A 112,878-nucleotide genomic window follows, 5' to 3' on the forward strand; every position below is an offset into this window, starting at 1 on the left:
GGCACCGGCGGCTTCGCCGATGTATTCCTGTACGAGCAGGACATGCCCCGGCGCGTGGTCGCGGTCAAGGTGCTCATCAACGACGCGATCAACCCGGACGTGCTGCGGGTGTTCAATGCCGAGGCGGACATCATGGCGCGGCTGAGCGCGCACCCCTCGATCGTCACGATCTACCAGGCGAGCATCTCGGCGGACGGACGGCCGTTCCTCGCGATGGAGTACTGCCCGGACACGATGAGCGCGCGGTACAAGAAGGCCCCGCTCGGCGTGGGCGAGGCACTCGACGCGGGCGTCCGGGTCGCTGCAGCCCTGGAGACCGCCCACCGCTCGGGCGTGCTGCACCGCGACATCAAGCCGTCGAACATCCTCATCACGACGCTCGGCGGGCCCGTTCTCGCGGACTTCGGAATCGCGGCTGCGCTCAACGCCGATAGCGACGAGCTCGAGCAGATCGCGATGTCCGTGCCGTGGAGCTCGCCGGAGGTGCTCGCCGAGAAGGTGTCCGGCTCGGTCCCGAGCGAGATCTGGAGCCTCGGCGCGACCCTGTACACGCTGCTCGCCGGTCGCAGCCCGTTCCAGCTCACGGACAAGGCGAAGAACACCCACGACCAGCTCTCGGCCCGTATCGCGAAGGCGCACTACACCCCGATCGGCCGCGCCGACGTGAGCGAGAAGCTCGAGAGCATCCTCGCCCGGAGCATGTCCAAGGACCCGGCGAAGCGCTACGAGTCGATGTACGCATTCGCCGAGGACCTGCGCTGGGCGCAGTACGAGATCGGCATCCCGCCCACCGCCCTCGAGGTCGCGGCCCCGGAGTGGGCAGCCGCGGCATCCCCCGTCAGCTTCGCCGACGCGGCCCCGCGCGGCCCGGTGATCACGACCGTCAACAAGGACTCGCGCCGCGCTGCCCGCGCGCAGAACGTGGTCTCCCGGCTCGCCGACGACCGCGACGGCGTCACCGCGGGCGCGCGCCCCAAGGCCGGCTGGAAGGGCCCCGTGATCGGCGTCGTCATCGGTCTCGTGGTCGTGGGGATCGGCGTGCTGGCCCTCCGCCTCCTGGGAGTGGTCTGACGTGGCTCGCACTACCGCGCCGCGCACGGTCTCCGCACGGCCACTGATGAAGGCCGGGGCGGCGGTGGCGGGCATCGCCATCGTGGCGGGCCTGGCCGTGGTCGCGCAGGGCTACGACGCGCAGGAGGTCCCGCGCCTCGAGACCTCGGTCTGGGTGACGCGGGACGACGGCCAGTACGCGCGCGTGAACACCGAGCTCGGCGAGCTCGACACCGTCCGCTCCGTGCAGGACCCGACGAGCGTGGTGCAGTCCGGCGCCCGCAGCCTCGTCTTCAGCCAGGGCTACAGCCAGCTCTGGCCCGTGGATGCCGCGAGCCCCGTCAACCTGACCGAGGGCGCCACGGCCGCCGACGGCTCCGGCGAGCCGGCCACGAGCAGCAACACCCCCGCGGGGACGCGCACGGTGGTCTCCGCGGGCGGCTACATCCTCTACCTCACCGACACCGGCTCGGTGTTCCTGGGCGTGCTCGACGACAGTGGCGTTGCCCCGGATGTCGCGATCCCCGTGAACCCGTTCGGCACCGTCGAGGTCGCCGAGGGCGAGGAGCGGCCCACGTACGCCGCGTCCGCCGTCGCCGTCTCCGACGACGGTCAGGTGGTGCTGTACTCGGCGAGCGAGTCGTCGGTCCGGCGCTTCGACGCGAAGAAGCTCGAGTTCGTCGGCGGGGCCACGAAGGTCGCCGCACCGCCCAAGGCGGAGTCGGCGCTCGAGCTCGCCATCGTGGGGTCGAAGTGGATCATGAGCGCCCCGGCGGAGGGGCTCGTGTGGGTCGACGGGCAGGATGCGCCCGCCGAGACAGGACTCAACGGCGACACGAAGCTGCAGTCCAGCGCGTCGACCGGGCAGGTGGCGTACCTGGCTGACTCCGAGGGGCTCGCGAGTGTCGACCTCGGCACGGGCGCGGTCTCGGCGGTCACCGCTGCGGCGGGCATCCCGGCAGCCCCGATCGCCGTGGAGGGCACCGTCTACGCGGCGTGGCTGACCGCCGACAGTGGCACGCTGTGGTCGTCCGCGACGGGGGAGAGCACCTCGCTCGAGACTGAGAGCGACGTGCTCGACGACGTGCAGGCGATCACCCCCGTGTTCCGCAGCAACGGGCAGCGGCTGGTGCTCAACGAGACCTCGTCGGGCATGGTCTGGACGGTGCCGAACGGCGCGCTCATCCCCGTCGACCAGTGGTCGGTCGGCGACGACACCCAGCAGGACACCGGCACCGTGCTCGTGGACGACGTCGCGGAGGAGAAGCCGCCGGTCGCGGTCGCCGACTCCCTGGGCGTGCGGCAGGGCGCGCAGGTCTCGCTCCCGCTGCTGCTCAACGACCACGACCCGAACAAGAAGGACGTGCTGTCGATCTCGGCCGACTCGATCGCCGGCGGACTCGCGGACACGTCGTTCGGCACGCTCGGCCTCGCCTCGAACAACCAGCAGGCCGTGGTCAAGGTCGCCGCCGAGAGCGGGTCGACGAGCTTCATCTACTCGGTGACCGACGGGGCCGCCGTCTCCGACCCCGCGCCGGTGACCCTCACCGTGGTGCCTCCCGACCAGAACTCAGCCCCCGTGTGGTGCGGCGTGGAGAACTGCAAGCAGGTGTGGCCCTCCCCGCAGATCTCGCCCGGCGGCACGGTCACCATCCCCGTGCTCACCGGCTGGGTCGACCCCGAGGGCGACCCCTTCGTGCTCTCGGACGCCCGGGCCGAGAACGACTCCGACCCCGTCTCCGTGGTGGCCACCGCCGACGGCCGCATCGCGGTGCGGCACAGCGACCCGAACGCGTCGAGCAGTGCCATCCCGATCATCGTTACCGTCACCGACTCCTTCGGCGCGAGCGCGGAGAAGGTGCTGACCCTGGTCGTGAGCGCGAGCCCCGCCCTCGACGTCTCGCCGATCGCCCTTGTCGCTGGCGCCGGCGAGAAGGCGACGATCCGCATCAACGACCACGTCACGGGCGGCTCGGGCGCGTACCGCGTGCTCGACGCCGTCGCCTCGACGGGCTCGTCGAGCGGCCTGCTGGTGGTGCCCAATGCGGCGGCGGGCACGGTCGAGCTGACGGCGTCGTCCCCGGGCGAGTACCTGGTCAACTACAGCGTGCAGGATGCCACGACGCTGTCGCAGCAGTCGGCGATCATCCGGCTGACCGTGCCGGAGGCTGGCGTGCCGCTCTCGATCGCCCCGGTCACGGCCTTCGTCCGCTCGAACGAGGACACCACGATCGACCTGATCGGGGCCGTGCAGAACAGCACGGGCCGCGTCCTCATCGTCTCGCAGGCGACCACCGGCGACCCCGGTCTGAGCGTGAGCGTCGTGGGCCAGTCGCAGGTGCGCGTGAGCGGCTCGACGCCGTCGGGCGAGCCCGGCAGGGTGGGCACCGCGGCGGTGACGGTCACCGACGGCGCGGGGGCGGCAGTCGAGGGCCAGCTCACGGTGTTCCAGGTGCCGGCGAGCACCGACAGCTTCCCCATCGCGGTGCCCGACAGCGTGACCGTCCGCGCCGGGGGCCAGGTCGACATCCCGGTGCTGGCTAACGACCTCAGCCCCCGGGGCGAGCGCCTCGTGCTGTACCCGAAGGTCGACGGCTCGGGCACCGCGGGCGAGCTGGCCTTCGTCACGGGCGACGCCGTGCGCTACCTCGCGCCGACCGTGCCGGGCGTGTACGTCCTGCGCTACTCGATCTACCTCGAGTCCCGGCCGGACCGCATCGACACGGCCACCATCTCGGTGACCGTGCTGCCGGCCGGCGCGAACCGCGCGCCGCAGCCGTCGATCCTCACGGCCCGAGCCCTCAGCGGCCAGACCGTGCGCATTCCGGTGAGCGGCTTCGGCGTCGACCCCGACGGCGACAGCGTCATCCTCGCCTCCATCGACCAGCCCGGCGCGGGCAAGGGCGTCGCGGCGATCTCCGCCGAGGGCGACGCGATCCTCTACACCGCGCCCGCCGCGGGCGTGCAGGGCGGCCAGGTGAGCTTCGCGTACTCGGTGCGCGACACTCAGGGCTCGGAGGGCTCGGCGCTCGTTCGCGTGGGCGTGCTCAGCGACTCCCTCTCCGACACGACGCCGGTCACGTACAGCGACTACGTGCGCACCACCACGGCCGCGGCGAACCCCGTGACCGTCACACCGCTCGTCAACGACCGCGACCCCGCGCAGGGCTCCCTCGCGATCATCTCCCTCGTGCCGAACGCACCAGCGGGCACGGACGAGTACAAGCGCCTCGAGGCCCTCATCGACCCCTCGACCTCCCTCGCCGACGGCACGGTGGTGCTGAAGGCGGGCAGCGTGCTCGGCACCCAGTCGTACGTCTACGCCGTGCAGTCCTCGATCTCGACGAGCACGGCCGAGGGCCTCATCGTCGTGAACGTGTCCGACGTCCCGGCCCCCGACTTCCCCGTGGTCGCCGACACCGTCGTCACCGCCCGCACGCGCCTCGAGCTCTCCTCGACGGGGATCGACGTCGTCACCGGCAAGGTGCAGTGGCCCTCCGGGGACGTCTCGAAGCTCGCGCTCGACATCTGGCCGGGTGCGGCTGCCGGGTTCATCGTCTCGGGCAGCACGATCAAGGGCGACCTGCCCGCCCGCGGCGCCCTCATCCCGTTCTCGCTCACCGGCCTGGACTCTGCGGGCGGCACGGTCACGAGCTACGGCTTCCTGCGCATCCCGGCCTTCGACGACATGCGCGTTCAGGTGCGGACCTCCGCGGAGCCGGTCGAGGTGAACGAGGAGAAGTCCGCCGAGTTCACCCTGCGGGAGCTGCTCGACATCGACCGCACGGACTCGATCGAGATCCGCGGGGACGACGAGTTCACCGTGCAGCGCGCGAACGCGTCGTGCACGCCGATCGGCTCGTCGCGCGCGGTGTACAACGCGGGGCGCGAGGCGCCGTGGGTCGACTCCTGCACGATCCCCGTGCGCATCGACGGGCAGTCGAGCTGGACGATGGTGTCGGTGCCCATCGACATCCTCCCGAAGGACCCGCAGGCGATCCTCAACTCCGTGAGCCGCACGATCTCCCCGGGCGCCTCCGAGTCGGTGGACCTCTACGAGAACATGACGACGTGGGAGGGCGGCCGGGTCGGCGACACCAAGTCGCTCACGTACACGACCTCCGGCGGCGGGTCGGCGTTCATCGTCAACCAGTCGGGCACCACCGTGTCGATCGACACCCGGGCGGACGCCCAGCCCGGCACCCGGTCGACGATCCAGGTCAACACCGGCGCGTACGGCGGCCTCTCGGCGGCCATCACCCTCATCGTCGGCGTGGCCCCGCCGGACGCCCCGCGCGGAGCGAACTTCAGCTCGCAGTGCGACGTCAGCAGGGGCGCATCCTGCACCATCTCGGTCGTCGGGATCACCGGCGAGTACGACCCGTTCGCGGGCAAGGTCGGCTCCGGCCTCAAGCTCGTCTCCGTGGGCAGCGGCTCGCCCGTGTCGTGCCCGGTCGCGACCGTGTCGGTCTCCAGCGCGTCGCAGGTCGTCGCGACCTGGCCCTCCGGCCCGAAGCCCGTCGGCGGCGAGTGCACAGTGCCCTTCACGGTCGCGGATGCCCAGGGCCGCACCGGCTCGGGGCAGCTCTCGATCGACGTGCTCGGGTACCCGCAGACGCCCGCCTCCGTCGTGACCGAGGCCTACACGGGCTCGACCGTCACGATGTACGTGGACCTCGGCAGCGCCCAGCAGGCGCACCCCTCCGTCACCGGCGCGCAGCTGTTCGAGAACGGCAGCAAGGTCTCGGAGTGCACCGCGGCCCCGCCGAGCGGCTACCGCTGCAAGGTCACGGGCCTCGAGAACGGCGTTCCCCACAGCTACACGGCGCAGGCCGTGAACAGTGTCGGCAACTCGGGCGACACCACGGCGGCGACCACGAACGCGTACCAGCCCCCGGAGATCACTTCGATCACGACGGCAGCGAAGTACGTGCCCGGCACCACGAGCACGACGGAGGGCATCACCACCGTCACGATCATCGGCGGCACCGACGTGCAGTCGGGCCGGGTGCTCAACACGGGCGAGACCATCCCCGCCGGGCAGCCGAAGGACATCAAGCTCGGGGTCGGCGGGCAGACCCTCCAGATCGTGCCGATCAGCAAGTTCACGCCGCCGCTCTCGGGCAGCAACGAGGGCGCGACGACCTCGAAGTCCATCACCGTGGTCGGAGGCCCGTTCTACCCGGCCGGCGGCTCCGTCGACCGCACCGCGGACGGGACCCGCACGATCACGGTGCCCGCCCTCGACATGAACTACAGCTCGAGCGGCAAGACGGAGCTCTTCATCGCATCGCAGTCGACCGGCGTCTCGTGCGTCGGCAACGGCGGCTCGATCTCCTACTCGGGCGGGTCGAACGTCATCACGTCCGCGAGCGCCGCGATCTCCGGGCTCGAGCCGAACAAGCTGTACTGGCTGAGCGTGTGCGGCAGCAACGGCTTCGGCGTCGCGCACTCGTCGGAGATCCAGACGGACACGGTGGTCATGCCCGCGCAGCCCGCGGGGCCGCTCACCTACGGCGTCGACCCGGGCCAGGGCCAGGGCGGCGGGTTCTGGGAGTGGGACAACGTCATCCACACGTCCGCGCCGGGCGCGCCCTCGGGCTTCAAGCTCCGCTACAGCATCGACGGCGCCACCTCGAACTCGTTCCCGAACCTGAACCCGAACGTGGTGCCGGGGTTCATCGGGGTCGCCTACTGCTCGACGGTCGTCCCCGGCGCATGCACTGCGGAGACGCAGTTCACCTACGACCCGGCGCTCCTGCCGACGGGGCTCACTGTCGACTTCGACTCCTGCGCCGACTGGCCGAACCCCGCCAACCCGACATTCAGCAGCGCGATCGGCAGCTCGGACTACGCCATCACCACCACCTTCGACCCCGGCCTGTTCGGGATCGGCGACCGCGTGCAGTACGACATCACGTTCAGCGGGCAGTGGGCCACGATCCCCGCGCAGTCCACCAAGATCCCCGCATGCTGACCCCCCGAGAGGACAACGAATGACGATCCCCCCCGAGCAGGCGACCTGGTTCGCCGAGACGTTCTCGCTCCTGGCCGACAACATCGAGCAGGCCATCCTCGGCAAGCGCAAGGTGGTCGAGCTGGTGCTCGCGACGGCGATCAGCGAGGGCCACGTGCTCCTCGAGGACTTCCCGGGCACGGGCAAGACGGCGCTCGCCCGCACCATCGCGCAGACCATCCGGGGCGTCAACACGCGCATCCAGTTCACCCCCGACCTGCTCCCGGGCGACGTCACGGGCATCACCGTGTACGACCAGAAGAAGGGCGAGTTCCAGTTCCACTCGGGCCCCATCTTCGCGAACGTCGTGCTCGCGGACGAGATCAACCGCGCGAGCCCGAAGACCCAGTCGGCGCTCCTCGAGGTCATGGAGGAGGGCCAGGTCACTGTCGACGGCGTGACCCGCCCGGTCGGTACGCCATTCCTCGTGATCGCCACCCAGAACCCGGTTGAGCAGGCGGGCACCTACCGCCTCCCGGAGGCCCAGCTCGACCGCTTCATGATCAAGACGTCGATCGGATACCCGGACGAGGCGGCCACGATGCGCATCCTGCAGGGCGTGGTCAACGGAAAGCGCGAGGTCGCCGGCATCGTCGACCCCGCCACCCTCGTCACCATGACGGACATCTCCCGCGGCGCCTACGTCAACCCGCTGCTCTTCGACTACATCATGCGCATCGTCGACGCCACCCGCCGGGCGTCGGAGGTCAAGCTCGGCGTGAGCGTGCGCGGCGCCCTCGCGCTCTCCAAGCTCGTGATGACGTGGGCGGTCGCCCACGGCCGCACCTTCGTCACGCCGGACGACGTGCGCGACCTGGCCGTCCCGGCCCTCGCCCACCGCCTCATCCTCATCCCCGAGGCCGAGTTCGACGGCGTCACCGCCGTCGGCGTCATCGGCCAGATCCTGCTCGACGTGCCGGCCCCCGCGGAGAACGGCGCTGCGTGAAGTCTGATACCGAAGTCGGGCTGAGCCGCTCCGCGGTCGGCACCCGGACCCGCGCGGAGACGATCACCCGGTACACCAGTACCCGGGCCGGGGTCGTCGGCGCCAGCGTGTTCTGGGGGCGGAGGGCCCTGCGCGCCGTCCGCTCGGCGATGGCCTCTGCCACGACGTGGCTGAGTGAGACTGTGACGAGCGCGGGATGGCTCCTCCTGGCCGTCCTCGTCGTGGGCGTGGTCGGCGGGCTCACCGTGGGCTGGGTCGAGGCGTGGGTCGTGGCCGGCATCGCCGTCCTGCTGCTGCTGTTCTGCATCCCGTTCCTGTTCGGCGGGCACGACTACCGCGTACACCTCGCGCTCGACAAGGACCGCGTCGTGGCCGGCACCGATGTGAGCGGGCACCTCGAGATCCGCAACCAGTCGCACCGGCTCTCGCTGCCGGGCGTCGTCGACATCCCGGTGGGGGAGGGGCTGGTCGAGGCGCACGTGCCGCTGCTGCTGGCCGGCGCGGAGCACCGCGAGAACCTCGTCATCGGGGCGCACCGGCGCGGCGTGATCGATGTCGGCCCGATGACGATCGCGCGCGGCGACCCGATCGGGATCCTGCGGCGCGAGGTCGCGTGGCCGCAGGTCGAGCGCGTGTTCGTGCATCCCGTCACCGTGCCCATCCCGTCGACGAGCGCCGGCAACATCAAGGACCTCGAGGGGTCGCCCACGAAGGACATCGTGAGCGCCGACCTCTCCTTCCACGCGATCCGGCAGTACGCGCCGGGGGACTCGCGCCGCCACGTGCACTGGAAGTCGACCGCGAAGACCGGCGTGCTCATGGTGCGCCAGTACGAGGAGACCCGCCGCGCCCGGGTCGCGGTGGTGCTCGACCTCAACATCGAGGAGTACGCCGACGACGACGAGTTCGAGATGGCGGTCAGCGCCGCCGCCTCGCTCGGAGTGCAGGGCGTCGTCGACGGGCGCGAGGTGCTCGTCGCGGTGAGCAACGAGATCCCCGAGCTGACCCGCACGACGGTGCTGTCGATCCGGTCTCTGCCGACGCTAACCCCGCGCACGCTCCTCGACGGCATGTCCGAGGTGGAGAGCAGCGAGCGAGCGCTGCACCTCGAGACGGTCACCAAGCTGACCGTGCAGACCTACCCTGAGCTGTCGATCGCGTTCGTGGTCACCGGCAGCCAGCCCACCCTCACCCGGCTGCGCACGGCCGCCCTCGCTTTCCCCGCGGAGGTCGTGACCGTGGCGGTGCGCGTCGAGCCCGGCGCGGAGCCCACCCTGCGCTCGACCGGCGACCTCACCGTGATGACGATCGGCGCACTGCACGACCTGAAGTACATGATCGCGAGAGGCGCCCTCTCGTGAGCCGCGTCCGCCTGATCTGGGATGTGGCGTACGTGCTCGCGGGCGCCGCCATCGCGGCGGCCATCGCGTGGCCGATCTACGAGACGCCGCGGGTCGTCCTGATCGCCGCGGTCGGCGCCGGCGTCGGAGCCGCGCTCGTCCTCCTCGGCCGCCGCCTCCACTGGCGGTTCTGGCGCGTGGCACTGCTCGCGCTGGCCGCCTACCTCCTGCTCGTGGTGCCGCTGGCCATCCCCTCCGGGCTCGCCGCTCCCGACCGCTTCCTGCGGGCCCTGCGCGACGGCGTGCTCGGCGTCGTCCTCGGTTGGAAGCAGCTGCTCACCCTCAGCCTGCCGCTCGGCGACTACCAGGCGGTCCTCGTGCCGCTGCTCGTGGTCATGCTGTTCGGCACCGTGATCGCGCTGTCGATCATCCTGCGCGCCGGCCGCTGGGCCGGAGCTGCCGTCCCGGTCGTCATCGGGATGGCGGTGTTCGGCATCGCGTTCGGCTCGAGCGACACGGGGGCCGCCCTGAGTCTGGGGCAGTTCGCGCTCCCCGCGCCGCGCGAGGTCCTGCTGGGCATCCTCCTCGTCGTCGTGTCTCTCGCGTGGCTCGTGGGCCGGACACGGTTCGCGCGCATCGAGTCGCTCCGCATCGCGCAGGCGAGCACGGCCGGCGTGCGGCAGGGTCCGCAGTCCTTCTGGCGGGCCGCTCGCCGCCGCATCCTCGCCGCCGTGCTCCTCGTCGCAGCTCTCGTCGGCGGGCTCGCCATCGCGCCCGTCGCCGCGGCGATCTCGCCCCGACAGGCGCTGCGCGACCGCATCGACCCGCTCGTGGTGCTGCGCGACCAGCCGAGCCCGCTCGCGGGCTACCGCTCGTGGTTCGCCGGCGACGCCTACGACACAGAGTTGTTCACCGTCTCCGGCGACACCGCGTCGTTCGACCGCCTCCGCATCGCCACCCTCGACTCGTACGACGGCCAGGTGTTCGAGGTGGGCGCCGGCGCCCGGTTCAGCAGGCTGCCCCGCACGTCGCCGGCACCCGGGAGCAGCGAGCTCACGGTGACGGTCGGCGAGGGCTTCACCGGCCCGTGGGTGCCGGTGCCGGGCGGCCTGACCGCCGCGCCCACCTTCGAGGGGCCGCGCGCCGACCTGCTGGCCGACGGCTTCTACATCGGCGAGTCGGATGCCACGGCCATCGACACCGCCCTCTCGGCCGACTCGACCTACGGCCTGCGCGCCGGCGACACCTACCGCGTGTACGGCACGCCCTCCGACCCGGCGGACTCGCTCGCGTCCGCGCGCGGCGGCGACTCCCTCATCCCGGTCGACTCCTACCCCGCCCTCGCGGACTGGGTCGACCTGCAGGAGGTTCCCCGCACCGGCGGGGGCCTCGTCGAGCTCGTCGGACGCCTTACCGAGCGCGGGTACCTCAGCCACTCGCTCACCGACGGCGCGACGGCACAGGAGTGGATCTCCGACCTCTCGAAGCGCGCGCCGTACACGTTCCAGTCGAGCTACGCCGGCCACTCGACGGCCCGCGTGGAGGAGCTCTTCACCGACCTGCTGGACCAGCAGACCCGCGCGGGCGAGAACGCCCCGGACGAGCTGCTCGTGGCGGCGGTCGGCGACGACGAGCAGTTCGCGACCGCGGCGGCCCTGCTCGGCCGGTACTTCGGGTTCGACTCCCGCGTCGTGGTCGGCGTGCGCCTGGCGGACGACGGCGACTCGACGATCGAGCCGTGCGACGCCGGCACCTGCACGGGCGCCAACCTGACCGCCTGGGCCGAGGTTCGGACCCCCACGGGCGACTGGGTGCCGCTCGACTCCAGCCCCCAGTTCTCCGTCGCGCCGACGACCATCGCGGTCGGCGAGCAGCTGCCCGAGAATCCGACAGTCCCCGAGCAGACCGCCACCGAGGTCGTCACGCCGCCCGCCGCGCAGCGCGACGACTCCGACGGCGCGGACGCCCCGCCGCCGACCCTCCCGGGCTGGCTCGAGACCCTCCTGCCGATCCTCGGGAAGGCGGGCATGGGCGCCCTGGGCCTGCTCCTGCTGCTCCTGCCCGCGGGAGTGCTGGTGTTCGCGAAGCTGTTCCGCCGCCGTGCCCGCCGGGATGCCCCGGTGCCCGAGGTGAGCATCGTCGGCGCCTGGGACGAGCTCGTCGACCTGTACGTCGACAACGGCGTCGAGGTCGAGAAGAACCGCACTCGGTCGTCGATCGCGAAGGACATCGGCCGCCCGGCGGCTCTGGCCCTCGCGTCGACCGTGGACCTCGCGGTGTTCGCGGAGAACCCGCCGGGACGCGCCGCGAGCGACTACGCCTGGACCCTCGTCGACGACGAGCGGCAGGTGCTCGCGCGCGCGAGCACGAGGATGGAGCGGATCCGCGCGGCGGTGAGCCCCGCATCCTTCCTCCGCTACCTCGACCCCGGCTTCCTGCTGCGCGCGGGCCTCGCCGTCTTCCGCCGAAGGGAACCAGTATGACCCCCGACTACCAGGGCCTCGCCGTGGCCGTCGTCATCGCTTCGCTCGTGCCCGCCGTCGTGGGCCTCGGCCTCTACGTCTGGTACGGCTTCGCGCTGTCGAAGCTGTTCCCGAAGCTCGGCGCCGAGGGCTGGAAGGGCTGGGTGCCCGTCCTCAACGAGATCGAGATCCTGGTACGGGGCGGCGTCCCCGGCTGGTCGGTGGTGTTCTACTTCATCCCGGTCGTGCAGCTCTACGGCATCTACCTCAAGGCGATGGCACTGCACCGCATCAACGAGTCCTTCGGACGGGGCGCCGGCTTCACCGTGCTCGGCATCCTCCTGCCGCCCCTGTGGGCGACGTTGGTCGCCGGCGGCCGGATGCCCGCAGAGGGCGACTACGACCGCAGGGTCGAGGGGCTCATGTCGGTGCCCGAGGCCGCGCGCACCCCGGATGCGGATGCCCTCGGCGCGCAGCAGCCCGCCGCCTACGCCTCGGCGCCCCCGCCGCCTCCCTCGGCGCCCGTGCCCGTTTCCTTCCCGTCGCTCGCCGCGGCCTCCGAGCCCCCGCTGTTCGAGTCGCCGCTCCTCGAGGCGCCGGCCGCCGCGGCTCCGACCGCTGTTGCGCCGGTAGCCCCTCCTGCCCCGACCGCGCCGTCGGAGCCCGCCGCGCCGCCCGAGCCCGGCACCGTGTACAACCCGTGGGCGCAGGGCCCGGCTGCGGCGCCCGCTCCCGCTGTCGCCCCGCCGGTGGCGACCCCGGCCGCCGCGCCGTACGTCCCCGAGCCGGTCGCCCTCCCCGAGCCCGTCGTGCTCGCGCCGCCGCCCGTCGTCGAGTCGACGGCCCCCGCCGCCCCGGCCGTGGCCGTGGACGAGCCCGATGACGACGACGAGCTGGACCGCACCGTCGTCGTCGACCGCCGCCCGCAGGTGCCGTGGCGGATCGTGACCGACGAGGGCCACGTCATCCCGCTGCGCGCGCACACGGCGATCCTCGGCCGCAAGCCCGCGGCGGCGGACGGCACGGAGACCATCGCCGTGCCGGACAGCACCAAGACGCTCTCCAAGAACCACGCCCGGCTCGAGCTCTCCGACGACGGCACCTGGACCGTGTTCGACCTCGACTCGACCAACGGCGTCATCGTCATCGAGCCCGACGGCACCGAGACGCTGCTGCCGCGGGGCGGCTCCGCGGCGATTCCCGGGCGGTTCATGCTCGGCAAGGTGGCCATGCGCCTGAGCTTCGACGACACGGAGGCGACGCGATGAGCGAGGTGGCGGCGGCTGGCGGGATCGTGCTCGCCGTGGCATCCCTGACCGACCCGGGGCTCAAGCGCGAGGTCAATGAGGACTCGCTGTTCGCGGAGTCCCCGGTGTTCCTCGTCGCCGACGGGATGGGCGGCTACGAGGCAGGCGATCTCGCGAGCGCCGCCGTGGTCGACGCCTTCCGGGGCCTGGCCGGCGACGGATTCGCCGAGCTCACCGGCATCCGCGCCGCGCTCGTCGCTGCGTCGGAGGGAGTCGCCCAGGTCGCGGGCGCCACGAGCCGCGGGGCCGGCAGCACGGTCACCGGCGCCGTCATCGTGGAGCACGAGGGCGTGCCGCACTGGCTCGTGTTCAATGTGGGGGACTCCCGCGTGTACCGCCACTTTGGCAGCGAGCTCGAGCAGCTCACGGTCGACCACTCCCTCGGCCAGGAGCTCGTCGACAGGGGCGAGCTGCGCCGGGAGGACATGTCCGCGTTCGCGGAGCGCAACGTCATCACGCGCGCGATCGGCGCCGCGGACAGCACTGCCGACAGCTGGCTGCTTCCGGTCGTGAACGGCGAGCGGCTGCTCATCTGCTCCGACGGCCTGCACTCCGAGCTGCCCGACGAGGGCATCCGCGCCACGCTCACGATGAGCGGAAAGCCGGAGTCGGCGGTGGCGACCCTCGTGCAGCGCGCGAAGGCCGCGGGCGGGCGGGACAACATCTCCGTGATCGTCATCGACGTGATCTCCGGCGGCAGCCTCCTCGTCGGGGAGTTCACGACGGGCGCCGCCGCGGTCGCGGGGGACCTGTCGGACCCCGAGCTGGACGGCACCACGATCCCCGTGCGGGCCGGCCGATGAGCGACGAGAAAACGATCGACGACGGGCAGGTCGACGACGAGGGCGGCGAGACCGTCGTCGTCGACCGGTCAGCGCAGGCCGAGGACAAGACCGTGGTCGTGGACCGCACGGCCGCGCCCGCCGACGCGGAGGACCGCACGGTCGTGGTGGACCGCGAGGCGGAGGACCGCACGGTCGTCGTGGACCGCGAGGCGGAGGACCGCACCGTCGTCGTGGACCGCGAGACCGACAAGACCGTCGCGGTCGAGCGGAAGGGCCGGGGCAAGCGGGCGAGCGCGGGGCCGGCCGCGCCCGACGCCGAGTCCGTGATGAAGCTGCTGCCCTCGCGGCGCGGGGTGATCCGGGTGGCGCCGGTCGAGCCAGGCTTCGGCCGGGAGGCCGTTGACGCCGTGGGCGCGAACGCCGTCGAGACCTACGTGCCCCGCGAGATCGCCCCTGCCCCCGAGCCCGGCCCGGCAGTTCCGCGCGGCGAAGAGGCGCTGCGCGCGCCGGCCCCCTCCATGCCCTCGGTCACCCGCCGGTCCCGCACGGCCGGCGTGGTCGCGCTCCTGGCCTTCGCGGGTGCGTGCGTGGTCTCCGTGATCGGTATCGTCGCCGTGATCGTCTGGTTCGTGCGCAGCTGACGGGATGCCCGCGGCTCAGGTCTCGGGGGTGCGGTCGAGCAGTCCGCCGCGGCCGGGGCGCGCGCCCGGGACGGGCACGGACTCCCGGCGCCGCGTGCGCATCACGATGATCACGGCCACGGTGCCGAGCACGGTGAGGGCGATGATCGCGACGAGCACCGCCGCATCGGTGGTGAGGCTGAACGCGGAGGGGGAGAAGTCCGGCTCGACAGCGATCGGCTCGGGCCGCACGGCACTCCCGGCGGTGTCGGCGAAGGGGCTCTCGGGGCCGCGGGTGGAGGCATCCGGCAGCAGGGTGATGGCCTCGAACGGCTGGAGCACTCCCCAGCCGACCACGTCGTCCCGCGCGTCCGGGTCGGCGCGGACCGCGGTCGCGGTGAGCCGGTACTCCCACTGCGCCGGCGTCTCGCCCGGATGGGCCTGCACGACGAGGGCGGCGGCGGCGCTCGCGTAGCCGGTGGCGAAGCTCGAGGACGGTGTGTCGGCTGCGTACAGGCAGTCCCCGGCCCCGGTCGCGGAGGTGAGCACCTGCGAGCCGGGCGCGGCCACGTCGACATGCGGCCCGTGGATGGAGTCGTCCGTGCCCACCCCGTCCGCGTTGACCGCGGTGACGGCGAGGGCTCCCGGGTACGCGGCGGGGTAGCGCGGAGTGCTCGAGGTGTCGTCGGTCGTGGCCGCGTTGCCCGCGCTCGCCACGACGAGGCTCCCGCTCGCGGCGGCGTAGGCGACGGCGTCCTTCAGGTCCGATGACTGCTCGTAGTTGCTGATGGACACGTTGATCACGCGGGCCCCGGCATCGGCCGCGTACCGGATGCCCGCCGCGACGCGCTCGGTGCTCGGCCCCCAGCCGTTGCGCACGGAATCGTCATCGGTACCGCGGAACACCCGCACGGAGAGCAGGCTCGCCCCGGGAGCCAGGCCCACGACGCCCGAGCCGTCGATCTGGCGTGCAGCGATCTCGCCCGCGATCGCGGTGCCGTGCCCGTCGTAGTCGGCGTAGCCGCTCGGGTCGGTGCCGTCGCCCACGAGGTCGATGCCGCCCGCGACCGCCGCGGAGAGGTGCGGGTTGCTCCTGTCGATGCCCGAGTCCACGACGGCGACGAGCACGCCGGCGCCCGTGCTGCGCGTCCAGCTGAGGTCGGCCTGCAGCACGGCGAGGGCGGGCGGGGTGTCCGTGGTCAGGGTGACGGTGCCGACGGTGCACGCCTCGTCGGCCGCGACGGCGGGCATCGCCGGCACGACGGCAGCGCCGGCGACCAGGACCAGCGCGGCGGCGAGGCGGATGCTGCGGCCCACGTCAGCCGCCGGCGGAGACGGGGGTCGACCGCGCCGCGTCCTGCGTGAGGGAGGGGCCGGTGGGCATGAACTGCACCCACGCCTCCGGCACCCGCTTCACGTCGTCGAGCGTGTAGCCGAGCTGCGCGACGATGTCGGCGTTGGCGCCCGGCACCGGGAACGCCGTGCCGGTCTCGTCGATGAGGTAGACCATGCCGCTGGCCTGGGCGCCCTCGCCGCCGGCGCGGACCAGCGCGCCGCCGTCGACGGCGACGCTCACGCCCGCGCTGTCGCCGGTGAGCACGACGTCGTTCGCGGCGAAGCCTAGCGTGCTGTGCGGGTCGCCCGCGTCGTCGTGGGTGAGCACGGCGCACGGCTGAGCGCCGTCCTCGAGCGCGACCACCGTGTCGGCGGGCCAGTCGATGCCGCCGGCGGGTGAGGCAGCCGTGGGCAGGTCGGCGATCTCGGCGGGGCTCACGTCCTGCTCGCCGCCGAGCTCGGCGCCCGTGCCGAGAAGGTAGAGCTGGTACGCGAGCGGGCTGAGCTGGGCGAGCTCGCCGGCCGCGGTCATGAGGTAGCGCTCGGTGTCGGCGCTGCCCTGGGGGTGCACGACCGCTCCGACCACGAGGTCGACCCCCGCGATGGAGTCCCCGGCGCCGGGAACCACGAGCGGCTGGAGCTCCGCCCCGGAGTCGAAGAGGTTGAGCCAGCGGCCGTCGACGGGCACGGTCGGCGCGGTGTCGAGGCCGACGGCCCGCAGGATCGAGCTCGACTGCGCGGCATCCACCTCGTACCGGCGCTCACCGATGACGACGAACGTGCGGCCGTCCCGGCTGACGACCGCGCCGCCCTCCGACGCCGTGACGGTCGTCGCCCCGGAGAGGCTCATGGCCGTCTGCTCGCCGTCGATGGCGCAGGCCCCCCAGCCGTCGCCGATGAGGGAGTCCGGGGCTGGCAGGTCGTCGGGGGCGCCGAGGATGCCGATCGCCGCGCCGATCGGGATGCCGTCGAGCGACTGGCGGTCGGTGGAGACCACGGTGAACTCGCCGGCGGGCATGAGCAGCCGCGCGCTCGCTGTGTTGATGACCGGGTAGAGGACGCCGTCGATGGCCACGTAGCGGGCGCCGGTGTCCTTCACCAGGATGAGCGAGTTGTTCTCCCAGCCGGCGGGCAGGCCCGGGCGGATGAACCCGTAGAACAGACCGGCGATCACGACGATCGCGGTGAGGGCGATACCGGCCGCGACCGCCCGCAGCGGCTTGGCGGGCTCGAGCTCCTTGCCGCCGGGGGCGCCGCTCGTGAACGCGGAGAGCAGGCGCCGGCGGCTGAAGCCCTGCGCCTCGATGAGGTCCTTCTTCGTTGCCATCGGCGCGCTAGACCAGTCCGGAGGCGAGCACGCCGAGCGGCAGGAGGGAGGCGAGCACGAGGACCTCGGCGGTGTCGGCCACGCGGGCCAGTCGCAGTCGCGCCCTCGGGCTGAGCAGCGTGAGGCCGACCAGCAGGGCGGTGGCGACGAGCAGGATGACCAGGAGCGCCGCCCGCAGCTCGGGCAGGGCCGCGGAGGCCGTGAGACCCGTCACGGCGAGGCCGACGGCGCCCATGACCATGACGACGAGCACGCCGAGCCGCCCGTAGACCTGCCGGGACTGGAACATCATCCCGACGAAGGCGAGCGCGCACAGCGCCGTGCCCAGGGCGCCCGAGGCGGCGACGAGCGGGGTGGCGAGCAGGATCGTGAGCCCGAGGGCGACCCGCAGCGACGTGAGGATGCGCTGCCCGGCCGCTGCACGCCGCTTGACGTCGTCCGCGTCGATGGGCTCGGGGTTGGCGATCACGTCGATGTCGCTCTGCGGCGAGATCACCCGGATGCGCGTGGAGCTGAGCGCGAGCCACGGCAGCCCGTTCGCGAGCGAGCCCACTACGGCGATCATGATGGCGTACGGCGCCGGGCTGCCGGGCGCGACCAGCGCCGCGACGGTCGAGGTCACGCCGATGACGAATCCGAAGGCGACGGGCACGAGGTGCAGCTCGCGGCCGGTGCGGGTGAGTGCGAGGGCGGCAGCGCCGACGATGAGCGCGCCGAGGCCGCCCGCCGCGAGGGGCCAGCCCCACATCTGCTCGACCGGCACGGCGAGGTACCCGCCGATACCGCCGAACAGGGCCGCCGCGAGGCCGAGCCCGAGGCCCGCCTCGCGCTGGCCGACCCGGGCGAGCACGGTAGACGTGGCGAGGAGCACGATCGCGGCCCCGCCCGCGATGATCGCGCCGACCAGGAAGGCGGAGCCGGCGCTCACCAGGAGCACCGCGCACAGCCCGAGGAAGGTGAGGCTCACGGCGAGGGCGGTGCGCGCGTTGTCGCGCGGCGTCCAGGGGGTGTGCTGCTCGGAGGTGGCGTCGATGACGGCCTCGACGACGTCGTCGTAGATGCGGGGCTCGACGATCAGCCCGCCGCGCACGAGGGTGAGGAGCTCGCCGTCTCGCAGGCCCTGGCTGCCCGCGCCGCGCGCCGGGTCGAGGATCGTGCCGTCCGCCCTGTGCAGCGCATAGCCCCCGTGGGCGAGGGTGGGGTCGAGCACGCCGAGGCTGCGGGCGAAGCCGGGCAGCAGCTCGACCAGCGGCACCTGAGTGGGAACGCCGACGTCGAGGCGGCGCCCTTCGCTCACGATCGAGAGGCGCACGAGTGCGGCGGTGGCGACGGACTGGCTCATCTGATTCCTCGGATCCGGGCGCCCTGGCCTGCGGCCGGGCGGTGAGTTGTGCTCAGTCTAGTTAACGCGATCGACGAAGTCGTGCCGTCACGCGCGCAGCAATGAGGACTGCTCACCGTTATGTTGCGTGGCGGGCATCCGTGCCCTAGTTTGAGATCATCCGTCATCTTTCTCAGATGGCAGGATGACCGGACCGTCGCGACACGTCGCGGGGGCAGTGTGTCAACTGAGGACCAGACAAAGAGGGGTGAAGCATGGCGGAAACACAGGGCGCCGAAGCAGGTGCGGTACTCAAGGGCGCGGATGCGGTAAACGAAGCGCACTCGGCCATCAAGGCGGAGATCAAGGCTGTCGAATCCGACATCGCCGAGCTCCGCGGATTCTGGACCGGCCCGTCGGCTGCCAGCTTCGCCTCGATGATGGCGAACTGGAACGAGAAGGTCACCACGATGAACAACGTGCTCGACACGCTCGAGGCGTCGCTGCGCGGCACCGAGAAGGACCAGTCCGCTGTGGACGAAGAGCACCAGTCGACGATCGCGGGCCTCGGCTCGCTGATGGGCTAAGGGGGAACGACGATGGTTGACAGCTATTCCGTCAAGACGGCAGAGGTCCAGCGCCTGAGCGCGGACATGGCCTCGCACGCCAACAAGATCCGCAGTGCCCTCGACGGGCTCGAGAGCAAGGTCTCGACCCTCCTCGGCCAGTGGAGCGGTGAGGCTCAGGGCAGCTACACCGACGCCCAGCGCAAGTGGGACAAGGCGGCTGCCGAGATGCAGCAGATCCTGACTACGATCGGGCAGAAGACCGGCGAGATCGCGAACACGTACGACGCGAGCGACAAGCGCTCCGCCGCACGCTTCCAGTAGTTCAACGACGAACTCTCGCCCGGCCGGCCCCGTGCCCGCCGGGCGAGAGTCGTGGATCGGCCCGTGCAATGAAGGGGTGGGGCACATGGCGAATGACATCGCGTGGGAGTTCGACGAGCTTCGGGCGTACGTCAAGCGGCTCATCGTCGCCGCTGACGGCCTGAGCGGAGCCGAAGTGGCGGAGGTCCACGGGCCCGGCGCGGGCAGTGTGAACGCCGCGACCTCGTTCCGCATGGAGCTCAAGATGTCGGCGCTGAGCTTCGGCAAGGCGCTCGACATGTACTACGCCAACCTCAGGAACGTGCACGACACCCTGCACGAGGTACTCGCCGCCGCCGTGGAGGCCGACGCATCGCTCGCCGACGAGGCGAAGGCGATCGCCCGGTTCATCGACCAGGCCGATGTGCCCGGTACCGGTGCGGGCGCCAGCTCTACCAAGTCGACGAGCACCGGCTCGAATCCCGCAGGGCAGATCGGGTGACCGCCCGGAAGTCCTCGCGCTGGCTCGCCGCACTCGCGGCGCTGCCCCTCCTCGTCGTACCCGTCCTCGTCGCGGGCCCCGCCACGGCCGACGACGTCTCGACCGGCCAGTGGTACCTCGACGCGTTCCACATCAACGACCTCCACTCCTCCGGCCTCACCGGCGAAGGCGTGACGATCGCCGTCATGGACTCGCCGATCAACACCGACGTCCCGGCGCTCGCCGGCTCCAGGGTCGAGGTGCAGGAGCCGTCGCAGTGCCTCGACGACTCGGGCACCCCGCTCGCCTCGACCTCGGCAGACCTTGACGGCCTCCTCAACGCCGCCCACGGCACGGACGTCGCCTCGGTGCTCTCCGGCACCGGCGAGGGCTACGACGGCCAGACCGGCGTGACCGGCGTCGCCCCGGGCGCGAGAGTGCTCTACTACGCCGTCTCCTACCAGGGCGCCACCGCCGAGGAGGGCACTACCTGCCCCGGCCCGGCCACGATCGAGACCGCGCTCGCCGCCGACATCAACGCGGCGATCGACGCGGGCGCCGACATCATCTCCGTCTCTCTCGCGGTCAACGGCTCCGTGGACCTCTCGGCCGCCGTCGCCCGCGCGCACCGCGAGGGCGTCGTCGTGCTCGGCGCGCTCCCCAACACCGGCTTCGGCCAGCTCGCGCTCTGGCCGAGTGCGGCGAACGGCGTCGTCGCCGTCCAGGCCGTCGAGGCGACCGGCGAGGCCCAGAAGGACCCGGATACCGGAGCGCGGACCGCGTTCCCGTGGGCCACCGTGGCGGGCCCGGGCGTCGGCATCCTCACCCAGGGGGTGCCCGGAGGCGCCTGGACGGACCAGGCACTGCAGAACGGAACCTCCCTCGCCACCCCCGCCGTCGCGGGATTCCTCGCCCTCGTGCTGCAGAAGTACCCCGACGCGACGGGCAACCAGCTCATCCAGAGCCTGATCCGCAACACCGGGGTCGACGACCACGAGCTCATCCACGACGACTCGATCGGCTATGGCATCGCGTCCGCCACGCACATGCTCGAGAACGACCCCGCCCAGTACCCGGACGAGAACCCCCTCCTGACCGACGACGGCAACCTCCCGTCGATCGCCGACAGCACCGGCTCCGCCGCGCCGACCGACGCGCCGACGGATCCGGGCAGCGCCGGGTCGTCCGTCCCGTGGGTGCCCATCATCGTCGGGGGCGCGATCGGCCTGCTCGTGCTGATCGGCCTCATCGTGCTCATCGTCATCCTCGCGACCCGCCGGTCGCGCTCGTCAGCCGGGCCAAGGTAAGGAGCCGCCATGACCAGCAACGAACAGGAACTCGAGTCCATCGCCAGCGCCAGCAAGTTCGAGGTGCCGAACTTCGCGACCATGCGCGAGACCCTCGACGGCATGTCGAAGGCCATCAACGCCCTGCTGACGAACTCGACGGGGTGGAAGGGCGAGACCGCGGCAGCGGGCAAGGCCCAGCTCGCGGACATGATGGCCGTCTACGGCAAGGTCGGCGAGCTGACCCTCAAGATCGAGGCTGCGGTGGGCAAGGCGAACAGTGCGGTGGATGTCGCGATCGACCGCCTCCACGGACTGCCCGCGTCGGCCGTGCCGAGCTCGGTGCTGAACGCCGTCGGCACCTCGGTGCACTTCATGGGCATGGACTTCCCGATCAACGGCGCCGTGGGCAAGATCGCCAGCCTCCTCGCCGCACAGCGCGAGCAGGTGGCGCGCGACGCCCTCGACGAGCTCGAGCGCAACCTCGACCGCCACCGCGCAGAGCTCCGGGACACCACCGCCCAGCTCTCCGCCCTGATGCCCGACCCCCACGGCACCGGTGCTCCGCCGATCGAGGTGCCGCAACCCGCTCCGACCGGCCCCACGGGCGGGCCCGGCGGCCCCGGCACCGGCGGCTCGGGGCCGTCCTACCGCCCTTGGACCCCGTCGCCCGGTCTCGAGGGCCCCGGCGGGCGCGCCCCCTCCGTCGACGACCCGCTGACCGGCGGCACCATTCCGGGCACCGGGACGGGAACCCCGCCCTGGACCGGCTACCCCACCCCCGGCACCGGCACCGTTCCCACTCCCGGTATCGGCGGCGGAGGCGGAATCGTGCCCGGCCTGGGCGGCGCGGCCGGCGCCGCGGGACTCGCCGCGGCCGCGCGCATGGGAATGGGCGCGGGCGGCGGAATGGGCGGCGGAGCTGCCGGCGCGGGTGCGGGAGCGGCGGGGGCCCGACTGGGCTCCGGGCTCTCCGGCAGCGCGGGCAGCGGCGTGGGCAGCGCGGGCGCGGGTGCGGCATCCGGAAGCAGCGCGGCGGGCGCAGGCGGCCGCGGCGGCGCGAGCGTCATGGGCGGCGGCGGTGCCGGCGGCGGCGCGCCCGAGAAGGAGAAGCGCTCCGGACTCGGCGGGCTGATCGCCCCCAAGCTCGAGGACGACGAAGAGATCGGCCCCCGGTCGGCTGCTGCCGACGCGGGCGGCCGTGACAGCTGACCTTCGTGGCGGCAACCACGGAACGGCGCAAGATCGCCCTCATGAGCGCCGACCGGCGCATCGACGTCGCGATCCCGCTCGATGAGACACTCGGCGACGCGCTGACCGGGCTCGGCTATACGATCCAGCACGGCCACCAGGTCGTGCTCGACCGCACGGGCAACGAGGCGCGCCTGGGCGCGAGCGGCGCCGACCTGCAGGACGGCGCGCTGTTCGCGATCGTCGACCTCCACCAGGTCGGCCGGGCGCAGGATGCCGCGACCGCGGTCGAGGGCGTCGAGCACGCGCGCGGCGCGCTCTGGTGGCTGCTGGGCACTGTCGCCGTGCTGCTGTCGGCCGGAGCACTGCTCGCGCCGGCGGGAACGGTCTTCGGCAGCGGCCCCGGCGAGGTCGTCGCCGGCCTGCTCGTGGGGCTCGGCGCCGCGGCATCCGCGCTGGCCTGGGCGGTCCGCCGGCGACGGGATGCCACGGCAGAGGGCCTCGCCATGCTCGCGCCGCTCGCCCTGGCGTTCGCGGCCGGAGTGCTCGTCATCCCCAAGCAGCTCGTGGCGGGCGACCACCTCGCAGTCGTCACCGGACTCCTCGCGGCCGGGGTCGTCGCCGCCCTCCTCACCGCCACCGTGAACGGCGGCCGGCTCCGCAGCGCGGCCGGCACCGCGACGATCATCCTGCTGGTGCTCGCCGCCGTCTGGGGCCTCACCCTCCTCGCCGGCTGGGGGATGCCCGCCGCCGCCGCAGTCTCGGCGGGCGCCGTGGCTCCCGCTCTGCGCTTCCTGCCCACTACCCTCGTGAACGTGCAGGAGGGCTACCACATCGACTACCGGCACTTCATGAGCAACCGGTGGACCGTCCGGGGCGCGATTCCCGAGACGCCCGACACGGTATCGATGGCCGCGGTGCGCGAGATCGTCAACGAGTCCTCCGCACGGCTGCTCGCCGGTACCGTGCTCCTCAGTGTCCTGCCCGTCGTGACCGTGCCCCTCGCCCTGACCGCGCCCCTCGTGGGCAACCCCTGGGCGCTCGGCGGCACCGCCGCCTTCCTCGTGGCCCTGGTCGTGGCGCTCGTGCTGGCGCCCCGCCACAACGCGTCGCCCGTGCTGCGCTGGGTGCCGCGCGCCGCCGCAGCGGTCGTGCTGCTGGAAGTGACCCTGGCCGTCAGTGGCGCCTTCGGAGTGGTCGTACTTCTGCTCGCGGCCTCCGCGCTCCTGCTCATCGGCGTGGTCGCGGCGGCCCTGATAGTCCCGATCGGCCGCGGCGCGAGCTCGCTCGTCTGGTCGCGGATGGCGGACATCCTCGAGTCGTTCGCGGTGGCCCTCGCCTTCCCGGCCGCGCTGCTCGCGTCGGACATCCTGTCCTTCCTCCGCGGGGTGATGGCCTCATGAGCTCCGTGCCCCCTGTGGCCCCCGTAGTGCCCGGCGGAGCCGCGACCTGCTGGAACTGCCGCCAGCCCCTCCAGCAGGGCGCTGAGCGCTGCCTGTGGTGCGGTGTGCCGCTGCAGGCCGCCCCCGTGCAGTTCGTGGTTCCTCCGGGAGTGCCGGCCGCCGGCACGGCGCCGATCGCGTCCGCGACCCCCGCGCCCGCTGCCGTGGCCACCGTGGCCACCGCGGCGCCGCACGTCGGCCGCACCCGCATCGCCCTCGACCCGCACTTCTCGGGCAGCGCGGCGGGCGTCGGCGCGCAGGTCGCCGCCTTCACCATCGACGTGGTGCTCGTCGCCCTCGTGGTGGTCGGCACGGGCATCCTGACCGGCAGTGCCGTTCTCGCGGGGCTCGCCCTGCTCGAGTCCGTCGTGATCCTCTGGGTGCTCCAGGCCCGCACGGGCGCCAGCCCCGGCAACGCCCTGCTCCGCCTGCGGCTCTCGCGGGAGGACGCGCCCTACTCCGCCGGCACCGGCCGCACGCTACTGCGCGGGCTCGTCACGGCGGCGGGATTCCTCGTCGCCGGTATCGGCGCCTGGGTGGTCGCGGCGTCCGGGGGCAGGGACGTGCGCGCCCGGAGCTGGGCGGACCGCGCGGCCAGGACCCAGGTCGTCGCCGTGCCCCGCCGCAGTCGCAGCGTCCCGGTGCGCGTCGCCGCCTACGCCCAGCCGGCTCCCGGAGTGCAGCTGGACTACGGGGTGTCGGACGCCCCGATCGTCCTCGCCGCGCCGCAGGTAGTGAGCATGTCCGCCCGCCACGCGGCCGTCGACGAGGCGTCGGCGAGCGCGTCCCAGACCGGGGCCCGCGGCGCCGAGGCGGTGGTGGTCGCGCCGATGCCCGAGCCGGTGGCGCTCGCGCCCGAGGTGCAGGCGACGGTGCGCAAGGAGGGTGCCACGGCGACCCTCCTCCTCGTGTTCGACAGCGGACAGCGCGAGGAGCTCGCGACCCCGGTCGCCATCAACCTCGGCCGCAGCCCGGCGGCCTCGGAGCCCGGCGACCGCCTCATCGTGGTGCGCGAGCACGAGTCGACAGTGTCGAAGACGCACGCCCGGCTCGAGCACTCGAGGGGCAGTACCTGGGTCACCGACTTCGGCTCCACCAACGGCACCGACCTGCTCACCGATGAAGGAGACGTCATCCCGCTCACGCCCAACGTCCGCACCCCGCTCGAGGAGGGCACGCGCGTGCGCATCGGCAACCGGGTCTTCACCGTGAGCGTCCTCCTGGGAGGGCAGTAGCCGTGGCGGGGACGAGGATGGCGCCGCCGCGCGTGCCGACGGGCAAGATCGCCGTGCAGGCGCCGCCGGAGCTGGCGCCGAGCGACGGCGGCGGCAACCTGCTGAGCTCGATGCTGCCCATGCTCGGCAGCGTCGGCGCGATCGTCATGGTCACCGTCACCAACGCGAACCCGACCGGCCTGCTCACGGGCGGCATGTTCCTCGTGTCGTCGCTCGGCTTCGTCGCGGTCAACGGCTGGCGGCAGCGCGCGCAGCGGCAGGCCGGCGTGCTCGCGGCCCGCCGGGACTACCTCGCGTACCTCACCGAGCTGCGCCAGACCGTCCGCGTCGCGGGCAAGCAGCAGCGCCGGGCCGCGAACTGGCTGAACCCCGCGCCGGCGGCCCTGACCTTCATCGCCGAGGAGCGCACCCGGGTGTGGGAGCGCGCCACCGAGGACCCGGACTTCCTCAGCGTGCGCGTGGGCACGAGCGACCAGCCGCTGTGCGTCGAGCTCGAGCCGCCGGAGCTGCCGCCGCTGGCCCAGCTCGACCCGGTCGCCGCCTCGGCGGCCCACCGCTTCATGGTCAGCCACGAGGTGCAGAAGAACCTCCCGCTCGCCGTCGAGCTGCGCGACTTCGCGCGCCTCGAGGTCACCGGCGACGAGGACCAGGTCCGCTCCCTCGTTCGCGCCCTGCTCCTGAACATCACGACCCTGCACGACCCCGAGGCCGTGCAGGTGGCGATCATCGCCGACGACGCCGTGCTGGCACAGTGGGAGTGGGCGAAGTGGCTGCCCCACACCCACTCCCGACGCGTCAACGACGGCATCGGCGCCGCGCGCATGATCGGCTCCGACGCGGCCGAGATCGAGGCCCTCCTGCCCGCCGACCTGACCGAGCGCCCGCGCTTCGGCCGCGAGTCGAGCGCGCGCCTGCCGCACGTGGTCATCGTGACCGACGGCGCCCGCATCTCGGCCGCCGACGCGATCATCACCGAGGAGGGGGTCGGCGGCGTGACCGTCATCGACCTTCCCGCCCGCTGGGGCGCACTCGAGACCGCCTCGGTGCTGCGCGTGGCCATCGGGCAGACGAAGGCCGGGGATGACCGCGCCGCTGAGCTCGTCACCCTCTCCGGCGCCGCCCGCCCGTTCGTGCCCGACCAGGTCTCGATCGCGGAGTCCGAGGCCACCGCCCGCCGACTCATGCCGCTCTACTCGACCCAGTCGACGGTCACCACCGGGGGCGGCAGCACTGCCCAGGCCGAGCTCGTCGACCTCCTCGGGCTGCCCGACGTGCGCGACATCGAGTTCGCCGTCGCGTGGCAGGGCAGGCTCGAGCGCGACCGCCTGCGCGTCCCGATCGGGCAGGAGCTCGACGGGTCGCCGATCGTCCTCGACATCAAGGAGGCCGCCCAGCAGGGCATGGGCCCCCACGGCCTGATCATCGGCGCGACCGGCTCCGGCAAGTCCGAGGTGCTGCGCACCCTCGTGCTCTCGCTCGCCCTCACCCACTCGCCGGAGCAGCTCAACTTCGTGCTCGTCGACTTCAAGGGCGGCGCGACCTTCGCGGGCATGGCCGACATGCCGCACGTCTCGGCCGTCATCACGAACCTCGGTGAGGAGCTCTCCCTCGTCGACCGCATGCAGGACGCGCTGGTGGGCGAGATCACGCGCCGCCAGGAGCTGCTGCGCTCCGCCGGCAACTTCGCCAACGTGTTCGACTACGAGAAGGCCCGCCGCGGTGGCCGCACCGACCTCGCGCCGCTGCCCGCGCTCCTCATCGTCGCCGACGAGTTCTCGGAGATGCTCACCGCCAAGCCGGAGTTCATCGACACGTTCCTCCAGATCGGCCGCGTCGGCCGCTCCCTGCAGGTGCACCTGCTGCTCTCCTCCCAGCGGCTCGAGGAGGGCCGGCTCCGGGGGCTCGACACGTTCCTGTCGTACCGCATCGGCCTGCGCACGTTCTCGGCCGCGGAGTCGCGCACCGTGCTCGGCGTGCCGGACGCGTACACGCTGCCGCAGAACCCCGGCGCGGGCATCCTCAAGTCCGACCAGGAGACGATGACCCAGTTCCGCGCCGCCTACGTCTCCGCGCCCCCGAAGCGCCGCAAGCGCGCTGTCACGAGCACCGACAGCGGCACCGACGCCTCCGCCGCCGTCGAGGTCTTCTCCGCGGCGCCGGTGTGGCGCGAGGCCGTCGTCGAGGCACAGCCCGAGGCCCCCGCCGTGCAGGAGCCGGAGGAGAAGCGCAGCACGTTCGAGATCGCGGTGGAGCGGATGAGCGGCTTCGGCCCGCGCGCGCACCGCGTGTGGCTGCCGCCGCTCGAGACTCCCGCCTCGCTCGACCAGCTCATGCCCGACCTCGCCGTCGACCCCGCGCTCGGGCTCGTCTCGCAGCAGTGGCGCACCGCTGGCGACTTCACGATCCCGCTCGGAATCGTCGACATCCCGCTGGAGCAGCGCCGGGAGAGCTTCACCGTCTCACTGGGCGGTGCCGCGGGGCACATGGTCGTCATCGGCGCCCCGCGCAGCGGCAAGAGCACGCTGCTGCGCACGGCCGTGGTGGCCCTCTCGCTCGCCCACACCCCGCTCGAGGCGCAGTTCTACGTCATCGACTTCGGCGGCGGCAGCTTCGCCGGACTCACGGCGTTCCCGCATCTGAGCGGCCTGGCCACGAGGTCGGAGCCCGACGTGGTGCGCCGCACGATCGCCGAGGTGAAGGGCATCATCGATGCCCGCGAGGTGTACTTCCGCACCAACGGCATCGACTCGATCGAGACCTACCGCCAACGCCGTGCTGAGGGCCGCGTCGACGACGGCTACGGCGACGTGTTCCTCGTCGTGGACGGCTGGGCGACCGTGCGGGCGGAGTTCGAGCCGCTCGAGGCTGCCATCCAGCAGATCGCCGCGCGCGGCCTCACCTTCGGCGTGCACGTGATCATCTCGGCGGCGCGCTGGATGGATGTGCGCGCCAACCTCAAAGACCTCATCGGCACGCGCATCGAGCTGCGCCTCGGCGACCCCTCCGATTCCGAGGTCGACCGCAAGGCCGCGGCCAACGTTCCGGCGTCCGCCCCGGGACGCGGCCTGAGCCCGAGCAAGCTGCACGTGCTCACCGCGCTGCCGCGCATCGACAGCTCCGGCGACGCGGCCTCGCTGGCCACGGGCGTGGACGACCTCGTCGCGCGCGTGACCGCGGCCTGGACGGGCCGGCCCGGGCCGAAGCTGCGGCTGCTGCCGGAGCGGATCGAGCTCCGCGAGGTTCTCGCGAGCACCACCCCGGGCATCCGGAAGCTCATGCTCGGCGTCGACGAGGCCAACCTCCAGCCGTTCGGCATCGATCCCGACCTGGAGCCGCACCTGTACCTGTACGGGGACGCGGGCTCCGGCAAGTCGTCGGTGCTGCGGGCGGTCGCGCGCGAGATCATGCGGGTCTACACGCCCGACGAGGCGAAGATCCAGATCGTCGACTACCGCCGCGCGCTCCTCGACGAGGTGCCGACGGAGTACCTCGGCTCGTACTCCACGGAGTTCGAGAAGGCGTCGGCCGTGATGACCGAGCTTGCGAGGTTCTTCAAGGAGCGCATCCCCGGCGCGAATGTCACGGCGGAGCAGCTGCGGGCCAAGTCGTGGTGGGAGGGCAAGGAGGGGTTCATCCTCGTCGACGACTACGACCTCGTGGCGAACTCGCAGGGAAACCCTCTCGCGCCGCTGGCACCCCTGCTCGCCCAGGCCGGGGATCTCGGGCTCCACCTGATCGTCGCCAGGCGCAGCGGTGGAGCCTCGCGCGTCGCCTTCAGCGACCCGATCATCAGGCAGTTCACCGACCTCGACACGACGGGCATCCTGCTCAGCGGCAATCCCGAGGAGGGGGCGCTCATCGGCAAGGTGAAGCCGCAGCCGGCCGTGCCGGGCCGCGCCCAGGTGGTCAGCCGCGACCTCGGGTACTTCGCGGCGCAGCTCGCCTGGGTGCCGCCGACGTTCGAGACGCCCTAGGCCCGGCGCAGCAGCTCCTCCTGGCGGTAGGTCGACCCGTCGGCGACCAGGGTGCCCAGCACCGGCCTGCCCGGGGGGAGCAGGCGCGCCGTCACCCGGCCGTCCGTCGCGGCGGTGAGCGCCCGGGCGACCATCCGCACGAACTCCTCGATGTCTGCCTGGTCGAGGGCGCCGTCGCTGTCGTCGAGCAGCACGACGTCCACGCCGCGCAGCCGTGCCGCGCGCGCCGCGTCCATGATCGCGGGAACCCGCAGTCCGCGCGCCCGGAGGCTGTCGCGCAGATCGGCCTCGGCGACCGCGAAGGTGCTGCGGTCCTCGGGGGTGATCGGGGCGCCGCTCGCGATGCGCTGCAGCAGCGGCACCACCGAGCTGCGGAGTTCCGCGAGGCGGGTGGTGCGCTCGTCCGCGACGGCCAGGCCGGCGGCCTCCGCGGCCCCGCGCACGGATGCCTCGGCGACGAGCTCGCGGATCCGGCCGCTCGTGCGCTGCAGAGCGAGCGCGGTGAGGGTGCCGACCGCCACGATGCCGGCCTGGCGGGTGGCGGTGAACGCGGCGTCCGCGATGCCCACCGGGGTGGTCGCTCCCCACACCAGGAGCGTCCCGACCAGGAGCGCGCACCCGACCCAGGCAAGCACGATCCGCCCGCGCAGGTTGAGGAAGAACAGCATCGCCGTGGCGGCGCCCACGTACCACGCCGTGTAGCCGCCGGGAACGAGCTGCCACGCCACGAGGACCACGGAGGCGGGCGCGACGATGACGACGACGAGCGCCACCGGGAGGCGCAGCGGCTCGCCCTTGTCGAGGCCCATCGCGACGCCCACCGCCGCGTACAGGGCGAGCACGACGAAGACCACGGCGGGGCGCGTCGAGTCGGAGATGCTCCACAGCGCGAGCACGGCGGTCGCCGCGAAGTACATCCATGTGAACAGCTGGGCCCCGGTTCCCGTGAGGCTCACGAGGTGGGGCGTCCGCGGGGTCACGAGTCCCGCCAGCCGAGGGTCACCGTCGTCCCCTTGCCGGGAGCTGACGACACCTCCGCAGACCCGCCGTCCACGGCGTTGAGCCTGCCCCGGATGCTCACCAGCACCCCCAGCCGGTAGGGGTCGACCGCAGCCGGGTCGAAGCCGGCGCCGTCGTCGCGCACCACCACCCGCGCGCCGTTCGCGGTGAGCCTGATCGCCACCGAGCGGCCGACGCCCGGACCGCCGGCGTGCCGCAGGCTGTTGCGCAGCGCCTCGGTGGCGCCCTCCGCGAAGGCGTCCGCGACCGCGGCGGGGATAGGCGCCTCGCGTCGGACGTCGGTGGCGATCCTGAGCCCGCTCGACAGGTCGAGGAGTACGGCGCGCAGGCGGGTGGCGAGCTCCGCGGGGTCGACCGGGGGCTCGTCGTCCAGGGCGGCGTCCAGTCGCGCGAGCTCGTCGAGGGCCTTCGCGGCCTGCTTTCGAACGGAGCCGGTGAGCTCTCCGCGGTCCGTCGTCGCGTAGTACAGCGCGGTCATGAGCTCGTCGTGCACGAGGGCGTCCAGCCGCGCCTGCTCGTGCAGCCGCGCCGCCACGGAGGCGGCACCCGCCGCGCTCGCCCGGGCGGTGGCGGCTGCTGCGTCGAGGTCGCGCGCGCTGCGCACCGCGACGATCGTGACGACCGTGAAGATCGAGCTGAACGCGATGCTGAACACGCCGTCCTGCAGCGACTCGGTGAGGTCCACCTCGCCTGCCGCCACGAAGCGCACCCCCGCCAGGAGCAGGGCGTTGGCACCGACGGCGAGCCACGCGAGCGACGGCCGCCACGCGAGGGCCGCGGGCACGGTGCCGATGCTCGTGATCCCGAGGGGCCAGGGCGACAGGTGGAGGGGCATCGGCTCACCGCGCATCGCGGGGACCCACAGCGCGACCGCGACCATGAAGGCGATCGCGTAGACACCCAGGACCACCCGCATCGCGTGCAGCGACACGACGCCCGACACCACGGCGAGCACGGTGGGCACGCCGAACATCACCAGTGCGACGGCGGTGGTCCACAGCGGGTCGACGAAGCGCGACTGGTCGAGGATCGTCGCCAGGCTGAGGCCCGCATAGATCGCGACCGCGATCCCGAGCAGCACGACGATGGTGCGCACGACCCGGGTCTCGGCGAGTGCCTCGGTGCTCACTTCTCCGGCCTGGGCAGCAGGCGGTCCTCGACCGCGCGCTTGTAGAGGTCGATCTTCGTGTGGGCGGGCCGGCCCGCCATCGCGTACTTCGAGCGGATCCGCCGGATGTACTCCGACACGGTGCTGCCCGAGAGGCCCGCACGGCTCGCCACCGTGAGGGACTTCTCGCCGGAGGCGTACAGCGCGAGAACCTCCTGCTCCTTCGGGCTCAGCCGGGCCGACGCGAGGTCGGGGTCGGAGTCGAGCGCCGCCGCCCACTCGGTGGTCGCGATCGCCTCGCCCCCGGCGGTCCGGCGCACGGCGTCGAGGATCGCCTCGCGGGAGTCGGACTTGCGGACGATCCCCAGCACACCCGCCCTCGAGGCCGCGCGCAGGTCGGACGGGTCGTCGGCCGCTGTGAAGGCGAGCACGCGCGCTCCCCGCTCGTGCAGCACGCCCAGGTTGTGGGCGATCGTCGAGCCGTCGGAGAGCCGGATGTCGAGCACGACAAGGTCGATGCCGCCGAGTTCGGGGAGGATGTCGTCGACCGTCTCGCCGCCCGCCACGATCACCAGGTCGGCCTCGCTCGCAATGAGCGACGCGAACCCCAGGCGCACCGTCTCGTGGTCGTCGACGTGGGCCAGACGGACGGGGTGCGCGCTCGGACGACCGGTAACCACGGGCACGGGCCTCCATCGATGAACGCTGCGGGTAACCCCGAGACTGCCATCTCCCGACCGTCTTTGGCAAACAGACCGTCCTGTCCCCCTAATGGGTGTCATGGAAAGTGACTACTGCCCGCCGCGGTCCCGCACTGGGAGTATTCGACTAACCCGACGTGCCTCACCAGACCATGGAGACCCGATGCAAGCGCTCGCCATCGACGACCACGTGACAACGAAGCTGTACGCCTGGTACACGATCGTCTCCGAGTGGGAGCCGCCGGGCGAGGGCTTCGAGGGTGTGTGCATCGAGTGCGCCGAGTCCGCCCTGGCCTGCGCGGTCGATATCGGCGCCTGGCCGCACGACGTCATCCACTCGCTCGTCGTCTCCCTGCGCACCGCGATCGCCGACGTGCAGGACTCCTATTGCGAGGAGTGCGAGTGGGATGCGGCATCCGCCCCCGCAGTGGCCCGCCAGGCCGTCGCGGACACGCTCGCGCGCTACGCGGCCGACATCCAGGACGTGCTCGACCAGTGCCTCACCGACCGGCTCCAGGCCTACCTGACCGGCCAGGTCGAGCTCGGCGAGTGGGAGCTCAGGCGCCCAGCTGCATCCTGAGCGGCCAGTCGTCGCCGTCGAGGATCACCTGGGTGGCCTCGCCGCTCGTGGCGTGCATGAGGATCGGGGCCATGAGGTTCGCCGACGGCCCCGTGTCGCTGAGCGTCGTCACGACGAGCACCCGCACCTCCGAGGTCTCGGTCGCTCCGATCGACTCGAGATGCTGGACGCTCATCTCCGGGTTGTAGTCGGGGAGGTACACCGGGGCGTCGATGACGTACAGGCGGATGTCCGGGGCATCCAGCGAGCGGAGCGTGTACAGGCCGTCGGCCTCGGCGACGGGCTCCAGGTCGAAGTCGACGAGCGGCGACAGACCGGGCGGCGGAGCGATGAACGTGACGAGCCCGGTCATGAGAGGAACGACATGAGCGTGGGCTGCAGGGCGCGCGACGTGACCGCGAGGGCGGTCTGGTAGGCGACTTCCTGCGTCTTCAGCTCCAGGATGACCTTGCTGAGGTCAACGTCCTCCACGTCGGCCCGCTGGCTCTCCAGTGAGCCGGACTGCGCCATGTTGAGCTCCTTGGTCGTCTCGAGCTGCCCGTACCGAGATCCGACACGGGACTGCTCACCCAGTATGGACGAGATGGCCCCGTCAACGGCAGTCAGGTGCGTGCTGACGTCGGTGCCGGCCCGCAGGTCGGTCGAGATCTGGTCGATGAGGGCGAACACCGACGTGGCGCCGTCGCCGAACGCCGCGGTGCCGTCCACGTCGATGCGCACCGTTGCGGTCGGGCTGATCCGGCGCTCGACGGAGCTGCCCGCGACCGCCGTGCTCGCATAGGCGGCGGTGAAGGCCTCGCCCGCGTCCGAGTTGCCCGCGAAGATCGAGCGGCCGGCGTACTTGGTGTTGGCCGTGGCCAGCAACGACGCTTTGAGGGAGTCGAGCTGCGTCGCGATCGCCTCGCGCGACGCCGGGTTGAGCGAGCCGGAGTTCGCCCCCTGCACGACGAGGTCGCGGACCGTCTGCATGGTGTCGGTGGCCGCGGAGAGCGCGTCGTCGGCGGTGCCGAGCCAGGCGAGCCCGTCGCTGATGTTCGTGCCGTACTGGCTCAGGGCGCGCTGGTCGGCGCGGATCCGCATCGACTCGCCCGCGCCGGCCGGGTCGTCGGATGGCTTGGAGATCTGCTTCTGCGTGCCCGCCTGGTTCTGCAGCTTCGCCAGCGTCGACATCGACAGCTGGAGGTTCGCCTGCGCCGTGTGCATGAGCATCTGGCTGGTGATTCTCGCGACCATCGGTTATCTCCCCACGAGTCCGGTGCGATTGATGAGCGTGTCGAGCATCTCGTCGATGGCCGTCATCACCCGTGCAGCACCCTGGTAGGCGTGCTGGTAGGTGATGAGGTTGGTCGTCTCCTCGTCCATGTCGACACCAGTCTCCGACATGAGCTTCGATGTGGCGGATGCCGCGGCGCGCGTCGCCGTTGTCGCCTGGTCGGAGGCGCGGCGGCTCTCGATGCCCACCTTCACGACGAAGTCGGACCACGTGGCATCCGGCCCGGTCGCCGAGGTGCCGAGCGCCGCGATCTTGTCCGCCATGCTGCCGTCGAGCGCGCCGGTGCCCGGGGCGCCGGCGGCGATGCCGGAGGAGTCGGTCGGGATGACGGTGAGGCCGAGCGCCGCGGGCCGTCCCGCGGTGAACGTGAAGAAGCTGAGGCCGGTGGTGCCCGTGGTCGTCGAGCCCGTCGAGTGGATGGCGTTGACCTGTGCGGCGATCTGCGTCGCGAGCGCGTTGTAGTTCTCCGCGGCGGAGACGATGCTGCCGCCGGATGTCGCGGTGCCGGGGCCCATCGCAGCGACGGCCGCCGCCAGCGCGCCGCCGGAGATGGCGGCTGACTCGCCGGGCCGGTTCGCCCACTCGAGCTGCACGGGGCTGCTGTTGGCGTCGCCGAGCTGCTCCGCGCCGGTGAGCAGGAGCGTGTGCGTCTTGCTGCCGGTGACGAGCGGGTTGCCGCCGACGAGGACGTCGGCCGAGCCGTCGGCCCGGTCGACCACGGTCGCCCCGGTGAGGTTCGCGAGTGTCGTGGTGAGGCGCGCGCGCTGGTCGAGCATCTCGTTGGGCGACTGGCCGGCGGCGGTCGCCTGGCGGATCTGGTCGTTGAGCGCCGCGACCTGCGTGGCTATCGCGTTGACCTGCGTGACCATGCCCTGCGCCTGGCTGTGCGTGGTGTTGAACGTGTTGACCGCGTCGGAGTAGCCCTGCGCGACGCGGCCGGCGAGCTTGTTCGCGGCCTCGAGCAGCACACCGGCGGCCGACGGCTCGCCGGCGTGGTTGGCCACGTTCTGCCACGACGCCCAGAAGTCGTGGAGCACGCTCGCGAGCCCGCTGTCGCCGGGCTCGTGCAGTGCGCCCTCGATCGAGTCCATGACTGTCGCGCTCATCTCGGCGTAGCCGCTCGACGCCGACGCGGTGCGGCTGCGGCTCTCGAGCAGGGCGTTGCCGAGCCGCTGGATCTGGTCGACGGTGACGCCGGTGCCGCCGCGGAAGAGGGTGTCGAGCGGGCCGATGCCGGCGAGCGAGCCGTTGGCCGACTGGGATACCCGCTGGCGCGTGTAGCCCTCGGTGTTGACGTTGGCGATGTTCTGCCCGACCGTGTCGATGCCGGCGCGCGCCGCGGCGAGGCCGGTGTAGGCGGTGCTGAGCCCGCCGAAGGTGCTCATGCCTCGTTGTCCAAGAGCCGTGCCCGCGGGCTCGGGATGTCGGCGGCGCCCGTCGCGTCGTAGGTGCCGCTATCGGTCACGATGTGCGCGAGCGTCTCCTGGGTGGAGCGCGAGGCGGCCCTGAGGAACTGCAGGTTGCTGTCGCGGAGCGCCGCGATCCCGCCGGCGAGCTCGTTGAGCGCCTGGAGGTGCGATGTGAACGTCTCCTTCCAGGCGGCGGAGGGGGCGTGGCTGATGATCTCCTTCAGCGTGGCATCCTCGCTCGTGCCCCACTCGGCGGCGACCCCGGCGACTTCGAGGGAGCGCTCCAGGGCGGACTGGCGCAGGCGGCCCAAGACCTGCTCGACCTCGCGCGTGGCGAAGGGGAGCCAGCGGGTGCGGCCCGCGCTGAGGAGGAGCTGCTCCTCCTCGAGCTTGAACATCAGGAGTTCGAGCATCTCGCGTTCGCGCCACAGGAGCGCTGACAGTTCATGGGCTCCCATGCGTGAGCGGTCTCCTTCCGGCTGCTCGGGGCTGACCCTCTCCGTATCGATCATCGCAGAGAGCGTTCGAGTGGGCATACAGAGAACTGTCGGCAGCATTTCGCATCCCGTTAGTGGGAATTGATATATCACCTCACATAGGTGACTGTCCGAGACGACACGCGGACCCGTTGTGGGGGGTGCGAGGGGGGTGGACGAACCCCCAAGATTGTGAACTGTCACCGGTGAGGGCTTACCCAGGCACCCGCACTCCTCACCAGCGAACCCGACGAAATTACCAAACGGACCCTTTGTGGACCGTGCCTGCATATCGGTGACTTCTGGGGAGCACTCGGTGAATCGAGACCAACGCAACGCGCTTGTCGTTGAGAATCTGCCCTTGGTGGGATACCTCGTCCGCGACCTCTGCGCGCGCGCGACGCACCTCTCCCGCGACGACCTCGCGGCCGCCGGCGCCCTGGCCCTCGTCACCTCGGCCGATGCCTTCGACCCCAGCCTCGGCGTCCCCTTCGGCGCGTTCGCCCGCCGCCGCATCATCGGCTCCTTCGCCGACACCATGCGCACCGACGACTGGGCGACCCGCAGCGCCCGCCGCCGCATCCGGGAGACCCTCGCGGTTCAGGAGACCCTGACGGCCTCGCTCGGCCGCGTCCCCACCGTCGACGAGATCGCCTCCACTCTCGGCGTGGACCGCAAAGAGGCGACGGATGCCCTCACCGACGCCTCGCGCACCATCAGCACCCTCGACGAGATCAACACCGACCTCCTGATCGCGGACAACTCGACCCCCGAGGAGACGGTGATCACACAGGAGCGCACCGTGTTCGTCCGCTCGTCCGTCGCGGCCCTGCCCGAGGACATGCGGTACATCATCGAGCAGATCTACTTCGAGGAGCGCTCCGTCAAGGAGATCGCCGAGGAGCTGGGATTCACCCACTCCGCGGTCTCGCAGAAGCGCTCAGAGGCCGTGCGCCTCATCCGTGACGGCCTCACCACCCACTACTCCGAGGACGATCGCGCGGCCCAGGCCGCCGCCGAGTCCCGCATTGCACCTGTGCGCCGCGCGGCCTACCTGGCCCGCGTCGCCGAGTACGCCAAGGCCGGAATGGTCGACGGCCTCATGGACACGGGCTGGGCGGAGTCCGCGGTGTCCTGACCCCCCTTTCGGGTCGAACACTAACCACCGCCAACCAACAACCGAATGTCAACAGTGCCGGACCACGGATGGACCGGTTCTACAAGCCCACATCACGGAGGAAATCACCATGGGTATGTCAATCAACACCAACATCGCGGCGAACAACTCGTACCGCAACCTCACGAACACGCAGAACGACCTGTCCAAGTCGCTGGAGAAGCTCTCCAGCGGTCTTCGCATCAACCGCGCAGCGGATGACGCGGCAGGCCTCGCGATCTCTGAGGGCCTCAAGTCGCAGGTCGGCGGCCTCACGGTCGCGTCCCGCAACGCGCAGGACGGCATCTCGGTCATCCAGACCGCTGAAGGCTCGCTCTCCGAGGTCCACACGATCCTGCAGCGCATGCGCGACCTGGCTGTCCAGGCCGGCAACGACTCGAACAACTCGACCTCGCGCGCCGCGATCACCACTGAGGTGTCCGCGCTCACGACCGAGCTCGGCCGTATCGCCGCCGGCACGGACTTCAACGGCACCAAGCTCCTCGACGGCTCCTCGTCGGCGCTGAGCTTCCAGGTGGGCGCGAACGGCGACGCGGCGAGCCGCATCTCCGTCAACCTCACCAACATCGCCGGTCTGGCCGCGGGCCTCACCACCGGTGGCGCTGGCGCGAAGTTCGACGTGCTCACCCCGACCGACGTGACCGGCGCCCAGGCGTTCACCATCACGGACGGCACCACCGACACGACGGTCACCGCGACCCTCGGCGCCGCTGGTACCTACAAGACGGTCCAGGAGGTCGCGAACGCCCTCAACGCCGACACCGGCTTCAAGTCGAAGCTCAACGCGAGCGTCAACCAGAACAACCAGCTCGTCGTGAGCGCGTTCTCGGGCGGCGCTGTCGTCGGTGGCTCGACGGCGGGCACGGACGCCTCGTCCGGTACCGGTACCGGCACCAGCTCGGCTGTCGCCGGCGGCGTGCTCAACTTCACCACCGCGACGTCGGCTGCGGCCGCCATCACGGCTCTCGACGCCCGCATCACCCAGGTCTCCACGGCTCGTGCCGACCTCGGTGCTCAGCAGAACCGCTTCGAGAGCGTCATCCGCAACCTGGCAGTCTCGAAGGAGAACCTGTCGGCGGCCGGATCGCGCATCCGCGACACGGACATGGCGGAGGAGATGGTCAAGTACACGCGTGCCAACATCCTGCAGCAGGCTGGTACCGCGATGCTGGCCCAGGCCAACCAGAGCACCTCTGGAATCCTGCAGCTCCTGCGCTAGTCACAGTCGCACCAACTGAACTGAACTAACGCACATCCTCCGGTGGTGGCGGTGGAAGGCTCTCGAGCCCTCCACCGTCACCCCGGCGGGTGGCTTCCCGAGCAGGAGAGGACACCATGGGATCGCTAGCGATCGACGGGCTCATCAGCGGCCTCAACACCACTGACCTCATCAACAAGCTCATGAGCGTCGAGGCTCAGCCGCAGACGCTGCTCAAGAACAAAGTCAGCACCACCCAGACCCTCGTGAGTGCCTTCCAGAGCCTCAACACCTCTGTCGCCTCCCTCGCGTCGTACGCGAAGGCCACGGCCCTCCCGACCGCCGCCAACCTCTTCACGGCCAGCTCCAGCGCTCCGAGCGTGACCGTCACCGCCGGTACGAGTGCAGCTCCCGGCCAGATCGACCTGAGCGTCACCGCCGTCGCCAAGGCCCAGGTCTCGGTCACCGCCGCGATGTCGCAGTGGCCAGACAGCCCCGCCACCTTCACTGTCGTCAAGGCCGACGGCACGAAGGTCGAGCTGACCGCGGCCTCCACCGCGATGTCGGACATCGCGGACGCCATCAACGCGTCGTCCGCCGGTGTCAAGGCCTCCCGCGTCGCGGCCGGCAGCAACGGCACCGACCCGCTCTACCGCCTCCAGCTGAGCTCATCCGCGACCGGCACCGACGGTGCATTCCAGGTCTTCCGCGGCACGGCCGCCGAAGTGACCGCGGGCACCGCCCCCAACCTGCTCACCGAGACCGGCGCCGCGACTGTGCAGTCTGCGAGCAACGCCTCCGTGACCCTGTGGGCGGGCACTGCCGCCGAGCAGGTCATCACTTCCGCCTCGAACACCTTCAGCGACATCCTGCCCGGCGTGAGCGTCACGGTCTCCAAGGTCGAGGCCTTGCCCGTCTCGGTGACTGTCGCGAAGGACACGGCGGCGGTCGGCAAGCTCGCCGAGAACCTGGTGGCGAACCTCACGTCGGTGTTCAACTTCATCGCGAGCAAGTCCACTGTCACGAAGGGCACCGACTCCACGGGGTCCGCGACGACGTCGGCCGGGGTCTTCACGGGCAACTCCACGGCGCGCGACGTCAACGCGCGCATCATGACGGCCGCCACCGCACCTGTGAACGGCAGGTCGCCCTCCGAGATCGGCATCACGATCACGAAGGACGGCGGCGTCACCTACGACTCGGCCAAGTTCTCTGCGGCGCTCGCCAAGGACCCCGCCGGCACGCAGGCGATGCTCCAGACCATCTCCGACCGAGTGGCGACCGCCGCGGACGCCGCCTCTAACCAGTACACGGGCTCGATCACCCAGGTGATCACGGGCCAGCAGTCCTCGCTCAAGTCCCTCGGCGACCAGATCGACAGCTGGGATGTGCGCCTCGCCTCCCAGCGCGCGGGGCTCGAGCGCACCTACTCGGCCCTCGAAGTGTCCCTCAGCAACCTCCAAGCGCAGTCCAACTGGCTCACGTCGCAACTGGCCGGCCTCAGCACGGGAAGCAACGCATGACTATGACCCACGACCCGCGGCTTGCGCGGGCACAGTACAACCAGGACGCGATCCTCTCGGCGTCGCCCAACCGGCTTCTCACGATGCTGTTCGACAGGCTCCTGCTCGACCTGCAGCGCGCGGAGGCCGCCCAGTCCGAGCAGGACTGGAACCGGGCATCCGGCTACCTCATCCACGCGCAGGACATCGTCGCCGAGCTCGCGGGCACGCTGGACGTCGAGCGCTGGGACGGCGGTCAGAACCTGCTCGCGATCTACCTGTTCTCGTCGACCAAGCTCGTGAGCGCCAACGTCGAGCACTCGATCGAGCGCACGCGCGAGGTCATCACGATCATGGAGCCGCTGCGCCAGACATGGCACGAGGCGGCCGCGATGGTCGCCGACCAGGCCGCGGCGGCGCACGTCCGCTCCTCCGGAGACCTGGGCTTTGCCTGATCGCGAGGAGATCAACGCCTCCTGGCGCCTGATCCTGGGCGAGCTCGAGAGTGATCTCGCCAGACTGAAGTCGGGGGAGGTGCTCGACGATGGCGGCCGGATAGCCTCAGCAGACTGGTCACCCCCCACGATCGTCGGGCCCCTCCCCGACGAGTACGCCAACGCGGTCCGCGAGCTCATCGGGCAGCAGCGCGAGGCCATCGAGGCCCTCGAGGAGGCGCGCCGGCGGACGGGCGAGCACCTGTCGGCGGTGAAGGCGGCGGAGCCCGCCCGCGGGCAGCGGCCGGCGTACCTCGACGTCGAAGGTTAAAGCTCAACTTTAGAAATTTGCTAACGGCGCTGACGAAGTCGCCGATAGGTACAACAGAGCACGGATAGCTCACCACTGCAGGCCACGGATCGGCCGTCTTTTCCTATACCAATGGAACGGATGCCGTGTTCGATTCGGTCACCTTCAACGCACTCACGAGTGCCCTGGACGGCCTGTCTGCGCGCCAGCGCGCGATCGCGAACAACATCGCGAATGTGAACACCCCCGGCTACCAGGCCCAGCGGGTCTCCTTCGAGGAGGCACTCGCGGCTTCGGTGAAAGACGGCAGCGGCGTCGTGGCCCCCACGACCAAAGTCTCGCTCGACCCGACGCGCCTCGACGGCAACAACGTGAACCTCGATACCGAGACGCTCTCGAACATCGACACCGTGCTGCGCTTCCAGTTCGCGTCGAACGCGACGAGCGCCCAGTTCAACCTCGTCCGCGCATCCCTGGGAGGCAACTGATGGCCACTGACGCAATCGCGATCGCGGGCACCGCGCTCACCGTCCACCGCAAGTGGCTCGATGCGATCTCCGACAACATCGCCAACGTCAACACCGTGCGGGCGAGCTCGGATGAGGCCTTCCGGGCCCACTACATCATCGCGGAGGCCGGCGAGGGCACGACCGGGGTCTACGTCAAGGCGGGCGCCTACGGGAGCGCGGAGGGCCGCATGGTCTACGAGCCCGACCACCCGCTCGCCGATGCGAAGGGCTACGTGCGCTACCCCGACATCGACCTCGGCCAGCAGATGAGCAGCCTCATCATGGCCCAGCGCGGCTACGAGGCGAACGCCGCCGTCGTCGACCGCGCGAAGACCACCTACGAGGCAGCGATCCAGATCGGCAGGAACTGATGGTCCTCCCCGTCGCCGCGGTATCGTCCGTCGCTCCCACCGGCTACCTCTCGGGCACGCAGTCGGTATCGGGCGCGGCCGGGGGCGACTTCGGCTCCACTCTCGCGGGCGCCGTCGACAACCTGCAGCAGCTGCAGTCCACGTCTGACTCGCTCGCCGTCAAGGCGGTCACGGGCGACCTCAACGACATCCACCAGGCGACCATCGCCGCCACCCGCGCGCAGGTGACCATGGAGGTCGTCGCGGCGGTCCGCAACAAGGGCGTCGAGGCGTTCAACGACATCATGAGGATGCAGGCCTGATGCCCAAGGAAGTCTCGGCTGCGTTCGGCCGCCTCACGCACGCCCTGCGCGAGTTCACCGTCGGCCAGCGCACCATCGCCATCATCGGCGTCGCGGTGCTCGTCGTGGGCGCGATCGCCCTCGGCGCGTGGTTCACCCGCTCCACCTACTCGCCCCTGTTCTCGGGCCTGAGCGGCTCCGACGCGAGCGCGATCGTCGACCAGCTCGATGCTGACGGCGTCTCCTACCAGCTCACCGACGGCGGCCAGACGATCCTCGTCCCCGACTCCGAGGTGAACTCGGCCCGCCTCAAGGCGGCGGCAGCGGGCCTGCCGAGCCTCGACAACGGCGGCTACGCCCTGCTCGACGCGATGGGCGTCACGGCCTCGGAGTTCCAGCAGTCGGTCACCTACAAGCGCGCGATCGAGGGCGAGCTCGCCTCCACGATCGAGTCCATCAAGGGCGTGCGCACCGCCTCCGTGAAGCTCGCGATCCCCGAGCAGTCGGTGTTCGTCTCCGAGAAGCAGGATCCCACCGCCTCCGTGTTCGTCGACACCGAGTCCGGCGTCACTCTCACCACCGACCAGGTGCAGGCGATCACCCACCTGACCGCGGCCTCCGTCGACGGCCTCACCCCCGAGAACGTCTCGGTCGTCGACGCCGACGGCACGGTGCTCTCCGCGGTCGGCACAGGCACGACCGGCAACTCCGAGCAGCAGGCCTCGACCTACGAGGACCGCGTGCGCTCGGCGGTCCAGGCGATGCTCGACCGCGTGGTCGGCGTCGGCAACGCGACGGTCGTCGTCGCCGCGAGCATGAGCCTGCAGTCGGGCCAGCGCGTCGAGGAGACCTTCACGACCCCCGAGGACTCCCCGGTGCTCACCGAGGACTCGTCGAAGCAGGACTACACCGGCACCGGCTCCACCGGCACGGGCGTGCTCGGCGCCGACAGCATCGCGGTGCCGACCGGCGGCACGGGCGAGGGCAACTACACGTCGGAGTCGAGCACCAAGACCAACGCGATAAACAAGGTCACCGAGACCACGCAGATCCCGGCGGGCCAGATCGAGCGCCAGACGGTGTCGGTGGCAGTGGACAAGGATGCCGCGGCCGGCATGTCCGCGAAGACGCTCGAGGGCCTCGTGGCCGCTGCGGCGGGCATCGACACCGAGCGGGGCGACGACGTCAAGGTCGAGCTCGTGGCGTTCGCGAAGGTGGACAGCGGCACCGCCGCCACCGCCCTCGAGGAGGCCCGCGCCTCGGAGCTGCAGGCGAACATCACCCAGATCATCACCACCGCGGTGCCGGTCGCGGGCGCGATCATCCTGCTCGTGATCCTGCTGAGCGGCATCCGCGGCTACCGCAAGCGCAAGGACAAGCAGGCCGCGATGGATCTGGGCGAGATGACCCAGGTGCGCGACCCGCTCGAGGCCGGCCAGGCGGCTGCCCTCGATGCCGCGGGCCTCCTGCCCCCGACCCAGCCGCTGGTGGCGGGCCCCTCGGCGTTCGCGGAGTTCGGCCCCGACCTCGACGACCTCGGTGTCGAGCGCATGCGGCAGGAGCTCGACAGCCTCGCGGCCGCGAGCCCCGAGCGCATGGCCGAGCACCTGCGCACGCTCATGGATGACAGGAGTCGTGCGTGACGACCATGACGGGCATGGAGACGGCGGCGCTCGTCATCATGCAGATGTCACCGGCTCACGCGGCGCAGGTCATGCGCCAGTTCACCGAGGCCGAGGCCGAGGAGATCGCCGCCGAGATCATCCGACTGCGCAAGGTCGAGGAGGGCCACGCCGAGGCCGCGATCACCGAGTTCCACGCCCGTACCCGCAGCGGCCGCGCCGACACGCGCGGCGGCCGTGACGCGGCAGCGACCCTTCTGGACGCGGCCTTCGGGGAGGAGCGCGCCGCGGGGCTCATCGACCGGGCGGCCTCTGCCGCCGGCGGCCACTCGTTCGAGTTCATGGACAACGTCGACCCGTCGCACGTCTCCCGCGTGCTCGACGGCGAGGCGCCCGGCACCGTGGCCCTCGTGCTCGCCCACCTGCGCCCGGAGGTGGCCTCCCACGTGCTCGGGACCTTCGCCACGAGCATCCGGGCCGACATCGCGCAGGCGCTCGCGACCATGGGGACGCCGAGCCCCGAGATCGTCGAGATCGTCGCCGAGACTCTCCGCCAGCGGATCCGCTCGGCAGTCGCACCCGCGGACTCGACGGAGGTGACGGGCGGCGTTCAGCCCCTCGTCGACATCGTCAAGCGCTCGGATGTTGCTGCGGAGTACGAGCTGCTCGAGGAGATCGAGCGCCGTGACCCCGCCCTGGCCGAGGACATGCGCTCGCGCATGCTCAACTTCGGCGACCTCGTGAAGTTCGAGGACCGCGACGTGCAGCAGGTCATCCGCGGGCTGGATGCCTCCGCGCTCGCCGTCGCCCTGCACGGCGCCGACGAGGCGATTGCGGAGCTCATCCGCGCGAACATGTCCGAGCGCAACCGCGAGCTCCTCGACGACGAGATCAGCCTCCTCACCAAGGTGCGCAAGACCGCCGTGGTCGAGGCGCGCGCCGAGATCGTGAAGGCGATGCGCGAGCTCGAGTCCTCCGGCACGATCGCGGTCAAGGAGGAGACCGAGGGTGAGGCCGGCGAGGATGTCGACTGAGCAGGCGTTCTCGCCCCTGAGCTTCCCCGCGCTGCCGGGGCAGGCCAAGTCGGATGAGCGCGACGCCATCCGCGGCCACGCGGCGGGCTACGCCGCGGGGCGCAAGCAGGCCGAGGCGGAGCTGGCCGGGTTGCGCGAGCGGCTCGAGTCCGAGGCCGCGGAGGCGAGCGAGGCTGCGCGGGCGCGCATCGGCTCGGCTCTCGAGGCGCTCGCGCGCGCGGCATCCGACTTCCGCTCCCGGCAGGCGCCGGTGCTGCAGTCCGTCGACGCGTCGATCGCGTCGGCAGCCATCGAGCTCGCGGAGGCCATCGTCGGCCACGAGCTCTCGACGGCGGGCGGTTCCGCGCGCGCGGCACTCGACCGGGCATCCGTCGAGGCCGTTCCCGCCGGCAGCATCGTGCGCCTCAACCCCCAGGACATCGCCGTGATCGTCGCCGAGGGCGGCGCGCAGCCGGGCCTCGAGCTCGTCGCGGACTACTCGCTCGAGCGCGGCGACGCCGTGGTCGACCTCCAGCACGGCTCGCTCGACGCCCGCGTCTCCGCCTCGCTGCAGCGCGCCCGCGCGGCCCTGACGGAGGGTGCGGCATGACCGCGGCGACGATCTTCCGCCCGGCCCGCCTCGACGCGATGCTCGAGGCGGCGCGCCCCGAGCGCATCGGCTCGGTCACGTCGGTCGCCGGCCTGCGCATCGACATCCGCGGGCTCGAGGCCAGCATCGGCGATGTCGTGGTGATCGGCGAGACCGCGAGGGCCGAGGTCGTCGCCGTCGCGACGGGCGTGCTCACAGCGATGCTGCTCGACCCGGTCGAGAACCTCGCCTCCGGCACGCCGGTGCGAACGCGCCGCACCCGGATGCTCGTCCCCACCGGCCACGGACTGCTCGGCCGCGTGCTCGACGGAATGGGCCGCCCGATGGACGGCAAGGGCCCGCTCGTCGCCAGCGGCTGGGTCCCCGTGGACAACGATGTGCCGCCCGCCCTCGACCGCGCGCGCATCGACACCCCGCTCTCACTCGGCGTGCGCGCCCTCGACACGCTCGCCACGATGGGCCGCGGCCAGCGCATGGGGCTCTTCGCGGGCTCGGGCGTCGGCAAGTCCTCGCTCATGTCGATGATCGCCCGCGGCTCGGACGCCGAGCTCTCGGTGATCGCCCTGGTGGGCGAGCGGGGCCGCGAGGTCCGCGAGTTCCTCGAGGACGACCTGGGCGACGAGGGCCTCGCGCGCTCCGTGGTGGTCGTGTCGACGGCGGATGCCCCGGCGCTCCTCCGCGTCCGCGCGGCCTTCACCGCCACCCGCATCGCGGAGTCGTTCCGCGACCAGGGCTCGCACGTCATGCTCATGATGGACTCGCTCACGCGCGTCGCCTTCGCCCAGCGCGAGATCGGCCTCTCGGTGGGGGAGCCGCCCGCGACCCGGGGCTACCCGCCGTCGGTGTTCGGACTGCTCGGACGCCTCCTCGAGCGCGCGGGCACGGCGGAGCAGGGCTCGATCACGGGCATGTACACGGTGCTCGTCGAGGGGGACGACCACAACGAGCCGATCGCCGACGCCGTGCGCTCCATCCTCGACGGCCACGTCGTCCTCGACCGCAAGCTCGCGCTCGCCGGCCATTACCCGGCCATCGACGTGCTGGCCTCGGTCTCGCGGGTCGCGTCAAGGGTCTCCTCCTCGGAGAACCGGGCGGTCGCGGCATCCCTCAAGAAAGTGCTCGCCGCACGGATGAGCGCACAGGACCTGCTCGACGTGGGCGCCTACCAGCCCGGCTCCAACCCGCTCGTGGATGCCGCGGTGGGCCATCAGGCGGAGATCGAGCACTTCCTCCAGCAGGACATGCACGACCTCACCCCGCAGGATGAGGCGTGGGCGCGCCTGGCGCAGATCACGCAGTCCTTCGCGACGGAGGCGGCGGCATGAGCGCGCAGTTCTCGCTCGCCGGCCTGCTCCGCCTGCGCAAGCTGCAGGAGGACCAGCGCGCCGCGGAGCTCAACTCGGCGCGCGACCGCGAGTCGGTGGGGCTCGCCCGCACGCGCCGGATCCGCCGCACACTGGCGGAGGGGCACGAGGACCCCACGGCGCACGCCTCCCTCGCCTCGATCGCCGCCGCGCGCGCCTCCTCGGCCACCATGCTCTCCGAGCTGGGCGAGATCGACCGGGAGAATGCGGCCCAGGTCGAGACCGCGGCGACTGCCCACGCGGACGCCCACCGCAAGACTCTCGGGCTCGAGAAGCTCGAGGCGCGCTTCGAGGAGAAGAAGCTCGCGGAGGAGCTCCGGGAGGAGCAGCTGCTGCTCGACGACCTGTCGTCGCGGGCATGGCACGTCGCGAACCGGGAGGAGGCCCCGTGAGCACCGACTCGATGATCGCCCTGCAGCGCATCCAGACCACGTTCGACCAGCTCGCCAGCCCCGGTGGGCCCCCGGCGACATCGTCGGCCTCGAACTCGAACGAGCTGTTCGCCAAGCTCATCGACGCGCTGCGGGCCCAGCAGGACGCGACGGCGGCGGAAGCGCCGGCGAGCACCGCCACGGGAGACGGGATCGTCTCCGCGGCCGAGAGCTACGAGGGCGTGCCGTACGTCTTCGGCGGCACGAGCCGGGACGGCATCGACTGCACCGGCCTCGTGCAGCAGGCCCTCGCGGACGCGGGCATCACCGTCGGCCGGAGCATGGACGAGCAGATGACCGCGGGCAAGGAGGTCGGCAAGCTCGCCGATGCCAAGCCGGGCGACCTCATCGTGCTCGACGGCGGTGCCCACATCGTCATCTACGCGGGCAACGGGAACGTCATCCACGCACCCTACGAGGGTCGGACGGTCACCGAGCAGAAGGCGTGGTTCGACGACTCGGACATCGTCACGATCCGCCGGGTCGCGCCCGAGGCCGCGCCCGCCAGCAGCTACTCCGGCACCGCGTTCTCGTCGGGCGCGGCGACCGCCTTCTCGACCTCAGAGGCCCTCCAGGCACTGATCAACGCCCAAGCAGCAATTCTCAGCAGGAGCATCTAGATGAGCACCGTAGCCCCGAGCGCCCCGGCGCCCGCCGCCGTCGACGCACCGGCGCCGAGCGCGAAGGGGGAGACCGCCGACCCGGCAGCCTTCGCTGCCGAGTTCGAGACCGCCGTCACCACCCTCGCGAGCCTCGTCGCCGCCGTGACGGATGCCGCGGCCCCGGCCGACGCCGCGCCCGCAGACCCCGCAGCGCCCGCCGCCCCCGCCGCCCCGGCGCTGCCCGCCGCCGCCCTCCCTGCCCCGGCCCCGTCCGACACGGCGGAAACGGCGCAGGCCGCACCCCCGCAGCTCGCGGCACCGGCCGCCCCGGCGCTCCCGGTCTCCGTCACTCCGGACGGCGCGCCCGCCGAGGCGGCAGCCGCCGTTCCTGTCGACACCGCCGCGGTCGCCCCCGCCGTGGCCGCCGAGGTCGCCGCGACCGCCGACAGCGCGGACGACAGCAACGACGAGACGGTGGATGCCGCCCCCGACGCCTCCCTGATCGACGCCGCCCCCGACCTCGCGCCGCCCGTGGCGCTGCCGGTGGTGCTGCCTCCGCCCGCGCAGCAGCAGCCCTCCGCCGCCGTGTCCGCCGAGCCGAAGGCCCCGGTCGCGCCCGCCGTCAGCGCGGTGGCCGCCCCGAGCGACGCGGCGACCGCGGCCTCCGCGGCCCCCGCACCCGACGCGGCCCCGGCTCCGGCCGTCGTCGCCCCCGCCCCGGCACCCGCCGTGGCGGCCACCCAGGCCCCCGACGAGGTCGCGGCACCCGCTGCGCCGGCCCGCGCCCAGGCGCCCGATCTCGTCGGACAGCTCAGCCGTCCGCTGCAGGGGCTCCGCTCCTTCGGCGACGGGACGCACGTGATCTCGATCAGCGTCACCCCGGACAACCTCGGCCCCGTCGCCGTGCGCGCCCACGTGACCGGCGATAACATCCGCATCGAGCTCGTCGCGCCCACCGACCAGGCCCGCGCGGCGATCAAGGACCTCCTGCCCGACCTGCGCCGCGACCTCTCCGGCTCCGGCGGGCAGGCGACGCTCGACCTCTCCTCCGGCAACCAGCCCTCCGGCCGCGAGAGCGCGCCGCGGGACGCCCCCGCCCAGAGCCGCCTCACCGACACCGCCGCACCGGCGCCCGCCACGGGCATCCGGACCCTCTCCCGCACCGACGCCGCACTCGACGTCCTCGCCTGAACCACAAGAACAGAAAGGACGCCATGACCAGCCCCATCGACACCATCGTCAACAACAGCAGTGTGCAGGTTCCGTCGTCGATCAGCTCCGTCGGGAATGTCTCGAAGCAGAAGATGGACGGGGAGATGTTCCTGCAGCTCCTCGTCGCCCAGCTGCGCGCACAGGACCCGAGCTCGCCCATGGACACCAACGCCATGATGACCCAGACCTCCCAGCTGGCCAGCATGGAGCAGCTGACCACCATGTCGAACCTGACCCAGGAGTCGTTCTCGCTGCAGATGCGCATGGCCGCCTCCGGCCTCATCGGCAAGGAGGTCTCCTATGTCGACGCGGACGGCAAGGAGCAGAAGGGCATCGCCACGGCGGTGTCGTTCGCGGATGCCGTGCCCATGGTCACGGTCGGCGACAAGTCGATCCGACTCGACGCGATCTCCGGCGTCACCACCCCCAAGACTCCCTAGCCCCACCCCAACGAAAGGCACATCATGCTTCGCGCACTGTACTCAGCGATCTCGGGACTCCGATCCCACCAGACGATGCTCGACGTCACGGGCAACAACATCGCCAACGTCAACACCACGGCGTTCAAGGCCTCCGCCACCCAGTTCCAGGACACGCTCTCGCAGCTCACCCAGGGCGCGAGCGGACCGCAGGCCCAGGCCGGCGGTAGCAACCCGGCCCAGATCGGCCTCGGCGTGCAGGTCGCGGCGATCTCGACGAACTTCTCCCAGGGCTCGGCGCAGGCCACGGGCCGCGCGACCGACATGATGATCTCCGGCGACGGATTCTTCGTGGTGCAGTCGGGCGGGGAGACATTGTACACCCGCGCCGGGTCGTTCTCGTTCGACGCCGGCGGCCGCCTGGTCACCCCGGACGGCGCGCTCGTCCAGGGCTGGACCGCCGTGAACGGCGTCGTGCCGACGACCGGCGGTGCTGTCGGCCAGATCACCCTCCCGCAGAACGCCGTGGCGCCCGCCACCGCTACCTCGTCGGTGACGATGTCCGGCAATCTCCCCTCCGACATCGCGGTCGGCACGAAGCTCACCCGCGACGTCGACGTCTACGACGCGACCGGCGCCTCGCGCACGCTCACGATGGAGTTCACCCGCACGGCGACCGGCTGGGACACGAAGGCCACCGACGGCGCGACCGTCGTGACCGGGGCGATGACCTTCAACGCCGGCGGCCACGTCGCGACCGGCGGCACGCTCACGGTGGGCGGCATCGCCATCGACCTGAGCACGACTACCGGGTTCGCGGACCTCGACACCATTGCGGCGAGCAAGCAGGACGGGCGCGAGCCCGGCACGCTCCAGTCGTTCTCGCTCTCGAAGGACGGCACGCTCGTGGGCTCGTTCAGCAACGGCGCCACCGAGGCGATCGCGCGCATCGCGCTCGCGACCTTCACGAACCCCGGCGGCCTCGAGAAGGCGGGCGGCTCGACCTACCGCACCTCGATCAACTCCGGCGGGGCGACCCTCGGCGCGGCAGGCAGCGGCGGGATCGGCTCGCTCATGGGCGGCGCGCTCGAGATGTCGAACGTCGATCTCTCGCAGGAGTTCACCAACCTGATCGTCGCCCAGCGCGGCTTCCAGGCCAACGCCCGCATCATCACCACGTCCGACGAGGTACTGCAGGAGCTGACGAACCTGAAGCGCTGACGATGATGCGGGTTGAGTAGGCCGCCCGCGGCCGTATCGAAACCCCCCAGTTTCGATACCGGCGCCAGAGCGCCTTACTCAACCGGCTTTGTACCTATTACTGGGGTACAGGCGTGTCCCCGAACGGGGTACGCGCCTGCCCTTACACGATTACCTCCCCCGCCGAGAGTGGTGAGTACGCCGATTATTCCGTCGGCCCAATGGGGGAGTCATCATGATCGTGGTAACGCGACTCAACAACACGCGCTTCGCGGTCAACCCTGACCTCATCGAGCGCATCCAGTCCAGCCCGGACACGACGCTGACCCTGGTCGGGGGGACCAGCTACATCGTCACCGAGACCATGGACGAGGTCATCGAGATGATCGCGGCCTATCGCGCCGGCGTCATCGCGCGCGCCCGGGCCATGCCGACCTTCGACGGACCGGGCACCTCGCTGGGCGTCGTGCCGTTCGACCGCGCCGAGCGCGCCGTACCCTCCGGGAGCCGCTGATGGATCCCGCAACCATAATCGGCCTGATCATCGCCTTCGGGGCGCTGATCGGGATGATGACAGTCGAGGGCGCGACGCTCACCGCGATCCTGCTGCCGGGGCCCATGATGCTCGTGTTCGGGGCGACCATCGCCGTCGGCATCGCGAGCACGACCATCCCGGACGCCATCCAGGCGGTGAAGGCGCTTCCGCGCGCCTTCAAGGGAGTCAAGTACAAGCCCCAGGCGACCATCGACCAGCTGGTCGAGCTCGCCGAGGTGGCCCGCAGGCAGGGCCTCCTCGCGCTCGAGCAGGAAGCGGACAAGATCAACGACGAGTTCCTCAAGTCCGCGCTCCAGGGCGTCGCCGACGGCATGGACGCCGAGGACCTCGCCATCATGCTCGAGGACCAGGTCGCCACGCGCGAGCGCGCCGCCCGCCAGGCGGCGAAGTTCTACACCACCATGGGCGGTTACGCGCCCACTATCGGCATCATCGGCACCGTCGTCTCGCTCACGCACGTGCTCGAGAACCTCTCCGACCCGTCGTCGCTCGGCCACTCCATCGCCGCCGCCTTCGTGGCGACCCTGTGGGGCGTGCTCTCCGCCAACTTCCTGTGGCTGCCGATCGGGACGAGGCTCATCCGCCTCGTCGAGCTCGATGTGCAGCGCATGACGATCATCGTCGAGGGCATCCTCGCGCTGCAGGCCGGAAACCAGCCCAGGGTCGTCGGCGAGCGCCTGCGCGCCCTCGTGCCGGCCCACTCGCTGGGCAAGCTGGCGAAGGCGGCATGAGCAGACGGGGTCGTGGGCACAAGGGGGGTGCGCACGACGAGGGCCACGCCGACGAGCGCTGGCTAGTCTCCTACGCGGACATGATCACGGTGCTCATGTGCCTGTTCCTCGTGCTGTTCGCCATGTCGACCGTCGATGCGGCGAAGTACGAGCAGCTCAAGGCGTCGCTCGCGACGGGCTTCGGCACGACGCCGAGCACGAGCGTCGACTCCGCCGTGGGCGTGATCGTCGACCCGAAGTACGTGGACAGCCAGGGGGTCGGATTCAACACCGAGGAGTCACCGGAGGATCAGAACAAGAAGGCCGCGAAGCAGGAGGTCGAGAAGTTCGACGCCCTCGTGAAGCAGATCACGGCGAACCTCGCGGCGCAGGGCCTCGAGGACCAGGTGAGCTTCACCATCGACGAGCGCGGTCTCACCGTCAAGCTCCTCGGCGGGCAGACCTACTTCGCCGGTGACAGTGCGTACCTGCAGAGCACCGCCATCACGGCGATCGACGCGGTCGGGGCCGCCCTCTCGGGCCTGCCCAACCACGTCTCCGTGGAGGGCCATATCGACCCGTACGGGCAGGGCTCGCCCGCACTCAACGACTGGGAGCTCGCCGGCGCCCGCAGCACGGCGGTGCTGCGACGGCTCGTCGAGACGGGAGTGATCGCGGCCGAGCGGATCTCGTCGACGAGCTACGGCGGCGTGCATCCCGAAGTCGACTCCGAGTCCGCACTCAACCGCCGCGTCGACATCGTCGTGCTCACCGACCTGCCCGGCGCGGCCGCGGCACTGATCCCGGGGGCGGTGGCCGACGGGAATCACTGAGCTGCGCGGGTCGAGTAGAGCGCCCTAGATTTCGATATTGCCGCGGGCGGCCTGCTCAATCCACGAAAAGTACTAACGCGGGCGCGCGAGCGACCGATAGTTCGGCGTGTGACGATTCAGATGGTGTCCGGCGTACCCACGCGCACCATCGACGCGGAGCCCTACGACTTCGCCCGCCCCACCCGCCTCCCGCGCGAGCAGGCCGCCGAGGTGCTGCGCGGCATGGACTCCTTCGCCCGCTCGTGGGCCACCGAGCTCTCCACGAAGCTGCGCGCCGAGTGCAGCGCGACCGTCGTCGGCGTCTCGCTGCTGCCGTACGAGGACTACATCAAGACGCTGCCCGAGTCGGCGGCGATGATCCTGCTCTCCATGGACACGGTGCTCGCCCGCGGGGTCATGCAGTTCCCGCTGCAGGCCAGCCTCGCCTGGGCCGAGCGCATGCTGGGCGGGTCCGGTCGCGGTGACATCCCGGAGCGCCCGTTCTCCCCGATCGAGCAGGCGCTCATCACGAAAGTGGTCGGCGGCGCCCTCGCGACGATGGCCTACAGCCTCGGTGCCTCGTTCCCGCAGAACGCCAAGGTCGACCGAATCGAGTACACGCCGCAAGCCGCGAAGGCTGCGGGGCCGCTGGATGCCACTATCGTCACATCGCTCGAGCTGACGGTCGACGACACGACATCCCTCATCACGTTCGCCCTCCCGGCGGACGCGCTCACGAGGGAGCCCGTCGAGTCGTCGCACGACAGTGAGGACGAGCCCCTCGAACTCATGCTCGCGCACCTGGCGGGCGTTCCCGTGCGGGTGTCGCTGCAGTTCCAGCCGACACGGGTGAAGCCCGAGGTCGTGCTCGCGCTCGCCGAGGGTGACCTCATCCGCATGACCCATTCGAAGAACCGCCCGCTCAACTTCGCCGTCGAGGGCCACATCATGGCCAAGGCAGCGGTGGGAGCGAGCGGATCGCAGCTCGCCTGCGTGATCGTCGATACCCAGGAGACCCCATGACCACGACAGCCCCCGCCGGCATGTCAGCAACGCAGCCGAGCGCGACCCGCGACTACGCCCTGCAGGTGGCGGCGGTCGAGGCGCTGGCGGATGCCCTGCCCGGCGCCGAGCGCCCCACCGTCGTCAACCACCCGTCGCCCGAGCAGCTCTCCGGCCCGTTCTCGGTCGCGCTGGCCGCCGAGTTCGTGGGAGTCCGCTCCGCCGACATCGCCCTCGTGCTGAACGACCGCACCATCCTCGCGGAGGCCGCGGGCGTCGACGAGGCCCTCGCCGAGCCGGCAGAGCTCGTCCGCCCCGCGATCGAGGCCGCGAGCGCGACCCTGGGCGTCGGCGTCCTGGGCGATGTCACCGAGGCGGATGCCTCGGCCCTCGTCGCCGCCTCCGGCACCGCCGTGTTCGAGCTCACCACGGCCGCCGGCTCCATCGGCTGGTTCGCGATCCGCCTGCACGCGACCGCGATCGCCCCGGCGCCCGCCGCCGTCGTCAGCTCGCCCGGCAACCTCTCGCGCATCAGCAACGTCGAGATGGCCCTCACCGTCGAGATCGGCCGCACCCGCATGGCGGTGCGCGACCTCCTCGCCCTCGAGCCCGGCGCCGTCGTCGAGCTCGACCGCTCCGCGGGCACCCCGGCCGACATCCTGCTCAACGGCAAGCTCATCGCCCACGGCGACGTGGTCGTCGTCGACCAGGACTACGCGGTGCGCATCACCCGCATCCTCGACAACCCCGAGGCCGTCCTCTAGTGGACACACTGTTCCTCGTCCTGCGCGTCACCGTCTCCCTCGCGGCGGTGCTCGGGATCATCTGGTACGCGCAGCGCCGCATCAGCAAGGGCACGCGCGCCAGGCAGGGCAAGACGATCACGGTCGTCGGCAGGCAGGGCGTGGGCGCGAAGGCGTCCGTCGCCGTGATCGACGTCGACGGCAAGCGGTTCCTCCTGGGAGTCACCGAGCACTCGGTGAACATCCTGCACACATCGGACACGCCCGAGGCACCCGCCGAGGCGTTTTCACGAGCTCTCACGGAAGAGGGCGGCGACCTGGCAGTGGAGGCGGTGAAACCCCCGGGCGCCTCGCCGCTCGCGGGCTCCATCCTCTCCGCTGAGACCTGGCGTCGCGCGTTCGCAAGCCTCAAGCCGTGAGGCCCGGCAGGGCCCTGCGCACCGCGGCGGCGGCCATCGCCGCGGGTGCGGTCTCCATGCTGCTCACGGCGGGCGCGGCAGTCCCGGCATTCCCCGCGGACGACCCGGTACCGACCCCGACTCCCACCGATCCGCTCTCCGGGGTCGTCGACGGCATCGTGAACGTCGGCATCAACGGGCCCGACGGCGCGCCGGCATCCTCGATCATCGTCCTTCTGGGCATCACCGTCCTCTCGATCGCCCCCGCGATCCTGCTCATGATGACGTCGTTCACGAAGATCTTCATCGTGCTCGCGATGACGCGGAACGCGATAGGCCTCACCACGATCCCGCCCACGCAGGTGCTCGCCGGCCTCGCCCTGTTCCTGTCGATCTTCATCATGTGGCCGACCCTCGCCGACGTGAACACGGCAGCAGTCCAGCCCTACCTCGACGGCCAGATCGACTTCCAGGGGGCGGTGGATGCCGCGTCCGGCCCGTTGCGCACCTTCATGCTCGCCCACACCCGCGAGGAGGACCTGGGCCTCATGACCCGGGCCGCAAACCTGGCCAACCCCGACTCGCCCGACGTGGTGCCCCTGCAGACACTCATCCCGGCCTTCATGATCTCGGAGCTGCGGGCGGGCTTCATCATCGGGTTCGTCATCTTCGTGCCGTTCCTCGTGATCGACCTCGTCGTCTCCGCCGGCCTGATGGCGATGGGCATGATGATGCTGCCGCCCGTGATGATCTCGCTGCCGTTCAAGATCCTGCTGTTCATCCTCGTCGACGGCTGGGGACTGATCATCACGTCGCTGGTCGGCAGTTACGGGCTCGGGCCATGAACCCGGCAATGGTCATCGACATCGGCGTGCAGGCCCTCGTGGTCGCCGCCAAGCTCGGCGCGCCCATGCTCATCACGGCGCTCGTCGTCGGCTTCGCGATCTCGGTGTTCCAGTCGATCACGCAGATCCAGGAGGTCACCCTCTCGTTCGTGCCGAAGGCGGTCGCGGTCGCGATCGCGCTCGTGATCAGCGGGCAGTGGATGATCGCGGAGATCGTGACGTTCACGCAGAGCCTGTTCGAACGGATCCCGCAGTTGGTGGGCGGGTGACGTGTTCGGGCTCGACGCAGCGTGGATCGAAGCCGTGATGCTCGCCGGGGTGCGCGTCACGGCCTTCCTCGTGATCGCCCCGCCGTTCTCGCACGCGGGCATCCCGGTGCGCATCAAGGCGATGCTCGGCGTCGCCCTCGCGCTCGTGATAGCCCCGCGCGTGACGGGCGGCTACGCGACGCTCGACACGGGCCCCTTCCTCGTCGCGATCGTGATGCAGCTGCTCGTGGGCCTGTTCCTGGGCTTCCTCGTGATGATGGCCTTCTCCGCCGTCCAGTCGGCGGGAAACCTCATCGACCTGTTCGGCGGCTTCCAGCTCGCCCAGGCCTTCGACCCGCAGGCGATGGTCAACGGCGCGCAGTTCACGCGGCTGTTCCACATGGCGGCGCTCGCGCTGCTGTTCGCCACTGACGGCTACCAGCTCATCCTCGGCGGGCTTTTCCGCAGCTTCGACGCCGTCCCGGTCACTATGACCCTGTCGGCCGCGCCCAACCCCCAGCTGCTGGTCGAGGGATTCTCGCAGCTCTTCCTCTCGGCGCTGCAGATCGCCGGCCCCATGATCATCGTTCTGTTCCTCGCGGACGTGGGACTCGGGCTGCTCACGCGCGTGGCCCCGGCGATCAACGCCTTCGCCCTCGGCTTCCCGCTCAAGATCCTCATCACTGTCGTGTTCGCGGGCGTCGTGTTCCTGGCGATCCCGCGCGTGGTCTCCGCGATCACTCAGGACGTGCTCAAGGCCATGCTGGGAGCCTTCTCGTGAGCGACGCACAGGAGAAGACCGAACAGGCGACCGACAAGCGCATGAAGGAGGTGCGGGCCAAGGGCCAGCTCTCCCACTCGAAGGACCTCGTCTCCTGGGTCGCGGTCGGCGCCGGGGCGGCGATGATCCCGGCCACGATCAGCGGCATCACCGACTCGAGCGCGGGGGCGGTCCTCTCCTTCCGCGACATCATCGCCCACCCGGACCCGCAGGCCGCGGTCGCTGTCCTCGGGGACGGTCTCGGCACGGTCATCCCGGCGCTCACCCCGATGTTCGTGGTGGTCGTCATCGCCATCGTCGCCGCGACGGCCGTGCAGGGCGGCATCCACCTCAAGCGGCCCGCGCCGAAGTTCGACCAGTTCGACCCGGTCGCCGGCATCAAGCGCGTGTTCGGCTTCCAGGCCGCCTGGGAGGGCGTGAAGGCCGTGGTCAAGACCGCGGTAGTGGGCGCCGTGCTGGTGTCCGTGCTCCAGGGCCTCATGCCCGTGCTCTCGGTGGCGGGCGGGCTGCCGATCAACAACCTCATCGCCGAGACGACCGGCAGCGTGGCATCCATCATGCAGTCCGCCATCATCGCCGGGCTGGGCCTCGCCGCGGTCGACCTTTTCGTGGTCATGCGCCGCAACCGCAAGAGCACGCGCATGTCGAAGAAGGAGGTCGCGGACGAGAACAAGAACGCCGAGGGCGACCCGATGATCCGCGCCATGCGGCGCTCGCGCCAGCTCGCCATGGGCCGTAACCGCATGATCGCGGCGGTGACCGGCGCCGACGTCGTCCTGCTCAACCCGACCCACATCGCCGTCGCCCTGAAGTACGAGGCCGGCAAGTCGGCGCCGCGCGTCGTGGCGAAGGGGGCGGATGCCGTAGCCCTCAAGATCCGCGAGAAGGCCGCCGAGAACGACATCCCCATGGTGGAGGACATCGCCCTCGCCCGGGCCCTGCACGCCGCGTGCGAGGTCGGGCAGGAGATCCCCGCGGACCTCTACCAGGCCGTGGCGCGCGTGCTCGCCTTCGTCATGTCCCTCAAGTCCAGGGGTGCCGCCAAGGGCACCCACAAGCTCTCTCCCACCACGGCCTGATAGGAACAGCAATGAGACGGAATCTCTCGACATTCGCGGTCCCGCTGGGGGTCGTCGGCATCGTGCTGCTGCTCGTGGTGCCGGTGCCCGCCTGGCTGCTCGACGTGCTGCTCATCGTCAACATCCTGTTCGCGCTGGTCATCCTGCTCACCACGATGTTCGTGAAGCGGCCCCTCGACTTCTCGGTGTTCCCGTCCCTGCTGCTCGTGGCCACGCTGTTCCGCCTCGGCCTCAACGTGGCGTCGACCCGGCTCGTGCTGGGGGAGGGGTACGCGGGGCAGGTCATCCACGCCCTCGGCACCGTGGCCATCAACGGCTCGCTCATCATCGGCGCCGTGATCTTCCTCATCCTCGTCGTCATCCAGTTCGTCGTCGTCACGAAGGGCGCCGAGCGCGTCGCCGAGGTCGGCGCGCGCTTCACCCTCGACGCGATGCCCGGCAAGCAGATGGCCATCGACGCCGACCTCAACACCGGCGCGATCACGGAGGAGCAGGCGCGCGTGCGGCGCGCCGAGGTCTCGGCGGAGGCCGACTTCTACGGCGCGATGGACGGCGCCTCGAAGTTCGTGAAGGGCGACGCGATCGCCGGCATCATCATCATCATCATCAACATCCTGGGCGGAATCGGCATCGGGATGCTGCAGCGCGGCATGGACATCATGGACGCGGTCAACACCTACAGCCTCCTCACCATCGGCGACGGCCTCACCTCGCAGATCCCGGCCCTGCTCATGGCGGTCTCCACCGGCATGATCGTCACCCGCTCGAACGTCGAGTCGGACATGGGCTCGCAGACGTCCACCCAGCTCTCGCAGAGCCGCATGGCGCTCACGATCGCGGGCGTCGCCGCGATCCTCCTCGGGCTCGTGCCCGAGATGCCGCTCATCGCGTTCTGGATCATCGGCCTGACTCTCATCATCTTCGGCCAGCGCATCGCCTCCCGCCAGAAGGCGGCCGCCGCAGCCGAGGCCGCCTCCGCCACCGTCGAGGCCGCCGCCCCGAAGGAGACGCCGGAGGAGCTCATCGAGCAGATGCGGGTGCACGCCCTCGAGGTGCAGCTCGCCCCCGACCTCGTCGACCTGGCCTCGGGCTCCGGCGACGACCTGCTCGCCCGGGTGCGCGGGCTGCGCCGCCGCCTCGCCCTGGAGATGGGCATCGTGGTGCCCCCGGTCCGCACGCGGGACAGCCTGGAGCTGCCGCAGTCGACCTACGTCATCCGCGTCGCCGGCGTCGAGGCGGGCCGAGGCATGGCGCCCCCCGGCCGGGTCCTCGCGCTCGGCGACAATCTCGAGTCGCTGCCGGGCAGCGTCACGGTCGACCCCGTCTTCGGGCTCGCGGGCAAGTGGGTGCCGATGGAGATGCGGCACTCCGCGGAGCTCGCGGGCGCTACCGTGATCGACCGGGTGAGCGTCATCGTTACCCACCTCTCGGCGATCGTCACCGCCAACGCCGCGCGACTGCTCACCCGCGAGGACGTGCGCCTGCTGACGGACGGCGTGAAGCAGGTCAACCCGTCCGCGGCGGACGAGCTCGTGCCGGCGCTGCTCTCGCTCGGCGAGGTGCAGCGGGTGCTCCAGGGGCTGCTCGGCGAGGAGGTGCCGATCAACGACCTGCCGCGAGTGTACGAGGCGCTGGCCATGCGGGCGAAGGTGTCCACAGACCCCGAGGGGCTCATCGAGGCCGCGCGCCTGTCGATCGCGCCCCTGATCGTCTCGAAGAAGCTCGAGGGGGGCATCCTGCGCATCATCATGGTCGACCCGGTGCTGGAGCAGTCGATGCTCGAGGCGCTGCGGCCCTCGGAGTTGGGGTCGCAGATCATCATGGACCAGGGCAGGCTCGAGCACGTGCTGAGCAACGTGCGCTCGATCGTCGAGCAGGCCTCCGAGAAGGGCATCACGCCCGTGCTCGTCTGCGCGCCAGCGCTACGCCCGGCCATCCGCCGGCTGGTGGGTCCGCAGATCAGCGGCCTCGCCGTGCTCTCGTACCAGGAGGTGACGTCGGCGCAGGTCGGCATCGAGACGATCGGGGTGGTGCGTGCCTTCGATTCGATTCCGGCTTGATCCGGCCCCGCTCGACCGCATCGCCGAGACGGTCAGGGAGCGGTACGGCGTAGCCGCCACCGTCGTCTCCACCGAGGAGGTCCGCGTCGGCGGGATCGGCGGCTTCTTCGCGCGCCGGTTCCTCGACGTCGTGGTCGAGGTGCCCGACCCGGCGAAGCCGGAGGAGTGGACCGCGCACCGCCGCGGTGCCTTCGACGACCTCGTGGAACGGGCGGACCGCGCCGACCGCCGGGAGCTCCCGATCGACGCGTCGGCGGTGCCGCCGCTCTCCACCGAGTCCGACGCGTTCTCGGGCGTCCTCGAGGACCTCCAGCGCTACGCCTCGCCCAACGCCCCCGTTGCGACCGCCACCCGCCGCAAGGCGCGCCCGGTCGTCATGCTCAAGGCGCCGGGCGACCTCGTCGTCATCGCCGGGATCGGCGAGGACGCGATGACCGTCGCCCGCTCGATCTCCGGCCAGCGCGGCGGGCCCGAGATCGTGGCCGGCGGCGCCCAGTACGCCGCGCCCGGCACTCCGCGGGTCACCGACCACAAGAGCGCCTTCTCCGCGCGGGCCCGGGGCGTCGAGAACGGCCGCGCGACGATCGTCGCCTACTCGATCGAGCCCGGGGATGCCCGCCTGGCCGCCCACGCGGCCGCCCTGGCCGCGATCCGCCCCGACCAGCTGTGGCTCGCCGTCGACGCCTCGCGCAAGCCGGAGGACACCGCGGCCTGGGTCGGCGCCGTGTGCACAGTCGTCTCGGTGCAGGCGCTCGCCGTGCTCCGCACCGCGTGGACCTCCACCCCCGAGACCGTGCGCTCCCTCGGTCTGCCCGAGGGCTGGTCCGACGCGGTGGGTTAGGCCAGCGTCGCGCGCTACAGATTCCGCGTTGCGCGGCAGGAGTTTCTGTAGCGCGGCAGCAGATCTGTAGCGCGGCGGACCGTACCCCACTCCGGGTGCCGCTGGGCCTCCGCCGTTGAAGCTAGGCTTGCCGCATGCTCGTCCTGACCCGCAAGCGCGGAGAACAGATCCTCATCGGGGACGACATCGTCATCACCATCCTCGACGCCAAGGGCGACAGCATCCGGGTCGGCATCGACGCCCCGCGCGGCGTCGTCATCCACCGGCTCGAGGTCATGCAGGCCGTCACCGAGGCAAACCTGGAGGCCGCGCGCGGCGGCTCGTCAGACGGCACCGCGCTCGCCGGCCTGCTCTCCGCGATGCCCAAGAAAGCTGTCGACGAGGCCCCGAAAGACGCCTGATCGGGTTGGCCCCACAACGCGGGGCACCTTATTGCGGGACTGTCCCCCGGCTTAACCCTCGGGTTACGTTCAATCCCTGGGGGGACCAGTCCGTCGATTTCCGACGGGAGTTCCCGAGCCCGAGGGGGGAGGACCGCCGTGATCTCGCTTGCAGAGATTCTCGTTCTGCGCGGCCTCATGCCCATCGAGAGCCTGGACTCCGTCGGCTCCTCCGCGGCGAGCGACGAGTTCCTCATCAGCGAGCTGACGGGGGCGGGAAAAGTCACGGAGGCGCAGGTGGCGTCCGCGAGGGCGGCCCAGCTGGGCATCCCGTTCGTGGAGCTCGCCGACTACCCCGTAGACCGCCTGGCAGTCGAAATGGTGCCCACCGCCCTGCTGCGCCGCCACGAGGTACTGCCGATCTCGATCGACGGCAACCGCCTGATCATCGCCATGGCCGACCCGGGCGACGTGATCGCCCTCGACGACGTGCGCGCGAGCGTGCAGCTCATGGTGCACCCCGTGCTCGCCGAGCAGTCGGACCTGCGCGCCGCACTAGCGCGCTTCGTGCGCTCCGACGGCGAGTTGAACGACCTCACCACCGCGATCGTCGACGAGTCGGCCGAGCTCGACAACTCGAGCCTCCAGGTCACGGAGGCCTCCGACGACGACGCGCCCGTCGTGCGCTTCGTCAACCTGCTCATCAGCCAGGGCATCCAGGACCACGCCTCTGACATCCACATCGAGCCGGGCGAGCACGAGCTCATGGTGCGGTACCGCATCGACGGCGTGCTGCACGTCATGCAGCGCGCGCCGAAGAACATCCAGAACGGCGTCATCTCGCGCCTCAAGATAATGAGCGACATCGACATCGCCGAGCGCCGCCGCCCGCAGGACGGCCGCATGTCGGTGCGCCACGCCGACCGCCAGATCGACCTCCGCGTCGCGACCCTCCCCACCGTGTGGGGCGAGAAGGTCGTCATGCGAATCCTGGACAACACCAACACGGCTATGTCGATCGACCAGCTCAACCTGCTCGGCCGCAACGCCGAGGTGTTCAAGGCCTCCTACACGAAGCCCAACGGCATGATCCTCGTCACCGGCCCCACGGGCTCCGGCAAGTCGACGACCCTGTACACGACCCTCAAGGCGGTCGCCCGGCCCGAGATCAACGTCATCACCGTCGAGGACCCGGTGGAGTACCGGATGCCCGGCATCAACCAGGTGCAGGTGAACCCGAAGGCCGGCCTCACGTTCGCGAGCGCGCTGCGCTCCATCCTCCGCTCCGACCCGGACGTCGTGCTCCTCGGTGAGATCCGCGACCACGAGACCGCGCAGATCGCCATCGAGGCGTCGCTCACCGGCCACCTCGTGCTCTCGACCCTGCACACCAACGACGCGCCGAGCGCCATCACGCGCCTCATCGAGATGGACATCGAGCCGTTCCTCGTCGGATCGGCCCTCGACTCGGTCATGGCCCAGCGCCTCGCCCGCCGCCTGTGCGACCGGTGCAAGACGGCGTACCAGCCGAACCCGCAGGACCTGATCCATCTGGGGCTCGGCTACGACGGCTCGTACGCGCCGCCCACGCTCTTCGCCCCCGCCGGCTGCTCGGCGTGCTCCAACACCGGCTACCGCGGCCGGGTTGCACTGCACGAGATCATGCCCGTGTCGGAGGAGATCGAACGACTTACCGTGTCACGGGCATCCAGCCTGGAGATAAAGCAGACGGCAGTGGCCCAGGGGATGTCGACGCTGCGCGTCGACGGGTGGGACAAGGCCCGGCTCGGCCTCACATCAATTGAAGAGATCTTGCGAGTAGTGGCCTGATGGACAGGACACAAGGGGGACACATGGAAGACCCGATATACGCCGTCCCGGCATTCGACGCCAACGGGATGCCGCTGCCGCCGCCCGAGCAGGGCCGCCGCCGCGATGCGCGCGTGCAGACGTCGGTGTTCGCGCCGAACGACGAGTTCACCATGACCACGCCGCTGGCTGACCAGGCTGCGACGCTGCAGTCCGCGCCGCCGCCCGTCTACGAGCTGCCCATCACCGACCTCGCGCCGCCCGCGCCGGTCTACGAGCTGCCCATCGACACCGCCGGCGAGCCCTCGTGGGACAGCTACGAGCCCACCACGCCGCCGGCCGCCTTCGATGCGCCCACTGGTTTCGACGCGCCGCCGCCGCAGGTGTACGACGTCTCCGCCGTGGTCCTGCCACTGCCCAACACTCCGGACCTGCTGGCGACCGCGCCACCGCCCGCCGCCGCGTTCCGCGTGCCGGCGTTCGACCCGCCGGCCGCCGACGACGCCTTCGAGATCGACACACCCGCGGTGAGCTCGGGCGCGACCGGCGACCTGCTCGCCGCGCTGCGCGAGGTGCTGTTCCGCGGGGCGTCCGACCTGCACATCAGCGCCGGCGCTCCGCCCATGCTGCGCATCGACGGCGCCCTCGGCCCGATCGCCGACGGCAAGCCGTGGAGCCGCGAGGTCGTCAAGGAGACCCTCATGGGCCTGCTCTCGCCCTACGAGCGCCAGCGGTTCGAGGACTCCCTCGAGCTCGACTTCGCCTACACGCTCACCGCCAACGCGCGCTTCCGCGTGAACTACTACCAGGACCGCGGCTCGATGAGCGCGGCGTTCCGCATCATCCCGAACGAGGTCAAGCAGCTCGCCCAGCTCGGCATCCCCGAGGTGGTCTCGCAGTTCGCGACACTGCCGCGCGGCCTCGTGCTCGTCACGGGCCCCACCGGCTCGGGCAAGTCGACCACGCTGGCGGCGCTCATCGACATCGTCAACTCGACGCGCACCGACCACATCATGACCGTCGAGGACCCGATCGAGTTCCTGCACCGGAACAAGAAGTCGCTCGTGCACCAGCGCGAGGTCGGCCGTGACACGCAGAGCTTCAGCTCGGCACTCAAGCACGTGCTCCGGCAGGACCCGGACGTCATCCTCATCGGCGAGCTGCGCGACCTCGAGACCATCTCGACCGCGCTGACCGCCGCGGAGACCGGCCACCTCGTCTTCGCGACCCTGCACACTCAGGATGCCGCGCAGACCATCGACCGCATCATCGACGTCTACCCGCCGCACCAGCAGATGCAGATCCGCTCGCAGCTGGCGTCCACGCTCCAGGGCATCGTCTGCCAGACGCTGGTGAAGCGGGCATCCGGAGCCGGACGAGTGGTCGCCGCCGAGGTGCTCATGATGACGCCCGCGATCGGCAACCTGATCCGCGAGGGCAAGACGTTCCAGATCGGCTCGGCGATGCAGTCGGGCCGCGCTCAGGGGATGAGCACGCTCGACCAGCACCTGGCCGACCTGGTCAACTCCGGCACCATCTCGCGCCAGTCGGCGATCGACAAGGCGCGCGACATCGCGGCGATGAGCCGGATGATCACCCGCGTCGATGTCGCCGAGACGACCGACGGCTCCTTCGGCAGCTTCGCCGCCCCCGCTAAGGCAGGAAACTGATGTCCACCACCGCTCTGCGCTCCTTCGAGTACAAGACCAGGAACACCTCGGGCAAGCTCGTCAAGGGCCGGCTCGAGGCGACGAACGAGAACGCGGCCGCCGCCAAGCTCTCGGGCATGGGGCTCACGCCGGTCGCGATCAAGGAGACCGCCGCGGCTACCGGGCTCAACCGCGACATCAACTTCGGCTCGTTCGGCAAGCAGGTGAGCCTCAAGGACCTCGCCGTCATGACGCGGCAGCTGTCCACGATGATCGCGGCGGGTCTCTCGCTGTTGCGCGCGCTCGTCATCCTCGCCGACCAGACGGAGAACAAGAGGCTCGCCGAGGTGCTCGGGAAGGTCTCGCACGACGTCGAGATCGGCAGCTCGCTCTCCGACTCGATGGCGAAGTACCCGATCGAGTTCCCGCCCCTGATGATCAACATGGTCAAGGCGGGGGAGGTCGGCGGCTTCCTCGACAGCGCGCTCGACTCGGTCGCGCAGAACTTCGAGAAGGAGGCCAAGCTCCGGTCGACGATCAAGTCAGCCATGGCCTACCCGGTAATGGTGCTCGCCCTCTCCGGTGTGGCGGTGGTTCTGATGCTGCTGTTCATCGTGCCCGTCTTCAAGACGATGTTCGAGGGGCTGGGCAGCGAACTGCCCCTGCCGACGCAGTTCCTCGTGAGCCTCTCTCAGTCCATGGTCGTCGTGCTGCCGGTCGCGGTCGTCGTCGGGCTGGTCTTCTCGGTCTGGTGGCGCAAGAACAAGAACACCGAGGCCGTCCTGAGGGTCATCGATCCGATCAAGCTCAAGCTGCCCGTGTTCGGCGCGCTCATGAAGAAGATCGCCGTGGCGCGCTTCACCCGAAACCTGTCGAACATGATCGGCTCGGGCGTGCCCATCCTGCAGGCTCTCGCGATCGTGGGGGAGACCTCCGGCAACTGGGTGATCGGGCAGGCCGCGAAGCGCGTGGCCGACTCGGTGCGCCAGGGCAAGTCGATCGCCGGTCCGCTGGCCGAGGAGCCGGTGTTCCCGGCCATGGTCGTGCAGATGATCGCCGTCGGCGAGGACTCGGGCTCGCTCGAGGTCATGCTGAGCAAGGTCTCCGACTTCTACGACTCCGAGGTGCAGGCGACCACGGAGGCGCTCACGAGCCTCATCGAGCCCCTCCTGATCGCCTTCCTCGGCATCGTGGTCGGTGGCATGATCATCGCGCTGTACCTGCCGATCTTCGGCATCGCTACCGCCGTCAAATAGTCGTTCCGCCCCCCTTCGGGTGCGCCACGGACTGGGGTGCCCAAACCCCCCGTCCGTGGGATTACCACCCCCTTGTACCCCGAATACCGTGTCTTCTGTCGGGTCTTCGCCGGTTTGGGGGGACGGCTCGAAAACACATCCTTCACAAAGAAATGGACACATCATGACCCGCTTCATCAACGCGCTCAACAAGAAGCGCGCTTCGCTCGGCACCAGCGACAAGGGCTTCACGCTCATCGAGCTCCTCGTCGTCGTCATCATCATCGGCATCCTGGCCGCGATCGCCATTCCGATCTACATCGGCGTGCAGAACAACGCCAAGGAGTCGTCGGTCAAGTCGGACCTCGTCAACGCGAAGATCGCCGTTGTGGCGTACTACACGCAGTCCGCGACGTCGGCGATGCCCGCCACCATCACTGCAGCGACCCTGAGCGAGTACGGCTACGCCGGCTCCTCGGCGATCACCTACACGGGTGCCGCCGACGCGAAGACGTTCTGCCTCACGGTTGCCTCGCCCACCGGCACGGGCAACTACTACGCCGGTGCGAAGACCGAGGTCGGCTCCAGCCCGTCCGCGACGAAGCCCACCACCTGCAACTAGTTCCACCCGGATGGGGCGCTGGTCTCCAGCGCCCCATCCGTTCCATGTAAGGCACCACCAGACCTCGGGGGGAGGCGAACCATGATCACGATCCGCAAGCGCTTGGCGCTCGACACGACGGACGAGGGGATGTCCCTGATCGAGGTCGTCGTCGCCCTCATGGTATTCATGGTGATCTCGGTCGGCGTCGCCTACTCGAGTGTCACCATCCTCCGCATGACGGAGGACATCAGGTCCCGCCAGGTCGCATCGAACCTGGCCACTAGCGAGCTCGACAACGCCCGCGCTACGGCAGACCCGTTCGACATCGTCAACGGCGTCAGCACCACCGTCGTCTCCGGCACGACGTACACGATCACCCGCTCGACCTCCTGGGTCGAGACGTCCGGCGCAGACGTCGCCTGCGGCTCCGGAACCGGAACGCTCCAGGCCAAGCGCGTCAACGTGACGGTCACCTGGAACGGGATGCTGAACACCACGCAGCCCGTGCGCTCCGACACACTCATCTCTCCCGACACGCGGATCAACGATCCGGCGCTCGGCACTATCCGCATCTCGGTCCTCAATGTCGCGGGTACCGGGTCCGCCGGAGTGGCCGTGACGGTCACGCCCACCACGACCGGCGCAGCTCTCTCGACCCCGCCGGACCCTACCGACACCGACGGCTGCAGCTTCGCGCTCAAGGTCACCCCCGGCACGTACAAGGTGGCGATCTCCCGCGCCGACTCGGTCGACACGCTCCAGGTCGCCAACCCGTTCCAGACCGTCACCGTCACGGCCGGCGGCTCGGTCGCGTCGCAGTTCCAGTACGACTACGCGGGCAAGTTCAACCTCACCTACGCCAACAACGTCGCGGGTGCTACGCCGAAGCTGCCCGAGAACCTCGACACCTCCTATGTGAGCACCTACGGCGTGTACGTCGACAGCGGCCGCAAGTCGCAGGTCGCCCTGCACCCCGTGCCCTCCGGCTACACCGGCATCGCGGGCAAGTACATCGCCCCGAGCCAGAGCGGCGCCGGCTGCGTCTCCGTGGACCCCGCGGCGTGGTCCGCGGCCACCGTCAACGGCACGGCGCTCGCGGCCGGCGTTCGCACGGCGCCTGTGGCGGCGGCCCCCCAGGGGCAGGTCGGCATGGGCATCCCGATGGGCGTCGTCAACGTCAAGTCCTCCGGCGTCGGCTATCTGACAGCGGTCTCGGCGACGGCCCCGGCCTCGGCGGCCGACCCCGGCTGTGCAACGCCGATGACCTACACGTTCGGCCAGGTGCTCGTGAACGGCACCGTCGCCGTCGCGCTTCCGTACGGCTCGTGGACGCTGTACTCCAGCTCGACGGCGACCGGCACGAAGACACCGATCTCGACCTCGAACCTCGGCATTGTGGGCTCGATCCTGGGCGCGCTGCTCGGCGGAAACGTCTTCACCCTCGACCCCAGGCTCGCACGATGAGGGCCCGCGTGGAGCGCGCCGTGCGCGACAGGGACTCGGGAATGACCATCGTCGAACTGATGGTCTCGATGCTGATCACCAGCATGGTCCTCGCGATGATCGCGGCGATGTTCATCAACGTCGCCAAGATCACCTCCGTGGCGAACGCGACCACTCAGCGCAGCAGTATCGCCGGCAACACCATGGACGAGCTGGTCGAGGTCATCCGCACCGCGACGACGAACGCCGTGGCCACGAGCATCGATCCCGACCCCGCACTCGTGAGCGCGACCGCCACTGCACTGACCCTCTACTCGTTCGTGGATGCCGCACCCGCTGCTCCCGCGCCGACGAAGGTCACGTTCCGCTTCGACTCCAGCGGCTACCTCATCGAGGACCGCATCACCGGCACCGACTCCAACGGCTACTGGGCATTCTCGGGCGCCGTGGACTCCCGCACTCTGGGCGGCCCGATGGACCTCACCGGCGGCGACCCGTTCTTCACCTACCTCGATTCGGCGGGCGCGGTCATCACCCCCGGTTCCGGACTCACTCTCGCGCAGCGCAAGCTCGTGGGCTCGATCCGCGTCTCGATCCGGATCACGAACCTCCCGTCGGCGGGCAACGACCCGATCATCGTGGTCAACACCATCGGGATGCCGAACCTCAAGATCAGCAGAACGGACAAGCCCTGATGCGCGCCCTCTCCGCCCGCCTCCGCCCGCGCCGCGAGGGCGACCGCGATCGCGGCGTCGCCCTGCTCGTCGTCATCGGCGTCGGCATGGTGATGCTCGTGCTGGTCGCGACCGGGCTCAGCGTCGCCATCAACGGCCTCAAGAAGACGAACACCGACCAGGACTTCAACGGCGCCATGGACGCGGCCTACGCCGGCGTCGAGGAGTACCAGAGCCGTCTGGCTACCGACAACTCCTACTACACCTACGGCAACCCGGCCGCGCTGTTCAGCAAGCCGCCGATCAGCTCGAGCTCGGTCACCCTGCCCACGGGGGCCGCGGCGAACCCGGCGTTCGGCCTCGGCACCACGGGGACCTGGGCCACAGTCCCCAACAGCACGCCGACAGCGAGCTACCGCTACGAGGTGGACAACTCGCACTACGCGGAGAACGGAAGCATCCGCATCCGGGTCACCGGCCGCGTCGGCGAGGTGACCCGCTCGATCGTCGCGGACCTCAAGCAGTCGGGGTTCATCGACTTCCTCTACTTCACCGACTTCGAGGTGCAGGACCCGCAGCTGACCGGCAAGACACAGTGCGCCGACCTGCACATCTGGCAGAGCCGCCCCTCGACCTGCACGACCATCCAGTTCGGCGACAACGACACGTTCGAGGGCCCCGTGCACTCGAACGACACGCTCACGATCTGCGGCTCGGACTTCGAGGGCAAGGTCACCACGGCGAACCCGAAGACCCCGGTCTACATCAAGCCCAGCGGATGCTCGAACGCCACCTGGCGCGTGGGCACGGGCCCGTACGTCACACCGACGATCACGATGCCGCCGACGAACGTAGAGATCAAGAAGGAGACCCGCAACGACCTGGGCGCGAGCCAGGTGCCGATCCCCGGATGCCTCTACACGGGCCCCACGGTCATCACCTACACCGCCGACGGCAAGATGAACGTGAAGTCGCCGTGGACCCTCAAGACGAACGTCTCCGAGACCTCCGGGGTGCCGAGCTCCAACCCCGCCAAGTGCGGTGTGCCCGGGATCGCCGCCGGCGGCCTCGGCTCGACGGCGGGCGCCACCATCGACGTCCTGGCTGCGAACGTCATCTACGTGCAGAACGTGCCGCTCGTTGCGACCGATCCCAACTACTCGTCCGCCACGCCCGCCAACTTCACGTGCGTGAACGGCAACCGCGACTGGACGTTCGGGAGCACCCAGTTCCCGGCGGTCAACGAGATCACGCCGGACGGCTCCTCCTCCGGCAACCCCGCCTACGGCTGCAAGAACGGCGATGTCTTCGTCAAGGGCGTATTCAAGGGCGCCAACACGATCGCGGCAGAGAACTACATCTACGTGACGGGCGACCTCACGTACAACGACGACGCCAAGGACATCCTGGGCCTCGTGGGCAACGGCGCCGTGTGGGTGTGGAACCCCATGAAGAGCACGAACGGCAACGTGCGCCCCCTTCTTACCGACAGCGGTCGCACCATCGAGGCAGCTATCCTCTCGGTCGCCCATACCTTCCAGGTGCAGAACTACGACCAGGGAAGCACGGCCCGCGGCACACTCACGGTGCGCGGATCGATAGCCCAGAAGTACCGTGGAACCGTCGCGCTCGGCTCCGTCGGCTACATCAAGGACTACCAGTACGACTCCCGGTTCGCCTACATGGCTCCGCCCAAGTTCCTCTCCCCGGTCTCCAGCGCCTACGGGGTAACCCAGTTCGCCGGAGTTCCGACGGCGTTCACGTACACGGGAGCCACACCGTGACCGCCCTCGAGTTCGCGGGCCTCGGCTCCGTGGTCGCGGTCGTCATCGCGGCCCTCGGCCTGGCGATCGGCTCCTTCCTCAACGTCGTGGCGTACCGTGTGCCGCTCGGCCTCTCCGTCATCACGCCCGCATCCGCGTGCCCGAACTGCGGCCACGAGATCTCGGCACGGGACAACGTGCCGATCCTCTCCTGGCTCGTGCTGCGCGGGAAGTGCCGCCAGTGCGCGACGCCCATCTCGCCCCGCTATCTCGTGGTCGAGGCGATCACCGGGGTGGCGTTCGTCGCCATCGCTCTGCGCTTCCTGCCCGACGTGCTGTCCGCGACGACCTGGACCGCGGCGGTCTCCGGGGTGCTGACCCTCGTTGCATTCCTCTACTTCGCCGCGATCAGCGTCGCGCTGACGGCGATCGACATCGACGTGCACCGGCTGCCGAACGCGATCGTGCTCCCGTCGTACATCGTGGGCGCGGTGCTGCTGGCTGCCGCTGCCCTGCTCGGGGGAGACCTCGTACAGCTGGCCCGCGCGGCCGCCGGAGCGGGCATCCTCGTCGTCCTGTACTTCGTGCTCGCCATCATCAAGCCGGGCGGCATGGGCATGGGCGACGTGAAGCTCGCCGGCGTGCTCGGCCTCTTCCTCGGGAGCATCGGCTGGGGCGCGCTCGCCGTCGGCGCCATGGGGGCGTTCGTGCTCGGCGGGATCTTCGGTGTCGTGCTCATCCTCGCCCGCCGGGCGGGCAGGGGCAGCGGCATCCCCTTCGGCCCCTGGATGTTCGCGGGCGCCTGGCTGGGAATCTTCGCGGGCGAACCGCTCGCGAGCGCATATCTGTCGTGGATGGGGATCTGATGCTCGGCAGCACTGAGAGGGGGGCCTCATGGCCGCAAGCGTTGTAGGTCTGGACATCGGCCACGGAGTACTCCGTGCCGCCGAGGTCTCGCACGGGGAGACGGCGAAGCCGCGACTCCTGCGGTATCACGAGGTGACGTTCCCGGCGGAGGCCACCCGCGAGGGCGAGGTCATCGAGGCCGACGTGCTCGTGCGGGCGCTCAAGCAGCTCTGGAACGTGGCCAAGTTCAAGACGCGCGACGTCGTCCTCGGCGTCGGCAGTCAGCGCGTACTCACCCGCGACCTGTCGGTGCCCAAAGTGCCGCTCGACCGTATCAAGGAGACCCTGCCCTTCCAGGTGCAGGAGCTGCTGCCGATTCCGGTCGCGGATGCCGTGCTCGACTTCTACCCGATCTCCGAGGGCGTCTCCGACACGGGTCCCGTGATCCACGGCCTCCTCGTCGCCGCCGCCAAGGCCGCCGTCCTGTCGAACGTCCGGACCGTCCAGCAGGCCGGCCTCAACCCGATCGATGTCGACCTCGTCCCCTTCGCCCTCACCCGGGCGCTCATGACCCAGCGGCCCACCGCCGGGACAGTCGCCCTAGTGCACGTCGGCGCGACCACGAGCTGCCTCGTGGTCACCACCGACGGCGTGCCGCAGTTCGTGCGCATCATCCCGTCGGGCGGCGAGGAGGTCACGACCGCGCTCTCCGGCCTCGGCATGGACCGCGCAGCTGCCGAGAGCGTCAAGAGCGGCTACGGGCTCGTGCGCGAGTCGTACCCGCCCGAGAGCTTCGCGGCTGCCGAGACGGTGATCCGCGTCACGGAGGACCTCCTGGGGAGCATCCGGAACACCCTCGCCTTCTACCGCAACACCCGGCCGGCCGAGAACATCAACGGGCTCGTCCTGAGCGGCGGCGGCTCCCGCCTCCGAGGCCTACCGGCGGCGCTCGAGGAGCAGACCCGCCTGCAGGTCGAGCTCGGGGATCCCACCGACCGCTTCGCCCTCGCGCGCGGCATCGACGTCCTGGCCCTCCCGGCCGTGCTGCCGTCCATGGCTGTCGCGCTCGGGCTCACTCTGAGGAAGGCATCATGAGCAGCCACGCACTGGTCGCCCCCAGCCGGGCGGACCGCGGATCCGCCGGACCCGCGCGCCGGATCGGCCGCTCCGCGATCTCAGAGAAGTCCGCAGCCTCGACGGTCAAGGCGCTCGGCGGCGAGCCGCGCGTGTCGCTCCTGCCCGCCGAGGTCAACGACTTCCACAAGGCCCGCACCGTCCGCCGTCGTCTCGGCCTCGGTATCGTCGCGGTCCTCGCCCTGACCGGCGCCGGAGTTGCCGGCGCAGGGTACCTCGCCATGCAGTCGCAGGCCGCGCTCGACGCGTCGCGGCTCACCAGCCAGTCCCTCCTCGCTCAGCAGGCGCAGTACGCCGACCTCCGTCAGGCGCAGGCCGGCATCGAGCTGACCCAGGCCGCGCAGACAGTGGGCGCCTCGACCGAGATCAACTGGAAGGACTACCTCGTCAAGCTCCAGGCGACCCTGCCGAGCGGCGTCACCATCGACACCGTGACTATCGACTCGGCCTCGCCGTTCGCCGACTACGTGCAGTCCACCGTGCCGCTCGCGGGCAGCCGCGTTGCGACTGTGACGTTCACGGCGACGAGCCCGACGATCCCGTCCATCCCGACCTGGCTCGACGGACTCGCCACGCTGGTCGGGTTCACCGATGCCGTCCCCGGCTCCGTCTCCATCAAGGAGGACGGCACCTACCTGGTGAACATCACCATGCACATCAACTCGGATGCGTTCTCGCAGCGATTCGCCCCGGAGGAGGGGAAATGACACAGAGCAACCGCCTCTGGGTGATCGGCTCGGTCACCCTCATGCTCGTCGTGCTGGTCGCCGGCTGGTTCCTCGGCGCGCAGCCGCTCGTGGCCGCCGCCGAGGCTGCTGACGCCGAGCGCTTCACCGTCGATGCGCAGAACGCATCGAGCCAGGCCGAGATCGCCCAGCTCGAGGCCGACAACGCGAAGCTCCCGGAGCTCGAGAAGGAGTACGCCGGGCTGCAGGACTCCATTCCCGGCTCGGCCGACACCTCGCCGTTCATCAACGGGCTCGATGCGCTCGCCGCATCCGCCGGCGTAACGGTCACCGGCTTCACGGTCGCCGAGCCGGCCGCGTACACGGTGCCCGCCTCGGCCGCCGCCCCCGCGGTCGACCCGAACGCCGCGCCCGACCCCGCTGCGACCGGAGCGCCCGCCCCGCCGGTTCCGGCGACGGGCTACACCGTCGTGACGAATCCGCTGATCACTCCCGACAACTTCGTCGGCATCGAGGTCACCATCGGCGTGCACGGCCCGTACAGCTCGGTGCTCAACTTCGTCAACGGGCTGCAGACGGGGAAGCGCCTGTTCCTCGTGACGGGCATCCTGAGCGCGAAGGACGCCGACAGCGGTTCCGAGAACGTCGTGGCCGCCAAGGTCACGGGGCTCATCTACGTTCTCAAGCCGGGCCAGTAGCCCACCGCAACCCCCTCCGCTTGCGCGCCGTCGCTCAGTAGACTGTCCCCGCCACTTCGGCGGACACGAGGAGAGTCATGAGCGACGACAGCGCAGCGGCCACGGCCACGCCGAAGCCCAAGAAGGACGAGATCATCGAGGACGCGGTAGTCGTCGACGAGACCGAGACGGCGACCCCGATCGTGGTCGAGCAGGCGGCCGCCTCCGAGAGCGAGCCCGTCGTCGCGACGGCCGATCCCGCAGCGGCGGAGGTGCCCGCGGCCGAGCCCGGCCACCGCGTCGTGTACGTCCAGGTGCCTCCCGCGCCCAAGAAGCTCGGCAACCGCGGCATCGGGTCGCTGGTAGCCCTGCTCTCGGCAGTCGTCTTCACGGGGCTGCTGGCCCTCGTCTACGCCCTCATCGCGTACGCCAACTCGGGCATCTTCACGTTCTCCTTCCTGGCCCGGGCGGAGTTCTTCATCCCGGTCCTGTTCTTCGTGATCGGCTTCGTGCTGCTCGTCCTCATCGTGAACCGCGCCAACTGGTGGGTCTACATCATCGGCAGCCTGCTCGTGGGCATCGTGGTCTACTTCGGCTCGATCGGGCTCACGCTGCTCGGCACCGGCATCATCAGTGAGACTCCGGATGCCGCGGCCCTCCGCTTCTCGGACGCCCTCCGCGCCCCGTTCTTCATCGTCGCCGCCCTCCTGGCCCGCGAGGTCGCGCTCTGGACCGGGGCGCTCATCAGCCGCCGCGGCCGCCGCCTGCGCGCCCGCAACATCGAGAACCGCGAGGCCTACGAGCGCGAGCTCGCCACCACGAGGGCTGAGCATGAGCGAGCGGCCGGCGCAGCTCCCACCGCCGGCTAGCCCCGCGCTGCCGCCGGTGCTGGCGGCGGTCGTGTACATCGCGGCCGTCGTCGCGCTGTGGGGCATCCTGAGCCTGCTCCTCGACCGAGAGGTCGTCGACTACCCGGATGCCGGCCCGCTGCTCGGCCCCGCGATGGCCGCGGCCGCCGGGGTCGTGACCTGGGTTGCGCTCGTGCGGGTGCGCCGCTCGCGTTCGCCGTGGCCGTGGACGGTGCTCGCACTCTTGCTGTCCCTGGCGGCGATGCTGCTCGTCGCGCTCATCGGCTACGGCCCCGTCGCGGTGCCGCACTTCCTCATCGGCCCCTTCATCCCCGGCGCCGCGGTGCTGTCAGGGCTCGTCGTGCTCGTGTCGTGGGCGTTGCGCCCACGGCGAACCATTTGACCGGGCATCCGGCGCCGACTATTCTTGGGGAGGTTGTGCGCGCTTTGTCGTACCTCAACTGCGGGTTCGCTCGTCGAGCGACCCCCACGGCATACCCACACATATCTTCCGTCAGGAAATCAGTGGGTCTGGATGTGAACCATCAACCGCTGTCACCGTGCAGCAACCGGGACTCGTCCCAAGAACAAGGAGTTTTCTTAGTGCCTACCATTCAGCAGTTGGTGCGGAAGGGCCGCCAGAGCAAGGTCGTCAAGACCAAGGCTCCCGCCCTGAAGTCCAACCCCCAGCAGCGCGGCGTGTGCACCCGCGTCTACACGACCACCCCGAAGAAGCCGAACTCGGCTCTCCGCAAGGTCGCCCGCGTCAAGCTCTCCAACGGCACCGAGGTCACGGCCTACATCCCCGGTGAGGGCCACAACCTGCAGGAGCACTCGATGGTGCTCGTGCGCGGCGGTCGTGTGAAGGACCTCCCCGGCGTGCGCTACAAGATCGTGCGCGGCGCCCTCGACACCCAGGCGGTCAAGAACCGTAAGCAAGCGCGCAGCCGCTACGGAGCGAAGATGGACAAGAAGTAATGCCTCGTAAAGGACCAGCACCGAAGCGTCCCGTAGTTGCGGACCCGGTCTACGGAGCTCCGATCGTGAGCCAGCTCGTCAACAAGATCCTGCTCGACGGCAAGAAGGGCCTCGCTGAGCGCATCGTCTACGGTGCACTCGAGGGCGTTTCGGCCAAGAACGGCCAGGATGCAGTCGTCACCCTCAAGAAGGCGCTCGACAACGTGCGCCCGACCATCGAGGTCAAGTCGCGCCGCGTCGGCGGCTCGACGTACCAGGTGCCGGTCGAGGTCAAGTCGCACCGCGCCAACACCCTCGCGCTGCGCTGGCTGACCAGCTACGCCAAGGGCCGTCGCGAGAAGACGATGACCGAGCGCCTCACCAACGAGATCCTCGACGCATCGAACGGCCTCGGCGCCGCGGTCAAGCGCCGTGAGGACACCCACAAGATGGCCGAGTCGAACAAGGCCTTCGCGCACTACCGCTGGTAACAGCTTCGGCTGGTTGAGCAGGCCGCCCGCCGCCGTATCGAAACCCGGTTTCGATACGCGCCCGGGCGCCGCTCAACCAGCCACCCCAGCGTTCACCCCCACAACTTTCCCGGAGGAACCCCGTGGCACAAGACGTGCTCACCGACCTGAACAAGGTCCGCAACATCGGCATCATGGCGCACATCGATGCTGGCAAGACCACCACCACCGAGCGCATCCTGTTCTACACGGGCATCACCCACAAGATCGGTGAGGTGCACGACGGCGCCGCCACGATGGACTGGATGGCGCAGGAGCAGGAGCGCGGCATCACGATCACGTCTGCTGCCACCACCTGCTTCTGGGACAAGCACCAGATCAACATCATCGACACCCCCGGCCACGTCGACTTCACCGTCGAGGTGGAGCGCTCGCTCCGCGTGCTCGACGGCGCGGTCGCGGTGTTCGACGGCAAGGAGGGCGTTGAGCCCCAGTCCGAGACCGTCTGGCGCCAGGCCGACAAGTACGACGTCCCCCGCATCTGCTTCGTCAACAAGATGGACAAGCTCGGCGCGGACTTCTACTTCACCGTCGACACCATCATCAAGCGCCTCGGCGCCAAGCCGCTGGTCATCCAGCTCCCGATCGGCTTCGAGAACACCTTCGAGGGTGTTGTCGACCTCGTCGAGATGCGCGCGCTCACGTGGCGCGGCGACTCGAAGGGTGACGTCGAGATGGGCGCCAAGTACGCCATCGAGGAGATCCCCGCCGACCTCGTCGAGAAGGCGAACGAGTACCGCGCCGCTCTCATCGAGACCGTCGCCGAGGCTGACGACGAGCTGCTCGAGCGCTACCTCGACGGCGACGCCGACTTCACCGTGGCCGAGATCAAGAAGGCGATCCGCAAGCTGACCGTCTCCAGCCAGATCTACCCGGTGCTGTGCGGCTCGGCGTTCAAGAACCGCGGCGTGCAGCCGATGCTCGACGCGGTCGTGGACTACCTGCCGAGCCCGCTCGACGTGCCCGCCACCGAGGGCCACGACGTGCGCGACGAGGAGAAGATCGTCGAGCGCCACCCGGTCTCGACCGAGCCGTTCGCCGCGCTCGCGTTCAAGGTCGCAGTGCACCCGTTCTTCGGCCGCCTCACCTACATCCGCGTCTACTCCGGCCAGGCCGACTCCGGCGCGCAGCTCATGAACTCGACCAAGGGCAAGAAGGAGCGCATCGGGAAGATCTTCCAGATGCACGCCAACAAGGAGAACCCGGTCGACACCGTGACCGCCGGCCACATCTACGCGGTCATCGGCCTCAAGGACACGACGACGGGCGACACGCTCTCCGACCCGAACAACCAGGTTGTTCTCGAGTCGATGACGTTCCCGGAGCCCGTGATCGAGGTCGCCATCGAGCCGAAGACCAAGGCCGACCAGGAGAAGCTGGGTATCGCTATCCAGAAGCTCGCTGAGGAGGACCCGACCTTCCGCACGGAGCAGAACCAGGACACTGGCCAGACCGTCATCAAGGGCATGGGCGAGCTCCACCTCGACATCCTGGTCGACCGCATGAAGCGCGAGTTCAACGTCGAGGCCAACGTGGGCAAGCCCCAGGTCGCGTACCGCGAGACGATCCGCCGCATTGTGGACAAGCACGACTACACCCACAAGAAGCAGACCGGTGGTTCCGGCCAGTTCGCAAAGGTGCAGATCTCGCTCGAGCCCCTCGAGGTCACCCCGGACACGATCTACGAGTTCGAGAACAAGGTCACCGGTGGGCGCATCCCGCGCGAGTACATCGGTTCCATCGACGCTGGTTTCCAGGCTTCGATGGCGGTCGGCGTTCTCGCCGGCTACCCCATGGTCGGCGTCAAGGGAATCATCCTCGACGGTGCCGCCCACGACGTGGACTCCTCGGAAATGGCGTTCAAGATCGCCGGCTCCATGGCGTTCAAAGAGGCGGCCCGCAAGGCTGACCCCGTCCTGCTCGAGCCGCTCATGGCTGTCGAGGTGCGCACGCCCGAGGAGTACATGGGCGACGTCATCGGCGACCTGAACTCGCGTCGCGGGCAGATCCAGTCCATGGAGGATGCGACCGGAGTCAAGGTCGTCACCGCCAAGGTGCCGCTGTCGGAGATGTTCGGCTACGTCGGCGACCTGAGGTCGAAGACCTCGGGCCGTGCCGTGTACTCGATGACCTTCGACAGCTACTCGGAAGTTCCCCGCGCGGTGGCTGACGAGATCATCCAGAAGAACAAGGGCGAATAACTTCGGTTCTTCGCACCGAGTAACATACAAACAACCCAATTCGCTTAAGCATCCGGAATCCATCCGGATGCCGAGCAACCGAGTCCTGAGGAGGACCCACAGTGGCTAAGGCCAAGTTCGAGCGGACCAAGCCGCACGTAAACATCGGTACCATCGGGCACGTCGACCACGGCAAGACCACGCTGACGGCCGCCATCTCGAAGGTGCTTGCTGACAAGTTCCCGTCGGCGACCAACGTCCAGCGCGACTTCGCGTCCATCGACTCCGCTCCCGAGGAGCGCCAGCGCGGTATCACGATCAACATCTCGCACGTCGAGTACGAGACGCCCAAGCGTCACTACGCTCACGTCGATGCACCCGGCCACGCCGACTACATCAAGAACATGATCACCGGTGCCGCTCAGATGGACGGCGCGATCCTCGTGGTCGCCGCGACCGACGGTCCCATGGCGCAGACCCGTGAGCACGTGCTGCTCGCCAAGCAGGTCGGCGTGCCGTACCTCATGGTCGCGCTCAACAAGTCCGACATGGTCGACGACGAGGAGATCCTGGAGCTCGTCGAGCTCGAGGTCCGCGAGCTGCTCGCCAGCCAGGGCTTCGACGGCGACAACGCTCCCGTCGTGCGCGTCTCGGGCCTCAAGGCTCTCGAGGGCGACGAGAAGTGGACCCAGTCCATCCTCGACCTCATGGACGCCGTTGACGCGTCCGTGCCGGACCCGGTGCGCGACAAGGACAAGCCGTTCCTCATGCCCATCGAGGACGTCTTCACCATCACGGGCCGTGGAACCGTCGTGACGGGCCGCGCCGAGCGCGGTACCCTCGCGATCAACTCCGACGTCGAGATCGTGGGCATCCGTCCCACGCAGAAGACGACGGTCACGGGTATCGAGATGTTCCACAAGCAGCTCGACGAGGCCTGGGCCGGCGAGAACTGTGGTCTGCTGCTCCGCGGCACCAAGCGCGAGGATGTCGAGCGCGGCCAGGTCGTCGTCAAGCCGGGTTCGGTCACGCCGCACACCCAGTTCGAGGGCACCGCGTACATCCTGTCCAAGGATGAGGGTGGGCGTCACAACCCGTTCTACGCGAACTACCGTCCGCAGTTCTACTTCCGCACCACCGACGTCACCGGCGTCATCACGCTGCCCGAGGGCACCGAGATGGTCATGCCCGGCGACACCACCGAGATGACGGTTGAGCTGATCCAGCCCATCGCCATGGAGGAGGGCCTCGGCTTCGCCATCCGCGAGGGTGGCCGCACCGTTGGTGCAGGCAAGGTCGTCAAGGTTCTCAAGTAGTCCTAAGACACACAGCAACAGGGTCGGGCCTTCGGGTCCGGCCCTGTTGCCGTTTAACCGCGGCGCTAGAGTGACCGCATGCGCCGTGCCATCCTGCTGCTCACCGCCACGGTGCTCGTGCTCGCGGCGTGCGCGACGCCGGGCGACGGCACCTCGCAGGGGCAGGTGGAACTCGAGGGCACGATCCGGGCTGCCGCGGCATCCGGCGCCGATCGCAGTTGGGTTCTCGATACTGGCGAGGGGATGCTCGCGCTCGACCTCGCCGAACGGCCGCCGCTGGGCGCGCGCGGTGTGATCGCGGCGGTGCCCGACGGGGTGGAGCTGCCCGCCGACCTCGCGGGAATCGTGGCGGTGCTCTCGGACTACGGGTCGCGCACCGGCGACCCTCTGACGGTGCTCGACTTCCTTTATTAGCCAACCAGCCGCCAATGGGGGGTGTCAGGTTCCTCTCAGGTTGTGCATAATCGACTCACTGTCACTTTCGCCGAGAGGTTCGTCATGTCCCTGGGCCTCCGCGCGCGCTTGCTCGCTGCCGTCGCTGCCATCGCCATCGTGGTCGGCGGCGCACTTCCCGTAGTACCCGCGTTCGCGGACGAGCCGACGGGCGAGCCGACATCTTCTCCGACTGCCGAGCCGACAGCGGGGCCGACAGCCGACCCGACTGCGGAGCCCACTGCCGACCCGACCGCTGATCCCACGTCGGAGCCGACTGCGGAGCCCACGGCGGAGCCGAGCGCGGAGCCGACAGCCGAGCCGTCGGAGACCCCCACGCCGTCTCCGACCCCGTCGGCAGCCGCGCCCACGACCGTCAGCCTCACCGGCACGTTCACGCGCTACTCCAGCGAGGACCGCCTCCTCGGCGACGAGCCGGATGCCGGCCCCGCTGACGACGGCACTGTCGTCTTCACCGTGCCGGGATCCGGATTCCTGCGTGTGGACGTGAGCCAGCTGCCCTCGGGCATCGCGGCCGGGTCCGCGACTGTTCGGTTCGCCGTGCCCGCCGGCCTCGTGCTCTCCACAGACGAGGCAACCGCCTTCCAGCAGCTCTCGACTTACAGCACCGGCACCGCTCCGGTCGTGGCGACCTCGGTACTGCCCGGCCGGGTCTCCGCCCGCAGCACGCCCAACGTCAACCAGACGCCGAACACCTCCGCGGTGCACGAGGTCTACGCGGTTCTCGTCTCTCCGAGCAGTGCGGCGAGGGGCGCCGACCAGACCGAGGCCAAGGTCACCGCCGCCCTGGCGGGCACCAGCGCATACTGGTCGCAGCAGTCCGGCGGAACGGTGTCGTTCCATCTGGCAGGCACGACCGCCTGGTACCCCAGCGCGAACAGCTGCGCGACGGACGCGGGCTCCACGGCCCTCTGGAACCAGGCGGCCTCCGTGGCGGCATCCCAGCTCGGATACGCGGCAGCGCGCAACGTGCACCTCGTCCTGTTCTTCTCGAGCACCACCAACTGCGGCGGCTCGCTCGGCCTCGGCACCATCGGCTGGAGCGCCAACGAGGGCGGTGCATCCTGGGTCATCGGCACCGACACCCCGATGGCGCAGGGAATCCTCTCCCACGAGCTCGGCCACAACCTCTCCCTCGGGCACGCGAGCTGGGCCCAGTGCTCCGGCAGCAGCCCGAACTACGCGGGAATTCCGATGCAGGGCTGCACACTGCGCCCCTACGGCGACCTCACCGACGTGATGGGCTACAGCCAGAGCGGCCGTTCCGGCGGCGCGCTGTCGAGCTCGCAGGCGATCCGCGCCAGCATCTGGCCGACCTCGGCCTACGAGAACGCCCCGGTCGGTACCACCGACTACGTCCTGAACGCGGTGAGCACCAACTCGGGCCTCCGCTCGGTCGTCATCGAGGATCCGTACGACGGAGACCGCTTCTTCGTCGAGTTCCGCAACTACACCGACGAGGACGCCCCCTACGCGAGCGCGGGCTGCGGTGCGAACTCCTGCGTGGCCGCCGCGCCGGGCGTGCGCGTCCAGCGCTTCCAGGACGACTACGAGTTCGTCTCGTTCCCCGGGGATGACTCCTACCTCCTCGGCCGCGTGGTCTCGGGCAACTACCGGATCAACTACACCGCCGGCGAGACCTTCTACGCGGAGGGGTCGAGCGTCAGCCCGAGCTCGCAGGTCAAGGTCGAGGTGGTCTCGATCAGCGGCAACACCGCGACCGTGCGCGTCACCCGCCCGCCGCTGGGCAGCAGCCCCACGTCGCAGGTGGTCCGCACCGACTTCGTCTCCATCGTGCCGACCGTCACACAGGACGCCCGCTACCGCGTGGGCGATACCTGGACGGCGATGCTCGGCACGCTGTGGTCGGCAGAGACGTACTCCTTCCAGTGGTACCGCAACGGCGTGCCGATCAGCGGAGCCACCCAGGCGAGCTACACGATCGCCCCGGCCGACCTGAACAAGGGCCTGGGGGTGTCCGTGACTGGGTCCAGCACGGGTGCCGTCTCGGCGACCGAGTCCGATCCTTTCGACGGCACCAGCTACGGCCCCATCGTCAAGGGCATCTACCAGAAGGACCAGCCCGGCGCCGTCTCGATCGACAACAGCGGCAGCCAGCTCCAGGCTGTGACCTCCTCGTGGCCCGCGAGCACGACGTTCTCCTACCAGTGGTTCCGGGGCGGCAGCGCGACCACCGCGACGACCGCGATCAGCGGGGCCACAGCGGCGGGGTATGCGCCGGGGGCCGCGGACGTCAACCAGTTCATCCGCCTGCGCGTGGTCGCCACAGTTCCCGGCTACGAGAGCACGACGAGGTACTCGGCGGCCAGCAACTACTCCCTGACGATCGCCAGCGGGTCCATCACCATCTCCGGCTCGCCGGCCGTCGGCATCCAGCTCTCGGCCGTCAACGGAATCACGTACCAAGCCCTCGGCGGCACCGTGACGCCCACCAGCTTCGACTACCAGTGGCTGCGCAACGGGGCGGTCATCTCCGGTGCGACGTCCGTGAACTACACGCCCGTCTCGGCCGACTTCAACACCAAGCTCTCCGTGCGCGTCATCGCGCACGCCCCCGGCTACGTGCAGCACACCGCCGTCTCCGCCCCGACGGCGGCGATCGCCGCGGGTTCCATCGCCGGCAGCGGTGCGCTCCCCACCATGGTCAAGACGCACGACGGCAACCCCGGCGGCGTCTGGACCCTCGCCGCCACCCTCCCCTCGGGCAGCATCACCGAGCCGGGCGTCGCTTACGCCTACCAGTGGTTCCGGGATGCCACGGCGATCGCCGGCGCCACTGCCGCCGTCTACCGTCCCGTCGCCGCCGACTACAGCTTCGACCTGTCGGTGCGCGTCACCGTCACCAAGCTGAACTTCGCCACGCGCATCCTGACCTCCGTGCCCGCCGACTACTCGGTGTACGCCGACCCGGGTGCACTGACCATCGACTCCGACGGCACGCCCGCCGTGGGGGAGACCCTCGGCGCGGGCTTCGTCACGTACTACAACTCCGCGGGCGGGGTCGCCCCCGTCCAGTCGTGGCAGTGGTACCGCAACGGCGTCGCGATCGCGGGTGCCACCGGCACCACGTACGAACTCGCCAGTGCCGACTACAACACCCTCATCACCTTCCGCGTGACCTCGAAGGTCACCGGATACCTCGGCCTCACCGTCACGTCGGTCGCGACTCCCGCGATCGCGAAGGGCGTGCTCGCGGGCACGTTCGACGTGCCCACGGTCTCGAGGGACACCGCCACGAAGAAGCTCACCGCCGTGCTCCCGGCGGGCTCGGTCTCGACCGCGGGCGTCGCGTACGCGTACCAGTGGTTCCGGGGCTCGGCGGCGATCGCCGGTGCCACCGCCTCGACCTACACCCTCACCGCCGCGGACTACGCCGCGCTGGTCTCGGTCAAGGTGACAGTGACGAAGCTCAACTACACGACCGTCGTCCTGCCCTCGGTGCCGGTCAACTACTCGGTCATGCCGTCCTCGGCGATCCCGGTCATCACGGGCGAGCTCGCCCTAGGCGCGCCTCTCACCGTGGTCGACCGCACCTACGCGGTCGAGGTCGGCGGAAGCGTCGTCGAGGCCTACCAGTGGTACCGCGGCGGCGTCGCGATCCCCGCGCCGCTCGGCACGGCGGCGGTCTACACCCCGGTGGCGGCCGACCTCGGCAAGGCGCTCACGGTGCGGGTGACCGCATCCGTTGACGGCGTCCTGCCCTCGATCGCGACGAGCGCCGCCACGCTTCCCGTCGGCACCAACACCCTCGAAGGCTGGAACGACCAGGACGCCGTGACGGTCGCCGTCACCGGCCCTGCGACCCTCACTGCGATGGGAACCGGCATCACCGGCCCCGCGCCGCTCACCGTCACGTACCAGTGGTACCGCGGAACCCTCGCGGTCGCCGGCGCGACGAAGAGCACCTACACGCTGACCGCCGCCGACTTCGCCCAGACCGTGTGGGTGCGCGTGACCACGAGCAAGGCCACCTACACGACCATCGTGAAGAGCTCGGTCCCCGTCGACTACTCGATCCAGGGCGCCGCACCCACGATCACGAGCTCGACCGGGCCCTGGACCGCCGGGGCAGAGGTAGCAGTCGGACCGATCGCCTACACGACCAAGGACGGCGCGCTCAACCCGACGACGATCGCCTACCAGTGGATGCGCAACGGCGTCGCCATCGCCGGTGCCACGAACTTCTCCTACCTGACCGGCAGCGCCGACTACAACACCAAGCTCACCGTGCGCATCACCGCGTCGGAGCCGGGCTACGTGTCGCGCGTCGTGACCACTGCCGCAACCCCGGTGCTCGCGAAGGGCACCATCGAGGGCACCCTCGGTAAGCCGACCGTGAGTGCCAGCTCGAGCGGACTGCTCTCGATCACCATCCCGGCGGGCACCATCACCACCCCGGCGACCGTGCCCACCTACCAGTGGTACCGCAACGCCGCGGCGATCGCGGGCGCGACCAAGGCGACCTACCAGCTCACGACCGCCGACTACGGAGCCTCCGTCTCGGTGCGCATCACGATCACGAAGCTCAACTACGTCTCTGCGCCGCTCCTGCCGTCCGACTTGGTGAACTACTCCGTGGTCGGTACGGCTCCGACGATCTCTGGAACGGCACAGGTCGACCTGCCTCTCACTGCGATCGCGCCCACGTACCAGGCATTCGGGTCGCCGGTCAGCCCCACCCTGACGTACCAGTGGCTGCGCGGCACGGTCGCCATCGCGGGCGCCACGAGCTCCGAATACACCCCGGTGCCCGCCGACTTCGGCCTCAAGCTGTCCGTGCGGGTAACGGCCGTCGTTCCGGGCGCCATCACGAACGTCTCCACCGCGACGTCCGCGGTGGCGGTCGCCAAGGGTGCGTGGCTGGGAACATTCGGTGCGCCGGATGTCACGGTCAGTCCCACCGGACTACTCGCGGCAACCGTCCCGGCAGGAGTCATCGACACCCCCGGCGCGACGCTCAGCTACCAGTGGGTGCGCAACGGCTCGACGCTGATCGCCGGAGCGACCAAGGCCACGTACCAGCTCGCCGCCGCCGACTCGAAGGCCACGGTGACCGTCAGGGTCACGGCCAACAAGCTCAATATGAACCCGGCAGCGAAGCCACTGGCGGTCCCGCTCCCGGTCGACTACTCCGTGCGCCCTGACGCGGACGTGGCCGTCACCGGCACGGCCAACGTCGGCGAGACGCTGGCGGTCACGACGACCACCTACAACGAGGGCACCGTCGACCCGACCTTGACCTATCAGTGGCTGCGCAACGGCGCGGTAGTCGCGGGTGCAACCGCGTCGACCTACGTCATCGCGTCGGCCGATCTGACCTACAAGTTCACCGTGCGTGTCACGGCTACCTCGCCGGCGCACGTCGCGAGCGTGTTCACCACGCTCATCCCAACGGCCGCGGTCGGCAAGGGAGTGCTCGGTGAGGACCCGGAGATAAAGCCGAACGTAGTCGCGAGTCCCGCCGCGGTGCTCACCGCCACACTGCCGGCTGGCGCCGTTACTGCACCTGCCGTCACGCTTGCCTACCAGTGGTTCCGCAACGGCGCGGCGATTGCAGGTGCGACTAAAGCGACCTTCGCGCTGACCGCCGCGGACGCGGGCAAGACCGTGTTCGTGAAGATCACCGCCAGCAAGGCCAACGTGATCCCCCTGTCGGCAACCTTCGCGTCCGACCCGGTCGACTACACCCTCGTCGCCGCAAACGCCCCGGCCGAGCTCAACAAGACCGCCGTGACGGTCACCGAGAAGCTCACCTACGCGCACAACCTCGACTTCACGTACCTCGGCGACCCGGTGACGCCCACGCTCAGCTACCAGTGGCTGCGCAACGGCGTTGCCATCGCAGGTGCAACGGCATACGAGTACTACGCCCAGGGCGCCGACTTCGACACGAAGCTCTCGGTGCGGGTGACGGCCGTCGTACCTGGCCTCATCCCGTTCGTGTCGACGACGGCCCAGACGTCCGCCGTGGGGAAGGGCGGTTCTGTGCAGGGCAATCCCACCTTCGTGCCAACGGTCTCGGCGAGCCCCGCCGGGGTGCTCACGGCGACCGTCCCGGGCGGCGCCGTGCAGACGCCGGGCGCGGTGCTGGGGTACCAGTGGTTCCGAAACGGCGTGGCGGTCGCCGGTGCGACGAAGGCGACGTACACCCTCACCGCCGCGGACTACGGGACGACGATCTTCGTGCGCGTGACCGCGAGCATGCCGAACGTGCCTACTCCGCTCCTGCTGGACGACTCGGAGCACGTCGACTATTCGGTGAAGACTGCGGACCCCGTCACGATCTCGGGTGCTACGAAGGTCGACGAGGTGCTCAGCGCGGGCATCCCGTCGTATGCGACTGCTGCCGGCGACCCGCTCAACCCGGTGCTCACCTACCAGTGGTTCCGCGGGGCCGTCGCCATCGCCGGCGCGACCGCGTCGACGTACCGCACCGTGGCCGCGGACTTCCACACAGCCCTCAAGGTGCGGGTCACCGCATCGGTGCCCGGGCTTGTGCCGAGCATCCTGACGTCTGGCCCGACGGCGGCGATCGAGCTCGGCCAGGTCGTGGCGCCCGGCACCCCCGTCGTCACCCTGAGCGCCGCGCGAGTCCTCACGGCCGCACTGGCCCCTGGAAGTGTGACCACGACCGGCACAACGCTGAGCTACCAGTGGTACCGCGACGGCGTGGCCATCGCGGGCGCGACCGCGGCGACGTACACGATCGCCGCGGCGGACTCGAACAAGAGCTTCAAGGTCAGGGTCTCGGTCAACAAACTCAACCTCGCGAGCGCGTACCTCGAGTCGCCGGCCGTCAACTACTCGATGACGGCGGACCCTCACCCGCTGCTCACCACCAATGCGCCCGGGGTCGGCAGTGCGCTGTCGCTCGTCGCGCCCGGCTACACCTCCAGCACCGGTGACCCCCTGGACCCGGCCCTCACATACCAGTGGCTGCGGGCCGGCGTCGCGATTGCGGGGGCTACCGCGTCGAGCTACACGCCCGTCGTCGCCGACCTGGGCAAGGCGCTCACGCTGCGGGTCGTCGCGACCCAGGCGGGGTACCTCTCGCTCACGACCACCTCCTTGCCGACGTCGACGGTCGTGAGCGGCCAGCTCGGCGGCTCGCTCGCCGTGCCGGTCATCACCGGCTCGTGGCCCTCGGTGCTCACGGCCGCGCTGCCCGACGGCAGCGTTACCGAGCCGGGCGTCACGCTGGCGTACCAGTGGTACCGGGGAGGAGTGGCCATCACGGGCGCGACTGCCGCGTCGTACACGCTCTCGCCCACGGCCGATCTGGGTGCCTCGATCTCGGTGAAGATCACCGTGAGCAAGGCCGGCTTCACCTCGGCGAGCCTGACCAGCGACCCGGGCCAGTACACGATCGGGGCCACCGGTGCCGTAGAGCTCGGCGTCACCGCACCGATCGTCGGTGACGTCGTCGGGTTCTCCGCCCTCCCGGACTTCACGAAGGACGGCAGCCCCTGGTCGCCGGCATCCGGGAACCTCGCCTACCAGTGGTACCTCAACGGTGTCGCGGTGACCGGCGCTGCGGGAATCGGCCCGACCTATACCGTCGTCGCGGCGAACGCGGGCAAGACCCTGACGCTGCGCGTGACGGCGAAGGCGCCGGGCTACCTGCCCGTCTCCACGGTGAGCGCTGGCGCGGTCATAGCTCTGCCCTAGAATCGAGGGGAACCGAAGCGGAGGATTCCCCATGAAGGTCGACTACGGTCAGCTCTCCCTCGCCCAGCAGTTGCTCGAGCGGCAGGACCAGGTGCATGCCAAGGGCATGTACGACTACGTGAAGGCGGAGTGCGAACTGAAGCCCGGCGACATGGGGCAGCTGCTCCTCGCCCTGTACCCGCTGACGGTGCTCTCGGTCGCCGCGGGGCAGCAGGTGTTCCGGGCAACCGGCGCCCTCGCGAGGGCGAGCGCGGACGCCGTGGGAGACACCATCAAGGAGTACGCCGCTGCCGACGAGGCAGCGCACGACGCGTTCAACCAGCTCATGGTGCAGCTCGGCGGCTCGGCGACCCCGTACTCGGACCCGCGGTCCCACCTCCCCACCCTCGGCCCCGCACAGACCTCGGCCGACCCGGGCTACGGCAGCCCCGAGGGCAACATCTTCCAGCAGGCAGCGGAGGAGGGCTCCGAGACCGGCGGCTTCGTCCGCGACTCCTTCGGCCGCGTGGTCGGCCGGGTCAGCGGCTGGACGGGATCCGGCCCCGGCGTCGTCGAGCGGAACAACCCGTCGTCGTACCTCGTGAAGCCCCAGGCGGGCAACTCCGAGATGGAGAACCTCCGCTGGTCGGCGGGCCCCCTCCTGGGCGGGGTGGACTGGATCTTCGAGCAGCTCTTCCACTTCAGCCTGCTCGAGGACGTCATCATGAAGCCGATCACCGGCAACTGGGAGGCGATCGACGAGTCCTCGATCGGCTGGGGCCACCTCGGCCGCGCCGCCTTCGAGATGGGCGAGAACTTCACCGGCCTCCCGGAGCAGACGGGCTCGTGGGAGGGAGAGGCGGCGGACATGTTCCGCGCCGCCATGGCCGCGATGGGCGCGGCGCTCGTCGGGCTGAGCGTCGCGTGCGACTACGTCTCGGGCCTGATGGAGAAGGTGAGCATGGTCGCCCAGCTCGGTGCCACGGCGATCCTCTCGAGCCTCGGCATCATCGTCACCCTCCTGCTCAGCGCGATGGCGGAGGGCGCGATCCCGGTCGTGGGCTGGATCGCGGCCGCCGCGACCGTCGCCGTCATCATCTCGAGGATCTTCACCCTCGTGAAGGCGATCTACACGATCGTCAACATGATCATGGACGCGATCTACGACTTCATCGAGTCCAAGGAGAAGCTGGTCGAGGTGGCCTTCGTCGTGGAGGACCTGGTCGAGTACTTCTCCAAGACCGCGGTCCGGGCGGTGCTCTGATCGTGGCCGGCCCCACCGAGGCCGACTTCGAGCGGCTCCGCGCGCGCCTCGAGGCATCCCTCTCCACCATTTCCGACACGGTCGCCTCCTTCCAGGCTGCCCAGCGCGAGTACGCCGCGAGCGACGCGGAGGCCGAGGAGAAGCGCGCCAAGGCTGCGCGGGCGGGCGAGCTCGGTGCAGACTGGCAGAAGGTCCAGCAGCGCATCGACCTGAAGGAGACGACCCTCGCGGACGTCTTCACGGGCCGCGACGACTCCCCGGAGGCGCGCGCCCTGCTCGCCACGGCGCGCACGACCATCACCGAGGTGTCCAAGGAGCTCGACCGCGAGGCCGAGCTCGACCCGGAGGAGACGCCCATCGAGGAGGTGCAGCGCATGCAGGCCGAGTTCGAGGCCCGCATGGCCCAGCTGCAGCGCAGGATCAGCGAGGAGCAGTTGTGAGCGACGACCTGAAAGTGGAGTTCGACGGGCTGGAGGCGGCGGTGACGAGGCTGGCCGAGTCGCGCACCCGCATCGAGAAGGCCCTCGCCGCCCTTGACGGCAAGGCCTCGGTGCTGCGCGGCCAGTGGACCGGCGAGGCGAGCGACGCGTACGACCGCGCGCACACCAATCTGGCGAAGGGGATGCGCGAGCTCAACGCCCTCCTCGGCGCGGCGTCCACGGCCCTGAGCAAGGCGAACACCGGTTTCCGCCAGGCCGAGAAGACCAACGCCGCGCGGTGGCCCTGATGGCCGAGGCCCGGCTCGTCCGCATCCTTCCCGCGCGGCAGCTCGTCGTCACCGGCCCAGCAGACTCGGCGCTCGCCACCGCGGTGGGCTCGCTCATCGACGGGAAGTTCACGCAGCGCTCGGCGCCCGGTGCCGTGCCGGTGATCTTCGAGTACGGCTCGCTCGGCAGCGCGTTGCTCGGCGGCCTCGGCGTGGGCCTGCTGCCCGGCCGCATCGGGAAGCGCGGCTGGACGGTCGTCGACTGCGCGACCGCCGACTCCCGCACCACGATCACCTTCGCCCATGTCTCAGGGATGCAGGTCGCCGATGCCGTCCGCGCCGCGATCGAGCGCACCCGCGCCGCGTTCGAGGCTGCCGGAGTGCTCGTCGACGCCGGCGAGCCGATCTCGTCCTACGACCTGCCCGAGTCGTCGCTGGGCAACCCAGCCACGTTCCGCGCGAGCGGGTTCCTCTCGGCGAACGGGCGCTGGGTCACCGCCTAGCGGCTAGGCCCGGCCGGTCAGCCGCGCGGTGAGCGCGTCAGCGGTGCGACGGGCAGACTCGCCGAGGGACTCCCAGCCCGCGGCATCCGTCGCAACACGGCGGAACGTCAGGCCAATCGCGGCGACGGGGTAGCCGTTGCGGTCGACCGCGGAGGCCCCGACCGACCCGTACTCGGCCGTCACGTCGCCCTCCTCGACGGCCCAGCCCCGTTCCCGGGTCGCCGCGAGAAGGGTGTCGAGCTCCGCGAGCGACGACGGCCCCGCCTCCGACCGGCGGATGAGGGCCGCTCGGGTCGGGAACACCGCGCGAACCTGTCCGGCGGGCAGCAGCGCGAGCATCGCCCGCCCGGTGGCGGTGAGGTGGGCGGGGAGCCGCACACCGATCGCGGACACGGTAGTGGGCGCGCGGAAGCCCTGCACCCGCGCGGCGTAGACGACGTCGGCCCCGCTGAGCACCGCGAGGTGCGCGACGACCGGGAGCCCGAGCGAGGCGACGAGCCGGTCGAGCATCGGCTTGGCGAGGCGGGCGAGCCGCTCCGACTGCAGCGCCGAGGTGCCGATCTCGGAGACGAGCGACGAGAGCCCGTACGCGTGGTCCTCGGGGTAGTGCACCACGAAGCCCTCGTCGAGCATCACCGCGAGCAGCTGGTAGACCGACGAGCGCGGGATGCCCAGCTCCCGAGCGATCGTCGACGCCGGCACCGGCCCACTGCGCGCGGCGAGGAGCCGAAGCACGCCCAGCGCACTGCGCGCCGCGGGCATGTCTGACATACCAGACAGGTTATCGCCGAGGGCCCTCGTCGGCGCGCGCCCGCGGGTGTTGCATGAGTGCCATGATCACGATCCACGTGGGTCCCCTGTCCGTCGCCGACGTCGTGGCCGTCGCCCGCGGGGGCGAGCGGGTCGAACTCGGTGCCGACGCGATCGAGGCGATGGGGGCATCCCGTGCCGTCATCGACGCGCTCGCCGAGGATCCGCGGCCGCACTACGGCGTCTCGACCGGGTTCGGCGCGCTCGCGACCAAGCACATCCCGATCGAGCAGCGCCAGCAGCTGCAGCGCTCGCTCGTGCGCAGCCACGCCGCGAGCTCCGGGCCGGAGGTGGAGCGCGAGGTGGTCCGCGCGACGATGCTCCTGCGGCTCTCGACCCTCGCGACCGGTCGGACCGGCGTGCGCCCGCTCGTCGCACAGGCCTACGCCGACCTGCTCAACGCCGGCATCACGCCGGTGATCGGGGAGTACGGCAGCCTGGGCTGCTCGGGCGACCTCGCGCCGCTCGCGCACTGCGCGCTGGCGATCATGGGCGAGGGGACGGTCCGCGTCGACGGCAGGCTCGTCGACGCCTCCGAGGTCGTGGCCGAGCCGGTCGTGCTGCAGGAGAAGGAGGGCCTCGCCCTCATCAACGGCACCGACGGGATGCTCGGCATGCTGTCGCTCGCCCTCGCCGACCTCGACGAACTCCTGACGACCGCCGACCTCGCCGCCGCCATGAGCGTGGAGGGCCTCGCCGGCACGGACAGGGTCTTCGCGGAGGACCTCCAGGCGCTGCGTCCGCACCCGGGCCAGGCGGTGTCGGCGGCCAACATGCGCGCGGTGCTGGAGGGCTCCGGCGCGATCGCCTCCCACGCGGCATCCGGATTCACGCGCGTGCAGGACGCGTACTCGCTGCGCTGCGCCCCGCAGGTGCACGGGGCGGCGCGCGACACCGTCTCCCACGCGCGCACCGTCGCCGAGCGCGAGCTCGCGAGCGCGATCGACAACCCCGTCGTGACGCTCGACGGCCGCGTGGAGTCGAACGGCAACTTCCACGGGGCGCCCGTCGGCTACGTGCTGGACTTCCTCGCGATCGCGGTCGCGGACGTGGCGAGCATGAGCGAGCGCCGCACGGACCGGTTCCTCGACAAGTCGCGCAACGGCGGGCTCAACGCGTTCCTCGCGCACGACCCCGGTGTGGACTCCGGCCACATGATCGCGCAGTACACCCAGGCGGCGATCGTGAGCGAGCTGAAGCGGCTCGCGGCGCCCGCCTCCGTGGACTCGATCCCGACCAGCGCCATGCAGGAGGACCACGTCTCGATGGGCTGGAGCGCCGCGCGCAAGCTTCGGCGCAGCATCGACGGGCTGCAGCGGGTGCTCGCGATCGAGCTCATGACGGCGGCGCGCGGCATCGAGATGCGCGGCAAGGCGCCCGCGCCGGTCAGCGCTCGCGTGATCGAGCGGCTGCGGCGAGAGGTGCCGGGGGCCGGCCCCGACCGGTACCTCGCCCCGGACATCGAGGCCGCCGTGCAATTGGTATTGAACGGCGAACTATTGGAATCAAGCGGGTTGAGTAAGGCGCTCTAGCGCCTGTATCGAAACCCGGTGGGTTGAGTAAGGGGCTCTAGCGCCTGTATCGAAACCTCACCCGGTTTCGATACGGCCGCGGGCGGCCTGCTCAACCCACCCCACGAAAGGACACGACGTGATCACCGCACACCGGGGAGCCGACCTGCACACCCTCGGCTGGCCGCAGGAGGCCGCCCTCCGCATGCTGCAGAACAACCTCGACCCCGAGGTCGCCGAGCGCCCCGAGGACCTCGTCGTCTACGGCGGCTCGGGAAAGGCGGCGCGAGACTGGCCGAGCTTCCACGCGATCGTGCGGTCGCTGCACGAGCTGCGCGGCGACGAGACCCTGCTCGTGCAGTCGGGCAAGCCGGTCGGCATCATGCAGACGCACGAGTGGGCGCCGCGCGTCCTGCTCGCCAACTCGAACCTGGTGGGGGACTGGGCGAACTGGGACGAGTTCCGCCGCCTCGAGCAGCTCGGCCTCACCATGTACGGCCAGATGACGGCCGGCTCGTGGATCTACATCGGCACCCAGGGCATCCTGCAGGGCACCTTCGAGACGTTCTCGGCCGTGGCCGAGAAGAAGTTCGGCGGCACCCTTGCCGGCACCGTCACCCTCACCGCGGGCCTCGGCGGCATGGGCGGAGCGCAGCCGCTCGCGGTCACCATGAACGACGGTGTCGCGATCTGCCTCGACGTCGACCCCAGCCGCATCCAGCGCCGGCTCGACCACGGCTACCTCGATGTGCGCGCCGACTCCCTCGCGCACGCGCTCGACCTGGCCTACGACGCTCGGGATGCCCGCAAGCCCCTGTCGATCGGAGTGCTCGCGAACGCGGCATCCGCGGTGCCCGAACTGCTCGCCCTCGGTGCCGAGATCGACATCGTCACCGACCAGACCAGCGCGCACGACCCGCTCGCGTACCTGCCCCTCGGTGTCGACTTCGACGACTGGGCGGAGGCGAAGAAGGATCCGGGCTTCGCCCAGCGCGCCCGCGAGTCGATGGCCGTGCACGTCGAGGCCATGGTCGGCTTCCAGCGCGCGGGGGCCGAGGTGTTCGACTACGGCAACAACATCCGCACCGAGGCGCTCGCGGCGGGCTACGCCGACGCTTTCTCGTTCCCCGGCTTCGTGCCCGCGTACATCCGCCCGCTCTTCGCGGAGGGCAAGGGCCCGTTCCGCTGGGCCGCGCTCAGCGGCGAGGCGAGCGACATCGCGAAGACCGACCGGGCGGTGCTCGAGCTGTTCCCCGAGAACCGGTCGCTGCAGCGGTGGATCCCGATGGCGCAGGAGCGGGTCCACTTCCAGGGACTGCCCGCGCGCATCTGCTGGCTGGGCTACGGCGAGCGGGATGCCGCGGGCCTGCGGTTCAACGAGATGGTGGCGTCGGGCGAGCTCGCCGCCCCCCTCGTGATCGGCCGCGACCACCTGGACTCCGGCTCCGTCGCGAGCCCCTATCGCGAGACCGAGGCCATGAAGGACGGCTCCGACGCGATCGCCGACTGGCCGCTGCTCAACGCGCTCGTCAACACCTCCTCCGGCGCCACCTGGGTGAGTATCCACCACGGCGGCGGCGTGGGCATCGGGCGGAGCATCCATGCCGGGCAGGTCTCCGTCGCCGACGGCACCGCGCTCGCCGCGGAGAAGCTCGCCCGCGTGCTCACCAACGACCCCGGAATGGGAGTGATCCGGCACGTGGACGCGGGCTACGATTCGGCTATCGAGTTCGCCCGTGCCCACGACGTGAAGGTGCCGATGCATGTTGAGCCATGACCCGCTCTGGCCGCGGGCGGGGGACTGGCCGGCTCCGAACGGCACCGCCGACGTGGCCCTGCTGGGCGTGCCGACGCACCTGACGTCGCTCTCGGCGACCGACGCGCACCTCACGCCTGCCGCTGTGCGCGACGCCCTGCGCCGCTACAGCCTCGACACCGCGCTGCGGATCGTCGACGCCGGCGACACGGAGGACGCGGCAGTGATCGCCGCCGTCGACGCCTCCCTGCTGATCGCGCTCGGCGGCGACAACTCCGCGACCGTGCCCGTCGCGCTCGGCCGCCTCGCGACCGGGCTCGTCACCGTCGACGCGCACCACGACCTCCGCGACGGCGAGTCGAACGGCTCGCCCGTGCGGCAGCTCGTCGAGGCGGGGCTCGCCGGCACCCGCGTCGTGCAGATCGGCATCGAGCCGTTCGCCAACTCGCGCGAGTACGCCCAGCGGGCTGCCGACTTCGGCATTACCGTCATCCTCCGCGACGAGCTGCGACGCCGGCCGATCGCCGACATCATGGCCGAGGCGATCGAGATCGCCGGCGACCGGGTGCACGTCGACCTCGATGTCGACGTGTGCGACCGGTCGGTGGCCCCCGCCTGCCCGGCCTCGGTGCCGGGGGGCATCTCGGCCGGTGAACTGCGCGACGCCGCGCGGGTGGCGGGCGGGCATCCCTCGGTCACCTCCCTCGATCTCGTCGAGGTGGACGCGGCGGCCGACGCGCCGGACCAGCGGACCGTGCGGCTCGTGGCGCTGTGCGTGCTCGAGGCGATCCGCGGGTTCGAGGCGCGATGACCACCACTCTCGTCGACAACATCGGCCTGCTGGTGACCCACGAGGAGGGCCGCCCGGAGCGCACCGGTGCCGCCCTCGTTGTCGAGGACGGCGTGGTCGCGTGGGTGGGGGAGGGCTCCCCGGCCGCCGACGAGCGCATCGACGCGGGCGGGCGCTGTGTCATCCCGGGCTTCGTCGACAGCCACAGCCACCTCGTGTTCGCGGGCGACAGGGCCGACGAGTTCGAGGCACGGATGGCGGGGCGGCGCTACGAGGCCGGCGGCATCCGGCGCACGGTGGCGGCGACGCGGGATGCCACGGACGACGAGCTCCTCGCGAACGCCCGGCGCCTCGTGGCGGAGGCCCGTGCCCAGGGCACCACGACGATCGAGATCAAGAGCGGCTACGGCCTCTCCGTCGCGGACGAGGAGCGCAGCGTACGGCTCGCGGCGACGCTCACGCCGGAGGTGACCTTCCTGGGCGCGCACGTCGTGCCGTCCGGCGTCGAGAGGGACGAGTACGTAGACCTGGTCGTGGGGGAGATGCTCGACGCCTGCGCCCCGCACGCGCGGTGGATCGACGTGTTCTGCGAGACCGGCGCCTTCACGGTGGACGAGAGCCGGCGCATCCTCGAGGCCGGGATCGCCCGGGGGCTGGGCGCCCGGGTGCACGCCGCGCAGCTGGGGGAGTCCGACGGCGTGCAGCTCGCGGTGGAGCTCGGGGCCGCCAGCGTCGACCACTGCACGTACCTCTCTCCCCGCGACATCGAGGCGCTCGCCGGCAGTAGCACTGTCGCTACGCTGCTGCCCGGCGTCGAGTTCTCGACGCGGCACCCGTATCCGGATGCACGCCGCCTGCTCGACGCGGGCGTCTCCGTCGCCCTGGCCAGCGACTGCAACCCGGGGTCGAGCTTCACCTCGTCGATGCCGCTGATGATCGCGCTGGCCGTGCGCGAGATGGGGATGACCCCCGCCGAGGCCCTCGCCGCGGCGACCCTGGGCGGGGCCGCCGCGCTGCGCCGCTCCGACGTCGGCCACCTCCGAGTGGGCGCCCGCGCCGACCTCGTCCTCCTCGACGCCCCCACCTACGTGCACCTCGCCTACCGCCCCGGCGTGCCGCTGGTCTGGCGGGTTGAGTAGCGCGCTCTGGCGGGTTGAGTAGCGCGCTCTGGCGCGCGTATCGAAACCGGTTGCTCTGGCGGGTTGAGTAGCGCGCTCTGGCGCGCGTATCGAAACCGATTGCTCGACTTCCAGGTTTCGATACGGCCGCGGGCGGCCTACTCAACCCGCCTGTAGGCTCCCTCGCATGCCCCGACCTCTGGCCGTGATCCTCCGCCTCGCGATCGCGATCGCCGTCGCTCTGGTGCTCCTCGGGCTCTGGCTCATGAACCTCCCCGAGGCCGCGCGGCAACTTTTCCTCTTCATGGACATCGGTCTCGGCGTCTGGCTCGTGCTGCTCATCGTCGGGGCGATGCGCGGCTGGGGCATCCCGTCGCTGCTGGTCGCCGCGGTGATCGGTGCCGTGCTCAACCTGCTCACGGTGACCGTCGTCGGGCTGATCCAGTCCGGCGAGCTCCCGTGGGAGTTCATCGGCTGGGCGGTGCAGGCGGGCCTCGCCTTCCTCGTCGGGGCGGCCGTCGCCGTCCTCGTTGTCAAGCCCCGGCGGCCCGCGACCGCCGCCGCATAATCTGGCAGAGTGCCACGTCTCCGCCGCAGCGACTCCTCCCGCCCCGGCCTGCAGCGGGTGCGCGCGGGCAAGGGCTTCCGCTATCTCGACCTCGAGGGCCGCGCGATCACCGACCCCGACCTCAGGGCGCGCATCGAGCACCTCGCGATCCCGCCCGCCTGGACAGACGTCTGGATCGCGCCGTACCCGAACGGCCACATCCAGGCGACCGGGACCGACGCCGCCGGCCGCACCCAGTACCTCTACCACCCGACCTGGCGCGAGCAGAAGGACAGGCTCAGTTCGACCGTGCCCTGGCGCTCGCCGAGTCGCTGCCCGCGGCGCGGCGGGCTGTCACCATGGACCTGCGCTCCGACGGGCAGACAAAGGACCGCGCGCTGGCCGCGGCATTCCGGATGCTCGACACCGGCTCGCTCCGCGTCGGCTCGGAGCGCTATGCCGAGCAGCACGGCAGCCACGGCCTCTCGACGCTGCTCTGCTCGCACGTGAACATCTCGGGCGGAGCGATCACCCTCGACTTCCCCGGCAAGAGCGGGCAGGAGTGGTCGTCCACCCTCGTCGACGCCGAGCTGGCTGACGTGCTGCGCGCACTCAAGCGCCGCGGGCCGAGCGCGCGGCTCATCGCCTGGAAGGACGGCCGGATGTGGCATCCCGTCGATGCGGGCGACATCAACGACTACGTCCGCGAGCAGACGGGCGGCGAGTTCAGCGCGAAGGACTTCCGCACCCTGCACGGCACCGTGACCGCCGCGATCGCCCTCGCGAAGGCCGGACCGCGGTCGACGCCGACCGCCCGGAAGCGCGTTGTGGCGCAGGTGATGCGCGACGTGGCCGAGGTGCTCGGCAACACCCCGGCGGTCGCGCGGGCGAGCTACGTCGACCCGCGGCTCGTCGACCACTACGACCGCGGCCGCACGATCGACCCCGCCCGCACGGGCTCGGCGGAGAGCCAGGTGCGGGCCCTCCTGTTCGACTGACCCGCGGGTTGAGCAGGACGCTCTGGCGCCCGTATCGAAACCGGAGAACGGGGTCCGGAAGCGGCAGCCGACCGGCTCCCGCGAGCGGGGCCCGGCGTGTCGCGCCCGACACGCCGCAGCGCGACACGCCCGGGTTGCAGCAAATGCCCGCGTGTGGCAAACTCGTCTAGTTCAACATTCTCCGCTTCGGCGTGAGATCACTTCCAGGCAGTGCATAGCCCGACCTCCAAGAGGTCAAGGGCTAGGCCGCGGGAAGCAGGACACGGATCAACCACCCTCCTATTGTCACGTGCTCGCGCGCGTGCCTCGGGGTGGTGGTGACAAGGCAGTAATTGACACATAAACAGTGGTGCAAAAGCAGAAGTGCTGCGCATGTACAGAGAGTGAGCCAGCCATGGCGGGACAGAAGATCCGCATTCGACTGAAGTCGTACGACCACGAGGTCATCGACTCGTCGGCGCGCAAGATCGTCGACACGGTTACCCGTGCCGGTGCAACGGTTGTCGGCCCGGTGCCGCTGCCCACCGAGAAGAACGTGATCGCTGTGATCCGCTCCCCTCACAAGTACAAGGACAGCCGCGAGCACTTCGAGATGCGCACCCACAAGCGGCTCATCGACATCATCGACCCGACCCCCAAGGCAGTTGACTCGCTCATGCGCCTCGACCTGCCGGCGGACGTCAACATCGAGATCAAGCTGTAACGGGCTTCGAGAGCCGATAGGAAAACCATGTCTAAGAACACCAAGGGTCTGCTGGGCAAGAAGCTCGGCATGACGCAGGTCTGGGATGCGAACAACAAGCTCGTTCCCGTGACCGTCGTCGAGATCACCCCCAACGTCGTTACCCAGCTGCGCTCGCAGGAGGTGGACGGCTACACCGCCGTCCAGATCGCCTACGGCCAGATCGACCCCCGCAAGGTCACCAAGCCGCTGACCGGTCACTTCGAGAAGGCGGGCGTCACTCCCCGTCGTCACCTGACTGAGCTGCGCACGGATGACACGAGCGAGTACACCCTCGGCCAGGAGCTGACCGTCGACCTCTTCGAGGCCGGCAAGAAGGTCGACGTCATGGGCACCAGCAAGGGCAAGGGCTTCGCCGGTGTCATGAAGCGCCACAACTTCAAGGGTGTTTCGTCGAGCCACGGTTCGCACCGCAACCACCGCAAGCCCGGCTCGATCGGCGCATCCTCGACCCCCAGCCGTGTCTTCAAGGGCATGCGCATGGCGGGCCGCATGGGTGGCGACCGCGTCACCGTGCTGAACCTGACCGTCCACTCGGTCGACCTCGAGAAGGGCCTGGTCCTGATCAAGGGCGCCGTGCCCGGTGCTCGTGGCCGCATCGTCTTCGTCCGCAACGCAGTGAAGGGGGCCTAGCTCACATGGCTACCTCAATCGACGTCGTCGACTCCTCCGGCAAGAAGACCGGTTCGGTCGACCTGCCCGCAGCGATCTTCGATGTACAGACCAACGTCCCGCTGATCCACCAGGTCGTCGTCGCCCAGCGTGCAGCCGCACGCCAGGGAACGCACAAGACCAAGGGCCGCGGCGAGGTCTCCGGCTCCGGCATCAAGCCCTTCAAGCAGAAGGGCACCGGCCGCGCCCGCCAGGGTTCCGTCCGCATGCCGCAGCACCGCGGCGGTGGCACGGTCCACGGCCCGCAGCCGCGCGACTACTCGCAGCGCACCCCCAAGAAGATGATCGCCGCTGCCCTGCTCGGCGCCATCTCCGACCGCGCTCGCGGTGACCGCCTCACGGTCGTCGACTCGCTGGGCAAGGGCGACGTTCCCTCGACGAAGGCCGCGGCATCCGTGCTCGCCTCTGTCACGGGCAAGAACGTGCTCATCGTCCTGGAGCGCGGCGACGAGGTCAGCTACAAGAGCGTGCGCAACCTCAAGCAGGTGCACGTGCTGTTCGCTGACCAGCTCAACGCGTACGACGTCGTGAACAGCGACGACATCGTCTTCACCAAGGCCGCCTTCGACTCGTTCGTCGGCGCCAAGGCACCCAAGGCAAAGGAAGAGGCCAGCGCATGAGCGCCGTTACCTACAAGGACCCGCGCGACGTCATCTTCGCGCCCGTCGTCTCCGAGAAGAGCTACAGCCTGATCGACGACGGCAAGTACACCTTCGAGGTCGACCCCCGTGCCAACAAGACCGAGATCAAGCTCGCCATCGAGAAGATCTTCGGTGTGAAGGTCGACTCGGTCAACACGCTGAACCGTACGGGCAAGACCCGCCGCACGCGTTTCGGTACCGGTAAGCGCAAGGACACCAAGCGTGCGATCGTCACGCTCAAGTCCGGTTCCATCGACATCTTCACGGCTGTCGGCTAGGGACTGAGGAGAGATAACAATGGCTATTCGCAAGTACAAGCCCACGACTCCCGGTCGTCGCGGTTCCTCGGTGGCAGACTTCGCCGAGATCACCCGCTCGACCCCGGAGAAGTCGCTGCTCCGTCCGCTGCCGAAGACCGGTGGGCGCAATAACGCCGGCCGCATCACGACGCGCCACATCGGTGGTGGCCACAAGCGCCAGTACCGCGTGATCGACTTCAAGCGCAACGACAAGGACGGCGTCAACGCCCGCGTTGCCGAGATCGAGTACGACCCCAACCGCACGGCGCGCATCGCGCTGCTGCACTTCGTCGATGGCACGAAGCGGTACATCATCGCTCCGAACAAGCTCAACCAGGGCGATATCGTGGAGTCGGGCCCCTCGGCCGACATCAAGCCCGGCAACAACCTGCCGCTGCGCAACATCCCGGTCGGTACGGTCATCCACATGATCGAGCTCCGTCCCGGTGGCGGCGCGAAGATGGCCCGCTCCGCGGGTGCGTCCGTCCGCCTCGTTGCCAAGGACGGCCCCTACGCGCAGCTCCGCCTGCCGTCGGGCGAGATCCGCAACGTCGACGTGCGCTGCCGCGCCACGGTCGGCGAGGTCGGCAACGCCGAGCAGTCGAACATCAACTGGGGAAAGGCCGGCCGTATGCGCTGGAAGGGCGTCCGCCCGACCGTCCGCGGTGTCGCCATGAACCCGGTGGACCACCCCCACGGTGGTGGTGAGGGCAAGACGTCCGGTGGACGTCACCCCGTCAGCCCCTGGGGCCAGAAGGAAGGCCGTACGCGCAAGCGCAACCTTCCGAGTGACCAGCTCATCGTCCGCCGCCGCAATGTCGGCAAGAAGCGCAAGTAGGAGTCAAGAAGATGCCACGCAGTCTGAAGAAGGGCCCCTTCGTCGACGACCACCTGCTGCAGAAGGTCGTGAAGGCGAATGAGGCCGGTAGCAAGAACGTGATCAAGACCTGGTCGCGCCGCTCGATGATCATCCCGGCCATGCTGGGTCACACCATCGCGGTGCACGACGGTCGCAAGCACATCCCGGTGTTCGTCACCGAGACCATGGTCGGGCACAAGCTCGGCGAATTCTCGCCCACCCGCACGTTCCGTGGGCACGAGAAGGATGACAAGAAGGGTCGTCGCCGCTAATGGTTGAATCCATCGCTCGCGTGAAGCACATTCGCGTGACGCCGACGAAGGCTCGTCGCGTCGTCAACCTCATCCGTGGCAAGCAGGCCATGGAGGCCCTCGCCATCCTCAAGTTCGCGCCCCAGGGTGCGAGCGAGCCCGTGTACAAGCTCGTCGCGTCGGCAATCGCCAACGCGAAGGTCAAGGCGGATGCCGAGAACAGCTACCTCGACGAGCAGGACCTGTTCGTCGCCGAGGCGTTCGTCGACGAGGGAACGACCCTGAAGCGGTTCCAGCCGCGCGCCCAGGGCCGTGCCTTCCAGATCCTCAAGCGCACGAGCCACATCACGATCAAGCTCGCCACCCCGGACGTGGCAGAGGCCAAGCCCGCGAAGGCAGGGAAGAAGTAATGGGACAGAAGGTAAACCCCTACGGTTTCCGTCTGGGAATCACCACCGACCACGTGTCGCGCTGGTTCTCCGACAGCACCAAGAGCGGGCAGAAGTACAGCGACTACGTCGCTGAGGATGTCAAGATCCGCAACCTGCTCAAGACCTCGCTCGACCGCGCCGGTGTGGCGCGCATCGAGATCGAGCGCACCCGCGACCGCGTCCGCGTGGACATCCACACGGCGCGCCCCGGCATCGTCATCGGCCGCCGCGGAGCAGAGGCCGAGCGCATCCGCGCCGACCTCGAGAAGCTCTCGGGCAAGCAGATCCAGCTCAACATCCTCGAGGTGAAGAACCCCGAGGCCGAGGCTCAGCTCGTCGCGCAGGGCATCGCCGAGCAGCTCTCCGCTCGTGTGGCGTTCCGCCGCGCGATGCGCAAGGGACTGCAGGGCGCCCAGCGCACCCCGTCGGTCAAGGGTGTTCGCATCCAGGTCTCCGGCCGCCTCGGCGGCGCGGAGATGAGCCGCTCGGAGTTCTACCGCGAGGGCCGCGTTCCGCTGCACACCCTGCGCGCCAACATCGACTACGGCTTCTACGAGGCCAAGACGACGTTCGGCCGCATCGGCGTGAAGGTCTGGATCTACAAGGGCGACATCACGAACAAGGAGCTTGCCCGCGAGCAGGCCAACCAGAAGTCCACCCGTCCGGAGCGCCGTGACGACCGTGGCGGCGATCGCCGCGACAGCCGTCCGCCCCGCTCGTCTGCCCCCAAGGCCGACGCACCGGTCGCAGCAGGAGTTGAGGCGTAACCATGTTGATCCCTCGTAAGGTCAAGCACCGCAAGCAGCACCACCCCGGCCGTTCCGGCCAGGCGACCGGTGGCACCGTCGTGTCGTTCGGCGAGTTCGGCATCCAGGCGCTCACGCCCGCGTATGTCACGAACCGCCAGATCGAGGCGGCCCGTATCGCGATGACCCGTCACATCAAGCGTGGTGGAAAGGTGTGGATCAACGTCTACCCCGACCGCCCGCTCACCAAGAAGCCGGCCGAGACCCGCATGGGTTCCGGTAAGGGTTCACCCGAGTGGTGGATCGCGAACATCAAGCCCGGACGCGTGCTCTTCGAGCTCAGCGGTGTCAACGAGACCGTTGCCCGTGAGGCGCTCACCCGTGCAATCCACAAGCTGCCCCTCAAGGCACGCATCATCAAGCGCGAGGAGGGCGACGCATAATGGCGATCGGATCCAAGGAGCTCGCTCCTGTCGAGCTCGACACCTTTGAAGACGAGCGTCTCATCGACGAACTGAAGAAGGCGAAGGAAGAACTCTTCAACCTCCGCTTCCAGTCCGCGACCGGACAGCTCGAGAGCCACGGGCGCATTCGCGCGGTCAAGCGCGACATCGCCCGCATCTACACGGTCATCCGTGAGCGCGAGCTGGGCATCCGTGCCACGCCCGTCGCGGTCGAGGCTCCGGCCAAGACCACCAAGAAGGCAACCACCAAGAAGGCGGATGCAGCGGCTGAGGCCCCTGCGGACACCACTGAAGAGACGAAGGAGGCGTAATCATGGCCAAGGTCGAAGCAACACAGAAGGCGGACACGACCGCCGAGCTCGCTCGCGGATACCGCAAGAGCCGTCGCGGCTACGTGACCAGCGACAAGATGGACAAGACCATCGTCGTCGAGGTCGAGGACCGCGTTAAGCACCCCCTGTACGGCAAGGTCATCCGCCGTACCTCCAAGGTCAAGGTCCACGACGAGGCGAACGGCGCCGGCATCGGCGACCTCGTCCTCATCAGCGAGACTCGCCCGCTGAGCGCCTCCAAGCGCTGGCGCCTGGTCGAGATCCTCGAGAAGGCGAAGTAGCTCATGCTTCAGCAGGAATCCCGAGTCAAGGTCGCCGATAACACCGGCGCCAAGGAGCTCCTCACGATCCGCGTCCTCGGTGGCTCCGGCCGCCGTTACGCGGGCCTCGGCGACGTTATCGTCGCCACAGTCAAGGACGCGATCCCCGGCGGCAACGTCAAGAAGGGCGATGTGGTCAAGGCCGTCATCGTTCGCGTCGTCAAGCAGACCCGTCGTCCCGACGGCTCGTACATCAAGTTCGACGAGAACGCCGCTGTGATCCTGAAGGGCGACGGTGACCCCCGTGGCACCCGCATCTTCGGACCGGTCGGCCGTGAGCTCCGTGACAAGAAGTTCATGAAGATCATCTCGCTCGCTCCGGAGGTGCTGTAACTCATGGCCAACATTCGCAAGGGCGACCTCGTGCAGGTCATCAGCGGCCCGACCCAGGACCGCGGCGGAGACCGCGGCAAGCAGGGTCGCGTCATCACTGTGATCGCCGGCAAGGACCGCGTTGTCGTGGAGGGTGTCAACTTCGTCACCAAGCACGTCAAGGTGGGCCAGACCCAGCGCGGCACCAAGACCGGCGGCATCGAGACGATGGAGGCACCGATCCACGTGTCGAACGTCGCGCTCGTCGACCCCGACACCAAGCTCCCCGCCCGCGTGGGCTTCCGCGTCGAGACGGACGACCGTGGCAAGACCACGCGCGTCCGCTTCTTCAAGAAGTCGCGTCGGGTCGAATCCAAGAAGGCCGCCAAGGCCTCGACGAAGTCTGAGGACAAGGCCGACAAGGCCGAGCCGAAGGCCGCCGCCAAGAAGGCTGCTCCCGCAGCAGCCGAGAAGGACGCTGACTAATGACTGACACCGCTACTGCCGCGAAGGCTGGCGCTCCGGAGAGCAAAATCCAGCCGCGCCTCAAGCAGAAGTACCGCAACGAGATCGCCGCGCAGCTCACCAAGGACTTCGGCTTCACGAACCCGCACCAGGTGCCGGGCCTCGTGAAGGTCGTCGTCAACACCGGTGTCGGCGAGGCTGCCCGCGACGGCAAGATCATCGACGGCGCCGTCAAGGACCTCACGGCCATCACCGGCCAGAAGCCCCAGGTGACGAACGCCCGCAAGTCCATCGCTCAGTTCAAGCTGCGCGAGGGCCAGCCCATCGGCGCCCACGTCACCCTTCGCGGCGACCGGGCGTGGGAGTTCCTCGACCGCCTCGTCACCCTCGCACTGCCCCGAATCCGCGACTTCCGCGGCCTCTCGGACAAGCAGTTCGACGGCCGTGGCAACTACACGTTCGGCCTCACGGAGCAGTCGATGTTCCACGAGATCGACCAGGACAAGATCGACCGCGTTCGTGGTTTCGACATCACCGTCGTGACCACCGCCAAGAACGACGACGAGGGTCGCGCGCTGCTCAAGGCGCTCGGCTTCCCGTTCCGCACGGCCGAGAACTCCGGAAACTAACCACCCAAGCACCACCGATCGACCAGGTCGGCATTCGCGTAACGGATGCCGAAACCGGACGAGATAGGCACCACAACTCATGACAATGACAGATCCGGTCGCAGACCTGCTGACCCGGCTGCGCAACGCCAACTCGGCGTACCACGACACGGTCTCGCTGCCCAGCAGCAAGCTCAAGTCGCACCTCGCGGAGATCCTCAAGACCGAGGGCTACATCTCCGCGTGGAAGGTCGAGGACGCGCGCGTCGGCCAGACCCTCACGATCGACCTCAAGTACGGGCCCAACCGCGAGCGCTCCATTGTGGGCATCAAGCGCGTCTCCAAGCCCGGCCTCCGCGTGTACGCGAAGTCGACCGAGATCCCCAAGGTTCTCGGCGGTCTCGGCGTCGCCATCCTGTCCACCTCCTCCGGTCTGCTGACCGACAAAGAGGCGACCTCGAAGGGCGTGGGTGGGGAAGTCCTCGCCTACGTGTGGTAACCCGTCATGTCACGAATCGGAAGACTCCCCATCGACGTCCCCAGCGGCGTTGAGGTGAAGATCGACGGCCAGTCCGTCGCCGTCAAGGGCCCGAAGGGCGAGCTGTCGCTCGTCGTCAAGAGCCCCATCGCCGTCACGGTCGAGGACGGACAGGTGCTCGTCACCCGTCCCGACGACGAGCGCGAGTCGCGCTCGCTCCACGGCCTCACCCGCACGCTCATCGCGAACCAGATCATCGGTGTCACCGATGGCTACACCAAGGGCCTCGAGGTCGTCGGTACCGGTTACCGCGTTGCGGCCAAGGGCGACTCGGTCGAGTTCGCGCTCGGCTTCTCGCACTCCATCACGGTTGACCCGCCCGCGGGCATCAGCTTCACGGTCGAGGGCAACAACAAGCTGACGGTCAGCGGCATCGACAAGCAGGCCGTCGGCGAGGTCGCGGCCAACATCCGCAAGCTGCGCAAGCCCGAGCCGTACAAGGGCAAGGGCGTGCGTTACGCCGGCGAAGTAGTCCGCCGCAAGGCCGGAAAGAGTGGTAAGTGATCATGGCTCTCGGAACCAGAGGTAAGAGCAAGTCGGCCGCAAAGGGCCGCAGGCACGCCCGCCTTCGCAAGAAGGTCATCGGCACCGAGGCGCGTCCGCGCCTCGTCGTCACCCGTTCGGCCCGCCACGTGTTCGTGCAGGTCGTGGATGACTCGAAGGGCCACACCCTCGCGAGCGCATCGACCCTCGAGGCCGACATGCGCACGTTCGACGGTGACAAGACCGCCAAGGCGCGCAAGGTCGGCGAGCTCGTCGCCGAGCGCGCGAAGAAGGCCGGCGTCGAGGCCGTCGTGTTCGACCGTGGCGGTAGCCGCTACGCAGGACGCGTCGCAGCGATCGCCGACGGAGCGCGAGAGGGCGGACTGAACCTGTGAGCGACGCAACTACTAACAAGGAGCAGGACGTGGCTGAGCCCACTACCGAGGCTGTCGCAACGACGGAGGCCGTCGCAGACGCTCCCGCGACCGACCTCACCAACGAGCCCCGCGAGGCCCGCCGTGGCGGCCGCGAGCGCAACCCGAACCGTGACCGCGGCAACAGCCGCGACGCGGAGAAGAGCCAGTTCCTGGAGCGCGTCGTGACCATCAACCGCGTGTCGAAGGTCGTGAAGGGCGGTCGTCGCTTCAGCTTCACCGCTCTCGTGGTCGTCGGCGACGGCAACGGACTGGTCGGCGTCGGCTACGGCAAGGCCCGCGAGGTCCCCACCGCGATCTCGAAGGGCGTCGAGGAGGCGAAGAAGAACTTCTTCCGCGTCCCCCGCGTCGCCCAGACGATCCCGCACCCCGTGCAGGGCGAGGCCGCTGCCGGCGTCGTGCTGCTGCGTCCGGCCTCGGCCGGTACCGGTGTTATCGCGGGCGGTCCGGTTCGCGCCGTACTCGAGTGCGCCGGCATCCATGACGTCCTGAGCAAGTCGCTCGGCTCGTCGAACACGATCAACATCGTGCACGCGACGGTTGCTGCCCTCAAGCAGCTCGAGGAGCCCCGCGCGGTCGCCGCGCGCCGCGGCCTCTCCGTCGAGCACGTCGTCCCGGCCCGCCTGCTGCGCGCCGAGGCTGAAGCTAAGGCAGGTGTCTGATGGCCGCGCGCCTGAAGGTGACCCAGATCAAGTCCAAAATCAGTGAGAAGCAGAACATGCGCGACACCCTGCGGAGCCTCGGGCTCCACCGCATCGGTGACGTGACTGTTCGCGAGGACAACAAGCAGAACCGTGGCTACGTGCGCACGGTCGCTCACCTCGTCAAGGTCGAGGAGATTGACTAATGGCTGACGAAGCTACCCCCAAGAAGGCGCCGGCCAAGGCCGCTGCGCCCAAGACGAGCGCGGACAAGCCCGCCGCCGCCAAGGCTCCCGCGAAGGCCGCTGCCCCCAAGGCTGCTGCCGCCGCGAAGGCCCCGGCCGCCAAGGCTGCTGACAAGGCTCCCGCGAAGGCCGCTGCCCCCAAGGCCGCTGCCGCCGCGAAGTCCGACGACACTGCTGCTGCCAAGGCGCCCGCCGCCAAGGCCGCACCGGCGAAGAAGGCACCCAAGGACGACGCTCCGGCGCGCCCCCAGGTGCTGAAGATCCACCACCTCCGCCCCGCTGCGGGTGCCAAGAAGGACAAGACCCGCGTCGGACGCGGTGAGGGTTCCAAGGGCAAGACTGCGGGCCGCGGTACCAAGGGCACGAAGGCTCGCTACTCGGTCCGTCCGGGCTTCGAGGGTGGAAACCTGAACTTCGTCATGCGCCAGCCGAAGCTGCGCGGGTTCAAGAACCCGTTCCGCGTCGAGTACCAGGTCGTCAACCTCGACAAGCTCGCCGAGCTGTACCCCAAGGGCGGCGACGTCACCACCCTCGACCTGGTTGCCAAGGGCGCCGTTCGCAAGAACGAGAAGGTCAAGGTTCTTGGGCAGGGTGATATTGCGGTTAAGCTGAACGTTGCAGTCGACAAGGTCTCCGGCTCTGCTGAGCAGAAGATCGTTGCCGCTGGCGGTTCGGTCAAGTAAGTAACCCGTAACAACGGGTTTCGAGCGGGGCTGGTCACCAGCCCCGCTCGATTGCATTACCAAAGACAATCGGAGGCCTTGTGTTTAGAGCTGTCGCGCGGATCTTCCGCACGCCTGACCTTCGCAGGAAGATCGGGTTCACACTCGGCATCGTTGCGCTGTTCCGCCTGGGGTCGTTCATCCCCGCGCCGTTCGTCGACTTCGGAAACGTGCAGGAGTGCCTCGCGAGCAACGCGGGCACCTCCGGCCTCTACGACCTCGTGAACCTCTTCAGCGGCGGCGCACTGCTCCAGCTGTCGGTCTTCGCGCTCGGGATCATGCCGTACATCACGGCCTCGATCATCGTGCAGCTGCTGCGCGTGGTCATCCCGCACTTCGAGACCCTCTACAAGGAGGGCCAGGCCGGCCAGTCCCGCCTGACGCAGTACACCCGCTACCTCACGATCGCCCTCGGCGTCCTCCAGTCGACGACGCTCATCACGGTCGCCCGCAGCGGCGCGCTCTTCCCGTCCAACTCGGGCGCGGCGGCCTGCAGCCAGCTCATCACCGACGACTCCTGGTACGCGATCATGCTGATGGTCATCACGATGACCGCCGGCACCGGCCTCATCATGTGGATGGGCGAGCTCATCACCGAGCGCGGCATCGGCAACGGCATGTCGCTGCTCATCTTCACGTCGATCTCGGCCCGCTTCCCCGGCTCGCTCTGGAGCATCCAGGAGGCGAAGGGCATCGAGGTCTTCATCGGGGTGATCCTGATCGGCGTGCTGATCGTGGGCGCCGTGGTCTTCGTCGAGCAATCGCAGCGGCGCATCCCTGTGCAGTACGCGAAGCGCATGGTCGGTAGGCGCACGTACGGCGGCAACAACACGTACATCCCCATCAAGGTGAACATGGCCGGCGTCGTGCCCGTGATCTTCGCCTCCTCGCTGCTGTACCTGCCCGCCCTCATCGCGCAGTTCAACCAGCCGGCTGCAGGCCAGGCGCCCGCGGGCTGGGTCACCTGGATCCAGACCTACCTGACCAAGGGCGACCACCCGCTGTACATGCTGATGTACTTCCTGCTCATCGTCGGCTTCACGTACTTCTACGTGGCGATCACCTTCAACCCCGAAGAGGTCGCCGACAACATGAAGAAGTACGGCGGCTTCATCCCGGGCATCCGGGCCGGCCGTCCGACCGCGGAGTACCTGGACTACGTGCTCACGCGCGTGACCCTCCCGGGATCGCTCTACCTCGGCCTGATCGCGCTCATACCGCTCATCGCCCTCGTTCTCGTGGGGGCGAACACGAACTTCCCGTTCGGCGGCGCGAGCATCCTGATCATCGTCGGTGTCGGCCTCGAGACCGTTAAGCAGATCGACTCCCAGCTGCAGCAGCGTCACTACGAGGGCCTGCTCCGTTGACCCGGCTGCTCATTGTCGGCCCGCCAGGGGCCGGCAAAGGCACGCAATCCACCCGGATCACCGAGACATACCAGATTCCTGCCATCGCGACGGGCGACATCTTCCGCGCGAACATCAAGAACCAGACTGATCTCGGCAAGCAGGTCAAGGCGATCATCGACGCGGGCGACTTCGTACCGGATTCGCTGACCAACGACCTCGTCGCCAGCCGGCTCCAGGAGGCGGACGCCCGCGGCGGCTTCCTCCTCGACGGGTACCCGCGCACGCTCGACCAGCTGCGGTTCCTCGACGAGGTGCTCGCCGCCGACGGCGCCGCCCTCGACGCGGTCATCCAGCTCGTCGTCGACCCTGACGAGGTGGTGTCGCGGCTGCTGAAGCGGGCCCACCAGGAGGGGCGCACGGATGACACGGAGGAGACGATCCGTCACCGCCAGTCGCTGTACCAGCGCGAGACCGCGCCGCTCATCGCCGTCTACGGAGAGCGCGGGCTGGTCCTCAAGATCGACGCGCTCGGCCAGGTCGACGATGTGAGCTCCCGTATCGCCGAGTCACTCGCGTCGCGCGGCATCGTCCCCCCGGATACCGCGACCCGCTGACGTGGCCCTCGGCAGAGCGAAGATCTACAAGACGCCCGCCGAGCTGCGCCTCATGGTGCGGCCCGGCGCGGTGACGGCCGCCTCGCTCGCGGCAGTTCGCGCTGCAATCCGGCCGGGCGTCACGACTCTGGAGCTGGACGCGATCGCGGAGCGCGCCATCCGTGACGCGGGCGGAGTGCCTAACTTCATGAAGGAGCCCGGCTACCGCCACACGCTGTGCGTCTCGGTCAACGACGAGATCGTGCACGGAATCCCCGGTGACCGGGTACTGCAGCCCGGTGACATCGTCTCCGTGGACAGCGGCGCGGAGGTCGACGGCTGGAATGGCGATGCTGCCATCACCGTCGTGATACCGGATGCCTCGCGCCCCGAGGTCGTCGCAGCACGGCAGGAGCTCGCGGACGCGACCGAGCACGCGCTGTGGGCGGGCATCGCCGAGCTGGCGCGGGCGAAGCGGCTCAACCAGGTGGGCGGCGCCATCGAGGACACGGTCGACTCGCGCGGCGAGTTCGGCATCATCGAGGACTACGTGGGCCACGGCATCGGGCGCTCCATGCACGAGGACCCTCCGGTCTACAACTTCCGCGTCCGCGGCGCCGGGCCCGAGGTGCGCCCCGGGCTCGTGGTCGCCATCGAGCCGATGATCACGCGCGGCGGGGTCGACAGCCACGTGCTCGCGGACGAGTGGACGGTCGCCACGGATGACGGCACCGACGCCGCGCACTGGGAGCACAGCGTCGCCGTGCACTCCGGCGGGCTCTGGGTTCTCACCGCGGAGGACGGCGGAGCATCCGGTCTCGCGCCGTTCGGGGTGGTCCCGGCGCCCATCGCGTGATTTCGCTCGAGGCTTATACCTCACGGTTGGCGAAACGCCCGGGAATGACCTAAGCTTGATCTTTGGTGTTTCCAGCCGCTTTTTTGCGTGCTTGGACACCGATCCCCGCAGACCAGCGATTCAATACTTTTAGCGACGAAGAGGCTATGGCCAAAAAAGACGGTGTCATCGAGATCGAGGGAGCAGTAGTCGAAGCTCTGCCCAACGCAATGTTCCGCGTTGAGCTGACCAACGGCCACAAAGTGCTCGCCCACATCTCGGGCAAGATGCGACAGAACTACATCAGGATCCTCCCGGAGGACCGTGTGGTCGTCGAGTTGAGCCCCTACGACCTGACCCGTGGCCGGATCACCTACCGCTACAAGTAACGAGCGCGCTGGAAAGTAACGAACCGCGGCATCCCGCGGATTCGAAGACAGCGAGTGCAAGGAAACAACATGAAGGTCAACCCCAGCGTCAAGCCCATCTGCGACCACTGCCGCGTCATTCGCCGCAATGGCAACGTCATGGTGATCTGCAAGAGCAACCCTCGCCACAAGCAGCGCCAGGGCTAAGTAGTACACACAAACAGAACAGCACCAGGAACTCGCTCCGGCGAGGGACACCGAGGGTTGGAGGCCTTCGCACCGGTGCTGTCCATAACCTCCACATGACTCCATAAGGGAGATGCATCATGGCACGTCTAGCCGGCGTCGACATCCCGCGCGACAAGCGCGTGGAGGTCGCACTGACCTACATCTACGGTGTTGGCCGTACGAGGGCCCTCAAGACCCTCGCCGACACCGGGATCAGCGGTGAGATCCGCGTCAAGGATCTGACCGATGACCAGCTCATCGCACTGCGCGACTACATCGAGGTGAACTTCAAGGTAGAGGGTGACCTCCGCCGTGAGGTTGCCGCTGACATCCGCCGCAAGGTCGAGATCGGCAGCTACCAGGGTATTCGCCACCGTCGCGGCCTGCCCGTGCACGGGCAGCGCACCAAGACCAACGCTCGCACCCGCAAGGGCCCGAAGCGCACTGTTGCCGGTAAGAAGAAGGCGGGACGCAAGTAATGGCTGCACCGAAGGCCGCTGCGCGGAAGCCGCGCCGCAAGGAGAAGAAGAACATCGCGCTGGGCCAGGCCCACATCAAGTCGACGTTCAACAACACGATCGTGTCGATCACCGACCCGAGCGGGGCCGTCATCAGCTGGGCCTCGTCCGGCGCCGTCGGCTTCAAGGGCTCGCGCAAGTCGACGCCCTTCGCCGCCCAGCTCGCAGCGGAGTCCGCTGCCCGCCAGGCGCAGGAGCACGGCATGAAGAAGGTCGACGTCTTCGTCAAGGGACCGGGCTCCGGCCGCGAGACCGCGATCCGCTCCCTCCAGGCCGCTGGCCTCGAGGTCGGCAGCATCAACGACGTGACGCCCCAGGCGCACAACGGATGCCGCCCGCCCAAGCGCCGCCGCGTCTAACTCATTCGCTGGTTGAGCAGCCGCCTGCGGCGCATCGGGACCTGATCTCGGTACGGCCGCGGGCGGCCTGCTCAATCCGCTCAGCTTTCCTCCTCTCAACAACTCAATAGACCGACGGGCCAGCCACTCGTCGCATCCAGGTGTCAAATAGCGGACACCTCGCCGAAAGGAAACACCAGTGCTCATCGCACAGCGCCCCACTCTTGCCGAAGAGAACATCTCCGAGTTCCGCTCGCGCTTCGTCATCGAGCCGCTCGAACCCGGTTTCGGTTACACCCTCGGAAACTCCCTGCGCCGCACCCTGCTCTCCTCGATCCCCGGAGCCGCTGTTACGAGCATCCGCATCGACGGGGTCCTTCACGAGTTCAGCACCGTGCCCGGTGTCAAGGAGGACGTCACCGAGGTCATCCTGAACATCAAGAACCTGGTCGTCTCGAGCGAGCACGACGAGCCCATCACGGCCTACCTGCGCAAGCAGGGCGCCGGCGAGGTCACGGCAGCCGACATCTCGGCTCCCGCGGGCGTGGAGATCCACAACCCGGAGCTCGTCATCGCGACGCTCAACGACAAGGCGAAGTTCGAGCTCGAGCTCACCATCGAGCGCGGCCGCGGCTACGTCTCCGCGACCCAGAACCGGAGCGAGTTCAGCGAGGCGGGCCAGATCCCGATCGACTCGATCTACTCGCCCGTGCTCAAGGTGACCTACCGCGTCGAGGCGACTCGTGCCGGTGAGCGCACCGACTTCGACCGCCTGGTCGTCGACGTCGAGACGAAGTCCGCGATCACCCCGCGCGACGCCGTCGCCTCCGCCGGCCGCACGCTGACCGAGCTGTTCGGCCTGGCGCGCGAGCTCAACAACGCCGCCGAGGGCATCGAGATCGGCCCCGCGCCGGTCGACGCCGTTCTCTCCAGCGAGCTGAGCATGCCGATCGAGGACCTCGACCTGAGCGTCCGCAGCTACAACTGCCTCAAGCGTGAGGGCATCAACACGGTCAGCGAGCTCGTCGCGCTGAGCGAGACGCAGCTCATGAACATCCGCAACTTCGGTCAGAAGTCGGTGGACGAGGTCAAGGACAAGCTCGTCGAGATGGGCCTGTCGCTCAAGGACAGCGTTCCCGGATTCGACGGCGCCCACTTCTACGGTGGCTACGACGACGACGAAGCCAACGCGTAGCCGCACCCACTTTTGACACTGGAGATCTAGAACAATGCCTACACCTACCAAGGGACCCCGCCTCGGCGGAGGGCCGGCCCACGAGCGCCTGCTGCTCGCGAACCTCGCCGCCGCCCTGTTCACCCACAAGAGCATCAAGACGACCGAGACGAAGGCCAAGCGCCTGCGTCCGATCGCCGAGCGCCTCATCACGTTCGCGAAGCGCGGCGACCTGCACGCGCGCCGTCGCGTGCTCGCGGTCATCGGCGACAAGACCGTCGTGCACGAGCTCTTCACGGAGATCGCCCCGCTCGTCGAACTGCGCGAGGGCGGCTACACCCGCATCACGAAGCTCGGCTTCCGCAAGGGCGACAACGCGTCGATGGTCCAGATCGAGCTCGTGCTCGAGCCGGTGAACCCGAAGCCGAAGTCCGCGAAGAAGACCGCTGCTGCATCCGCCAAGGACGAGAAGCCGGCCGCTGCCGCTCCCGTCGAGGAGGCCCCGGTCGAGGAGACCGAGACCGCCGAGGT

Annotated in this window: 114 protein-coding genes and 2 pseudogenes (2 of these 116 cut by a window edge); 105 read left to right on the plus strand and 11 right to left on the minus strand. The window is 69.9% G+C overall.

The annotated features are described in order from the left end of the window. The 8 genes in view from AC1RTC_RS14145 to AC1RTC_RS14180 are tightly spaced (at most 19 nt apart) and all read left to right on the plus strand, a layout consistent with a single transcriptional unit that may run on beyond the window. Positions 1-1,071, plus strand: the 3' portion of a protein-coding gene (locus AC1RTC_RS14145; protein WP_493156752.1) for a serine/threonine-protein kinase. The gene continues 63 nt to the left of window position 1, outside the view; only the last 1,071 of its 1,134 coding nucleotides appear in the window; its start codon lies off the left edge, out of view; its stop codon occupies positions 1,069-1,071. Position 1,072: 1 nt separating this feature from the next. Then, positions 1,073-7,027 carry an Ig-like domain-containing protein gene (locus AC1RTC_RS14150; protein WP_493156755.1) on the plus strand — a complete coding sequence of 1,985 codons (5,955 nt, stop codon included), beginning with the start codon at positions 1,073-1,075 and terminating at the stop codon, positions 7,025-7,027. Between the two features lie 19 nt (positions 7,028-7,046). Then, on the plus strand, positions 7,047-8,012 hold the full coding sequence (locus tag AC1RTC_RS14155) for an AAA family ATPase (protein ID WP_493156757.1): 966 nt from the start codon (positions 7,047-7,049) through the stop codon (positions 8,010-8,012). Beyond that, on the plus strand, positions 8,009-9,373 hold the full coding sequence (locus tag AC1RTC_RS14160; protein WP_493156759.1) for a DUF58 domain-containing protein: 1,365 nt from the start codon (positions 8,009-8,011) through the stop codon (positions 9,371-9,373). The genes AC1RTC_RS14155 and AC1RTC_RS14160 overlap by 4 nt, the downstream gene beginning before the upstream one ends. Beyond that, on the plus strand, positions 9,370-11,835 hold the full coding sequence (locus tag AC1RTC_RS14165) for a transglutaminase-like domain-containing protein (protein WP_493156761.1): 2,466 nt from the start codon (positions 9,370-9,372) through the stop codon (positions 11,833-11,835). Before AC1RTC_RS14160 ends, AC1RTC_RS14165 begins: the two co-directional genes overlap by 4 nt. After that, positions 11,832-13,082: a DUF5684 domain-containing protein gene (locus AC1RTC_RS14170; RefSeq protein ID WP_493156763.1), complete on the plus strand. Its 1,251-nt coding sequence runs from the start codon at positions 11,832-11,834 to the stop codon at positions 13,080-13,082. Before AC1RTC_RS14165 ends, AC1RTC_RS14170 begins: the two co-directional genes overlap by 4 nt. Next, complete coding sequence (locus AC1RTC_RS14175; protein ID WP_493156765.1) at positions 13,079-13,924, plus strand: PP2C family protein-serine/threonine phosphatase; 846 nt, start codon at positions 13,079-13,081, stop codon at positions 13,922-13,924. Before AC1RTC_RS14170 ends, AC1RTC_RS14175 begins: the two co-directional genes overlap by 4 nt. Beyond that, a complete protein-coding gene (locus AC1RTC_RS14180; protein WP_493156768.1) occupies positions 13,921-14,547 on the plus strand; it encodes a hypothetical protein in 627 nt (208 codons plus the stop codon). Before AC1RTC_RS14175 ends, AC1RTC_RS14180 begins: the two co-directional genes overlap by 4 nt. Before the next feature lie 15 nt (positions 14,548-14,562). Here AC1RTC_RS14180 and AC1RTC_RS14185 read toward each other — a convergent pair whose 3' ends face one another. The 3 genes from AC1RTC_RS14185 to eccD are packed head-to-tail and all read right to left on the minus strand — an operon-like array spanning position 14,563 to position 18,530. Then, the gene (locus tag AC1RTC_RS14185; protein ID WP_493156770.1) at positions 14,563-15,843 is read right to left on the minus strand and encodes a S8 family serine peptidase; all 1,281 of its coding nucleotides are present in this window, start codon (positions 15,841-15,843) and stop codon (positions 14,563-14,565) included. 1 nt (position 15,844) lies between these two features. Next, complete coding sequence (eccB, locus tag AC1RTC_RS14190; RefSeq protein ID WP_493156772.1) at positions 15,845-17,188, minus strand: type VII secretion protein EccB; 1,344 nt, start codon at positions 17,186-17,188, stop codon at positions 15,845-15,847. Positions 17,189-17,195: 7 nt separating this feature from the next. Next, a complete protein-coding gene (gene eccD / locus AC1RTC_RS14195; protein WP_493156774.1) occupies positions 17,196-18,530 on the minus strand; it encodes a type VII secretion integral membrane protein EccD in 1,335 nt (444 codons plus the stop codon). A gap of 254 nt (positions 18,531-18,784) precedes the next feature. Between eccD and AC1RTC_RS14200 the strand changes: the two genes are divergently transcribed. From AC1RTC_RS14200 to eccCa, 8 genes are all read left to right on the plus strand, one after another. Continuing rightward, positions 18,785-19,096, plus strand: a complete 312-nt coding sequence (locus AC1RTC_RS14200; protein WP_493156777.1) for a WXG100 family type VII secretion target — start codon at positions 18,785-18,787, stop codon at positions 19,094-19,096. 12 nt (positions 19,097-19,108) lie between these two features. Beyond that, positions 19,109-19,399 carry a WXG100 family type VII secretion target gene (locus AC1RTC_RS14205; RefSeq protein ID WP_493156778.1) on the plus strand — a complete coding sequence of 97 codons (291 nt, stop codon included), beginning with the start codon at positions 19,109-19,111 and terminating at the stop codon, positions 19,397-19,399. Between the two features lie 85 nt (positions 19,400-19,484). Continuing rightward, positions 19,485-19,880, plus strand: coding sequence for a hypothetical protein (locus tag AC1RTC_RS14210; protein WP_493156780.1), 396 nt, complete (start codon positions 19,485-19,487; stop codon positions 19,878-19,880). Continuing rightward, positions 19,877-21,166: a S8 family peptidase gene (locus AC1RTC_RS14215; protein WP_493156782.1), complete on the plus strand. Its 1,290-nt coding sequence runs from the start codon at positions 19,877-19,879 to the stop codon at positions 21,164-21,166. Before AC1RTC_RS14210 ends, AC1RTC_RS14215 begins: the two co-directional genes overlap by 4 nt. Before the next feature lie 9 nt (positions 21,167-21,175). Beyond that, positions 21,176-22,357, plus strand: a complete 1,182-nt coding sequence (locus AC1RTC_RS14220; RefSeq protein ID WP_493156784.1) for a hypothetical protein — start codon at positions 21,176-21,178, stop codon at positions 22,355-22,357. 5 nt (positions 22,358-22,362) lie between these two features. After that, positions 22,363-23,739, plus strand: coding sequence for a hypothetical protein (locus tag AC1RTC_RS14225; protein WP_493156785.1), 1,377 nt, complete (start codon positions 22,363-22,365; stop codon positions 23,737-23,739). Beyond that, positions 23,736-25,013 (plus strand): FHA domain-containing protein, encoded by a 1,278-nt coding sequence (locus tag AC1RTC_RS14230; protein WP_493156787.1) that lies wholly within the window; start codon positions 23,736-23,738, stop codon positions 25,011-25,013. Before AC1RTC_RS14225 ends, AC1RTC_RS14230 begins: the two co-directional genes overlap by 4 nt. 2 nt (positions 25,014-25,015) lie before the next feature. After that, positions 25,016-28,987 carry a type VII secretion protein EccCa gene (eccCa, locus tag AC1RTC_RS14235; protein WP_493156789.1) on the plus strand — a complete coding sequence of 1,324 codons (3,972 nt, stop codon included), beginning with the start codon at positions 25,016-25,018 and terminating at the stop codon, positions 28,985-28,987. Here the strand turns inward: eccCa and AC1RTC_RS14240 are convergent. Genes AC1RTC_RS14240 through AC1RTC_RS14250 form a run of 3 tightly spaced genes read right to left on the minus strand, consistent with a single transcriptional unit; the run spans position 28,984 to position 31,795 of the window. After that, a complete protein-coding gene (locus AC1RTC_RS14240; protein WP_493156791.1) occupies positions 28,984-29,967 on the minus strand; it encodes a DUF8320 family protein in 984 nt (327 codons plus the stop codon). The two genes, eccCa and AC1RTC_RS14240, sit on opposite strands and share 4 nt — an antisense overlap. Further along, positions 29,964-31,136, minus strand: coding sequence for a sensor histidine kinase (locus AC1RTC_RS14245; protein ID WP_493156792.1), 1,173 nt, complete (start codon positions 31,134-31,136; stop codon positions 29,964-29,966). Before AC1RTC_RS14245 ends, AC1RTC_RS14240 begins: the two co-directional genes overlap by 4 nt. After that, the gene (locus tag AC1RTC_RS14250) at positions 31,133-31,795 is read right to left on the minus strand and encodes a response regulator transcription factor (RefSeq protein WP_493156794.1); all 663 of its coding nucleotides are present in this window, start codon (positions 31,793-31,795) and stop codon (positions 31,133-31,135) included. Before AC1RTC_RS14250 ends, AC1RTC_RS14245 begins: the two co-directional genes overlap by 4 nt. 184 nt (positions 31,796-31,979) lie before the next feature. Here AC1RTC_RS14250 and AC1RTC_RS14255 point away from each other — a divergent pair, with 184 nt between their 5' ends. Further along, complete coding sequence (locus AC1RTC_RS14255) at positions 31,980-32,396, plus strand: hypothetical protein (RefSeq protein ID WP_493156796.1); 417 nt, start codon at positions 31,980-31,982, stop codon at positions 32,394-32,396. Here AC1RTC_RS14255 and AC1RTC_RS14260 read toward each other — a convergent pair. The 4 genes from AC1RTC_RS14260 to AC1RTC_RS14275 are packed head-to-tail and all read right to left on the minus strand — an operon-like array spanning position 32,374 to position 35,590. Beyond that, positions 32,374-32,748 carry a flagellar assembly protein FliW gene (locus tag AC1RTC_RS14260; RefSeq protein WP_493156798.1) on the minus strand — a complete coding sequence of 125 codons (375 nt, stop codon included), beginning with the start codon at positions 32,746-32,748 and terminating at the stop codon, positions 32,374-32,376. The genes AC1RTC_RS14255 and AC1RTC_RS14260 overlap by 23 nt on opposite strands. Then, the gene (gene flgL / locus AC1RTC_RS14265) at positions 32,745-33,629 is read right to left on the minus strand and encodes a flagellar hook-associated protein FlgL (protein WP_493156800.1); all 885 of its coding nucleotides are present in this window, start codon (positions 33,627-33,629) and stop codon (positions 32,745-32,747) included. The genes AC1RTC_RS14260 and flgL overlap by 4 nt, the downstream gene beginning before the upstream one ends. 3 nt (positions 33,630-33,632) lie before the next feature. After that, complete coding sequence (gene flgK, locus AC1RTC_RS14270; protein WP_493156802.1) at positions 33,633-35,054, minus strand: flagellar hook-associated protein FlgK; 1,422 nt, start codon at positions 35,052-35,054, stop codon at positions 33,633-33,635. Further along, positions 35,051-35,590 (minus strand): flagellar protein FlgN, encoded by a 540-nt coding sequence (locus tag AC1RTC_RS14275; RefSeq protein ID WP_493156804.1) that lies wholly within the window; start codon positions 35,588-35,590, stop codon positions 35,051-35,053. The genes flgK and AC1RTC_RS14275 overlap by 4 nt, the downstream gene beginning before the upstream one ends. Before the next feature lie 280 nt (positions 35,591-35,870). On the opposite strand from AC1RTC_RS14275, the gene AC1RTC_RS14280 reads away from it, so the two are divergent. The 53 genes from AC1RTC_RS14280 (at position 35,871) to AC1RTC_RS14540 (ending at position 89,209) form a co-directional block, all read left to right on the plus strand. After that, positions 35,871-36,692, plus strand: a complete 822-nt coding sequence (locus tag AC1RTC_RS14280) for a sigma-70 family RNA polymerase sigma factor (protein WP_493156806.1) — start codon at positions 35,871-35,873, stop codon at positions 36,690-36,692. 109 nt (positions 36,693-36,801) lie between these two features. Next, entirely contained in the window at positions 36,802-37,950 is a 1,149-nt protein-coding gene (locus AC1RTC_RS14285; protein WP_493156808.1) for a flagellin N-terminal helical domain-containing protein, read from the plus strand. A gap of 116 nt (positions 37,951-38,066) precedes the next feature. Then, positions 38,067-39,452, plus strand: coding sequence for a flagellar filament capping protein FliD (fliD, locus tag AC1RTC_RS14290; protein ID WP_493156810.1), 1,386 nt, complete (start codon positions 38,067-38,069; stop codon positions 39,450-39,452). Continuing rightward, on the plus strand, positions 39,449-39,886 hold the full coding sequence (gene fliS / locus AC1RTC_RS14295) for a flagellar export chaperone FliS (RefSeq protein ID WP_493156812.1): 438 nt from the start codon (positions 39,449-39,451) through the stop codon (positions 39,884-39,886). Before fliD ends, fliS begins: the two co-directional genes overlap by 4 nt. After that, positions 39,879-40,196, plus strand: a complete 318-nt coding sequence (locus tag AC1RTC_RS14300) for a hypothetical protein (RefSeq protein WP_493156814.1) — start codon at positions 39,879-39,881, stop codon at positions 40,194-40,196. Before fliS ends, AC1RTC_RS14300 begins: the two co-directional genes overlap by 8 nt. A 125-nt stretch (positions 40,197-40,321) precedes the next feature. Next, positions 40,322-40,663 carry a flagellar basal body rod protein FlgB gene (gene flgB, locus AC1RTC_RS14305; RefSeq protein WP_493156815.1) on the plus strand — a complete coding sequence of 114 codons (342 nt, stop codon included), beginning with the start codon at positions 40,322-40,324 and terminating at the stop codon, positions 40,661-40,663. Continuing rightward, positions 40,663-41,055 (plus strand): flagellar basal body rod protein FlgC, encoded by a 393-nt coding sequence (locus AC1RTC_RS14310; RefSeq protein ID WP_493156817.1) that lies wholly within the window; start codon positions 40,663-40,665, stop codon positions 41,053-41,055. The genes flgB and AC1RTC_RS14310 overlap by 1 nt, the downstream gene beginning before the upstream one ends. After that, complete coding sequence (gene fliE / locus AC1RTC_RS14315; RefSeq protein ID WP_493156819.1) at positions 41,055-41,357, plus strand: flagellar hook-basal body complex protein FliE; 303 nt, start codon at positions 41,055-41,057, stop codon at positions 41,355-41,357. Before AC1RTC_RS14310 ends, fliE begins: the two co-directional genes overlap by 1 nt. Then, a complete protein-coding gene (fliF, locus tag AC1RTC_RS14320; protein WP_493156821.1) occupies positions 41,357-42,979 on the plus strand; it encodes a flagellar basal-body MS-ring/collar protein FliF in 1,623 nt (540 codons plus the stop codon). The genes fliE and fliF overlap by 1 nt, the downstream gene beginning before the upstream one ends. A 5-nt stretch (positions 42,980-42,984) precedes the next feature. After that, a complete protein-coding gene (locus AC1RTC_RS14325; protein WP_493156966.1) occupies positions 42,985-43,992 on the plus strand; it encodes a flagellar motor switch protein FliG in 1,008 nt (335 codons plus the stop codon). Continuing rightward, positions 43,982-44,581 (plus strand): FliH/SctL family protein, encoded by a 600-nt coding sequence (locus AC1RTC_RS14330; protein ID WP_493156823.1) that lies wholly within the window; start codon positions 43,982-43,984, stop codon positions 44,579-44,581. The genes AC1RTC_RS14325 and AC1RTC_RS14330 overlap by 11 nt, the downstream gene beginning before the upstream one ends. After that, the gene (locus tag AC1RTC_RS14335; RefSeq protein ID WP_493156825.1) at positions 44,578-45,906 is read left to right on the plus strand and encodes a FliI/YscN family ATPase; all 1,329 of its coding nucleotides are present in this window, start codon (positions 44,578-44,580) and stop codon (positions 45,904-45,906) included. The genes AC1RTC_RS14330 and AC1RTC_RS14335 overlap by 4 nt, the downstream gene beginning before the upstream one ends. Then, positions 45,903-46,337, plus strand: a complete 435-nt coding sequence (locus AC1RTC_RS14340) for a flagellar FliJ family protein (protein WP_493156827.1) — start codon at positions 45,903-45,905, stop codon at positions 46,335-46,337. The genes AC1RTC_RS14335 and AC1RTC_RS14340 overlap by 4 nt, the downstream gene beginning before the upstream one ends. Beyond that, complete coding sequence (locus AC1RTC_RS14345) at positions 46,334-46,996, plus strand: C40 family peptidase (protein WP_493156829.1); 663 nt, start codon at positions 46,334-46,336, stop codon at positions 46,994-46,996. The genes AC1RTC_RS14340 and AC1RTC_RS14345 overlap by 4 nt, the downstream gene beginning before the upstream one ends. After that, the gene (locus tag AC1RTC_RS14350; RefSeq protein ID WP_493156831.1) at positions 46,997-48,169 is read left to right on the plus strand and encodes a flagellar hook-length control protein FliK; all 1,173 of its coding nucleotides are present in this window, start codon (positions 46,997-46,999) and stop codon (positions 48,167-48,169) included. A gap of 23 nt (positions 48,170-48,192) precedes the next feature. Next, positions 48,193-48,630, plus strand: a complete 438-nt coding sequence (locus tag AC1RTC_RS14355) for a flagellar hook assembly protein FlgD (RefSeq protein WP_493156833.1) — start codon at positions 48,193-48,195, stop codon at positions 48,628-48,630. A 24-nt stretch (positions 48,631-48,654) separates the two neighbouring features. Continuing rightward, positions 48,655-49,830 carry a flagellar hook protein FlgE gene (locus AC1RTC_RS14360; RefSeq protein ID WP_493156835.1) on the plus strand — a complete coding sequence of 392 codons (1,176 nt, stop codon included), beginning with the start codon at positions 48,655-48,657 and terminating at the stop codon, positions 49,828-49,830. Between the two features lie 214 nt (positions 49,831-50,044). Next, positions 50,045-50,323 carry a flagellar FlbD family protein gene (locus AC1RTC_RS14365; protein ID WP_493156836.1) on the plus strand — a complete coding sequence of 93 codons (279 nt, stop codon included), beginning with the start codon at positions 50,045-50,047 and terminating at the stop codon, positions 50,321-50,323. Further along, positions 50,323-51,096, plus strand: a complete 774-nt coding sequence (locus AC1RTC_RS14370) for a motility protein A (protein WP_493156837.1) — start codon at positions 50,323-50,325, stop codon at positions 51,094-51,096. The genes AC1RTC_RS14365 and AC1RTC_RS14370 overlap by 1 nt, the downstream gene beginning before the upstream one ends. Then, complete coding sequence (locus AC1RTC_RS14375; protein ID WP_493156839.1) at positions 51,093-51,908, plus strand: OmpA/MotB family protein; 816 nt, start codon at positions 51,093-51,095, stop codon at positions 51,906-51,908. The genes AC1RTC_RS14370 and AC1RTC_RS14375 overlap by 4 nt, the downstream gene beginning before the upstream one ends. A gap of 108 nt (positions 51,909-52,016) precedes the next feature. Further along, positions 52,017-52,910, plus strand: coding sequence for a flagellar motor switch protein FliM (locus AC1RTC_RS14380; protein WP_493156841.1), 894 nt, complete (start codon positions 52,017-52,019; stop codon positions 52,908-52,910). Next, positions 52,907-53,653, plus strand: a complete 747-nt coding sequence (fliN, locus tag AC1RTC_RS14385) for a flagellar motor switch protein FliN (RefSeq protein ID WP_493156843.1) — start codon at positions 52,907-52,909, stop codon at positions 53,651-53,653. Before AC1RTC_RS14380 ends, fliN begins: the two co-directional genes overlap by 4 nt. Beyond that, positions 53,653-54,051, plus strand: a complete 399-nt coding sequence (fliO, locus tag AC1RTC_RS14390; RefSeq protein WP_493156845.1) for a flagellar biosynthetic protein FliO — start codon at positions 53,653-53,655, stop codon at positions 54,049-54,051. Before fliN ends, fliO begins: the two co-directional genes overlap by 1 nt. Before the next feature lie 56 nt (positions 54,052-54,107). After that, positions 54,108-54,875, plus strand: a complete 768-nt coding sequence (gene fliP / locus AC1RTC_RS14395; RefSeq protein ID WP_493156968.1) for a flagellar type III secretion system pore protein FliP — start codon at positions 54,108-54,110, stop codon at positions 54,873-54,875. Beyond that, a complete protein-coding gene (fliQ, locus tag AC1RTC_RS14400; protein WP_493156847.1) occupies positions 54,872-55,144 on the plus strand; it encodes a flagellar biosynthesis protein FliQ in 273 nt (90 codons plus the stop codon). Before fliP ends, fliQ begins: the two co-directional genes overlap by 4 nt. Before the next feature lie 37 nt (positions 55,145-55,181). After that, entirely contained in the window at positions 55,182-55,904 is a 723-nt protein-coding gene (locus AC1RTC_RS14405) for a flagellar biosynthetic protein FliR (protein WP_493156970.1), read from the plus strand. Next, positions 55,901-56,983, plus strand: coding sequence for an EscU/YscU/HrcU family type III secretion system export apparatus switch protein (locus AC1RTC_RS14410; protein ID WP_493156849.1), 1,083 nt, complete (start codon positions 55,901-55,903; stop codon positions 56,981-56,983). The genes AC1RTC_RS14405 and AC1RTC_RS14410 overlap by 4 nt, the downstream gene beginning before the upstream one ends. A gap of 11 nt (positions 56,984-56,994) precedes the next feature. Continuing rightward, positions 56,995-59,043 (plus strand): flagellar biosynthesis protein FlhA, encoded by a 2,049-nt coding sequence (locus AC1RTC_RS14415; protein WP_493156851.1) that lies wholly within the window; start codon positions 56,995-56,997, stop codon positions 59,041-59,043. Beyond that, the gene (locus tag AC1RTC_RS14420) at positions 59,018-59,884 is read left to right on the plus strand and encodes a hypothetical protein (RefSeq protein ID WP_493156853.1); all 867 of its coding nucleotides are present in this window, start codon (positions 59,018-59,020) and stop codon (positions 59,882-59,884) included. Before AC1RTC_RS14415 ends, AC1RTC_RS14420 begins: the two co-directional genes overlap by 26 nt. A gap of 134 nt (positions 59,885-60,018) precedes the next feature. Beyond that, positions 60,019-60,285 carry a carbon storage regulator CsrA gene (gene csrA / locus AC1RTC_RS14425; protein WP_493156855.1) on the plus strand — a complete coding sequence of 89 codons (267 nt, stop codon included), beginning with the start codon at positions 60,019-60,021 and terminating at the stop codon, positions 60,283-60,285. Between the two features lie 138 nt (positions 60,286-60,423). Further along, positions 60,424-62,094: a GspE/PulE family protein gene (locus tag AC1RTC_RS14430; RefSeq protein WP_493156857.1), complete on the plus strand. Its 1,671-nt coding sequence runs from the start codon at positions 60,424-60,426 to the stop codon at positions 62,092-62,094. Positions 62,095-62,117: 23 nt separating this feature from the next. Further along, positions 62,118-63,743: a type IV pilus twitching motility protein PilT gene (locus AC1RTC_RS14435; RefSeq protein WP_493156859.1), complete on the plus strand. Its 1,626-nt coding sequence runs from the start codon at positions 62,118-62,120 to the stop codon at positions 63,741-63,743. After that, the gene (locus AC1RTC_RS14440) at positions 63,743-64,978 is read left to right on the plus strand and encodes a type II secretion system F family protein (RefSeq protein WP_493156861.1); all 1,236 of its coding nucleotides are present in this window, start codon (positions 63,743-63,745) and stop codon (positions 64,976-64,978) included. Before AC1RTC_RS14435 ends, AC1RTC_RS14440 begins: the two co-directional genes overlap by 1 nt. A gap of 163 nt (positions 64,979-65,141) precedes the next feature. Beyond that, positions 65,142-65,579, plus strand: a complete 438-nt coding sequence (locus tag AC1RTC_RS14445) for a type II secretion system protein (protein WP_493156862.1) — start codon at positions 65,142-65,144, stop codon at positions 65,577-65,579. Positions 65,580-65,660: 81 nt separating this feature from the next. Beyond that, a complete protein-coding gene (locus tag AC1RTC_RS14450) occupies positions 65,661-67,025 on the plus strand; it encodes a type IV pilus modification PilV family protein (protein ID WP_493156863.1) in 1,365 nt (454 codons plus the stop codon). After that, positions 67,022-67,699 carry a PulJ/GspJ family protein gene (locus AC1RTC_RS14455; RefSeq protein WP_493156865.1) on the plus strand — a complete coding sequence of 226 codons (678 nt, stop codon included), beginning with the start codon at positions 67,022-67,024 and terminating at the stop codon, positions 67,697-67,699. The genes AC1RTC_RS14450 and AC1RTC_RS14455 overlap by 4 nt, the downstream gene beginning before the upstream one ends. Further along, a complete protein-coding gene (locus AC1RTC_RS14460) occupies positions 67,699-69,462 on the plus strand; it encodes a pilus assembly PilX family protein (protein WP_493156867.1) in 1,764 nt (587 codons plus the stop codon). The genes AC1RTC_RS14455 and AC1RTC_RS14460 overlap by 1 nt, the downstream gene beginning before the upstream one ends. Continuing rightward, complete coding sequence (locus AC1RTC_RS14465) at positions 69,459-70,307, plus strand: prepilin peptidase (RefSeq protein ID WP_493156869.1); 849 nt, start codon at positions 69,459-69,461, stop codon at positions 70,305-70,307. Before AC1RTC_RS14460 ends, AC1RTC_RS14465 begins: the two co-directional genes overlap by 4 nt. Positions 70,308-70,335: 28 nt before the next feature. Next, positions 70,336-71,382 (plus strand): type IV pilus assembly protein PilM, encoded by a 1,047-nt coding sequence (gene pilM / locus AC1RTC_RS14470; RefSeq protein ID WP_493156871.1) that lies wholly within the window; start codon positions 70,336-70,338, stop codon positions 71,380-71,382. Then, complete coding sequence (locus AC1RTC_RS14475; RefSeq protein WP_493156873.1) at positions 71,379-72,128, plus strand: hypothetical protein; 750 nt, start codon at positions 71,379-71,381, stop codon at positions 72,126-72,128. The genes pilM and AC1RTC_RS14475 overlap by 4 nt, the downstream gene beginning before the upstream one ends. Then, positions 72,125-72,805 (plus strand): hypothetical protein, encoded by a 681-nt coding sequence (locus tag AC1RTC_RS14480; protein ID WP_493156875.1) that lies wholly within the window; start codon positions 72,125-72,127, stop codon positions 72,803-72,805. The genes AC1RTC_RS14475 and AC1RTC_RS14480 overlap by 4 nt, the downstream gene beginning before the upstream one ends. A gap of 77 nt (positions 72,806-72,882) precedes the next feature. Beyond that, complete coding sequence (locus tag AC1RTC_RS14485) at positions 72,883-73,653, plus strand: hypothetical protein (RefSeq protein ID WP_493156876.1); 771 nt, start codon at positions 72,883-72,885, stop codon at positions 73,651-73,653. Continuing rightward, the gene (locus tag AC1RTC_RS14490; RefSeq protein WP_493156878.1) at positions 73,616-74,035 is read left to right on the plus strand and encodes a DUF6121 family protein; all 420 of its coding nucleotides are present in this window, start codon (positions 73,616-73,618) and stop codon (positions 74,033-74,035) included. The genes AC1RTC_RS14485 and AC1RTC_RS14490 overlap by 38 nt, the downstream gene beginning before the upstream one ends. Positions 74,036-74,235: 200 nt before the next feature. After that, positions 74,236-74,610 carry a 30S ribosomal protein S12 gene (gene rpsL / locus AC1RTC_RS14495; protein ID WP_493156880.1) on the plus strand — a complete coding sequence of 125 codons (375 nt, stop codon included), beginning with the start codon at positions 74,236-74,238 and terminating at the stop codon, positions 74,608-74,610. After that, on the plus strand, positions 74,610-75,080 hold the full coding sequence (gene rpsG, locus AC1RTC_RS14500) for a 30S ribosomal protein S7 (RefSeq protein ID WP_493156882.1): 471 nt from the start codon (positions 74,610-74,612) through the stop codon (positions 75,078-75,080). Before rpsL ends, rpsG begins: the two co-directional genes overlap by 1 nt. A 122-nt stretch (positions 75,081-75,202) precedes the next feature. After that, a complete protein-coding gene (fusA, locus tag AC1RTC_RS14505) occupies positions 75,203-77,320 on the plus strand; it encodes an elongation factor G (RefSeq protein WP_493156884.1) in 2,118 nt (705 codons plus the stop codon). Between the two features lie 101 nt (positions 77,321-77,421). Next, positions 77,422-78,615, plus strand: a complete 1,194-nt coding sequence (gene tuf, locus AC1RTC_RS14510; RefSeq protein WP_493156886.1) for an elongation factor Tu — start codon at positions 77,422-77,424, stop codon at positions 78,613-78,615. Positions 78,616-78,693: 78 nt separating this feature from the next. After that, positions 78,694-79,029 carry a hypothetical protein gene (locus AC1RTC_RS14515; protein ID WP_493156888.1) on the plus strand — a complete coding sequence of 112 codons (336 nt, stop codon included), beginning with the start codon at positions 78,694-78,696 and terminating at the stop codon, positions 79,027-79,029. Between the two features lie 84 nt (positions 79,030-79,113). Beyond that, positions 79,114-86,757 (plus strand): zinc-dependent metalloprotease family protein, encoded by a 7,644-nt coding sequence (locus AC1RTC_RS14520; RefSeq protein WP_493156890.1) that lies wholly within the window; start codon positions 79,114-79,116, stop codon positions 86,755-86,757. Between the two features lie 31 nt (positions 86,758-86,788). Further along, positions 86,789-88,000, plus strand: coding sequence for a hypothetical protein (locus AC1RTC_RS14525; protein ID WP_493156892.1), 1,212 nt, complete (start codon positions 86,789-86,791; stop codon positions 87,998-88,000). Positions 88,001-88,002: 2 nt separating this feature from the next. Next, positions 88,003-88,440: a hypothetical protein gene (locus AC1RTC_RS14530; RefSeq protein ID WP_493156894.1), complete on the plus strand. Its 438-nt coding sequence runs from the start codon at positions 88,003-88,005 to the stop codon at positions 88,438-88,440. Further along, positions 88,437-88,727, plus strand: a complete 291-nt coding sequence (locus AC1RTC_RS14535) for a WXG100 family type VII secretion target (protein ID WP_493156896.1) — start codon at positions 88,437-88,439, stop codon at positions 88,725-88,727. Before AC1RTC_RS14530 ends, AC1RTC_RS14535 begins: the two co-directional genes overlap by 4 nt. Further along, positions 88,718-89,209 carry a hypothetical protein gene (locus AC1RTC_RS14540; RefSeq protein ID WP_493156898.1) on the plus strand — a complete coding sequence of 164 codons (492 nt, stop codon included), beginning with the start codon at positions 88,718-88,720 and terminating at the stop codon, positions 89,207-89,209. Before AC1RTC_RS14535 ends, AC1RTC_RS14540 begins: the two co-directional genes overlap by 10 nt. 3 nt (positions 89,210-89,212) lie before the next feature. Here AC1RTC_RS14540 and AC1RTC_RS14545 read toward each other — a convergent pair whose 3' ends face one another. Next, a complete protein-coding gene (locus tag AC1RTC_RS14545) occupies positions 89,213-89,980 on the minus strand; it encodes an IclR family transcriptional regulator (protein ID WP_493156900.1) in 768 nt (255 codons plus the stop codon). Positions 89,981-90,033: 53 nt separating this feature from the next. Here AC1RTC_RS14545 and hutH point away from each other — a divergent pair, with 53 nt between their 5' ends. The 35 genes and pseudogenes from hutH to rplQ form a co-directional block, all read left to right on the plus strand. Then, positions 90,034-91,551 (plus strand): histidine ammonia-lyase, encoded by a 1,518-nt coding sequence (gene hutH, locus AC1RTC_RS14550; protein WP_493156902.1) that lies wholly within the window; start codon positions 90,034-90,036, stop codon positions 91,549-91,551. 118 nt (positions 91,552-91,669) lie between these two features. Next, a complete protein-coding gene (gene hutU, locus AC1RTC_RS14555; RefSeq protein WP_493156904.1) occupies positions 91,670-93,307 on the plus strand; it encodes a urocanate hydratase in 1,638 nt (545 codons plus the stop codon). Further along, positions 93,294-94,097, plus strand: a complete 804-nt coding sequence (locus tag AC1RTC_RS14560) for an arginase family protein (RefSeq protein ID WP_493156906.1) — start codon at positions 93,294-93,296, stop codon at positions 94,095-94,097. Before hutU ends, AC1RTC_RS14560 begins: the two co-directional genes overlap by 14 nt. Then, positions 94,094-95,215, plus strand: a complete 1,122-nt coding sequence (hutI, locus tag AC1RTC_RS14565) for an imidazolonepropionase (protein ID WP_493156908.1) — start codon at positions 94,094-94,096, stop codon at positions 95,213-95,215. Before AC1RTC_RS14560 ends, hutI begins: the two co-directional genes overlap by 4 nt. A gap of 166 nt (positions 95,216-95,381) precedes the next feature. Beyond that, positions 95,382-95,762 (plus strand): hypothetical protein, encoded by a 381-nt coding sequence (locus AC1RTC_RS14570; RefSeq protein ID WP_493156910.1) that lies wholly within the window; start codon positions 95,382-95,384, stop codon positions 95,760-95,762. Between the two features lie 9 nt (positions 95,763-95,771). Continuing rightward, positions 95,772-96,739, plus strand: a pseudogene (locus tag AC1RTC_RS14575) (DNA topoisomerase IB). Between the two features lie 394 nt (positions 96,740-97,133). Then, positions 97,134-97,442, plus strand: a complete 309-nt coding sequence (rpsJ, locus tag AC1RTC_RS14580) for a 30S ribosomal protein S10 (RefSeq protein ID WP_018171443.1) — start codon at positions 97,134-97,136, stop codon at positions 97,440-97,442. 27 nt (positions 97,443-97,469) lie between these two features. Continuing rightward, positions 97,470-98,114 carry a 50S ribosomal protein L3 gene (rplC, locus tag AC1RTC_RS14585; protein ID WP_493156913.1) on the plus strand — a complete coding sequence of 215 codons (645 nt, stop codon included), beginning with the start codon at positions 97,470-97,472 and terminating at the stop codon, positions 98,112-98,114. Positions 98,115-98,119: 5 nt separating this feature from the next. After that, on the plus strand, positions 98,120-98,773 hold the full coding sequence (gene rplD, locus AC1RTC_RS14590; protein WP_493156914.1) for a 50S ribosomal protein L4: 654 nt from the start codon (positions 98,120-98,122) through the stop codon (positions 98,771-98,773). Continuing rightward, positions 98,770-99,072, plus strand: a complete 303-nt coding sequence (gene rplW / locus AC1RTC_RS14595) for a 50S ribosomal protein L23 (RefSeq protein ID WP_493156915.1) — start codon at positions 98,770-98,772, stop codon at positions 99,070-99,072. The genes rplD and rplW overlap by 4 nt, the downstream gene beginning before the upstream one ends. 19 nt (positions 99,073-99,091) lie before the next feature. Then, a complete protein-coding gene (gene rplB, locus AC1RTC_RS14600; RefSeq protein WP_493156917.1) occupies positions 99,092-99,931 on the plus strand; it encodes a 50S ribosomal protein L2 in 840 nt (279 codons plus the stop codon). An 11-nt stretch (positions 99,932-99,942) separates the two neighbouring features. Further along, positions 99,943-100,224, plus strand: coding sequence for a 30S ribosomal protein S19 (rpsS, locus tag AC1RTC_RS14605; protein ID WP_179495085.1), 282 nt, complete (start codon positions 99,943-99,945; stop codon positions 100,222-100,224). Continuing rightward, positions 100,224-100,613 carry a 50S ribosomal protein L22 gene (rplV, locus tag AC1RTC_RS14610; RefSeq protein WP_493156920.1) on the plus strand — a complete coding sequence of 130 codons (390 nt, stop codon included), beginning with the start codon at positions 100,224-100,226 and terminating at the stop codon, positions 100,611-100,613. The genes rpsS and rplV overlap by 1 nt, the downstream gene beginning before the upstream one ends. Next, positions 100,613-101,401 carry a 30S ribosomal protein S3 gene (gene rpsC / locus AC1RTC_RS14615; protein WP_493156922.1) on the plus strand — a complete coding sequence of 263 codons (789 nt, stop codon included), beginning with the start codon at positions 100,613-100,615 and terminating at the stop codon, positions 101,399-101,401. Before rplV ends, rpsC begins: the two co-directional genes overlap by 1 nt. A 2-nt stretch (positions 101,402-101,403) precedes the next feature. Continuing rightward, complete coding sequence (gene rplP, locus AC1RTC_RS14620) at positions 101,404-101,823, plus strand: 50S ribosomal protein L16 (protein WP_493156924.1); 420 nt, start codon at positions 101,404-101,406, stop codon at positions 101,821-101,823. After that, entirely contained in the window at positions 101,823-102,155 is a 333-nt protein-coding gene (gene rpmC, locus AC1RTC_RS14625; protein WP_493156926.1) for a 50S ribosomal protein L29, read from the plus strand. Before rplP ends, rpmC begins: the two co-directional genes overlap by 1 nt. 2 nt (positions 102,156-102,157) lie before the next feature. Next, the gene (gene rpsQ / locus AC1RTC_RS14630; RefSeq protein WP_493156928.1) at positions 102,158-102,457 is read left to right on the plus strand and encodes a 30S ribosomal protein S17; all 300 of its coding nucleotides are present in this window, start codon (positions 102,158-102,160) and stop codon (positions 102,455-102,457) included. Positions 102,458-102,460: 3 nt separating this feature from the next. Then, positions 102,461-102,829, plus strand: coding sequence for a 50S ribosomal protein L14 (gene rplN, locus AC1RTC_RS14635; protein ID WP_493156930.1), 369 nt, complete (start codon positions 102,461-102,463; stop codon positions 102,827-102,829). A 3-nt stretch (positions 102,830-102,832) separates the two neighbouring features. Continuing rightward, positions 102,833-103,168 (plus strand): annotated as a pseudogene (rplX, locus tag AC1RTC_RS14640) (50S ribosomal protein L24); the annotation flags it as partial. Positions 103,169-103,293: 125 nt separating this feature from the next. Continuing rightward, on the plus strand, positions 103,294-103,902 hold the full coding sequence (rplE, locus tag AC1RTC_RS14645) for a 50S ribosomal protein L5 (protein ID WP_493156932.1): 609 nt from the start codon (positions 103,294-103,296) through the stop codon (positions 103,900-103,902). A gap of 79 nt (positions 103,903-103,981) precedes the next feature. Beyond that, a complete protein-coding gene (gene rpsH, locus AC1RTC_RS14650; RefSeq protein WP_493156934.1) occupies positions 103,982-104,380 on the plus strand; it encodes a 30S ribosomal protein S8 in 399 nt (132 codons plus the stop codon). 6 nt (positions 104,381-104,386) lie between these two features. Further along, a complete protein-coding gene (rplF, locus tag AC1RTC_RS14655) occupies positions 104,387-104,923 on the plus strand; it encodes a 50S ribosomal protein L6 (RefSeq protein WP_493156935.1) in 537 nt (178 codons plus the stop codon). A gap of 2 nt (positions 104,924-104,925) precedes the next feature. Continuing rightward, a complete protein-coding gene (rplR, locus tag AC1RTC_RS14660; protein ID WP_493156937.1) occupies positions 104,926-105,297 on the plus strand; it encodes a 50S ribosomal protein L18 in 372 nt (123 codons plus the stop codon). Further along, a complete protein-coding gene (rpsE, locus tag AC1RTC_RS14665) occupies positions 105,294-105,998 on the plus strand; it encodes a 30S ribosomal protein S5 (protein WP_493156939.1) in 705 nt (234 codons plus the stop codon). The genes rplR and rpsE overlap by 4 nt, the downstream gene beginning before the upstream one ends. Beyond that, positions 105,998-106,183 carry a 50S ribosomal protein L30 gene (rpmD, locus tag AC1RTC_RS14670; RefSeq protein WP_493156941.1) on the plus strand — a complete coding sequence of 62 codons (186 nt, stop codon included), beginning with the start codon at positions 105,998-106,000 and terminating at the stop codon, positions 106,181-106,183. The genes rpsE and rpmD overlap by 1 nt, the downstream gene beginning before the upstream one ends. Further along, positions 106,183-106,905, plus strand: coding sequence for a 50S ribosomal protein L15 (gene rplO, locus AC1RTC_RS14675; protein ID WP_493156943.1), 723 nt, complete (start codon positions 106,183-106,185; stop codon positions 106,903-106,905). The genes rpmD and rplO overlap by 1 nt, the downstream gene beginning before the upstream one ends. Positions 106,906-106,985: 80 nt before the next feature. Continuing rightward, the gene (secY, locus tag AC1RTC_RS14680) at positions 106,986-108,311 is read left to right on the plus strand and encodes a preprotein translocase subunit SecY (protein WP_493156945.1); all 1,326 of its coding nucleotides are present in this window, start codon (positions 106,986-106,988) and stop codon (positions 108,309-108,311) included. Beyond that, positions 108,308-108,907, plus strand: coding sequence for an adenylate kinase (locus AC1RTC_RS14685; protein ID WP_493156946.1), 600 nt, complete (start codon positions 108,308-108,310; stop codon positions 108,905-108,907). Before secY ends, AC1RTC_RS14685 begins: the two co-directional genes overlap by 4 nt. A 1-nt stretch (position 108,908) precedes the next feature. Continuing rightward, the gene (gene map, locus AC1RTC_RS14690; RefSeq protein WP_493156948.1) at positions 108,909-109,742 is read left to right on the plus strand and encodes a type I methionyl aminopeptidase; all 834 of its coding nucleotides are present in this window, start codon (positions 108,909-108,911) and stop codon (positions 109,740-109,742) included. 146 nt (positions 109,743-109,888) lie between these two features. Continuing rightward, positions 109,889-110,110: a translation initiation factor IF-1 gene (gene infA, locus AC1RTC_RS14695; RefSeq protein WP_493156950.1), complete on the plus strand. Its 222-nt coding sequence runs from the start codon at positions 109,889-109,891 to the stop codon at positions 110,108-110,110. Positions 110,111-110,179: 69 nt separating this feature from the next. Further along, complete coding sequence (rpmJ, locus tag AC1RTC_RS14700) at positions 110,180-110,296, plus strand: 50S ribosomal protein L36 (RefSeq protein ID WP_199281181.1); 117 nt, start codon at positions 110,180-110,182, stop codon at positions 110,294-110,296. A gap of 119 nt (positions 110,297-110,415) precedes the next feature. Continuing rightward, a complete protein-coding gene (gene rpsM, locus AC1RTC_RS14705) occupies positions 110,416-110,796 on the plus strand; it encodes a 30S ribosomal protein S13 (RefSeq protein ID WP_493156952.1) in 381 nt (126 codons plus the stop codon). Further along, the gene (gene rpsK, locus AC1RTC_RS14710) at positions 110,796-111,194 is read left to right on the plus strand and encodes a 30S ribosomal protein S11 (RefSeq protein ID WP_493156954.1); all 399 of its coding nucleotides are present in this window, start codon (positions 110,796-110,798) and stop codon (positions 111,192-111,194) included. Before rpsM ends, rpsK begins: the two co-directional genes overlap by 1 nt. 178 nt (positions 111,195-111,372) lie before the next feature. Then, entirely contained in the window at positions 111,373-112,368 is a 996-nt protein-coding gene (locus AC1RTC_RS14715) for a DNA-directed RNA polymerase subunit alpha (RefSeq protein ID WP_493156956.1), read from the plus strand. Between the two features lie 34 nt (positions 112,369-112,402). Then, positions 112,403-112,878: the 5' portion of a 50S ribosomal protein L17 gene (rplQ, locus tag AC1RTC_RS14720; RefSeq protein WP_493156958.1), read on the plus strand. It continues 121 nt past the right edge of the window; only the first 476 of its 597 coding nucleotides appear in the window; the start codon lies at positions 112,403-112,405; its stop codon lies beyond the right edge, outside the window.

This window comes from Rhodoglobus sp. GW821-FHT12B09, assembly GCF_058809925.1.

What these genes read in the sequence shown, in the direction of transcription:
- AC1RTC_RS14155 (WP_493156757.1), top strand. Translation starts at nt 7,047, where the DNA reads ATGACGATCCCCCCCGAGCAGGCGACCTGGTTCGCCGAGACGTTCTCG.
- AC1RTC_RS14170 (WP_493156763.1), top strand. Translation starts at nt 11,832, where the DNA reads ATGACCCCCGACTACCAGGGCCTCGCCGTGGCCGTCGTCATCGCTTCG.
- AC1RTC_RS14175 (WP_493156765.1), top strand. Translation starts at nt 13,079, where the DNA reads ATGAGCGAGGTGGCGGCGGCTGGCGGGATCGTGCTCGCCGTGGCATCC.
- AC1RTC_RS14180 (WP_493156768.1), top strand. Translation starts at nt 13,921, where the DNA reads ATGAGCGACGAGAAAACGATCGACGACGGGCAGGTCGACGACGAGGGC.
- eccB (WP_493156772.1), bottom strand. Translation starts at nt 17,188, where the DNA reads ATGGCAACGAAGAAGGACCTCATCGAGGCGCAGGGCTTCAGCCGCCGG.
- eccD (WP_493156774.1), bottom strand. Translation starts at nt 18,530, where the DNA reads ATGAGCCAGTCCGTCGCCACCGCCGCACTCGTGCGCCTCTCGATCGTG.
- AC1RTC_RS14200 (WP_493156777.1), top strand. Translation starts at nt 18,785, where the DNA reads ATGGCGGAAACACAGGGCGCCGAAGCAGGTGCGGTACTCAAGGGCGCG.
- AC1RTC_RS14205 (WP_493156778.1), top strand. Translation starts at nt 19,109, where the DNA reads ATGGTTGACAGCTATTCCGTCAAGACGGCAGAGGTCCAGCGCCTGAGC.
- AC1RTC_RS14210 (WP_493156780.1), top strand. Translation starts at nt 19,485, where the DNA reads ATGGCGAATGACATCGCGTGGGAGTTCGACGAGCTTCGGGCGTACGTC.
- AC1RTC_RS14220 (WP_493156784.1), top strand. Translation starts at nt 21,176, where the DNA reads ATGACCAGCAACGAACAGGAACTCGAGTCCATCGCCAGCGCCAGCAAG.
- AC1RTC_RS14230 (WP_493156787.1), top strand. Translation starts at nt 23,736, where the DNA reads ATGAGCTCCGTGCCCCCTGTGGCCCCCGTAGTGCCCGGCGGAGCCGCG.
- AC1RTC_RS14255 (WP_493156796.1), top strand. Translation starts at nt 31,980, where the DNA reads ATGCAAGCGCTCGCCATCGACGACCACGTGACAACGAAGCTGTACGCC.
- AC1RTC_RS14260 (WP_493156798.1), bottom strand. Translation starts at nt 32,748, where the DNA reads ATGACCGGGCTCGTCACGTTCATCGCTCCGCCGCCCGGTCTGTCGCCG.
- flgL (WP_493156800.1), bottom strand. Translation starts at nt 33,629, where the DNA reads ATGGTCGCGAGAATCACCAGCCAGATGCTCATGCACACGGCGCAGGCG.
- flgK (WP_493156802.1), bottom strand. Translation starts at nt 35,054, where the DNA reads ATGAGCACCTTCGGCGGGCTCAGCACCGCCTACACCGGCCTCGCCGCG.
- AC1RTC_RS14275 (WP_493156804.1), bottom strand. Translation starts at nt 35,590, where the DNA reads ATGATCGATACGGAGAGGGTCAGCCCCGAGCAGCCGGAAGGAGACCGC.
- AC1RTC_RS14285 (WP_493156808.1), top strand. Translation starts at nt 36,802, where the DNA reads ATGGGTATGTCAATCAACACCAACATCGCGGCGAACAACTCGTACCGC.
- fliD (WP_493156810.1), top strand. Translation starts at nt 38,067, where the DNA reads ATGGGATCGCTAGCGATCGACGGGCTCATCAGCGGCCTCAACACCACT.
- fliS (WP_493156812.1), top strand. Translation starts at nt 39,449, where the DNA reads ATGACTATGACCCACGACCCGCGGCTTGCGCGGGCACAGTACAACCAG.
- AC1RTC_RS14310 (WP_493156817.1), top strand. Translation starts at nt 40,663, where the DNA reads ATGGCCACTGACGCAATCGCGATCGCGGGCACCGCGCTCACCGTCCAC.
- fliE (WP_493156819.1), top strand. Translation starts at nt 41,055, where the DNA reads ATGGTCCTCCCCGTCGCCGCGGTATCGTCCGTCGCTCCCACCGGCTAC.
- fliF (WP_493156821.1), top strand. Translation starts at nt 41,357, where the DNA reads ATGCCCAAGGAAGTCTCGGCTGCGTTCGGCCGCCTCACGCACGCCCTG.
- AC1RTC_RS14325 (WP_493156966.1), top strand. Translation starts at nt 42,985, where the DNA reads ATGACGGGCATGGAGACGGCGGCGCTCGTCATCATGCAGATGTCACCG.
- AC1RTC_RS14330 (WP_493156823.1), top strand. Translation starts at nt 43,982, where the DNA reads ATGTCGACTGAGCAGGCGTTCTCGCCCCTGAGCTTCCCCGCGCTGCCG.
- AC1RTC_RS14335 (WP_493156825.1), top strand. Translation starts at nt 44,578, where the DNA reads ATGACCGCGGCGACGATCTTCCGCCCGGCCCGCCTCGACGCGATGCTC.
- AC1RTC_RS14340 (WP_493156827.1), top strand. Translation starts at nt 45,903, where the DNA reads ATGAGCGCGCAGTTCTCGCTCGCCGGCCTGCTCCGCCTGCGCAAGCTG.
- AC1RTC_RS14350 (WP_493156831.1), top strand. Translation starts at nt 46,997, where the DNA reads ATGAGCACCGTAGCCCCGAGCGCCCCGGCGCCCGCCGCCGTCGACGCA.
- AC1RTC_RS14355 (WP_493156833.1), top strand. Translation starts at nt 48,193, where the DNA reads ATGACCAGCCCCATCGACACCATCGTCAACAACAGCAGTGTGCAGGTT.
- AC1RTC_RS14360 (WP_493156835.1), top strand. Translation starts at nt 48,655, where the DNA reads ATGCTTCGCGCACTGTACTCAGCGATCTCGGGACTCCGATCCCACCAG.
- AC1RTC_RS14365 (WP_493156836.1), top strand. Translation starts at nt 50,045, where the DNA reads ATGATCGTGGTAACGCGACTCAACAACACGCGCTTCGCGGTCAACCCT.
- AC1RTC_RS14370 (WP_493156837.1), top strand. Translation starts at nt 50,323, where the DNA reads ATGGATCCCGCAACCATAATCGGCCTGATCATCGCCTTCGGGGCGCTG.
- AC1RTC_RS14375 (WP_493156839.1), top strand. Translation starts at nt 51,093, where the DNA reads ATGAGCAGACGGGGTCGTGGGCACAAGGGGGGTGCGCACGACGAGGGC.
- fliN (WP_493156843.1), top strand. Translation starts at nt 52,907, where the DNA reads ATGACCACGACAGCCCCCGCCGGCATGTCAGCAACGCAGCCGAGCGCG.
- fliP (WP_493156968.1), top strand. Translation starts at nt 54,108, where the DNA reads ATGCTGCTCACGGCGGGCGCGGCAGTCCCGGCATTCCCCGCGGACGAC.
- fliQ (WP_493156847.1), top strand. Translation starts at nt 54,872, where the DNA reads ATGAACCCGGCAATGGTCATCGACATCGGCGTGCAGGCCCTCGTGGTC.
- AC1RTC_RS14405 (WP_493156970.1), top strand. Translation starts at nt 55,182, where the DNA reads ATGCTCGCCGGGGTGCGCGTCACGGCCTTCCTCGTGATCGCCCCGCCG.
- AC1RTC_RS14415 (WP_493156851.1), top strand. Translation starts at nt 56,995, where the DNA reads ATGAGACGGAATCTCTCGACATTCGCGGTCCCGCTGGGGGTCGTCGGC.
- csrA (WP_493156855.1), top strand. Translation starts at nt 60,019, where the DNA reads ATGCTCGTCCTGACCCGCAAGCGCGGAGAACAGATCCTCATCGGGGAC.
- AC1RTC_RS14435 (WP_493156859.1), top strand. Translation starts at nt 62,118, where the DNA reads ATGGAAGACCCGATATACGCCGTCCCGGCATTCGACGCCAACGGGATG.
- AC1RTC_RS14440 (WP_493156861.1), top strand. Translation starts at nt 63,743, where the DNA reads ATGTCCACCACCGCTCTGCGCTCCTTCGAGTACAAGACCAGGAACACC.
- AC1RTC_RS14445 (WP_493156862.1), top strand. Translation starts at nt 65,142, where the DNA reads ATGACCCGCTTCATCAACGCGCTCAACAAGAAGCGCGCTTCGCTCGGC.
- AC1RTC_RS14450 (WP_493156863.1), top strand. Translation starts at nt 65,661, where the DNA reads ATGATCACGATCCGCAAGCGCTTGGCGCTCGACACGACGGACGAGGGG.
- AC1RTC_RS14455 (WP_493156865.1), top strand. Translation starts at nt 67,022, where the DNA reads ATGAGGGCCCGCGTGGAGCGCGCCGTGCGCGACAGGGACTCGGGAATG.
- AC1RTC_RS14460 (WP_493156867.1), top strand. Translation starts at nt 67,699, where the DNA reads ATGCGCGCCCTCTCCGCCCGCCTCCGCCCGCGCCGCGAGGGCGACCGC.
- pilM (WP_493156871.1), top strand. Translation starts at nt 70,336, where the DNA reads ATGGCCGCAAGCGTTGTAGGTCTGGACATCGGCCACGGAGTACTCCGT.
- AC1RTC_RS14475 (WP_493156873.1), top strand. Translation starts at nt 71,379, where the DNA reads ATGAGCAGCCACGCACTGGTCGCCCCCAGCCGGGCGGACCGCGGATCC.
- AC1RTC_RS14480 (WP_493156875.1), top strand. Translation starts at nt 72,125, where the DNA reads ATGACACAGAGCAACCGCCTCTGGGTGATCGGCTCGGTCACCCTCATG.
- AC1RTC_RS14485 (WP_493156876.1), top strand. Translation starts at nt 72,883, where the DNA reads ATGAGCGACGACAGCGCAGCGGCCACGGCCACGCCGAAGCCCAAGAAG.
- AC1RTC_RS14490 (WP_493156878.1), top strand. Translation starts at nt 73,616, where the DNA reads ATGAGCGAGCGGCCGGCGCAGCTCCCACCGCCGGCTAGCCCCGCGCTG.
- rpsG (WP_493156882.1), top strand. Translation starts at nt 74,610, where the DNA reads ATGCCTCGTAAAGGACCAGCACCGAAGCGTCCCGTAGTTGCGGACCCG.
- AC1RTC_RS14515 (WP_493156888.1), top strand. Translation starts at nt 78,694, where the DNA reads ATGCGCCGTGCCATCCTGCTGCTCACCGCCACGGTGCTCGTGCTCGCG.
- AC1RTC_RS14520 (WP_493156890.1), top strand. Translation starts at nt 79,114, where the DNA reads ATGTCCCTGGGCCTCCGCGCGCGCTTGCTCGCTGCCGTCGCTGCCATC.
- AC1RTC_RS14525 (WP_493156892.1), top strand. Translation starts at nt 86,789, where the DNA reads ATGAAGGTCGACTACGGTCAGCTCTCCCTCGCCCAGCAGTTGCTCGAG.
- AC1RTC_RS14545 (WP_493156900.1), bottom strand. Translation starts at nt 89,980, where the DNA reads ATGTCAGACATGCCCGCGGCGCGCAGTGCGCTGGGCGTGCTTCGGCTC.
- hutH (WP_493156902.1), top strand. Translation starts at nt 90,034, where the DNA reads ATGAGTGCCATGATCACGATCCACGTGGGTCCCCTGTCCGTCGCCGAC.
- AC1RTC_RS14560 (WP_493156906.1), top strand. Translation starts at nt 93,294, where the DNA reads ATGTTGAGCCATGACCCGCTCTGGCCGCGGGCGGGGGACTGGCCGGCT.
- hutI (WP_493156908.1), top strand. Translation starts at nt 94,094, where the DNA reads ATGACCACCACTCTCGTCGACAACATCGGCCTGCTGGTGACCCACGAG.
- AC1RTC_RS14570 (WP_493156910.1), top strand. Translation starts at nt 95,382, where the DNA reads ATGCCCCGACCTCTGGCCGTGATCCTCCGCCTCGCGATCGCGATCGCC.
- rpsJ (WP_018171443.1), top strand. Translation starts at nt 97,134, where the DNA reads ATGGCGGGACAGAAGATCCGCATTCGACTGAAGTCGTACGACCACGAG.
- rplC (WP_493156913.1), top strand. Translation starts at nt 97,470, where the DNA reads ATGTCTAAGAACACCAAGGGTCTGCTGGGCAAGAAGCTCGGCATGACG.
- rplD (WP_493156914.1), top strand. Translation starts at nt 98,120, where the DNA reads ATGGCTACCTCAATCGACGTCGTCGACTCCTCCGGCAAGAAGACCGGT.
- rplW (WP_493156915.1), top strand. Translation starts at nt 98,770, where the DNA reads ATGAGCGCCGTTACCTACAAGGACCCGCGCGACGTCATCTTCGCGCCC.
- rplB (WP_493156917.1), top strand. Translation starts at nt 99,092, where the DNA reads ATGGCTATTCGCAAGTACAAGCCCACGACTCCCGGTCGTCGCGGTTCC.
- rpsS (WP_179495085.1), top strand. Translation starts at nt 99,943, where the DNA reads ATGCCACGCAGTCTGAAGAAGGGCCCCTTCGTCGACGACCACCTGCTG.
- rplV (WP_493156920.1), top strand. Translation starts at nt 100,224, where the DNA reads ATGGTTGAATCCATCGCTCGCGTGAAGCACATTCGCGTGACGCCGACG.
- rpsC (WP_493156922.1), top strand. Translation starts at nt 100,613, where the DNA reads ATGGGACAGAAGGTAAACCCCTACGGTTTCCGTCTGGGAATCACCACC.
- rplP (WP_493156924.1), top strand. Translation starts at nt 101,404, where the DNA reads ATGTTGATCCCTCGTAAGGTCAAGCACCGCAAGCAGCACCACCCCGGC.
- rpmC (WP_493156926.1), top strand. Translation starts at nt 101,823, where the DNA reads ATGGCGATCGGATCCAAGGAGCTCGCTCCTGTCGAGCTCGACACCTTT.
- rpsQ (WP_493156928.1), top strand. Translation starts at nt 102,158, where the DNA reads ATGGCCAAGGTCGAAGCAACACAGAAGGCGGACACGACCGCCGAGCTC.
- rplN (WP_493156930.1), top strand. Translation starts at nt 102,461, where the DNA reads ATGCTTCAGCAGGAATCCCGAGTCAAGGTCGCCGATAACACCGGCGCC.
- rplE (WP_493156932.1), top strand. Translation starts at nt 103,294, where the DNA reads ATGACTGACACCGCTACTGCCGCGAAGGCTGGCGCTCCGGAGAGCAAA.
- rpsH (WP_493156934.1), top strand. Translation starts at nt 103,982, where the DNA reads ATGACAATGACAGATCCGGTCGCAGACCTGCTGACCCGGCTGCGCAAC.
- rplF (WP_493156935.1), top strand. Translation starts at nt 104,387, where the DNA reads ATGTCACGAATCGGAAGACTCCCCATCGACGTCCCCAGCGGCGTTGAG.
- rplR (WP_493156937.1), top strand. Translation starts at nt 104,926, where the DNA reads ATGGCTCTCGGAACCAGAGGTAAGAGCAAGTCGGCCGCAAAGGGCCGC.
- rpmD (WP_493156941.1), top strand. Translation starts at nt 105,998, where the DNA reads ATGGCCGCGCGCCTGAAGGTGACCCAGATCAAGTCCAAAATCAGTGAG.
- rplO (WP_493156943.1), top strand. Translation starts at nt 106,183, where the DNA reads ATGGCTGACGAAGCTACCCCCAAGAAGGCGCCGGCCAAGGCCGCTGCG.
- infA (WP_493156950.1), top strand. Translation starts at nt 109,889, where the DNA reads ATGGCCAAAAAAGACGGTGTCATCGAGATCGAGGGAGCAGTAGTCGAA.
- rpmJ (WP_199281181.1), top strand. Translation starts at nt 110,180, where the DNA reads ATGAAGGTCAACCCCAGCGTCAAGCCCATCTGCGACCACTGCCGCGTC.
- rpsM (WP_493156952.1), top strand. Translation starts at nt 110,416, where the DNA reads ATGGCACGTCTAGCCGGCGTCGACATCCCGCGCGACAAGCGCGTGGAG.
- rpsK (WP_493156954.1), top strand. Translation starts at nt 110,796, where the DNA reads ATGGCTGCACCGAAGGCCGCTGCGCGGAAGCCGCGCCGCAAGGAGAAG.